Source organism: Clostridium sp. UBA1056 (assembly GCA_002316385.1).
Lineage (GTDB): Bacteria > Bacillota > Clostridia > Clostridiales > Clostridiaceae > Clostridium_J.
Genome location: DCDL01000061.1, coordinates 26,367 through 118,011, shown reverse-complemented (window position 1 = coordinate 118,011; position 91,645 = coordinate 26,367). Strand labels below are relative to the sequence as shown.

General features: G+C 29.9%; 82 protein-coding genes and 1 riboswitch. Of the genes, 9 read left to right on the top strand and 73 right to left on the bottom strand.

What is annotated here, in order from left to right; all coding sequences use genetic code 11:
- Positions 1 to 27: 27 nt before the first annotated feature.
- From B3W71_RS17665 to B3W71_RS17655, 3 genes are all read right to left on the bottom strand, one after another.
- Entirely contained in the window at positions 28 to 8,646 is an 8,619-nt protein-coding gene (locus tag B3W71_RS17665) for a GH36-type glycosyl hydrolase domain-containing protein (protein WP_346890257.1), read from the bottom strand.
- Positions 8,647 to 8,944: 298 nt separating this feature from the next.
- A complete protein-coding gene (locus B3W71_RS17660) occupies positions 8,945 to 9,925 on the bottom strand; it encodes a ComEC/Rec2 family competence protein (protein WP_346890256.1) in 981 nt (326 codons plus the stop codon).
- 223 nt (positions 9,926 to 10,148) lie between these two features.
- The gene (locus B3W71_RS17655; protein WP_346890255.1) at positions 10,149 to 11,450 is read right to left on the bottom strand and encodes a M18 family aminopeptidase; all 1,302 of its coding nucleotides are present in this window, start codon (positions 11,448 to 11,450) and stop codon (positions 10,149 to 10,151) included.
- Positions 11,451 to 11,603: 153 nt separating this feature from the next.
- On the opposite strand from B3W71_RS17655, the gene B3W71_RS17650 reads away from it, so the two are divergent.
- Both B3W71_RS17650 and B3W71_RS17645 read left to right on the top strand, forming a co-directional pair.
- Positions 11,604 to 12,782 (top strand): cation diffusion facilitator family transporter, encoded by a 1,179-nt coding sequence (locus B3W71_RS17650; protein WP_346890254.1) that lies wholly within the window; start codon positions 11,604 to 11,606, stop codon positions 12,780 to 12,782.
- Between the two features lie 77 nt (positions 12,783 to 12,859).
- The gene (locus tag B3W71_RS17645; RefSeq protein ID WP_346890253.1) at positions 12,860 to 13,945 is read left to right on the top strand and encodes a PRK06851 family protein; all 1,086 of its coding nucleotides are present in this window, start codon (positions 12,860 to 12,862) and stop codon (positions 13,943 to 13,945) included.
- Between the two features lie 58 nt (positions 13,946 to 14,003).
- Here the strand turns inward: B3W71_RS17645 and B3W71_RS17640 are convergent, their stop codons facing one another.
- From B3W71_RS17640 to B3W71_RS17575, 14 genes are all read right to left on the bottom strand, one after another.
- On the bottom strand, positions 14,004 to 16,127 hold the full coding sequence (locus B3W71_RS17640) for a HelD family protein (RefSeq protein ID WP_346890252.1): 2,124 nt from the start codon (positions 16,125 to 16,127) through the stop codon (positions 14,004 to 14,006).
- A gap of 116 nt (positions 16,128 to 16,243) precedes the next feature.
- Positions 16,244 to 17,335: a dipeptide epimerase gene (locus B3W71_RS17635; protein ID WP_346890251.1), complete on the bottom strand. Its 1,092-nt coding sequence runs from the start codon at positions 17,333 to 17,335 to the stop codon at positions 16,244 to 16,246.
- 1,202 nt (positions 17,336 to 18,537) lie between these two features.
- A complete protein-coding gene (locus B3W71_RS17630) occupies positions 18,538 to 18,930 on the bottom strand; it encodes a hypothetical protein (RefSeq protein ID WP_346890250.1) in 393 nt (130 codons plus the stop codon).
- Positions 18,920 to 19,363: a hypothetical protein gene (locus B3W71_RS17625; RefSeq protein WP_346890249.1), complete on the bottom strand. Its 444-nt coding sequence runs from the start codon at positions 19,361 to 19,363 to the stop codon at positions 18,920 to 18,922. The genes B3W71_RS17630 and B3W71_RS17625 overlap by 11 nt, the downstream gene beginning before the upstream one ends.
- A gap of 21 nt (positions 19,364 to 19,384) precedes the next feature.
- Positions 19,385 to 20,101 carry a hypothetical protein gene (locus B3W71_RS17620; RefSeq protein ID WP_346890248.1) on the bottom strand — a complete coding sequence of 239 codons (717 nt, stop codon included), beginning with the start codon at positions 20,099 to 20,101 and terminating at the stop codon, positions 19,385 to 19,387.
- A gap of 25 nt (positions 20,102 to 20,126) precedes the next feature.
- Positions 20,127 to 20,549, bottom strand: a complete 423-nt coding sequence (locus tag B3W71_RS17615) for a hypothetical protein (protein ID WP_346890247.1) — start codon at positions 20,547 to 20,549, stop codon at positions 20,127 to 20,129.
- Complete coding sequence (locus tag B3W71_RS17610) at positions 20,536 to 20,994, bottom strand: prepilin-type N-terminal cleavage/methylation domain-containing protein (protein ID WP_346890246.1); 459 nt, start codon at positions 20,992 to 20,994, stop codon at positions 20,536 to 20,538. The genes B3W71_RS17615 and B3W71_RS17610 overlap by 14 nt, the downstream gene beginning before the upstream one ends.
- Complete coding sequence (locus B3W71_RS17605) at positions 20,960 to 21,403, bottom strand: PulJ/GspJ family protein (RefSeq protein ID WP_346890245.1); 444 nt, start codon at positions 21,401 to 21,403, stop codon at positions 20,960 to 20,962. The genes B3W71_RS17610 and B3W71_RS17605 overlap by 35 nt, the downstream gene beginning before the upstream one ends.
- Positions 21,384 to 21,827 carry a prepilin-type N-terminal cleavage/methylation domain-containing protein gene (locus B3W71_RS17600; protein WP_346890244.1) on the bottom strand — a complete coding sequence of 148 codons (444 nt, stop codon included), beginning with the start codon at positions 21,825 to 21,827 and terminating at the stop codon, positions 21,384 to 21,386. The genes B3W71_RS17605 and B3W71_RS17600 overlap by 20 nt, the downstream gene beginning before the upstream one ends.
- 18 nt (positions 21,828 to 21,845) lie before the next feature.
- Positions 21,846 to 23,042, bottom strand: coding sequence for a type II secretion system F family protein (locus B3W71_RS17595; RefSeq protein ID WP_346890243.1), 1,197 nt, complete (start codon positions 23,040 to 23,042; stop codon positions 21,846 to 21,848).
- Entirely contained in the window at positions 23,032 to 24,537 is a 1,506-nt protein-coding gene (locus B3W71_RS17590) for a GspE/PulE family protein (RefSeq protein WP_346890242.1), read from the bottom strand. Before B3W71_RS17590 ends, B3W71_RS17595 begins: the two co-directional genes overlap by 11 nt.
- A 153-nt stretch (positions 24,538 to 24,690) precedes the next feature.
- Entirely contained in the window at positions 24,691 to 25,518 is an 828-nt protein-coding gene (gene dapF, locus B3W71_RS17585; protein WP_346890241.1) for a diaminopimelate epimerase, read from the bottom strand.
- A 12-nt stretch (positions 25,519 to 25,530) separates the two neighbouring features.
- Entirely contained in the window at positions 25,531 to 28,005 is a 2,475-nt protein-coding gene (gene recQ / locus B3W71_RS17580; RefSeq protein ID WP_346890240.1) for a DNA helicase RecQ, read from the bottom strand.
- Positions 28,006 to 28,181: 176 nt separating this feature from the next.
- A complete protein-coding gene (locus B3W71_RS17575) occupies positions 28,182 to 29,450 on the bottom strand; it encodes an amidohydrolase (protein WP_346890239.1) in 1,269 nt (422 codons plus the stop codon).
- A gap of 183 nt (positions 29,451 to 29,633) precedes the next feature.
- Here B3W71_RS17575 and B3W71_RS17570 point away from each other — a divergent pair, with 183 nt between their 5' ends.
- A complete protein-coding gene (locus B3W71_RS17570; RefSeq protein ID WP_346890238.1) occupies positions 29,634 to 31,379 on the top strand; it encodes an Rqc2 family fibronectin-binding protein in 1,746 nt (581 codons plus the stop codon).
- A gap of 154 nt (positions 31,380 to 31,533) precedes the next feature.
- Here the strand turns inward: B3W71_RS17570 and B3W71_RS17565 are convergent, their stop codons facing one another.
- From B3W71_RS17565 to rsmH, 21 genes are all read right to left on the bottom strand, one after another.
- Positions 31,534 to 32,649, bottom strand: a complete 1,116-nt coding sequence (locus B3W71_RS17565; RefSeq protein ID WP_346890237.1) for a class I SAM-dependent RNA methyltransferase — start codon at positions 32,647 to 32,649, stop codon at positions 31,534 to 31,536.
- Between the two features lie 13 nt (positions 32,650 to 32,662).
- Positions 32,663 to 33,202, bottom strand: coding sequence for a bifunctional pyr operon transcriptional regulator/uracil phosphoribosyltransferase PyrR (gene pyrR, locus B3W71_RS17560; RefSeq protein ID WP_346890236.1), 540 nt, complete (start codon positions 33,200 to 33,202; stop codon positions 32,663 to 32,665).
- Positions 33,203 to 33,213: 11 nt separating this feature from the next.
- Positions 33,214 to 34,128: an RluA family pseudouridine synthase gene (locus B3W71_RS17555; protein WP_346890235.1), complete on the bottom strand. Its 915-nt coding sequence runs from the start codon at positions 34,126 to 34,128 to the stop codon at positions 33,214 to 33,216.
- Positions 34,128 to 34,580 (bottom strand): signal peptidase II, encoded by a 453-nt coding sequence (gene lspA, locus B3W71_RS17550; RefSeq protein ID WP_346890234.1) that lies wholly within the window; start codon positions 34,578 to 34,580, stop codon positions 34,128 to 34,130. Before lspA ends, B3W71_RS17555 begins: the two co-directional genes overlap by 1 nt.
- Before the next feature lie 21 nt (positions 34,581 to 34,601).
- Positions 34,602 to 35,402: a 3-deoxy-7-phosphoheptulonate synthase gene (aroF, locus tag B3W71_RS17545; RefSeq protein ID WP_346890233.1), complete on the bottom strand. Its 801-nt coding sequence runs from the start codon at positions 35,400 to 35,402 to the stop codon at positions 34,602 to 34,604.
- 11 nt (positions 35,403 to 35,413) lie between these two features.
- Positions 35,414 to 36,106, bottom strand: coding sequence for a 5'-methylthioadenosine/adenosylhomocysteine nucleosidase (locus B3W71_RS17540; protein ID WP_346890232.1), 693 nt, complete (start codon positions 36,104 to 36,106; stop codon positions 35,414 to 35,416).
- Between the two features lie 272 nt (positions 36,107 to 36,378).
- Positions 36,379 to 36,972 carry a DivIVA domain-containing protein gene (locus tag B3W71_RS17535; protein ID WP_346890231.1) on the bottom strand — a complete coding sequence of 198 codons (594 nt, stop codon included), beginning with the start codon at positions 36,970 to 36,972 and terminating at the stop codon, positions 36,379 to 36,381.
- Positions 36,973 to 36,987: 15 nt separating this feature from the next.
- Positions 36,988 to 37,764: an RNA-binding protein gene (locus B3W71_RS17530; protein WP_346890230.1), complete on the bottom strand. Its 777-nt coding sequence runs from the start codon at positions 37,762 to 37,764 to the stop codon at positions 36,988 to 36,990.
- A gap of 229 nt (positions 37,765 to 37,993) precedes the next feature.
- Entirely contained in the window at positions 37,994 to 38,446 is a 453-nt protein-coding gene (locus B3W71_RS17525; protein WP_346890229.1) for a cell division protein SepF, read from the bottom strand.
- Positions 38,447 to 38,461: 15 nt separating this feature from the next.
- Positions 38,462 to 39,130: a YggS family pyridoxal phosphate-dependent enzyme gene (locus tag B3W71_RS17520; protein WP_346890228.1), complete on the bottom strand. Its 669-nt coding sequence runs from the start codon at positions 39,128 to 39,130 to the stop codon at positions 38,462 to 38,464.
- 127 nt (positions 39,131 to 39,257) lie between these two features.
- Complete coding sequence (locus B3W71_RS17515; RefSeq protein WP_346890227.1) at positions 39,258 to 39,959, bottom strand: DUF881 domain-containing protein; 702 nt, start codon at positions 39,957 to 39,959, stop codon at positions 39,258 to 39,260.
- 12 nt (positions 39,960 to 39,971) lie between these two features.
- Positions 39,972 to 40,313 carry a small basic family protein gene (locus B3W71_RS17510; RefSeq protein ID WP_346890226.1) on the bottom strand — a complete coding sequence of 114 codons (342 nt, stop codon included), beginning with the start codon at positions 40,311 to 40,313 and terminating at the stop codon, positions 39,972 to 39,974.
- A gap of 16 nt (positions 40,314 to 40,329) precedes the next feature.
- On the bottom strand, positions 40,330 to 41,046 hold the full coding sequence (locus B3W71_RS17505; RefSeq protein ID WP_346890225.1) for a DUF881 domain-containing protein: 717 nt from the start codon (positions 41,044 to 41,046) through the stop codon (positions 40,330 to 40,332).
- Between the two features lie 67 nt (positions 41,047 to 41,113).
- A complete protein-coding gene (locus B3W71_RS17500; RefSeq protein ID WP_346890224.1) occupies positions 41,114 to 41,914 on the bottom strand; it encodes a cell division protein FtsQ/DivIB in 801 nt (266 codons plus the stop codon).
- Between the two features lie 446 nt (positions 41,915 to 42,360).
- The gene (gene spoVE / locus B3W71_RS17495; protein WP_346890223.1) at positions 42,361 to 43,470 is read right to left on the bottom strand and encodes a stage V sporulation protein E; all 1,110 of its coding nucleotides are present in this window, start codon (positions 43,468 to 43,470) and stop codon (positions 42,361 to 42,363) included.
- A gap of 22 nt (positions 43,471 to 43,492) precedes the next feature.
- A complete protein-coding gene (gene mraY / locus B3W71_RS17490; RefSeq protein ID WP_346890222.1) occupies positions 43,493 to 44,443 on the bottom strand; it encodes a phospho-N-acetylmuramoyl-pentapeptide-transferase in 951 nt (316 codons plus the stop codon).
- Positions 44,444 to 44,456: 13 nt separating this feature from the next.
- A complete protein-coding gene (locus tag B3W71_RS17485; RefSeq protein ID WP_346890221.1) occupies positions 44,457 to 45,830 on the bottom strand; it encodes a UDP-N-acetylmuramoyl-tripeptide--D-alanyl-D-alanine ligase in 1,374 nt (457 codons plus the stop codon).
- Positions 45,831 to 47,279 carry a UDP-N-acetylmuramoyl-L-alanyl-D-glutamate--2,6-diaminopimelate ligase gene (locus tag B3W71_RS17480; protein WP_346890220.1) on the bottom strand — a complete coding sequence of 483 codons (1,449 nt, stop codon included), beginning with the start codon at positions 47,277 to 47,279 and terminating at the stop codon, positions 45,831 to 45,833.
- Between the two features lie 215 nt (positions 47,280 to 47,494).
- A complete protein-coding gene (locus B3W71_RS17475) occupies positions 47,495 to 49,690 on the bottom strand; it encodes a stage V sporulation protein D (RefSeq protein ID WP_346890219.1) in 2,196 nt (731 codons plus the stop codon).
- Positions 49,691 to 49,708: 18 nt separating this feature from the next.
- Complete coding sequence (locus B3W71_RS17470; protein WP_346890218.1) at positions 49,709 to 50,206, bottom strand: septum formation initiator family protein; 498 nt, start codon at positions 50,204 to 50,206, stop codon at positions 49,709 to 49,711.
- Positions 50,207 to 50,233: 27 nt separating this feature from the next.
- Positions 50,234 to 51,166 carry a 16S rRNA (cytosine(1402)-N(4))-methyltransferase RsmH gene (rsmH, locus tag B3W71_RS17465; protein WP_346890217.1) on the bottom strand — a complete coding sequence of 311 codons (933 nt, stop codon included), beginning with the start codon at positions 51,164 to 51,166 and terminating at the stop codon, positions 50,234 to 50,236.
- Between the two features lie 352 nt (positions 51,167 to 51,518).
- On the opposite strand from rsmH, the gene ychF reads away from it, so the two are divergent.
- On the top strand, positions 51,519 to 52,616 hold the full coding sequence (gene ychF, locus B3W71_RS17460; RefSeq protein WP_346890216.1) for a redox-regulated ATPase YchF: 1,098 nt from the start codon (positions 51,519 to 51,521) through the stop codon (positions 52,614 to 52,616).
- A gap of 67 nt (positions 52,617 to 52,683) precedes the next feature.
- Here the strand turns inward: ychF and B3W71_RS17455 are convergent, their stop codons facing one another.
- Positions 52,684 to 54,975, bottom strand: coding sequence for an AAA family ATPase (locus tag B3W71_RS17455; RefSeq protein ID WP_346890215.1), 2,292 nt, complete (start codon positions 54,973 to 54,975; stop codon positions 52,684 to 52,686).
- Positions 54,976 to 55,196: 221 nt separating this feature from the next.
- On the opposite strand from B3W71_RS17455, the gene B3W71_RS17450 reads away from it, so the two are divergent.
- From B3W71_RS17450 to B3W71_RS17435, 4 genes are all read left to right on the top strand, one after another.
- On the top strand, positions 55,197 to 55,628 hold the full coding sequence (locus B3W71_RS17450; protein ID WP_346890214.1) for a hypothetical protein: 432 nt from the start codon (positions 55,197 to 55,199) through the stop codon (positions 55,626 to 55,628).
- A gap of 313 nt (positions 55,629 to 55,941) precedes the next feature.
- Positions 55,942 to 56,634: a FadR/GntR family transcriptional regulator gene (locus tag B3W71_RS17445; RefSeq protein ID WP_346890213.1), complete on the top strand. Its 693-nt coding sequence runs from the start codon at positions 55,942 to 55,944 to the stop codon at positions 56,632 to 56,634.
- 91 nt (positions 56,635 to 56,725) lie between these two features.
- On the top strand, positions 56,726 to 57,085 hold the full coding sequence (locus B3W71_RS17440; protein ID WP_346890212.1) for a CidA/LrgA family protein: 360 nt from the start codon (positions 56,726 to 56,728) through the stop codon (positions 57,083 to 57,085).
- A complete protein-coding gene (locus B3W71_RS17435; RefSeq protein WP_346890211.1) occupies positions 57,082 to 57,774 on the top strand; it encodes an LrgB family protein in 693 nt (230 codons plus the stop codon). Before B3W71_RS17440 ends, B3W71_RS17435 begins: the two co-directional genes overlap by 4 nt.
- Before the next feature lie 339 nt (positions 57,775 to 58,113).
- Here B3W71_RS17435 and fliB read toward each other — a convergent pair whose 3' ends face one another.
- Together fliB and B3W71_RS17425 are read right to left on the bottom strand one after the other, a co-directional pair.
- The gene (gene fliB / locus B3W71_RS17430) at positions 58,114 to 59,352 is read right to left on the bottom strand and encodes a flagellin lysine-N-methylase (RefSeq protein WP_346890210.1); all 1,239 of its coding nucleotides are present in this window, start codon (positions 59,350 to 59,352) and stop codon (positions 58,114 to 58,116) included.
- 419 nt (positions 59,353 to 59,771) lie between these two features.
- Positions 59,772 to 62,321: a calcium-translocating P-type ATPase, PMCA-type gene (locus B3W71_RS17425; protein ID WP_346890209.1), complete on the bottom strand. Its 2,550-nt coding sequence runs from the start codon at positions 62,319 to 62,321 to the stop codon at positions 59,772 to 59,774.
- Positions 62,322 to 62,484: 163 nt separating this feature from the next.
- Here B3W71_RS17425 and B3W71_RS17420 point away from each other — a divergent pair, with 163 nt between their 5' ends.
- Entirely contained in the window at positions 62,485 to 64,125 is a 1,641-nt protein-coding gene (locus tag B3W71_RS17420) for a putative manganese-dependent inorganic diphosphatase (protein ID WP_346890208.1), read from the top strand.
- Between the two features lie 182 nt (positions 64,126 to 64,307).
- Here the strand turns inward: B3W71_RS17420 and B3W71_RS17415 are convergent, their stop codons facing one another.
- From B3W71_RS17415 to B3W71_RS17260, 32 genes are all read right to left on the bottom strand, one after another.
- Positions 64,308 to 65,030: a hypothetical protein gene (locus tag B3W71_RS17415; protein ID WP_346890207.1), complete on the bottom strand. Its 723-nt coding sequence runs from the start codon at positions 65,028 to 65,030 to the stop codon at positions 64,308 to 64,310.
- A gap of 182 nt (positions 65,031 to 65,212) precedes the next feature.
- The gene (locus B3W71_RS17410) at positions 65,213 to 66,001 is read right to left on the bottom strand and encodes a flagellar hook-basal body complex protein (RefSeq protein WP_346890206.1); all 789 of its coding nucleotides are present in this window, start codon (positions 65,999 to 66,001) and stop codon (positions 65,213 to 65,215) included.
- A 36-nt stretch (positions 66,002 to 66,037) separates the two neighbouring features.
- Positions 66,038 to 66,820, bottom strand: coding sequence for a flagellar hook-basal body complex protein (locus tag B3W71_RS17405; RefSeq protein ID WP_346890205.1), 783 nt, complete (start codon positions 66,818 to 66,820; stop codon positions 66,038 to 66,040).
- Positions 66,813 to 66,965, bottom strand: coding sequence for a hypothetical protein (locus B3W71_RS17400; protein WP_346890204.1), 153 nt, complete (start codon positions 66,963 to 66,965; stop codon positions 66,813 to 66,815). The genes B3W71_RS17405 and B3W71_RS17400 overlap by 8 nt, the downstream gene beginning before the upstream one ends.
- A 50-nt stretch (positions 66,966 to 67,015) precedes the next feature.
- A complete protein-coding gene (locus B3W71_RS17395) occupies positions 67,016 to 67,675 on the bottom strand; it encodes a hypothetical protein (protein WP_346890203.1) in 660 nt (219 codons plus the stop codon).
- A gap of 15 nt (positions 67,676 to 67,690) precedes the next feature.
- Positions 67,691 to 68,425 carry a FliA/WhiG family RNA polymerase sigma factor gene (locus tag B3W71_RS17390; protein ID WP_346890202.1) on the bottom strand — a complete coding sequence of 245 codons (735 nt, stop codon included), beginning with the start codon at positions 68,423 to 68,425 and terminating at the stop codon, positions 67,691 to 67,693.
- 119 nt (positions 68,426 to 68,544) lie between these two features.
- Positions 68,545 to 69,411 carry a MinD/ParA family protein gene (locus tag B3W71_RS17385; protein WP_346890201.1) on the bottom strand — a complete coding sequence of 289 codons (867 nt, stop codon included), beginning with the start codon at positions 69,409 to 69,411 and terminating at the stop codon, positions 68,545 to 68,547.
- On the bottom strand, positions 69,405 to 70,565 hold the full coding sequence (gene flhF / locus B3W71_RS17380; RefSeq protein ID WP_346890200.1) for a flagellar biosynthesis protein FlhF: 1,161 nt from the start codon (positions 70,563 to 70,565) through the stop codon (positions 69,405 to 69,407). The genes B3W71_RS17385 and flhF overlap by 7 nt, the downstream gene beginning before the upstream one ends.
- Complete coding sequence (flhA, locus tag B3W71_RS17375) at positions 70,565 to 72,628, bottom strand: flagellar biosynthesis protein FlhA (RefSeq protein WP_346890199.1); 2,064 nt, start codon at positions 72,626 to 72,628, stop codon at positions 70,565 to 70,567. The genes flhF and flhA overlap by 1 nt, the downstream gene beginning before the upstream one ends.
- 19 nt (positions 72,629 to 72,647) lie before the next feature.
- Positions 72,648 to 74,483, bottom strand: coding sequence for a fused FliR family export protein/FlhB family type III secretion system protein (locus tag B3W71_RS17370; RefSeq protein WP_346890198.1), 1,836 nt, complete (start codon positions 74,481 to 74,483; stop codon positions 72,648 to 72,650).
- An 11-nt stretch (positions 74,484 to 74,494) separates the two neighbouring features.
- On the bottom strand, positions 74,495 to 74,764 hold the full coding sequence (gene fliQ, locus B3W71_RS17365) for a flagellar biosynthesis protein FliQ (protein ID WP_346890197.1): 270 nt from the start codon (positions 74,762 to 74,764) through the stop codon (positions 74,495 to 74,497).
- A 14-nt stretch (positions 74,765 to 74,778) separates the two neighbouring features.
- Entirely contained in the window at positions 74,779 to 75,600 is an 822-nt protein-coding gene (gene fliP, locus B3W71_RS17360) for a flagellar type III secretion system pore protein FliP (protein WP_346890196.1), read from the bottom strand.
- A gap of 32 nt (positions 75,601 to 75,632) precedes the next feature.
- Positions 75,633 to 75,974, bottom strand: coding sequence for a flagellar biosynthetic protein FliO (locus tag B3W71_RS17355; RefSeq protein ID WP_346890195.1), 342 nt, complete (start codon positions 75,972 to 75,974; stop codon positions 75,633 to 75,635).
- 7 nt (positions 75,975 to 75,981) lie between these two features.
- Entirely contained in the window at positions 75,982 to 76,479 is a 498-nt protein-coding gene (locus B3W71_RS17350; protein WP_346890194.1) for a flagellar basal body-associated FliL family protein, read from the bottom strand.
- A complete protein-coding gene (locus B3W71_RS17345) occupies positions 76,469 to 77,197 on the bottom strand; it encodes an OmpA family protein (RefSeq protein ID WP_346890193.1) in 729 nt (242 codons plus the stop codon). The genes B3W71_RS17350 and B3W71_RS17345 overlap by 11 nt, the downstream gene beginning before the upstream one ends.
- 10 nt (positions 77,198 to 77,207) lie before the next feature.
- Positions 77,208 to 77,999: a motility protein A gene (locus B3W71_RS17340; protein WP_346890192.1), complete on the bottom strand. Its 792-nt coding sequence runs from the start codon at positions 77,997 to 77,999 to the stop codon at positions 77,208 to 77,210.
- Positions 77,986 to 78,201: a flagellar FlbD family protein gene (locus B3W71_RS17335; RefSeq protein ID WP_346890191.1), complete on the bottom strand. Its 216-nt coding sequence runs from the start codon at positions 78,199 to 78,201 to the stop codon at positions 77,986 to 77,988. The genes B3W71_RS17340 and B3W71_RS17335 overlap by 14 nt, the downstream gene beginning before the upstream one ends.
- Before the next feature lie 100 nt (positions 78,202 to 78,301).
- Positions 78,302 to 79,396 carry a flagellar hook-basal body complex protein gene (locus B3W71_RS17330; protein WP_346890190.1) on the bottom strand — a complete coding sequence of 365 codons (1,095 nt, stop codon included), beginning with the start codon at positions 79,394 to 79,396 and terminating at the stop codon, positions 78,302 to 78,304.
- A gap of 46 nt (positions 79,397 to 79,442) precedes the next feature.
- Positions 79,443 to 80,108, bottom strand: coding sequence for a flagellar hook assembly protein FlgD (locus tag B3W71_RS17325; RefSeq protein ID WP_346890189.1), 666 nt, complete (start codon positions 80,106 to 80,108; stop codon positions 79,443 to 79,445).
- 12 nt (positions 80,109 to 80,120) lie between these two features.
- Positions 80,121 to 81,446 (bottom strand): flagellar hook-length control protein FliK, encoded by a 1,326-nt coding sequence (locus B3W71_RS17320; RefSeq protein WP_346890336.1) that lies wholly within the window; start codon positions 81,444 to 81,446, stop codon positions 80,121 to 80,123.
- A 5-nt stretch (positions 81,447 to 81,451) separates the two neighbouring features.
- The gene (gene fliJ, locus B3W71_RS17315) at positions 81,452 to 81,892 is read right to left on the bottom strand and encodes a flagellar export protein FliJ (protein WP_346890188.1); all 441 of its coding nucleotides are present in this window, start codon (positions 81,890 to 81,892) and stop codon (positions 81,452 to 81,454) included.
- Positions 81,893 to 81,906: 14 nt separating this feature from the next.
- Complete coding sequence (fliI, locus tag B3W71_RS17310; protein ID WP_346890187.1) at positions 81,907 to 83,214, bottom strand: flagellar protein export ATPase FliI; 1,308 nt, start codon at positions 83,212 to 83,214, stop codon at positions 81,907 to 81,909.
- Between the two features lie 14 nt (positions 83,215 to 83,228).
- Positions 83,229 to 83,996, bottom strand: coding sequence for a FliH/SctL family protein (locus B3W71_RS17305; protein ID WP_346890186.1), 768 nt, complete (start codon positions 83,994 to 83,996; stop codon positions 83,229 to 83,231).
- A complete protein-coding gene (gene fliG, locus B3W71_RS17300; protein WP_346890185.1) occupies positions 83,980 to 84,993 on the bottom strand; it encodes a flagellar motor switch protein FliG in 1,014 nt (337 codons plus the stop codon). The genes B3W71_RS17305 and fliG overlap by 17 nt, the downstream gene beginning before the upstream one ends.
- A 2-nt stretch (positions 84,994 to 84,995) precedes the next feature.
- Positions 84,996 to 86,567 carry a flagellar basal-body MS-ring/collar protein FliF gene (gene fliF, locus B3W71_RS17295; RefSeq protein WP_346890184.1) on the bottom strand — a complete coding sequence of 524 codons (1,572 nt, stop codon included), beginning with the start codon at positions 86,565 to 86,567 and terminating at the stop codon, positions 84,996 to 84,998.
- A gap of 16 nt (positions 86,568 to 86,583) precedes the next feature.
- Positions 86,584 to 86,904, bottom strand: a complete 321-nt coding sequence (gene fliE / locus B3W71_RS17290) for a flagellar hook-basal body complex protein FliE (RefSeq protein WP_346890183.1) — start codon at positions 86,902 to 86,904, stop codon at positions 86,584 to 86,586.
- Positions 86,905 to 86,924: 20 nt separating this feature from the next.
- Positions 86,925 to 87,356, bottom strand: a complete 432-nt coding sequence (gene flgC, locus B3W71_RS17285; RefSeq protein WP_346890182.1) for a flagellar basal body rod protein FlgC — start codon at positions 87,354 to 87,356, stop codon at positions 86,925 to 86,927.
- A gap of 2 nt (positions 87,357 to 87,358) precedes the next feature.
- Positions 87,359 to 87,739, bottom strand: coding sequence for a flagellar basal body rod protein FlgB (flgB, locus tag B3W71_RS17280; protein ID WP_346890181.1), 381 nt, complete (start codon positions 87,737 to 87,739; stop codon positions 87,359 to 87,361).
- Between the two features lie 308 nt (positions 87,740 to 88,047).
- Positions 88,048 to 88,129: riboswitch (cyclic di-GMP riboswitch) on the bottom strand.
- 78 nt (positions 88,130 to 88,207) lie between these two features.
- The gene (locus tag B3W71_RS17275) at positions 88,208 to 89,041 is read right to left on the bottom strand and encodes a flagellin (RefSeq protein ID WP_346890180.1); all 834 of its coding nucleotides are present in this window, start codon (positions 89,039 to 89,041) and stop codon (positions 88,208 to 88,210) included.
- 166 nt (positions 89,042 to 89,207) lie between these two features.
- On the bottom strand, positions 89,208 to 90,443 hold the full coding sequence (locus B3W71_RS17270; protein WP_346890179.1) for a motility associated factor glycosyltransferase family protein: 1,236 nt from the start codon (positions 90,441 to 90,443) through the stop codon (positions 89,208 to 89,210).
- On the bottom strand, positions 90,428 to 91,198 hold the full coding sequence (locus B3W71_RS17265; protein WP_346890178.1) for a PseG/SpsG family protein: 771 nt from the start codon (positions 91,196 to 91,198) through the stop codon (positions 90,428 to 90,430). Before B3W71_RS17265 ends, B3W71_RS17270 begins: the two co-directional genes overlap by 16 nt.
- Before the next feature lie 62 nt (positions 91,199 to 91,260).
- Positions 91,261 to 91,467: a hypothetical protein gene (locus tag B3W71_RS17260; protein WP_346890177.1), complete on the bottom strand. Its 207-nt coding sequence runs from the start codon at positions 91,465 to 91,467 to the stop codon at positions 91,261 to 91,263.
- Positions 91,468 to 91,645 lie beyond the last annotated feature (178 nt).

Below are 91,645 nucleotides of genomic sequence, written 5' to 3'. Positions count from 1 at the left end.
ATCTATTATTTATTTGATAGTGTCTTATTACTTAAAGTTTACTTTTACCTCATGTTCTCCATTAGATGAAATAGGTATTATATCTCCTTCTATGATATTACCATCTAGAGTTATAGTTGAACTATTATTTCTCATTACCTTAATATGATATATGGCATTTTTGTATTTATAGTCTATATTATATTCTTTAAAATCCTTAGGTAAACATGGTTTGATTTTAAATCCTTTTCCCTCAATTAATCTAAAGCCTAATATATATTCTAAAGCTATAGTATACATCCAACCTGAACTTCCAGTATACCAACTCCATCCTCCTCTTCCTTCATGAGGCTTCACAGAGTATACATCTGCTGCCATAACATACGGCTCTGTCTTAAATACATCAGCTTCTTCAGTTGTTAAGCTATGATTTATAGGATTTAACATTGAGTATATATTATAAGCTTCTTCACCTCGATCTAATTTTGCAAGAGCTAATGCTACCCAAGTAACACCATGGGTATACTGTCCTCCATTTTCCCTTACTCCAGGTACATATCCTTTTATATATCCAGGTTTTAAATCTGAATTATCAAAAGGTGGGCTTAGTAGCAATATAATTTTTTCTTTTGACTTAACTAGATATTTCTCTAAAGAACTCATGGCTATATTAGCTCGTTCTTTATCTCCTGCTTCTGATATTACAGACCAACATTGAGAAAGAGCATCTATTTTACACTCCTGATTTTCATGAGATCCTAGTGGGGTTCCATCATCAAAGTAAGCACGTTTATACCAATTACCGTCCCAGCCATAAGTCTCTAAATTCTCTCTTATAAAATCCTTAGTCTCAATATACTTTTTATAATTATACTCATCATTTTTATAGCTGCAGATGTCTTTAAAATCTTTTAATATGGCATATAGGAACCACCCAAGCCATATACTTTCCCCCTCTCCCTTATTTCCTACCGTACTCATTCCGTCATTCCAGTCACCACTACCCATCAATGGAATATTATGTGGACCAAACTTTAAACTCCTATTTATAGCTCTTATACAATGATTATATAGTGATTCTTTTAAATCAGACTTTGAGGATACATTGTATCTTTCATCTTCTCCCTCTCTTAAAGGCTCATCCTTTAGATATCCTACTTCCTCATCTAAAATTTTATAATCTCCAGTGGCCTTTACATATATACAAGTCACATAAGGTAGCCATAATAAATCATCACTAAATCTAGTTCTTATGCCGCTATCTACTACTGGATGCCACCAATGTTGTACATCCCCTTCTTCAAATTGTCTAGTTGCACTATAAAGAATTTGATTTCTAGTGATTTCAGGTTGTATATAAATCATAGGAATTGAGTCTTGTAATTGATCCCTAAAGCCATAGGCTCCTCCACATTGATAAAAGGCTGTTCTAGAGAACAATCTACAACTAATAGTTTCATAAGGTAACCATCCATTAATCATAAAATCTAAAGCTTTATCTTCTGTCTTTATATTTATATTAGTTAAAAGACTTCTCCAATAAGATTTTACATCCTTTAATTCATTATCTACCCTATCTATATCTGAAAACTCTTCAAGGGTATTCTGAATTTCTTCAATACTTTCTTCAACTCCCAAAATAATAACAAGTGATTTTTCTTCATAAGCTCCTATATTTAAATAAGCTTTCTCACTAAGCACTGGTTCCAGTCCTGAGCCGCAGCTTCCTGATAATTTAACGCTTTCCTTTTCAGATAAACTTTCTATGGATTCGCTACTTACAATAAAATCTCTTTCATCTCCACTAAAACTTTCATCCATTACTCCACTCATTTTTAAATAAGCATAGCTTGAGGAAAAATCATTACTATATGGATTTCTTCCATAAATAAATTTCTTTTCATCATCTATTACAGTATACACTTTTTTATAATTATTCTCTCTTAAATCTCCTAGACATAATCTTGCAACATAAGTAATTCCTATGTTTCTATTTTTATTATCTAAATTCCTTAAGTTAACTTTGATGAGTTTTACACTTCTCTCTTTTGAAGGAAAAACAGTAACTTCTCCCCATATTCCATTAGTACAATGTGTAAATTTAGAGTATCCAAAGCCATGAGTTATTACATACTCTCCATTATCTCTTATTGGATCAGGTGTTATAGACCAAAGTTCATTTCCCTCTTCTAGGTATAAAACTTCACTAAGAGTATCCTCAATGAAATCATTATTCCAAGGAGTAATTTTAAATTCTCTACTATTTTTATACCAAGTATAACTACTGCTAGATTCACTTATATTAAATCCAAATCTATCACTATTAGCTATAACATTTATCCAAGGAGCCGGTGTGGATTGCCCATCCTTTAGTATAATTGTATACTCACCATCACTATTAAACCCTCCATATCCATTAAAAAAGCATAACTTAGAACTATCTATTTTAGGAATATAGCTGTCTCCATAATTAAAATTATCTTCTTTAAGTTTACCTATTTTCCATATATATTTTCTTGAATTATCTGGGTAACCTTCATTTTCAATACTCCTATCAATTTGCTTCCATAAAGCTCCTTCTTCTCCTTTTACAATTATTGCTGCAATGGAGTAAAGTAGGTTTAAATCTTCCTTAGATATATTTTCATTACTAATTATAAATATTCCACCTAAAGCATTTTCTCTTTCATTTAAAGAGCTATTTAATATTATCCTTTTCAGAGCATTATCTAGAGGTTTTTCATAACTTATTTCCTCTTCATTAATTACAACAATATCAAACTTTAACCCTTTATCTTCTAAATAACTATGACAATCTATAAGCTGTCTTAGCACATCACTTTCTTTCTCCTTGTTAATAGTTAGTAATACTATAGGTAAATCTCCGGAAATTCCATAGGACCATAGATTTCTTTGACCTCTACTCAAATTCATCAAATTATCTATTCTTTTGGTATAACTATAATTGTTAAACAATATATTACTTCCAACCTTTTCATAGATAAGTGCTTGAGTTGGCTTTATTCCCTTTGCTATAAGATTATCCTCTAGGCTTAATTCAGATTTCAAAATACTTCCTTCTAAAATAGCATTTTCTTGATAATTTCTTGATTTAACTATAATGTCCTCTTTAGAGTTACCTGTTATTGTAATATACTTTATTGCTTTACTTTCACCTTGCCCAATTTTTACTTTTCTCTTAATAGCAATTATAGGATCTAATACATTTCCTATACTATTTTCTAAAGATTTATTTTCTTCTAAAGCAGCAGGATTTTCTTTTGAATGGTTTCTTCCTATAAAGCTTAATCTTGCTGTGTCATACTCTATAGCAAACTCATCTTCACATAAGGTACTTTCAATAGTATATATATCCTTATCTTTTTCACTACGTGGTCTACGTTTTGCAAGTACCCCTCCCAGATCATCTATATATTCTGTAGTTATAAATAGATTCCCAAAAGCAGGATGTGCTATATCTCCACTATACCCTTGTAAAACTATTTCACTATAACTGACAATCTCTATTATTCTTTCATTCGCACTATTATTTTTTATAGTTACAGTTCTCACTTCACAGTTATCCTCAGGAATTACTTGAACTGTAGTATTTATCTCAAGTTCTTTCCATAATTTTATAAATTCCGCCTTATATAGATAAAAATTAACTTCATATTTATCTCCTTGCTCTTTACAAGGTTCATAGGTAGAAGAGGTATACTCATTAGTCCCTAAATCTTTAATGTAGAAAAACTTACCCCAACTGCTATGAATTAAATCCTCTCTCCATCTATATACCATTATATTTTTAAATTTAGAATAACCGCCTCCAGCACTATTTAATAAGATATTATAGTTACTATTTCCGAGAATCGTAGTTTCTGGATACTTACTTTCTCCAAAGTTAAATGTTCTACGTATTGAGTATTGCCTTTGTAATTCTCTAACTACTTCTGGTCTATCTTCTCGTCTATCATAAACTACATTTTTACTTATCTTTTCTTGAAGTAATACTTCTGTAGCTCTAATTATAGGAATTCTATGAAATCTTCTTTGAATAATATTATTATTCATTACATTATCTAAAGCTAATATACTCATCCCTAAGTGATGTATCATATAACATCTTACTATTTCAAATTTTTTATTTTTCACTCTTTTGTCTGTGTAATCTATAGCTTCATAAAAACCATACCGACCATAACATTTAAGTTTTAGTAGATTCTTTATATTCTCCATAGACTTAGGTATATTTTCCATAAGTCCCATAACAGTAGAATATGGTGATATTACTAGCTCCTCATCTAATCCACTCTTAATACCAACCCTAGGTACTCCAAAGGCCTTATATTGATAATTTAAATCTACATCAAATTTAAAGTAAGCACTTTCCGAAATTCCAAAAGGTACATTTCTCTTAGCTCCATACTTTATTTGAGCTTCTATTACAGATCTATAAGTTTCATCTAACATAGAATTTCTATAATTTTTCATTAAAATTCTTGGCATAAAGTATTCGAACATAGTTCCACTCCAGCTAGCTAATCCTTTTCTTTCATACATTAAAGTTAAAGCCCTATTTAAAGCAAACCAATGCGATGTTGGAACTATTCCTTGCGCCACTGAAATAAAACTTGTGGTTCTAGCTTCTGAAGCTAATAAGTCATAGTAATTAATACTTAATGTATCATTGTCTACGTCATAACCTATATGAAATAATTTTCTTTCCTTATTATATAAAAACTTAAAATCTGTATCATCTATAATTTGATTTAAACTATTTTCGATTTTCATAAATTTTTCTAAAAGCACGCCTATTCTCTCTCTACATAAATCTATGTTTTCATTTATTCTCTCTAATTGAAATTCATTTAAATTATCTGATACAACATTAAAATCTTTTATAATATGATATATATGACTTAAACTATCACTACTAATAACTCTGATTATATTTTCATATTTATTTTGGGGTAACATTTTTATATCCTCTATAAATGGAAATAAAAATTCTACTTCCATTAAATAATCCCTTATACTATCCAATAGCTTTTTATTCCAATAAGGCTCTTCTACTTTCTCTATATCATCTTCTACAATATCTTTAAAGTCATCTAGTATATTATAAAAATTTAATACATTCTTACCTTCTCTTTTTATTCGCTCAACCTCAGTGAAATACAAATATTTTTTTCTTTCATCCTGCAGCTCCTCCGCAGCAAGATATACAGTGTCCTCTATTCCCTTAACTCTGCTATTAAAATAAGGAGTATTTTTTAATTCTTTTAGGGCTTCTTCTATGGTATATAGATAGGATATTAAATTTCCACTATCTACTGTTGATACATATCTAGGTAATAATGGTTTCAAGGTTTCAACGTCATACCAATTATAAAAATGTCCTTTATAAGTTTCTAATTTCCCTAAAGTATTTATAGTATTATTCAAATTTTCTATAGCTTTAATCACTCCAATATATCCCATATCTATAGCAACTATGTTGGATATTAAAGTCATTCCAATATTAGTAGGAGATGTTCTCATCGCTAGCCCTTTATACGGCTCTTCTTGATAATTATCTCCTCCTAGATAGTTAGTCTCATCAGTGACGAAATCTTCAAAATATGCCCATATACTTCTTGTTAATCTTCTTAAAATATTAATATCCTCTTCACTTAATTTTACCGTTTCATCATTGATATTCTTACCTATGATATAAGATATAAGTGGACTTATAATCCATATAATACAACTTGGTATCATTATATAAAATGTTCCTAATCCACTATTCCATGCTATAATCATAATTCCTAAAGCTATAACTATCTCTTGCCACATATACTTAAAGTAACTGATAATATCCTTTCCTGAAGACTTCTCTGCTTCTTCAGCAGTTTGCCACTGTAACAAGCTTTTTTTGCTTATTACTAATCTATATAGAGTTCTTATTATAGCATCTAGCATTAAATAAGCATTAAATGGAAGAAAAGCGTATATAAAAAATACTTGCTTTAAAGCCATTTGGAAATTTTGAATCTTTCCACTTAGACTTATTCCTTTTACAGGTGAAACCATATTTTCTGATATGTCAAATAAAATAGGTGTTATCAAAGCAATAAAGGCTGCCATATACCACTTATTTATACCGTCAGGAAGAATACCACCTAGTGAACAAAGTAATAAAATTAACATAGAGGGTGATACTAGACTTCTTCGTAAATTATCTATCATCTTCCACTTAGATAATCTATTTAATTTGTTTTTTTTCAGTATGAAGGGTAAAAGCTGCCAGTCTCCCCTTACCCATCTATGAAGTCTCTTAGAACTTGCAATAAATGTTGATGGATATCCATCTATTAGCTCTATATCTGTAAGTAAAGCTGTCCTTGCCAACGAACCTTCCAATAAATCATGGCTAAGAACTTGATTTTCTTCAATTTGTCCATGTAGTGCTTCCGTAAATACATCTACATCATATATAGCTTTACCAGTAAAAATTCCTTCTCCAAAAAGATCCTGGTATACATCAGATATAGCAAATGTATATTTATCAATACCTGTTTCTCCTGAGAATACTTTAGAATAATAAGTTTTATTAGCACTTTCTAACTCTACAGTAATTCTCGGTTGCATCACTCCATAGCCCCTCCAAACAGTCCCATCTTTCTTTGTATAAGCTTTATTTAATGGATGCATCATTGCTCCAATTAACCCCTTTGCGGATTCTCTTGGAAGTATTGTATCTCCGTCCAAAGTTATAACATACTTTACTTCTGTAAGCCTTTCTACACCTTCACTTAAAGTGCTATAAGTAGTGTTTTTATCTCCCCTTATAAGCTTATTAAATTCTTCTAATTTTCCTCTTTTTCTTTCCCATCCAAGCCACTTATTCTCTTTTTTATTAAACTTTCTATGTCTACATAAAAAGAAGAATCGACCACTACTTTCTTTATATTTTATATTTAACTTATGAATTTCATCTATACAAAATCTAGCTATTACTTCATCTTCTGTTTCTTTTTCTCTATCACTGTCTTTAAAATCTCCTAATATAGCAAAATATAAATTTTCATCTTTATTTCCCAAGTAATAAGTTTCTAAATTCGTAATCAAATTTTTGGCTTTCTCTATACTTTCTATTAATGTAGGCACTACTACACAAGTCATTCCTCCATCAGGTATTTCATCTGAAAGATTAATTTTAGGTAATAGATTTGGCGTACTTAATTTAGTAATACTCCAGTTTAATATTGATATCACAACCTCACTAAGAGGTATGATAGTAACTACTGTAGCTAATGTATATTTAGCTATTGATATATTAGTATCATTTAAGTAACTCCAGGTTATAAAGCCACCCATTAGTATAGCTGTAAGTAAAACTATGGTTCCTATATAGATACCAACTGCCCTACCTTTTATCATATCTTTTAATTTTTCGAACCCTTTAAAATCAATATTCAAAAGAGAATTAAGTTTATCTCTACCATTATCAATTAAATAGTAGCCTACATGGTTTTCAAATTCCATACCACTATTTTTTTCTGCACACTGTAATACCTTTCTAGCTAAAAATGTTTCAGAAAGTTTATTTTGTCTAGCTATCTTTTCCAAAACATGCCTATAGTAATCCTTAGAGTAAAAATCCATATTGCTATAGACTCCAGCTGGATCTTTACTTAATATTTCTTCTACCTCACTGTTATTACTGAATACTTCTTCCCAATTTATATTATCTAGATTTCTTAATCCACTAACACTACTACTAATAGCTTTAGAGTAAATACCATCAAATTTGTTAGAATCTATGATAATTTTGTCTAGACTAATTTCATTTTCACTTAATTTATCTTCCATCCATAAATTTAATTCTTCATAATTAACTCCATTATCCCTTAAAACTCTCATTAAAGCATCCGCAAAATATTCTGTAAATCTAATATTATTCTCTGATATGAAGTCCATAGCCCCCATCATATTATCTTCATTGTAGTACTTAATAATTCTGTCTGCTAATTCTTCACCTCTATATCTATCATTAACTTTATTAACTATGAAGGTTGAACTTCTTCCTATAACTTCTATATAAGCAATCTTAAGCATTACAGGTAATGCCCATAATTCTCCCATGGTTAATATGGTCGTATCTTGATAGCTATCTAAAAATTTGTTTATGTTTTCTCTTGATAGTTTATCCCTATAAAATCCTAATATTTCTCTTGATATAGCATAAATTCTAGGATAACCTTTTAAATTTCCGCTTTTCAATACCGGTAGAGATCCCAAGTATTTATTTGATAAATGTTTTTTTATAAATTTATATTCTTTCTCAATAACATAAATATTATCTAATATCCATTGAGCTCCTTTTATCTTCCCATATTCTCCACTTTCATCTACTTTAAATAAGTCATAGCATTTCAATATATTATTATAATATTTATCTAAATTAGAAATTAAGTCATTACTACTTCTTCTTTCAATCTCTCTATGGTCTCTAGCTATATTATCAATAGCGTCCTCCAACTTTTCTTTATCTTCTGTTAAAAAGCTGTTGTCATTGATTTCAATATAGGCTCTTCTCTTATTTCTATTTTTAATTACAACCATAAAAAAAACTATGCTTAATATAAGCGTTAAATTTACTAAAATAAATATGTAATCCATGGTGCTATCCCCTTTCAATGATGCTCAACTGTTATTATTACCAAATTAGCTTAAATCTATAATAGTAAATTTACTTACTCACCTTATCTTTTAATTTTTTACTGTTGTATTTGTATAAGGCATCTGAAAATAAATAATAAGTCAAAGATGGGAAGTATATTTTGAGTTANNATAACACAAAATAGACGAGCATTCTGATTTATTTATTTTTTGAAGATGCCTAAAAGCCATCTAAGAATAGTAGCTTTATACTTACTGTTCCTAGATGGCTTCTTTCATTATATTATTGTTTTATGTTTTATTTAGATTTTCCTTTCGTTAATCCTTTGTAACTACCAGGTTTCACATTAAATTTTACTTCTTTTCCATCACTTGTTGCAATTATAGTTCCCTGCTCATCTGTTCTATAGACTTTTACACCTTTATTTTTTAATCTATCCATTACATTTTGTCTTGGATGTCCATAATCGTTGTCCTGTCCAACCATAATTACACCATAGGTTGGATTAACCTGATTTAAAAACTCATCACTGGTAGAGGTATGGCTTCCATGATGCCCTATCTTTAATACGGTAGACTTTAAATCAAACTTTTTATCTATGAGTTGCCTTTCTGATTCTGCTTCTGCATCTCCTGCAAATAGGAACGAAGTACTTCCGTACTCTAGTTTAATTACAATGGAATAATCATTCATATCCTCATAGCTTTCACTGTTTGGTGCAAATATGGTGCATGTGCTATCACCTAACGTAAATTTTTCACCAACCTTAGGTGTTGTAAATTTTAGATTCTTTGATTTTGCTGAAGCTACTACATCTTTAAAAGTCTTAGTTGTAGCTGTCACTTTAGGCATATATAAAGTATCTATGGTAAAGTTATCTATAACCTTATCTAATCCTCCAATATGATCTTCGTGAGGATGTGTTCCCACTACATATTTTAAATTTTTTATATTTTTATCTTTAATGTAGTTTACTACTAAATCACTATCAGCATTATTTCCTGCATCAATAAGCATATATTCACCCTTATTTTCTATCAAAATACTATCTGCCTGTCCAACATCAATAAAGTGAACCTTAAGATCTCCATTAACTGATGCACTCTCATTATTATCATTAGATTCTGTACCTTCACCTTGAAGTGTTGCTATAGTTTCATTGTTTTCACCGAAGTTATCTTCTACAATACTTCCTATAAATCCTCCAGTTAAAATTATTATAGCAAGAGTGATTATTATTCCCACTAACTTACTATTTGGTTTATGCTTTACTTTCATGTCATCACTTCTCCTGATTATAATTGTATCTTTTGTTTAAGGCATCTTCAAAAAATAATAAATCAGAATGCTCGTCTATTTTGTGTTATNNGAACCTGTTTCCTTGTCTAACTCAAAATATACTTCCCATCTTTGACTTGTTATTTGCTTTCAGATGCCTAATATAGAAACTCCTTCCCACATATATGTTAGAAGGAGTAATTAGACCTATATTTTATAAAATTTATATTCTATAAAATTCTTCAAATGATTTTGTTACATAGGTATGATCCTTAACTCCAGCAAATTCTCTTACAGAGTGCATAGCAAGAGTTGGATTTCCAATATCTACAGAGCGTATATTTAAGTGTGTTGAAGATATTGGTCCTATGGTTGAACCTCCTCTTGAATCTGAGCGGTTGACAAACTTTTGTACTGGTACTTCTGCTTTTTTACAAATAGACTCATATACGGCTGAAGAATCAGAATCACTAGTATATGCACAATTTGCATTTATCTTTATAACAGGACCCTTATTCACAATTGGTCTATTAGTTGGATCTGCCTTTTCTGGTCTATTAGGATGAACTGCATGAGCATTATCTGCTGATATAATAAATGATTTACTAAGTGCTCTAAAGAAGTCTTCTCTTCCTTTCCCAAGGCAAACAACTATTCTTTCTAGTATGTTAGCTAACATATCTGAATCTGCTCCCTGTTTTGTAGCACTTCCAACCTCTTCATTATCAAAGCATGCCATTACATTTATACCTTGAGTTATTGGTGCTTCTTTAAGTGCTTCAATTCCAGCATGAACCATTTGAAGATCATCTAATCTACTTGAAGATATAAATTCATCTTTTAAACCTACAATACATCCCTTTTCAAATTCATATAGGAATAAATCAAAGTCTATAATATCTTCTCTATTTATTTTTAATTCCTCTGCTAATATGTTTAATAAAGCATTATCCTTTTCTAATTCTTCGGTTACCATTGCAAGTAGTGGAAGTGTATCTTTTTGTGGATTTAGTTCTCCACCAGAATTTGCCTCCCTATTCATATGAATTGCTAAACTAGGTATTATCAATATTGGTTTATTTATATTAACTAATCTTAATTCTGGATTAAGTAAGCTTTCACCTTTTAAAGCAACTCTACCTGCTAAAGATAGTGGTCTATCCATCCATGTGCTCCTTATTAATCCACCATAAATTTCAGTATTTAACTTCATATAATTATTTTCTGATATAATTTCACTATTAGGTTTCACTCTAAATGTAGGCGAATCTGTATGAGCACCTATAATTTTAAAACCCTGCTCCTCAATTTCCCCTTCTCCTACAGTAAAAGCTATTAGTGCAGAACCATTTTTTGTAGTGTAATACTTTCCGCCCTTCTCCAAGTTCCATTTATCCTCTTCTTTTAATTCTTTAAAATTACTATTTTCAAGAGAATCTTTAATATTTTTTACCGCATGAAACGCAGTAGGACTATCATACAAAAAGTCTATAAGTTCTTTTGCAAAATTCAATTCTTTTGACATAATTAATCCCCTCCTTTAAATGAAATACTAACAATAGTATACCAAACTTTTACTACATTTCCTATGAATTTTATAATTTCTCTTAATTGATGGTAAGTTCTCGTGTTATACTATAATTATGACAAAAAATATATTGATGGTGAGGTGTAGTAATTGATTTCTCAAATACTCATAAAAAAATTCATTAATAATAGTGATGATATAAAAAATAAAAAGGTTAGAGAAAGTTATGGATATCTTGGAGGAATTGTAGGTGTTTTAGTAAATATACTTTTATTTTCCATTAAAATTACTGCAGGATTTTTAGTTAATAGTATTGCAGTAATTGCTGATGCCTTTAATAACCTTTCAGATGTAGGTGCTTCATTAGTAACTATATTTGGATTTAAACTTTCAAGTAAACCAGCGGATAAGGAACATCCCTTTGGACATGGAAGAATTGAGTATATCTCTGGGCTTATAGTAGCATTTTTAGTAATGTTAGTTGGTTTTGAATTCATAAAAAGTTCTTTTGACAGAATTAAAAATCCAGTTCCTGTAGAATTTTCACCAATACCTTTTATTCTCTTAATTGTATCTATTTTATTTAAAGTATGGTTAAGTATATTCTATAAAGGTATAGGTAATAAGATAAATTCTTCTGCTCTTAAAGCTTCTTCTATAGACTCAATAAGTGACGTAATATCCTCTTCTACTGTAGTTATATCTCTATTAGTCTCTAGATTTACAACCATGCCTATAGATGGATATATTGGCTTAGCTGTATCCTTAATAATTCTTTATGCTGGGTATAACTTAATTAAAGATACTTTAAATCCTTTGCTTGGAGTTGCTCCTGATGAAGATCTAGTAGAAGATATCCATAGAATGTTACTTTCCTATGAGCATATAGATGGTACTCATGATTTGCTAGTTCATAACTATGGTCCTGGAAGAATAATTGCTTCCATTCATGCCGAAATTCCTCTTGATATATCTGTAGTTGCTGCTCATGAAGTTATTGATAGAGCAGAAAAGGAAATTTCAGCAGAACTAGGTATATATTTACTTATTCATATGGATCCAGTAACTACAAATGATGAAGAAATCCTTAGTGCTAAACGAGAGTTGGAGGAAGTTCTAAGTAAAATTCCTTATGTATCTTCCTTTCATGATTTCAGAGTAGTTGGCGAAGGTGACTATAAAAACTTAATATTTGACGTAGTAGTTACTGATGACTTTATAATAACTAAAGAGTCAGAACTTAAATTACAAAAGCAAATAAATGAGGAGATAAAACGAGTTTTTCCAAAACATAGTGCTATAATCACTGTAGATGCATCCTTTATCTAATTAATTTTGGTTTTTCATTAACCATTTTTAACTTATATAATATTATAATAGTGTAGAAAATCATTGGAGGTTTAATTATGACTGGAATATCCACTCACTACTTTTTAGGTGGTAATACTGGAAAAGGATTTTACTCTCACTTTAATTATATTATTTCTCAGAAAGATGCCACTCGAATAATTTGTTTAAAGGGCGGTCCTGGAACTGGTAAATCTTTTCTTATGAAAAAAATTGGAAAACACTATATTGATAAAGGCTATGATGTAGAATTCCACCACTGCTCTTCTGATAGTGATTCTTTAGATGGAATACTAATTAAAGAATTAAATGTGGCTATGCTAGATGGTACATCTCCTCATATGATAGACCCTATAACTCCTGGAGCTGTAGATGATATCGTAAATATGGGAATATGCTTAAAAGAAGATAACTTTAAAGACATAAAATTTGATATTTTAGATGTAAACAATGAAATCACCAATTCCTTTAGAAGAGCCTATAGATTTTTTGCTGCTGCTAAATCTATTTATGATGATTGGTATACCTTTAATAATGAAGCTTTGAATCTATATGGGCTTAATATTTTAAAAGAGAATTTGAAAAACCAAATCCTTCCAAATACATTCTCATCATTAGGTAAAAAGCGTCACTTGTTTGCAACAGGATTTACTCCAAATGGAGTTATAACTTATATCAATAATATAATAAAAGATATGTCTAGTGTTTATGTACTTAAAGGATCACCTGGAACTGGTAAGACTCGTGTTCTTGAATATCTGGCAGATGAAGCTACCAGAAGAGGGTTAGATGTAGAAATTCTACACACTCCATTAACTCCTAAAAAAATAGAGCATTTGTTAATTCCTGAATTAAAGGTTGCTATAGTAACTTCAAACGCAATTACTAAAATCGAATTTAATGGTGAACAATATGATATGGACAGTTTATTAGATGAAAATTATATTAAAGAAAAGCAAGATTCTATAGATGATGTTTCTTCAATATTCTATATTTTACTTCAAAAGGGGCTTGCCTGTATAAAAACAGCCAAAGATTTACATGATGACTTAGAAAAATTTTATGTTCCTAATATGGATTTTGATAAAGCTGATGAAATTTATGAAGAAGTATTAGCTAAAATTCAGGGCTATGAAGATAAATAACAGTGTTTTATAGGATTATAGTATAAAAAGTAATAGCACCATAAGGTGCTATTACTTTTTATATTTTTTTGATAACTATCAAATTATGAAGTGCTCTAGTACACATTATATACATAAGATTATCTTTATATCTTTCTTGGATTTCATCTTCAAGTATAATTGCTCCATCAAATTCCAGCCCTTTTGCATAATAGCTAGGCATAATCATGATTCCTTCCATAATATGCAGATTTTCTTTATCTATAATTTTTAAAGAAATCTCTTCATTTAATATTTCATATACTTCTTTGGCCTTAGATAAGTTCTTAGCTATTATTGCTATATTGTCTAATTTTTTTTCCTTCAATCTATCTAATAACTCTATAATATTTTCTTTAAGCTCTTCATTGCTACTTACATGTACTTCCTCAACTGGAGCTCCTGTTCTTACCATTGGTACTATGGAAATATCATCTATATACTTATTACTATATTCCATAATTTCTTTAGTTGAACGATAACTTTTATTTAAGTTAAATATCTCTACTGCATTATTACTAAATACATCTTTAATATTGCTTAAAGAAGCTTTACTTCCGCTAGAAATTAACTGTTGATTACTGTCTCCAACTATAGTCATAGACTTAGTATTTGCCAGTTCTTTTAATACTATAAATTGTAATGGAGAATAATCTTGAGCTTCATCAATTACTAGGTGTTTAATTTCTCTGTTAAGCTTTAATCCCTTAAGTTTAACTTTTAAATATAGTATAGCTACCAAGTCTTCTTCTGTATATTCTTCATTACCATTGAATTCTTTATATATTTCTTCTATACTTCTTTCATTTAGATAACTTAAGGTAGACTTTACTTCAATTACATCTCTTATTAATTCTCTTATTTCCAGTTTTCTTTTAAATTCTAAATCATTTATATGAAGTATTAATTCCTCTTGACTATAAGATTCCTTTTTCTCCTTATACTTCTTTTCAATAACCCTAAGCTCTTCATCTCTAGTATCACTTATTCTAGCAAATAAAATCCTTTTAATCTTTTTACTTCTTCTAAACAAAGGTAACGAAGTAAAATCTTCTGTAAACATGATTTTAATTTCTTCTTTAGTTGCTATTACCTTACCTCTAAAGGCAATGCCATCACAATTATAACTATCTTCTTCTAATTTATTAACAAGTTTGTCTAGATTCTCCTTAAATTTTAAAGATCTCTTATAAATAATTTCATTCTCAAAGCTTTTATCTTTATTAAGAATTCTTTCCATGACGTCTTTAATATCTATTACATCATCTACATCTACTAAATCTAAAGCTAAATCTAAAAATGTAGTCTGAAATACGCCTGTCTCACCCAATGTTGGAAGAACATTAGAAATATAGTCAATAAATATTCTATTAGGTCCTAATATTAAAATCTTATTTTCTAAAAGATTTCTATAGTTATACATTAAGTAAGCTACTCTGTGAAGTGCAATAGTAGTTTTACCACTCCCTGCTACTCCATCTACCACTAAAATTTTATTTTTATCTTGCCTTATAATCTCATCCTGCTCTTGCTGTATAGTCATAACTATATCCTTAAGCTTATCTGAAGAATTTTTACTTAACACCATTTGAAGAATATCATCTTTTATATCAATATTAGAATTAAATAAGCCCTCTAGCTTACCTTTCTTTATGATATATTGAATCCTTCCTAAAATAGAAGCTTCAACTTCTCCATCCGGTGAGTTATAATGCCCCACATCTCCTGTACCATTATAAAAAAGTGATGCAATTGGAGCTCTCCAATCTATAATTAGCGGTTCAAAAGTTTCCTCTAAGGTAACCCCAAATCTCCCAATATATATATCTTCTATGCCATAATCTTCTTCCCTAAAAGTTATCTTTCCAAAATAAGGAGATGACTTTAATACTGTTAATTCCTTTAATTTTCTATCAGTACTTTTAAAGTTCTCTTCCTTTATATAGTTTTCATGATCAAAATACTCAATTATCTTATCTTCATCATCTTTAAATTCTTCTAAAGCATTTTTTCTGTATTCTAATATGGCACTGGTTATATGCTTTCTTTTCTCTATACACTTAAGGATTTCATTATTGATAATTTTAATAACATGCTCTAATCTTTCTTCTTCTATGGCAACTTCTAGCTGTTTTTCTAATTCGTCTTTAAGATCCTTTGACATAAAACCACTTCCTTTATTAGATTCTTATAATCGATTTCTATGATATCTTCTTATAATTATAAATTCCATATTTTAATATTAAATCCTTCTATCTATACTAACTTTGCATAGGTAGTTTATAATATTTCTTCCCAACCTTTTATATCAGTTATTCCAAGACCAGGTTCATCAGATAAAGTGATTTTATTTCCTTCGAAAGTTGCTCCTCCAACTATTGGATCTTCTGCAAAGTATATCATTGTATCTAAGTCTGCAGTTATCATATTTCCTCTTGAAGCTGCAAAACTAGCAGCTGCAGTAATACCAATTTTACTCTCTAGCATACATCCAACCATACATCTTATACCCATGGTATCTGCCATATTATAAATTTTTATGGCATTTTGTATTCCACCGCACTTCATTAATTTTATATTAATTAAATCACAAGCTCTATTCTGAATTACCTTAAATGCCTCTGGAGACCCAAACACTGACTCATCAGCTAAAATCATAGTATCCACATTGTCTTTTATAAACTTTAATCCTTCAATATCCCACCCTTTAACTGGTTGTTCTACAAACTCTATATCTAAATCTAATTCTTCTATTTTCTTAATTATTTTTATTGCATCTTTAGGAGACCAACCTTGATTTCCATCAACTCTTACTTTTATTCCTTTTCTAATAGCACGTCTCATAAATTTTACTTTTTCAAAATCTGATTCTACATTATTACCAAGTTTTATTTTTATATTAGTGTAACCATCCCTAGTAGCTTCATAAGCTGCATTTACCATATTTTCCATCTTATCATCATCTTGTATGGTTATATCTGTAAGTACTGTGGAGTTAAATCCTCCTAGCAACTTATATAATGGAGTATTTACTCCTTTACTCCAAAGATCATATATAGCAATTTCCACAGCTGCTTTTGCACTATTATTCCCTTTAATGCATTCATCCATAACTTTAAAAATACATTGAAGACAAGTAAGATCCATACCCTTAATAAAGGTAGCAATATGCTTGATAGCACCTACAATTGAGCTTTCTGTCTCCCCTGTTACTCTTGGTGCTGGAGCTGCACTTCCTATTCCTACTTGCCCATTTTCTGTAAATATCTTTACAACTACTTCATTAGAATAGTTATAAACTCCATTTTTAGTTACAAACGGTTTTTTTAAAGGCATCGTAATCCTACCAACTTTAACATCTGCAATAATCATTTTTATACCTCTACTACTTATAAATTTATATTTTTAATATTACTAAGACTATTTAAATTTTATTCTTAGAATATCCTAAAAAATAAAATAGGATAGATTTTCTACATTTTCGTAAAAATTTCTATCTAGTCAAATCATAATTATACACCAAAGCTTAAAGTAGTCAAGCTGTCTAGTAGGCTGTTTTTGTTTAATTTATTTAAATAGTAGATATTACTCTCAATAGCTACTTGTTTCTTAATATTAATCCTGTTTATATTTTATTCCTATGAATTTTATCTATCCTTTTCTAACAATATACCTTATATACATTGCAAGCCTCTCTATAGCCACTTCTTCTGTATCTCCTAACCCCTTTGCCATCTTAAGAGCAATGTCATATATACTTCTTTTTCCATCTATTAAAAGCCATACTAATAATGACTTTTAATCAAAAACTATATAGCTAAGGTTATTTTTCTTAACTAACTATCTTACAAACCTTCCCATAGGTTTATTATGCTCGAAATATAAAGTAATTATATTATTTTCATAGATTTTATAGTTATCATATTTAATTCTAGGAATATATAAAAGAAATTCTTTTCTTCCTTATAGTGTGTTTTTTACACTTCATACAAATCACCTACAAATTAGTTAAGAGCCTCAACAGCTCTTAATTTTACTCTTACTTATAGTTATATCCACATATATACGATATTATTAAGAAATAATTCTGTAAATTACTCACTTTCCTTATCTTTACCACTATATTTACTCTATATATCTGAAGCCCCCATCTCAGAAATTAACATAGTTGAAGGAAATAATGGATCTAGAGCTATACTACCTGTATATTTGATAAGAGGCATTAATTCAAACCATGCTACAATATATCCAACAAATATAAATGCTGATGCTAGGGAAAACTTTCATACATTAGACAACTACTCAATAGAATTACTATAGGAGTTATCGTGCTCTAGATTCTATCTTGAATAAATACTATATGAAATGGCTGAGCGGAAATAATATAAATGCATGCTCAACATAAACAGAGTTCTTTGCTTCAGAGGGGTTTTTTTCCCACACTGAAGCTTACTAACAGACTCCTTAGTATCAGTATTTTTGATANNNTGGGAGTATTAGAGCGGGTAGTTCATCGGATTAATTTAATATTAGCTTATCTGGTGAAGGCTTCTTATCTTTAGTCTTAATGTTTATTAAGTCTTTGTATTAAATATAACTTTAAAAGTACAAAGACCTTCCTCTATTAATAAAGACTTAATTTCTTTTATTTCATTCATATCATCTAGTGAGTTAAGTAAATTTTTGAAAGTTGTAAAATCTCCGTTACATTCAATAGTAACCTCACCCCACGAATCATAAATAGCAATATTATTTAAAGAAGTATCCTCATGACTCTTTAGTTGTTCTAAAAATTCTGCTAGTTTAAACTCATTATTATTTTTTACTCTTTCATGATTAATCTTTTCTAAGTCTTTATTATTTTGGACATGATTTAAACTTACCTGTGTACTCCCACAAATAACTAAAAGTATCATAGTCAATATAACTACTATTGCATTAATTAATTTATATTTTCTAGTATCCATTAATCTTCACCCTAGCTCTAAAATAAAGCTCCTCATCCTCTTTAAGGATAGATGAAACTTCAATTATTGAGAATTTTTCTTCTAAAATCTTAATAGATGTGGAATAATCTTCTTTATCTATAACTTTTATATTAATAATTATATTATCCGAATCTATATTCATAGTAATCACTTTAAGATTTTCCTTTAAAATTACTTCGTATATGTAGTTATATGTATAAGTAGTAATGTCTTTATTATTACTATTTAAATCTATAACTTTATTAGCTTGTATTTTATTTCTCATATTTAACTCTTTGTAATGATTTCCTATTATTCTCATGGAAATAAAAACAAAAAATATTGAGAAGTATATTACAGTTCTTATTATATTTTTCTTATATATGTAACCTAAATTTTTTAAATACCATTGAGGATAATATCCTTCCTTCATGATTTCCTCCTATTTCTATTATTAATTAAAATTAGCTGAGAAGCTTTTCTTTATTTCATATAAATTTGCAATTTTAATATTTTCTCCTTTATTCTCAGTAATAATATAAAGTCCCTTTTTATCCTCTTCATTATTGGTAGCTTTAAAAAACTCTAATATTTCTAAATTACTATCTTCTTTAACTTCATTTATAACTTTATTTCTCACTAAAGTATTATTTTTTATTTCAACAATATAAACATATTTATTTCTATATATAATCATAGTAAACTCTCTATTCTTTATCTTTTTCTTATATTTATTTATATAGAGCTGCTGTATGGGTATCACAGATTTAATAGTTGAACCTGAAAACACTTCTTCATTCATAAATAGTGAGTCCTTAATATTTATACAATACATAACTATTTCTATTTCTCTTCTTTCAACATTAATAACTTCATAATCAAATATAATATTTTCTATATGATGAAAAATTTCTATCACTTTATTTTTAACAAATAAGTTCATCCTACCTTTATTCATTTTGGGCACAATCATTCTATGTAGAAATATCTCTTCTCCTTCTATAATTACATTTAGATTACTTTTTCTTAAGATTTCTTTAATTTCAATCCTACTATTTTTATTATCATCATAGGTACAGTAAAAATTTTTATCCTTTTTTAAGTGTTTAATATTTTCTTTTATAAACTTTATTTCTTCGCCATTGATTTCAATTGAACATTGTTTCTTCATAACTCTTCCTTCTATATTAATAATCTTATTTAAAAATGTATTTAACTTTATCTGAATTAATGATTATAGTAAATTTGTAAATTCTATTTAAGCCACTAATTTGAAAAAGTTTTTCCTTAGAACTATATGTTATATAACTTCCATTATAGCTAACTAGTTTTTCTCCCACCTTACTTTCAAAATACTTGTCTATATCTTCAGCCTTTATGCTTTCTAAATTTTTTAACATATAATTATTAAAGGTAGCCATTATATGCTCTTTATAATTATAATCAGTATCTTCCTTTAAACTATATTCTTTATAATTACTCATATAAAAATTTCTGTTTTCAAAGGATTTCATTAAATAGCACACCATAAGAGAAATAAACATAGATATAATTACTACATAAGTTAATATCCAGCCCTTGCTTATTTTTTTATAGAATTGATTTTTATATTTTTCCAATTGCTCTTTCTCCACTAATTCCTTTATTGGTAACTATCTTTATGAATAGAACCTTTCCATTTTCTATTATTGAAAATTCTTTCACTCCATACAATAGAGGCTGATAAGTGTGTCCTATACCAGCTTTATTTTTATAAAAAACTCTAAGTTCATCTCCATCTAAGGAAACATAATCCTCTCCTATAGATGTAGGAATAACTATATCTCCATCTCTAAATAAGCAGCCTTCCCCACTATAGTTAACATGATGATCAATATACATAAGTGCTTCATAAACTCCTGTAATCTCACTAGAATAATAAACTTTTTCTTTATAGGTTTTCATAAAAAGTCCATAGCTAGTAACAACAACTGTAATTATTAATGAAGAAATACTTAAGGCTACTATTAATTCTAATAGAGTAACTCCTTTAGATTTTTTCATAGTTTCCCTTATAAAATTCATTACTTACTTCCCTTCCACTTTGAAACCTATATAAAATTTTTATTTTTATAATTTCTTTACTAATTTCCTCATCTCCCGTTAACATGATAAGAGGGTACCCTTCCTCTTTGCTCTTCATAATATCTTTTATATCTACTCTACCTAAGTTTTCTTCCATCAAATCACTACTACTTATAAATTTCTTCTTCTTAACTAACTCATCTTGTACTTCATCATAGGACATGTTACATAGAATCAGCTTTTTTACTGCATCAATTTGATAAACAGCCTTCATTTCCTTTATTTCTTCTGCTTCACTTATTCTCATAACTCTATAAAAATTAAATACTCCTATTAAGATAGATGTTAGTATTAACATACTTACTATGGTTTCTATTAATGTATTTCCTTTATTTTTTCTTACTAACATAATCTGTTCCTACCTTTATAGTTATAGACTCTCGCTTTCCTTTTAAATTATATAAATTAATAGTTCTTCCTAAAGATGTATTACCATTAATATCTAATAATATAGTTGCACTGGAATCATTCTCTATGTGTATACGCAAAGAATCTGGCAATGTATAGCTGTATACTTTTTTAGTTCCATGATATAAGGCTAACCTTTTACTCTCTATAACTAGTCTAGTTAATTGCGTTTTATTATAATTATTTCTTGCATATATTTTGCAACTATTAATAAATTCAATTACTCCATTAACTCCTTGCTCCATTTCCATAGCTAACTTCTTTTCTTCATATGAATTTATATATGGATATATAGTAAATGTGACTATAGATAATATCCCTAATACAACTATTAATTCTATTAGTGTAAATCCTTTTTTCTTCATAGTTTTTACCTTTTGATCTTAAAATTGTGTATTGTACATACTAAATAATGGTAACATAATCGCCATAATAATAGATCCTATAAATATACCTACAAAAACTATGAGTAGTGGCTCTGCTAAAGATGTCATTCTATCTAATCTTCCTTGAAGCTCTTCTTCAAAAACTTCATTGCAAGAATACAAAACTTCTTCAATACTTCCATTAATTTCTCCTATATGTATTGTAGATAAAAAATATCTTGAGAATATATCACACTTTTTCATTCCTTCATAAAGGCTATCACCCTTTTCTAGCCCTTCAATACACCTATCTAAACGCTCTGCAATATAAGTCGCATTTTCACAATTCCTTAATAAAATTAAAGAAGACTTTATGTCAATTCCACTTTCTATCATCATAGAAAGAGCCATTGTAAATTTACAGCAAAATCTGTTTATCTCTAACCTTTTCATTAATGGATTTCTATATTTAAAATTATATATTACACCCTTTTTCTTTAAATAATCATAAAAAAGGCTTCCTCCTATAAAAATTCCTATTCCTACAGGTATAATAAATAGGCCTATTCTATTTAATCCTTCCGATAATCCTAGATATACTTTTGTTATATAAGGAAGTTCCATATTCTCAATATTCATAGAAGCAAAAAATGTTGGTATTAGCTTACAAATTGCAATCATACCCATGATTAATGTAAATATAAACAATACTATAGGATAGATACTTACAGTAATAATCTTCTTTTTCCTCTTGTACTCCTTCATATAATATTTCTCCATGAATTCTAATATTTGCTGTAATCTACCGCTTTCTTCACCAAAGTGAATTAAAGTTATAAAAAATTCTGGAAATATATCTTTAAATTTCTCTAGGCTGTCTGTAAAGGATAATCCGCTTTTTATGTTGTTTATAGTTTGTTTTATAACTTTACTTAACCCTTTATTACCTATATGTTCTTCTATTAAATTTAAAGCATTAATTAAAGGAATTCCTGCCTTCAAATTATTTTTTAGGTTTCTACAAAAGGCTGATAAGTTTTTTTCTGAAATTTTTCTCTTTATTAAATCAGTTCTTTCCTTACCAATTTCTCTATATTTAATACAATAAATTTCTTCTTTCTTTAACTTTTCAAATAATGTCCAATGATTTTCTACTAAAATTTTTCCTGATACGATTTTACCCTTTTTATTTACCCCTTTATATTTATATTCCATAATCTACTCCTAAGGCTTTTTCAATATTATAAACCTGCATATTACCATAATATTCTTCTACTGTAGTACTTCCATCCACTACTAACTTTTTAAAATATTCATCCATGGTAATCATACCTTCTTCAATGGCTACCCTTCTTAGAATATCACTATCACTATTTCCCATATACTCCCTCAACTTTTTACCTATAATCATAATTTCATAAGCCACTGTTCTTCCACTATATCCTGTATTGTTGCATTTAATACATCCATTACCTTTATATGCTTCATCAATGTTATCTACTGACATAATATTCTTTTCTTCTTTAGATAATTTATACTTAACTTTACATCCTCCACATATAAGTCTTGTTAATCTTTGAGCCATTACAAGTACAAGGGAGGTTTTAATTATATCTTCATCTATTCCCATATTCGTTAGTCTATTTATAGCACTACTTGCATCATTAGTATGTAAAGTAGTTAGTACTAGGTGCCCTGTTAAAGATGCTCTTATAGCAACTTCAGCGGTTTCCTTATCTATAATCTCACCTACCATTATCACATCTGGGTCTTGTCTTAATACTGCCTTCAATATATTTCCGTAATTAGCACTTCCTTCACCTATAGAAACTTGATTTATACCTTCCACTTCACATTCTACTGGTTTTTCTACGGTAACTATATTTCTATATTTTTCATTTAACTCATTTATCATGGAGTATAATGTTGTAGTCTTTCCACTTCCTGTGGGACCTGTAATTATAATCAATCCTTGCTTAAACTTTAATATATTTTTTAATAACATATAGTCCTTTTGCGTAAAGCCTAATTTATTTATATTTAAAAGAGAGGCATTTCTTTGTAATATCCTTATTACAAATTTTTCTCCATTTACAGTAGGCATAGTAGATATTCTTAAATCATAAGGATGAGACTTTACTTTAATACTTATTTCACCATCTTCTGGAATGTATTTATTAGTAATATCCATGTTAGCCATTACCTTTATTCTTGTAGCTATGACTTCATAAAGACTTTTAGGTAAAGTACTAAAAATATTTAAAACTCCATCAATTCTATATCTAACAGTAATAGTATCCTTCCGTGGCTCTATATGAATATCACTGGCACCCTTTTCTATTCCCTCTCTAAAAATTGAATCAACTAGTGATATGATAGGTCCCTTTACTTCCTTATCTATCTCTTTTCTGCCGTACTCTTCACCTTTAAATTCTTTCACTATTTGTTTTCTATAAATTTCTTCATAGTATTTATTTAGATAAATATTGAACTGTTCTATGGTACATAAATTTAATACAACCTTTTTCTTTATAATAAATTTTAATCTATTAATCTCTTCATAGGTATGCTCTTTAAATGTAGCTAAGTAAATCTCATCATCTCTAATATCATATGGGAATATGCTATACTCTTCACATAGCTCTTTAGAAAGTACAGACATAGCTTTCGTATTTATTGATGTAGTATCTAAATCTATTTTTTTGATCACTAGTTTCTCTCCTTAAATATGTTTACAATAAAATCATCATTTATCTTAGATATAATTATTACCATTTATTTGTAATTTAGTCCTTTAAATAAATAAAAAATGGAGATATCTCAAAATAATTTAATTAGTTATGAGATATCTCCTTATTATTGATTATATTTCCATTTTTCCCCTAAATACATTCTTCGCTGGTCCAGTCATCATTATACCTTCATCAGTGATTTCTACTATTAAAATACCTCCTGGTACAATGACTTTTACCGCCTTATCTACTAAATTCAACTTGTTACAAAGTACTACTGAAGAGCAACACCCTGTTCCACATGCAAGAGTTGGACCTGCACCTCTTTCCCAGGTATTTACCTTTATTTCTTTTCTATTTACAACTCTACAAAAGTTAACATTAGTTCCCTGTGGAAATAGTTCATGCTTTTCTATAGCTGCTCCTTCTTCAACACAAAATTCTCCATCCTTAGTCAGAAGTATAGTATGAGGAACTCCTAATAATAATGAACTTATTCTATAATGCTTGTCATTAACGCATATGTCTTTTTCAATGATTTCTTCTTCCATTAAAGCTGGAATATACTTTGGATTGAAGTTTTCTCTTCCCATATTAATCTTAGTAGATTCAACCATTCCATCCTTGATTATTAGATCACAGACCTTTATTCCATCTCCTGTTTCTACAGTAAAGCTAGGTTTATTTACTATATTATTTTCATATACATATTTACCAAAACACCTTATTCCATTTCCACACATACCAGCATATGAGCCATCACTATTTATTATAATCATTTGAATATCAGCAATTTCACTTTTTCTTACTACTAATATTCCATCTCCACCTATACCAAAATTTCTATCACATAGCTTTTTAGCTAAGTTGCTTAAATCCTTGTATTTTTTTTCCATATCTTCAAATACTACAAAGTTATTCCCCGCACCTTGCATCTTTACAAATTTTAAAACGTCCATAATAGTCTCCTTTTAAAAGTAATTCTTAAGTATAACAGCTCTTATAGTTTCGTACTTAATTGTATCAGGTAACTGTGCCTTCACTTGACTTACCTTATCATAACCTACTCTTTCACAAACTTCCATTATAGATTTTTCTTCACTCTCATTAAAAAATCTATTTAAATTAAGAGAAAATTTAGGTCTTCCATACTCTGATATATATTCTGTCACATAGCCTAATATGGTTGAAATGGATACTTCTATTTCTTCTGCTATATCCTCAATTGCAATCTCTTCATTTAACATGTCTAAGGCTATTTCTTTATTCTTTCTTTCATCTCCATCTATAACTAATCTTCTTTTCTTTTTCTCTTCCCATTTAGGATTTATCCCTTCCTCTTCTATATATATATTCACTGCTTCAATTAAAGCTACTCCATATCTTTCTATCTTCTTTGGACCCATACCGCCTATATCCTTTAAATCTTCCACTGTTCTAGGATATCTTCCACTTATCTCCTTAAGAGTATTCTTTGCAATGGTATTTTGTGCTAAAGTGCCTTCCCTTTTACTTATCTCTTGCCTTAATAACACTAATTTTTCAAATAGTTTTTTATCTGTATTTACATAAAAATCTTCTGAGTTTTTATTAGAGCTATGTACTTCTTCTGCTTTAGTTACACTAGCTTCTTCATATCCTTTATCAATTTTATTCTTATCTGCTACATCTAAATTATTTGCTTTAGCATACTCTATAATTGCTTCCTGAAACTCCTTACCATACTTACTATACTTAGTTTCTCCTACTCCAGATATATTTAAAAACTCTTCCTTTTTTACAGGATATTTAATACTCATTTCTCTAAGAGTTCCATCACTAAAAATAATATATGGAGGAATTCCAGCATTCTTCGCCATATTATATCTAAGTTCTCTTAATATATCAAAGAGCTCATTTCTTACTTCTACATTAACCTTTACTTTAAATTCTTTAAAATGGACTACTTCCTGACCTCTAAGCACTGCCATGGATTTATTATTTAAAGCAAGAACAGGATAGGCTCCTTCTATTTGACTTATATAGCTATGAGAAATCAAAGTATTTATAAAGTTTTTTAGCTCTTCACTGGAGTAATCCTTCATAATTCCATAAGTAGACAATTGATGAAAATCAAGGCTTGTAACCTTCTTATTCTTAGAACCTCTAAGTACATCTATTAACATAGTAGAACCAAAGTTTCTCTTCATCCTATATATACAAGACAGTACCTTTTGAGCATCCACAGTTTTATCAACTATCTCACCTTGATTTAAACAATTACTACAGTTATTACACTCCTCGTCATAACTTTCTCCAAAGTAATTTAGAATATATTTTCTATAGCAACCATTACTATAAACGAAATCCACCATTTGCTGAAGGGCTTTATATTGATTATTTTTTCTCTCTGGATTTTCTATGCTCATCTCTATTAAGTACTTTTGAACATGAATATCTCCTGGAGAAAATAATAAAACACATTGACTTTTTTCTCCATCTCTCCCTGCTCTTCCAATCTCTTGATAATATCCTTCTATATTCTTAGGCATATTATAGTGTACCACATACCTAATATTCGACTTATCTATTCCCATCCCAAAGGCATTAGTAGCTACCATAATTTTAACTCTATCATAAATAAAATCTTCTTGATTCTGCTTTCTTTCCTCATCAGATAAGCCTGCATGATACCTAGCTATATTATATCCCTTACTAAAAAGTTCTCTATAAATATTGTCTACTTCCTTTCTAGTGGCTCCATATATAATACCTGAGTTCTCCTTATTATCTTCCATAAATTTAAGAAGATATTTCTTCTTATTTTCAGATTTAACTATATTTATAGATAAGTTTTCCCTATCAAAGCCAGTTATAAATATTTTAGGGCTTTGAAGCTTTAGAAGCTTTACTATATCCTGTCTTACTTCTTTAGAAGCTGTAGCAGTAAAGGCTGTAACTATAGGTCTTACCCTGAGCCTTTCTATAAACCCTGCAATTCTTTTATAGCTAGCTCTAAAATCATGCCCCCATTGAGAAACACAATGTGCCTCATCTATAGCTATTTGACTAATAGGAATTCTTGAAATTACAGTATAAAATTCTATATTATCTAATCGTTCTGGGGCTATATAAAGTATCTTATATTTTTCTTCCTTTATTCCATTTAAAACTTCATTAAACTCTTCACTACTTAAAGAACTATTTATATAACTACAAGGTATACCCATCTCCTTTATGGCATCTACTTGATCCTTCATAAGAGAAATTAAAGGTGAAATTACTATAGTTAACCCCTGAAGAATTAGAGCAGGTACTTGATAACATATAGATTTACCACTACCTGTAGACATTATAGTTAATGCATCCTCTCTCTTTAAAATAGATTCTATAACCTGCTCCTGACCTGGTCTAAAGCTTTTATAGCCATAATATTTCTCTAAAATTTCCTTTATTGTTTCTTTCAAAACTACACATCCCTTAGCTTTTTTAATTTAGGCATCTGAAAATAAATAATAAGTCAAAGATGGGAAGTATATTTTGAGTTAGACAAGGAANNTATTTTTTGAAGATGCCTTATCCATAATTAATATACTTACTATTATCATGGCGTTTCCTTTATTAATTTCATCTCTAGTTTAAATCACATCTTTTGTAAGAATGTTTTTACCATACATACATAGACATCATGACCTATTATAAGTGACTCTTCATTAAAATCAAAGTATGGATTATGGTGTGGCGCTGTAAGAGAAGATGGAAATATAAAATACATTCCCTTTCCCCCTTGCTTTTCTACCTCTTCTAACATATAAGTTATATCCTCAGAAGCTCCAAAGGAAAATTCTTCGATAATTTCTATAGGTAAACTTCTAAGTTTTTTTATTACTTCCTTAGAGAATTCATTATCTTGGCTATTATATGCCCTTGCAGAACCAACTACTCTTATATTATATTCCACATTGTATGAAATTGCCGTACCCTCAACTACACGGCGAACCATATCCATGATTCTATCATTAATTTCATTAGTATCTCCTCTAGTTTCTAATTGTAGAACAGCTTTATCTGCTATAACATTTTTTCCAGTTCCTCCATGAAGAGTTCCAACATTAAGTCTTCCTACTCCTTTTCCAAATTGTACTTGACTATGAAGATTTAGAATACAACTAGCTGCTGCTAGAAGTGCATTTTTCCCTTCTTCTGGATAAAGCCCTGCATGAGCAGATTTCCCTAAAAACTCTACTTCTACCTTATTAGTGGCAAGCATATTTTTAACTTTAACTGCCACAGCATTATTTTTATCTATAAATCCAATATGCCCAGAAAATAAATAATCTACATCCTTTAAAATTCCTGCTTCTACCATAGACTTAGCTCCTCTAACCTCTTCTTCTGCTGGTTGAAATATGAGCTTTATTTTTCCTATTAGCTTATCTTTCATCTCTACAATAGTATTTGCAAGCTGAAGCCCTATAGCTATATGTCCATCATGACCACAGCAATGACATGTACCTGGATTTTTAGAACGAAACCCTTCTTTATAAGGCCTATGATTTTCCTTGCCCTCTTCAACCTTTAGGCCGTCTATATCAAACCTAAAAGCCATAGTTGGACCTGGTATACCCGTATCCATAATAGCTACTACTCCAGTATATCCTTCTAGAATTTCTTCTATGTTAGAATCTTCCTCATGAATTATTTTATTACATTCTATCCTACTATATATAAACTCCTCCATGTTAGGAATTCCCATAGGATTATGGTGTATTTTCTTTCCGTACTCTAAATTATATCCAAGTTTTCTTAAGTAATCTATTATTTTTATAGTTGTTTCAAATTCTAACCAACCAACTTCTGCACATCTATGAAATTCTCTTCTTAGGTTAATAATATTTTCTCTTAACTCCATATTATACTCACCATACCCTTATAATTTCTATATATCTTTAATTTCTTATACAAATTCTACCTTATTTTTATTATATCATCTTCAACCACATAAATTATCTTTGTCCTAACTTATTTTATATTTTATTTCTAAAACAATAGTGATATACTGTAAAATATATGCTTAAATGAAAGGATGATTTATATGGCATTAGATGGATTATATTTGCGCTCTTTAGCTAATGAGATAAAAAATACTCTAATAAGCAGTAGAATAGATAAAATAACTCAACCTGAGAAGGATGAAATAATACTAAGCTTTAAAATAAATAGAAAACCCGTTAGACTTTTGCTAAGTGCTAACGCTTCATATCCTAGAATAAACTTCATAGATTATTCTAAGGAAAGTCCTCTTAAGGCTCCCGTATTTTGCATGGTTTTAAGAAAATATCTAAATACTGCAGTTTTAAAAGATGTAACTCAATTAAATAATGATAGAATTCTGCTTTTAGATTTTGAGAGTAGTGATGAACTAGGTTTTAATAGTATATATACCCTTATAATTGAAATAATGGGTCGTCACAGTAATATTACTTTAATTCGAAAAAGAGATGGAATTATTATGGATTCCATAAAACATATTACTCCAGATATAAATAGCTACAGAGTACTTTATCCTGGCATTGAATATGTATATCCACCAGAAAGTAATAGGCTTGATATATTTAACACTACCTTTGAAGCCTTCCAAGAAAAATCTTTAAGCCTTTATGAAAATGAAGAATTAAACGAAAAATTCTTTACTAAAGTTTTAGATGGATTAAGTAATCCCATAGCTAAAGAAATTACTTTTCAGCTGAAGAAAAGAGATATCGCTTTAAGTAAAAACACTCTAAAGGAAATCTATGAATTCTTAGTAGAATTTTTTAAGAAAAGTAAAGATAATAATTATGAACTTCACAGCTATTCCCTTAATGAAGAGTTGAAGGATTTTCATTGTATAAAACTAGAACATCTTCTAGACGCGGGTGGTAAATATAAAGAATATACTTCTCCTAGCACTCTTCTTGAAACCTTCTATCATGCTAAGGATAAAATAAACAGACTTCAAAGTAAAAGTCATGATATGCAAAAACTAGTTACAAATAATATTGAAAGAATACAAAAAAAATTGCACATTTTAAAGAAAACTCTAATTGAATGCGAAGAAAAACCAAAGTATAATCTATATGGAGAGCTTATAACTGCAAATATTTATAACATAAAAAAAGGTGATAAAGAAGTTGACGTTTTAAATTATTATAGTGAAGAAGAGGAGTATATAAAAATTCCTTTAGATGTGAATAAAACTCCTGCAGAAAACGCACAAAAATATTTTAAGAGATATAATAAATTAAAAGCAGCTGAAGAAAATGCATATATTCAAATAGAATTAGCTGAAGAAGAGGATCAATATCTTCAATCAGTACTTTCTAATATTGAAAATGCTGATAACTATAAAGATTTAGAGGACATAAAAAATGAATTAGTGGAAACTAGATATATTGCCTTTAAAAAATCTATGAAAAGCAAAAAAATTAAGCCTTCAAAGCCACTACACTTTATATCTAGTGATGGCATTGATATCTATGTAGGTAAAAATAATCTAGAAAATGATTATTTAACATTAAAATTTGCTCATAATAACGATATTTGGCTTCACATAAAGAATATCCCTGGTTCTCATGTAATTATTAAAAACATGGGAGAAGTTCCTGATTCTACTCTACTTGAAGCTGCTACATTAGCTGCCTTCTATAGTAAGGGTAAAAACTCTACAAAGGTGCCTATAGACTACACAGAAATTAGAAACGTTAAAAAGATGGCTAAAGGAAAGCCTGGTATGGTAACCTACTCCACAAATAAAACTATCTATGTAGATCCTATAAAGCCTGATTTAAAACAAGTTTAGAAGTAAAAGGACTATCTCAAAATTTTATTTTGAGATAGTCCTTTAATTTATATTCTTTCTCTACTATCAGCTCAATATGATATTACACTTATAACTCATAGTTATAAAAATTCATTGAAATGAATTTTCATATGTCTATAAACTACCTATGCAGTTATTTCTTTGGATTATACTGATAGTAGTAACACTGAAGTCTTCCATTATAAAGTTTTCTATTTTTGTCAGCTTTTTTGCCAAAGATCTTTTGAAAATCATCATAAGAAGTTAGTACATAACAAGACCAATCATCTAACCCTGCATATACATCAGAAAAAGTTCTGTAGAGTGATTTAACTTCCTCTTCATCTAAAAGTCTCTCTCCATAAGGTGGATTAGTAATTATCATACCACCTTTTTTTCTATTTCTAACATCCTTCATATCAAGTCTTTGGAAGTTTACATACTGTTCTACTCCTGCCTTTTTAGCATTATTCATAGCAGTTCTAAGAACTCTTCCATCTATATCGGAACCCTGAATAACAAACTCTTTTTTATTAACACTTCTTCTTGCTCCTTCACGGACCTGATCCCAAATTTCTTTGTCAAAAGTAGGCCAAGTTTCGCTAACAAAGTTTCTATTAACTCCAGGTGCTATGTTTTTAGCTATTAATGCAGCTTCTATAGGTATAGTTCCTGATCCACAGAATGGATCTATTAAAAGCTCATCTCCGTTAAATTTAGCTATTAAAACTAAGGCTGCTGCTAAAGTTTCCTTTAAAGGAGCTGCTCCGGCATTTTCTCTATATCCTCTTTTATGTAGTCCTACTCCAGAGGTATCTACTGCAAGGGTTACCTTATCCTTTAAGATTCCAACTTCTATCTTATATACTGGTCCATCTTCACTAAACCAGTCTGTATGATATTTTTCTTTCATCTTCTCTACTACAGCTTTTTTTACTATACCTTGACAATCTGGCACACTATGTAATGTAGATTTTACAGACTTCCCTATAATATGCATCTTTCCATCTATAGGAATTAATCTGCCCCAATCTACTTTTTTAGTACCTTGGAATAATTCTTCAAAGGATTTAGCTTCAAATTCTGCCATCTCTAAAAAAACTCTCTCTGCAGTTCTTAAATGGATATTACAAATGGCAACATCCATTTCATCTCCTTCGAAGGTTATTTTTCCATTTTCTACTTTTAAATCTTCATACCCTAAATTCTTTAGTTCCTTACTTGTAATAGCTTCTATACCAAAGGTAGTAGTTACAATTATTTTATACATAAGTTTATTTCTCCTAATTATTTTCGTATAGACTTACAGAGTCCACCCCATCTTTTTCTACTAATAGTACAGATATATCTTCTTTTCTTGAGGTTGGTATGTTCTTTCCTACATAGTCAGCTCTTATTGGTAGCTCTCTATGACCTCTATCTACAAGTACTGCTAGTTGAATCATTTCAGGTCTTCCTCTATCTATGATTGCATCTATTGCTGCTCTTACACTTCTTCCTGTAAACAAAACATCATCTACTAGGATTATTTTCTTGCCCGTTACTTCTACTCCTAATTCTATACTATTATGTTCCTTTAAGTTTTCAGGTTTTTTAAGGTCGTCCCTATATTTAGTTATATCTACACTACCTACTTCTACATCTTCACCTTCAAACATATTGATTAACTCAGCAATTCTATTAGCTAGTGGTACTCCTCTACTTTTGATTCCTAGTAACACTAAGTTTTCTGTCCCCTTGTTTTTTTCTATAATTTCATGAGAAATTCTCGTCAGAGTTCTCTTAATTGCCTTATCGTCCATAAGTACTGACTTGAGTTCCATAACATACCTCCTTAAACTTCTTTTCTTAATTTATCTAATATCTCCTGAAAATATTCTGGAAGCTGTGAATCAAATTCCATATATTTTCCTGTAGTAGGATGTATAAAGCCTAGATTTTTTGCGTGAAGTGCCTGCCCCTGCAATTTAAATCTCTGCTTTTTATATCCATATACTTGGTCACCAATTAATGGGTGATGTAAATGAGCCATATGAACTCTAATTTGATGAGTTCTGCCCGTTTCTAATCTACATTCAACCAAAGTATTACTTTTAAATCTTTCTATTACTTTATAATTAGTTATTGCTTCTTTTCCATCCTTAACTACTGCCATTTTTATTCTCTCTACAGGATGTCTTCCTATATTAGTTATAACTGTACCTTCATCTTCCTTTACTATCCCCTCTACTATAGCATAGTAAGTTCTCTTCATAGAGTGGTCCTTTAGCTGTGCTGCTAGGGAATTATGTGCTTTATCATTTTTAGCAACTACTAATATACCTGAAGTGTCCTTATCTATTCTGTGAACTATGCCAGGTCTTATGACACCATTTATTCCTGATAAATCCTTACAGTGATGAAGTAGCCCATTAACAAGAGTTCCTGTGTAATTTCCTGGTGCAGGATGAACTACCATATCCTGTGGCTTATTTATTACTACTACATCACTATCTTCGTAAACTATATCTAAAGGGATATCCTCTGCTTCCACTTGGAGTTCCACAGGTTCAGCAATTTCTACTTGTACTTCATCCTTTATCCTTAGTTTGTAATTACTTTTCTTTATTTGATTATTCACTTTTACCTGCTGTTTTTCAATAATTCCCTGCACAAAAGATCTAGACATATCTGCTTCATTTTCACTTATAAATAGGTCAAGCCTCTTCCCAGTATTTTCTTCATCTATAATGTAATTTTTAACACTCATTAAATCTCATCCTTCAATATACATATTAATAAGAAAAGTGTTCCAACACACACTAGCATATCAGCCACATTAAAGGTTGGAAAATAATATATATCCTTATAATGAAGCATAATAAAATCTACTACATAAGTATAACTTATCCTATCTATAAGATTTCCTATTGCTCCTGAAATTATCATAGCTATAGATACATATACTAATTTATATTTAGGCTTATACTTTAATAAATAAAATATCATTCCTAAAATTACAATTATAGTAATAACAATGAATAGCCACTGCTTATTTTGAAGCATTCCAAAAGCAGCTCCACGATTTTCTAAATAATCAAAGGTAAAGAAATTCTTAATTACTGTTATTCCTTCTGTACCTTTTAAGGTACCCATAGCCCACCATTTTGTCGCTCTATCTATTATTAGTCCTAATACTATTATTATTATTCCTAAAGTCAAGCCGACTCCCCCTATTCTAATTTATAAAATATTTCTTATTGCATTAGACTTATTCATAATATTTTTTAAGTTTTCTACATTAATAGTTTGTCTTGCATCTGATATAGAATTATCGGGATTCACATGACTTTCTATAATTAATCCATCTGCTCCAGCTGCTATAGCCGCCAAACTCATAGCTTCAATTAATTCACGTCTTCCGGTACCATGACTAGGGTCAACTATAATAGGTAATCTATAATTTTCCTTAATCACTGCTACAGAATTTAGATCTAAGGTATTTCTAGTGGTGGTTTCAAAGGTTCTTATACCTCTTTCACAAAGTACCACCTGACTATTGCCTTCCTTTAAAATATATTCAGCTGCATAAATCCACTCTGCTACAGTGGCACTTATTCCTCTCTTTAGAAGTACAGGCACTTGGAGCTTTCCTAACTCCTTCAAGAGAGTATAGTTATACATATTTCTAGAACCTACCTGTATCATATCTATATAAGGAAGGGAGCTTTCTATATCTCTTGCATCCATTACCTCTGATACTATTGATAAATTAAATTCAGCTCCTACTTCTTTAAGTATCTTTAGCCCATCTAGACCAAGTCCTTGAAAATCATAGGGAGATGTTCTAGGCTTAAAGGCACCAGCTCTTATCATATTTACTCCTTGGCTTTTCAAAGCTCTTCCTATATTCATCATTTTATCATAGTCTTCTACTGCACAAGGTCCAGATATAAATACTAAGTCATCTCCACCAATGGTTACATCCCTAACCTGCACTCTAATCTTTTCTCCACTATTTTTTTCTGCTAGTATTTTTTTCATATAATATCACCTTACATTGTTTTTAACATAGAACGTAATATGGTATTTGAGTTTTTAACCGATATTTCTTTAAACTTCTCATAATCCATATGAGCTCCATTATTAGCATTATCAGAAATGGATCTTATTATAACAAAAGGCTTATTATTTAGATAAGCAGCATGAGCTATACTTGCTCCCTCCATCTCACAAGATAGAGCATTGAACTCACTTTTTAACCATTTTATTTTTTCTATATCAGCTATAAATTGATCTCCTGATACTATTCTACCTGTAAAAATATTTATATCCTTTATATTTTCACAAGCTTTTTTAGCTCTCTCTACTAATTTCTTGTCACATTTAAAATCAAATACATCCATATTAGGAACTTGACCTGGTCTGTCACCAAATTTAGTTGTATCCATATCATGCTCCACCAAGTCTGTAGCAATAACCACATCTCCTGGATATATATCTTCTCCTATACCACCAGCTATACCAACGTTTATAACTGCATCCACATTGAAATCATCTACTAAAATTTGTGTGCAAACCGCTGCATTTACTTTACCTATACCACTTCTAACTATTACTACATCCTTATCATAAATAGTCCCATGATTAAAGGTCATCATAGCCCTTGTAACTTTTTTCTTTATGTTCATATCAGCTATTAAAGAACTTACTTCCTCTTCCATAGCTCCTATAATTCCTATTGTCATATTCAAATCTCCTCTTTTCTTCCTAGTCTATATTAGTTCTAGGTAATTTTGTTTAACTTTAATCTAGTCTACCAAATATGTTAATGCGCCTACCCATTAATTAGTATAAATTTCTCACAATAATTGGGTATAACTACATCTATTATAATATACATGTTCTGATATATGTCAATACTTTGATTCGATAAAAAAATCTCACCCTAAAGTGAGATTTTTTGTATATTAATTACATTAACTCAAAACTAAATATAATTTTATAATAAAATCTGACATTATTTATCTACAAAGAAACTTTTTATATCTTCTATCTCTGCTGTATTATATTCAAAGCCTTCTACTTCTTTTTCAGAAGTAATCCCTAATTCTGGCTCTTGTGTTTTTTCTTCAATTACAGTTGAAATATTATAATTCTTATCAAAGTCTTTCTCTAATGATTCAAACATTTCCATTTGAGTAACTATAAAATTTCTAAACTTACTTCTAAATTTAGCAAATTCTTGTTTTGTTCTATCAAATTCATCATTAATATTTAAAACATCAGTATGAGCCTTATCTAAAATTCTTTTAGCACTTTCATTGGCATTTCTAATTATAAATTCAGCTTCAGATTGAGAACTTTGCTTTGCTTGCTCTGCAGCGTTTTGTGCCAATAGTAATGTATTTTGAATAGTAGTTTCCATCTTTGCATAATGATCTAATTTATCTTCAAAAACATTTAATTTTTCCTTTAAAACAATATTTTCTTTATATGCAGTCTCATACTCTTCAGAAATTTGTTCTAAAAATTCATCTACTTCGTCCATGTTATATCCTCTCATGGCTCTTTTAAAATCTTTGTTCATGATATCCATAGCTGTCATTTTCATATTCCTCACCTCTCATTAAATATATTTGCCTATTAATAATTTAAGTCTTCCCTTACTTGTTTCTCCTTCAATTGAATTTACTTTATATTTTCCGAATCCTCTTATGGTAATAGTATCCTTCATTTCTACTAATTTATCCTTTCTATTACAAGTAAGATAATTTAATAACACAGAACCATTACCTATAAACTCAGTACACTTAGCCCTAGACATATTACAAATACTAGGTACCACGTTGTCTAATCTAAGGGATGTCACTATTATGCTTTTTTCTTCAAATTCAATTTTAGGAATATCTTCACTACTTATATCTACTATATCAATACTACATGGACAATTTCCAATAGTAGTTAAGTTATCCTGAATATATTGAGAAATTGCGTTGACCATTGGAACAAAGCAAGCATCTCCTTGAACAACTAAGTCTCCAAACAAATCCCGTTTAACGCCCAAAGCCATTATAGATCCTAGATAATCCTTATGCTTAAGCTCTTTAAACTTTGATTTATTTTTTATCCTAATAACATGAATATCATAGTCTAGTGCTTCATATGTATTAGTAGAAAAACATAATATTTTTCTTTCACTATCATCAAAAACTCCAGTACCATAAACAAAAACACCAAGCTTACTTTCGTTATTTTTAATATTCATGTAAATGTCAGGAGTAACAAACTCCTTTGTATATATAGGTACTTCTATATTTCTACATAGCTGTATGTCCTCATATATACTTGAAATATAATTTTTATCGTGATCTTTAAACATATTTAAAAAGGTCTTTTTATCCATAGATTTCCTCTAATTATTTATATATACGTTTTAATAAAGTTTATACATTNNTGAATTTTATTTATTGAAACTTGTATATTATTAATATTAACTATAATTCCTATTGATACTGCTCATGCTTTATAAGCTATATTCTACTACTCGAGTATATAAAAAATTCACTATACAATATTTTATTTAATTCGAGCACTTGTCTTAGGCATCTGAAAATAAANNTTTTGAAGATGCCTTATTTAAAAGAACTAAAAATACCTTTACTTGTAAGCTCATTTTTTAAGTCATTACTTACCTCAACATTGGATGGAGTTAGTATAAATACGCCCTTTTCTACAGGTTGAAGTCCACCTTCTAATGCATAGATAGTACCTATTAGGAAATCTAGCATTCTTTGACCTTCCCTAGATTCAACTCCATTTAGATTGACAATAACTATCCTTCTAGATTTTAAATTATCTACAATAGTTTTACCCTCATCATAATTTGAAGGCTTACTAATTACAACCTTTGTGGATGATGCAGTATGGATATTAACTATTTTATTTTGCTTTTTGCTTACAAAAGGTTCAATTTCAATTTCATCTTCATCTTCATCACAGGTTTCTTCCCTATCTTCTAATAATTCCTCATCATCTTCTTCATCGTCAAAGCCCATCATTTTACTTATACCTTTGAAAAACTCCATAATAAAACCTTCCTCCTACTTTAATTTATTATAATCTCTTTTCCCAAAAACACCTTCACCTATTCGAATCATGTTTGATCCTACTTCTAAAGCTTCTTTATAATCGCCACTCATTCCCATGGATAAAATCTCCATAGTAATATTTTTATAGTTTTTAGTTTTTAGGGCCTCAAATACTTCCTTAGTCTTAGTAAAATAATAATTACAGCTTTCAACATCTCCTTTAGGAATAGTAGCCATAATTCCCTTCACCTTAACATTGTTACATTCTTCACAAGCATCTATAAGTTCCTCTAAATCTTCCATCATAATACCTGTCTTAGATTCTTCTCTACCGATGTTAATTTGAATTAATACATCCGCAATAAGTCCCTTACTTGAAAATTGCTTTTCAATTTCTTCCAAAAGCCTAATACTATCTAAGGAATGTATTAAATAAACTCGTCCAACTAGGTATTTAACCTTATTCCTTTGAAGATGACCTATTAAGTGCCATCTAATGTCCTTAGGCAAAGCTTCATATTTCTCCATTAATTCTTGAACTTTATTCTCTCCGAAATTTCTTTCGCCTAAGTCATATACAGTTTGTATTTCACTTATAGACCTAGTTTTTGATACCGAAACTAAAGTAACACCTTTAGGTAACTCACTCTTCAATTTTATAAAATTTTCACTAATAGACAAATTTACTCCTCCTGTCTCATGTTCAAAATCTAGCTTATAATGGGAAATAGAACTTTCATTATATTATATTTTATTCTCTATTAAATCAAAAAAACCTTCAATATTATTAATTTTTTCTTATTTTTAACTATTTTTCTTCTTGTTTTAAGTACTCACTTTTTAACTCTCCATTATAAGCTGGTAGCTTCTCATTATATACAGATTCAATCTCAACAAAACAATTTCTAGCCTTTAAAGCTTTAACATGATTTTCTTGATTTTCTAAAAAGTTTTTTATTACATCTTGGTTACCAATAGCTGTAATATAAAATGGGGCTATTATTTTTATTCCACCTATTTCTATTGTTGGTCCAGCACAAAGACTTGATGTGGATCCTATTATTCTGTAACCATTGATAGCTATAGCCTCAGCTCCAGCAGTCCGTAAATCATTAATAACTCTTGTTAAATCCCAATCATGAATAAGCATACTACTATTAGAATAAGTTCCAGGTGCATCATTTAAAGTAATCTTTACACCATCCCCAGCTACAGGAGCTAATCCTAGAGCAAGCTTATTTTCCTTTAGCTCATCATTCATTTCTTTTCTAATCTCATAATCAGTTTCGCTAGCCTTTTCATATTTATTTATTTTTTTATTTAATTCATAATACTCATCTTCTAAATTGCTTATTTCAGTTTGTAGCTCTATCCTATCATCATAAGCCTCTTGATACTGCTCTACATCTAAAAATTTAGTTTGCTCACCTAAATTTATATTCATGGCTATTAAAATTCCAATGATAATGGTAGCTATAAATAAAAATATATTAGCCTCATTAAATCGCATTTAAATATCTCCTTAATGATGTGTTTTTATTCTATCCATCAATAACCTTCTTATAACAGCAAAGTTTGTAAATATTCTCTGACCAAATATTATGATTGCTGCAATATATACTGGTATCCCCAGTCTATCTCCTAGATAAACCATTCCTGCCGCTAGAAATGCATTTCCAAAAAATCCTGATATAAATATATCTGGTCTAAAATCTTTGTTTAAAGTAGCCCTAATAGCACCAAAAGTGGAGTCTATACAAGCAAATATTGCAACAGATATATATGGTGATAATTTAAGTGGAAAGTTTATGTTAAAAGCTATTCCTAATATAATTCCTATTATAAGTCCTACTAATGCAATCATTTCATCACTCCTACTCTTAATCTTCTTTTACTTCTTTTGCATACTCAAATTTTACTGGTGTACTAGCCTTCTTGATTTTAACTTTATCCTTTACTTCAACTGTAACATCATAGCTTGACCTTATTTCATTAGGTATAGCACCAGGGAATCGCATAGATCCTTCTAGTACAGTCTTATTTCCTATAGCACTTATAGTTATACGCTCCGACGGTGAAATTCTTTCATTATTAATTCTAATACTACTTCCAGCTGTTCTTATGCTACTATTGGCTATAAGTCTTATATCGTTAATAGATACTGCTTCAGCTCCTGCAGCGTATAATTCATTTACTATATTTAGCAACTGAAAATCTTGTATAGATGTAAATCCTGCTTGAGATGCAAACACACTAGTTTTGGGGTTAATATATATTATAACACCTGGACCTTCCACACTGGTTAATCCTGCTCTTAGTCTAGTATTATTAAGTTTTTCAAGCATCTCATTATTATTTGTATCTTCAGCTGCTTCTTTTTCATATTCTGCCGCCTTAGCTTCAAGCTCCTCTATGTTTTTTTGCAACTCTTTTTTTTGTTCTTTTAATTGTTCATTTTCTAATAATATTTCTGGACTTTGAGAACTCTCAACATTATTTACATTCTGTTTACCTATTGTATTAAGTTGAGTTATTATAACAAATCCAAACATTAAAAATATAAGTCCCATAAGTAACTTGGAAATAATACTTTTCACTTATTCTACCTCCCATAAAATTTTCATAATGTTTTCTATTTATCACCATTTAAATCTTAGTAAATCTTTATTTTTCCTTATATATAACAGGATTTCCGTCAAAACTTACGTCAATGTATCCCTCCATATCTGCAAGTCCTGCACTTTCTATTATGCTAAAGCCCTTAGCAATATTACTATTAACTTTATCAATGGTTCCAAGCTTTATATATAAATTATTTACATATAATTTAAAATCTACAAAGTCATTAACTTCTAATTTCGATATAGTGTATTTTTCAAACATACCTTTTTCTTTCAAAAACCTGTATATATTGCAAATTCCCTGTATCTCATCTTCATCTAGATTTTTAATTTTTTCACCTATTTTTAAATTTGTCTCATCAATTCCTTCAAGTCTCAAAGCTTCTATGCCTTCAATGGAGTCTTTTTTTTCTAAAACTACTCCTTGCTCATCAATTATATAAAAACCACCAGATATCTCTGTATAAAAGTTAACTTTTCTTTCACTTATATTAATAGAAATTTGATTAGGATATTTTCTATTAACACTTGCCTTTAATATATATGGATTTTTCATCAATTCTTTTTCTATTTTTCTGGTTCTTATCTTAAATATATTAGTACCTAACTCCAAATTTGTAGTTGTTTTAACATTCTCTTCAGATAAATTTGTTAATCCACTAATTAAAACTTCCGATAAATTAAATGTAGGCAAAGTCAATGCTAGGGTTATCAATATAGATATCATTACTATAAGTAATGCTATAGTCTTTTTTAATTGAATTATCTTTTTCTTTCGTTTTAATATCTTCGCTTTATTGTCTATAACATAATTACCATAACTCTGTTTAGCTTTTTTTACCACATTTTCACCACCAAATTATAATATATAAACATAAAATTATAATATATAAACACAAAATTAAATCAATACACCTTATATCATATCATTTTTATATTCTAAATTCATTACAAAAATATTAAATATTCATTACTTTAATTAACTTTATAAAATCCTACTTATCTAATGTTTATTTTTTTAACATCCTAAACTTTTATTCTTTCACTAAAACCACTGTTGGTATATTTCTATAGATACAATCAGAGATAACTAGTATTATTAGCCTTATTAAAGCTTTTTATATTTAAGTATTATAAAAACTCTTATCTATAGACGTATTTTTCATATACACGCCTTATGAAAAATGAATTTTATATAAAAATATAAAAGTTTCGAGTTAAGTAGCCATGGTATAAATAGATAAAAATAATACGACTGAAGAATACAAGGTATTTTCAGCCGTATTATTTCTATGAAGTTTTCTTATTATTTTGCCGAGTTATATTAAGCAATATTCCCATAAATATCATATTAATTACTAGGGATGAACCTCCATAGCTTATGAAAGGTAAAGGAACTCCTGTTACTGGCATAGAACCTGTAACAACAGCAATATTTATTATACTTTGTATAACTACTACAGAAGTTATTCCTGTAGCCAATAAAGAACCGTACATATCCTTTGCCTTAGAAGCTGCGATAACACCTCTCCATAAAAATAGTAAAAATAGTACAATTATAAAAGCACAACCTATAAAACCTAATTCTTCACCTATAACTGATAATATGAAATCATTATGAGGTTCCGGAATATAAAAACACTTTTGTCTTGATTGACCTATTCCAACTCCAGTAAGTCCTCCAGAACCTAAGGCTAAGAGAGATTGTACTAATTGATATCCATCTCCTTGAGAGTCACTCCATGGATTAGTAAAACTAAGCAATCTTCTCATTCTATACGGTTCTACTAATATAAATGTAGCCCCAAGAGCTCCTACTGTTCCAATAAGACCTCCCATATGTGTAACTTTAGTTCCAGCTACAAACAGCATTATAAGACTAACTACCATTGTAACTGTGGCAATACTAAGATTTTTCTCTAAAAGAATCATTCCTGCTATGAATGCTGCAAAGAAAAGATTAGGAACTACACCCTTCCAAAACTTTTTTATATTTTGAGGATTATCTGATATATTTTTTGCCACAAAGAGCACTACTACATACTTTGCAATTTCTGATGGTTGAAATGATAATGGTCCAAGCCTAATCCACCGTTGTGCTCCTTTTACTGGTTCAAATAAGAAAACTAAGCAAAGAGCTATAAATGTAAAGATTATTAAAATTCCAGTATACTTTTTGTACTTGTGATAATCGATATTTAGTGTAATCATCATTCCAACAAGTCCAAGTCCAGCCCATTGAAGTTGCTTCCATAAGAAGAATTCTGCATCATTGTATTTAAAGGCTGCAAAATATGAGCTAGCACTATATACCATTACAACTCCTACTGTAACTAACGTAATAATTACAGCAAAAAGTAAAAAGTCTACATCTCCCAATTTCATTTTGGGTTTTTTCATATTAAATTCCTCCCATACCATTTTAGTAAGTTAGTGCAAGGAATCCTATTAAACATAGTATAACTGTTACGATGGAAAATACGGCTACTATCTTACTTTCATGCCATCCTTTCAATTCAAAATGGTGATGTAATGGTGCCATCTTAAATACTCTTTTTCCAGTAAGCTTAAAGGAAGTAACCTGAATGATTACAGATAGAGTTTCTAATACATATATTCCTCCTACTATAACCACTATGAACTCTAATTTTAATATCATGGCAATAGCTGCGACAGCTCCTCCAAGAGCTAGAGAACCTCCATCTCCCATGAATGTTTGCGCTGGATAGGAGTTATATTTCAAGAATCCAAGGATAGCACCTGCTAAAATTCCGCAAAAAATTGCTAAAGTATAATACCCCATTCCATAGCTTACAAGAGCAAAGAAAGTCATAACTAAAAGTGTTACAGAACTACAAAGTCCGTCTAGTCCATCTGTAAGATTGACAGCATTAGTTACCGCTGCAAAGTATACTACTATAAAAGGTATAAATAGCACTTTTAAATCCCAAGTTATTGTGCCTATTATTATAATATCTGTTCCTATTTTATTCTTCGCATAATATCCAAAGACTATAGATACAATTACTAAAAGTAACATTTTTTGATAACTTTTTAAACCTTCGTTTTTCTTTTTAATTATCTTCAAAGCATCATCTAAAAATCCAATAGCCCCAAATGCAATAAGAGCATAAAGAGCAAGCATAGCCTCATCATGAGGATTTCTAACCATTAGTATCATAGTAATACAAGTAGAAATAATAAATATTATTCCTCCCATAGTCGGCGTTCCTTGCTTTTTTAAATGGCTTTGTGGACCATCTTCTCTAATGTTCTGTCCAAACTTTAACTTGTGTAGTACAGGTATTATAAATGGTGCTATTGCAAAAGATATTATAAATGCTACTAAAACAGAATATATTAACTTATTCATATTCCATCCCTCCCTATATGTTTTTCTTTTGTAATTCTCTAATTATATTTTCAAATTTCATAGATCTAGATGCTTTTATTAATAAAATATCACTTGGTTTTATAATTTTCTTTAGAGCTGATATTAATTCATCCATGGAATCAAAAGCCATAAAGTTCTCACTTCCATATCCATTTTTAAAATTATCATTAAACTCTCCCAAGGTCAACATTAAATCAACACCACTAGCTTTTGCATAAGCTCCTACTTGCTCATGAGCTCTAGGAGAATCATCTCCCAATTCTTTCATAGTTCCAAGGATTGCTACTCTTCTTCCACTATACTGTTTTAGAACATCTAATGCCGCCTCCATGGAATCTGGGCTTGCGTTATAAGCATCGTTTATTATAGTATAATCATCTACCTTTACAACATCTAATCTCATAGATGTAGATTCTAGGTTTTGCATTCCTTTTTGTATTTCTTCATATGTAACTTTTAATTCTCTAGCAACAGCTATTGCTAATAATGAATTAAGTACATTATGTTTTCCCGGTACTGGTACTTTTATAGTAGCATCTGCATCCTTACCATTTTCCTTTACACCAAATTCTACACTGTCCTTATTTATAATTATTCTACAACCCTTAAAATTATAATCATTATCTATACCAATTTTTACAATTTTATATTTATTTGTATTATAATCATGAAGCATATCATTATCTCCATTAATAATTAATACGTTATCTTTAGTAAAGTTATTTGATATTTCTAGTTTAGCCTTTAATATATTTTCTCTAGTCTTCAAGTTTTCTAGATGAGATGTTCCTATATTAGTTATAACTCCTATAGATGGCTTTGCTACCTCTGCTAGGGTATCAATCTCCCCAAGATTGCTCATGCCCATCTCCAATATTGCAACCTCATAGGTTTTATCTAACTTAAATATCATTAGAGGAAGTCCAATATCATTATTAAAGTTTCCTTGTGTTTTAAATACCTTGTACCTTTCACTAAGGGCTGCAGCCATTAAATCCTTAGTGGAAGTTTTTCCTGTAGACCCTGTGATTCCTATAACTTTTATATCTAAAGTGCTGATATAATAGGCTGCTAAATCAAGAAGTGCTCTTTTAGTATCCTTAACTAAGATTACAGATACATCTTCTTCACTTAAATTTTCATACTGATCTTTCTCATGTACTATGCAAAGCTTTGCTCCCTTATCTATAGCTCCCCTTACAAATTTATGTCCGTCAAAATTTTCTCCCTTGATAGCTATAAAAATATCTCCCTTAGAAACCTTCCTACTATCTATGGTCACATTAGAAAACTCTCCTGTAGCTCCTATAATTAAAATTTCTCCTGATATAGCCTCCGCTACTTCCTTTAATCTTATAGTTTCCATCTAAAGCTCCAACTCCTCTATCAATTCTAATACAACATCCTTTTCATCAAAATGAATGGTTTCATTTTTAAGGATTTGATAAGTTTCATGTCCTTTTCCTGCAATTACTATAATATCATCTTTTTCAGCTAGGAGTAAGGCTGTTTTTATAGCTTCTCTTCTGTTCTCAATAAGTTTATAGTTAGATTTCTTAACTCCAGCCTTAATATCTTCTAATATCATATATGGATCTTCGCTTCTTGGATTGTCAGAAGTTATTATTGCTATATCACTTAGTTCTGTACCTATATTACCCATAATAGGTCTTTTAGTCTTATCTCTATCTCCGCCACATCCAAAGATACAAATTAATTTACCTTTAGTCAGTTCTCTAAGATTCTCTAATATATTTTTAAGACTATCCGGGGTATGAGAATAATCTCTAATTACTTGAAAACCTAAATCCATTCCTAAAGTTAAATTTTCGCATCTTCCTGGTACCGTCACCTTAGAAAGTCCCGCTACAATTGCATCCATATCTATACCTTCATCTAATGCAGCTCCAATACAACATAATGCATTATAAACATTATATCTACCCGGTATAGGTAACTTCACTTCATACGCCTTTTCATTCACCTTTAATTTAAATATAATTCCTGTAGATTCTAGATTTATATCATCCCCTTTTAGGTCACTTTCTTTTTCAACTGAATAAGTAGTTACCCTTGAATCTATTTTTTCAAGAAGTTGTACTCCATAAGAATCATCTACATTTACCACAGAATGTTTACTCATTTTAAACAATTTACTTTTTGCATTAAAATAATTTTCGAAGGTTTTATGAAAATCTAAATGATCTTGAGTTAGATTTGTAAATATTCCTTGTGAAAACTCTATTCCATAAACCCTATCTAAATCTAAAGAATGAGATGAAACCTCCATAACGCAATAATCTATATTACTCCCTACCATTTCACTAAAAAGCTGTTGAAGCTCTAAAGATTCTGGAGTAGTTTTTTCTGTATGAATCTCTCTATCACCTATATAGTTAGCTATGGTACCTATCAATCCAACCTTATAGCCCTTATCCTCTAATATTCCCTTTAACATAAAGGCAGATGTAGTCTTGCCATTTGTACCAGTTACACCTATAACTTTCATCTTTTCACTTGGCTTATTATAAAAGTTTGAAGCTGCTATAGCTAAAGCCCTTCTTCCATTTTCAACTCTTATATATGTTATTCCCTCAATCATAGGTATATCTTTTTCAACCACTACTGCTTTAGCACCATTCTCTATAGATTTTGATATAAAATTATGACCATCAACATTAAATCCACTTATTGCAAAAAACATATCTCCAGTTTTTATTTTTCTACTATCATATTGTAGATTATTTACTTTTATATCTTTATCACCACTTAACATTGTATAATTTAATCCCTTTAATAAATCCTCTATTTTCATCTTAATCACATCCTTAAAATACTTTTTACCAATATAAGGCAATTGTAATGCTACTTAAAACATAGCCTAAAATTTAGCTTTTATACCTTATAGCATATAAAATCCGGTAGCACAAGTCAAACTGTAACTACCGGATAATTTATAATTTAATCCTGATAACCTGTGAAAAGGTACATAATATTCACTCCTGTAGAAGTCTTAGATAATTTTTATATCTAATCTGCTAAGGTACCAAGATGGAAGGTTACTGTGGTTCCTTTTTTAATTTCTTTTTCTGGCGCAATACTTTGTTCTACTACTACACCTTCACCTACAAATTCACTCTTTAAACCTAAATCATTAAAAAGCTTAATAATACTTTCCTTTGTAAAACCCTTTAAATCAGGAATTATAACAGTATCTGTATTCTCCTTACTTCCTCCTGCATATAGGATTATCTCCTTTCCTTCCTTAAGAGTGAATCCTGGTTTTGGATTTATATCTGTAATAGTTCCTCCACTACCTTCTGCTCTAACAGTTAATCCTGCATCAGTTATTACTTTCTTAGCATCAGAAACTGATAATCCTCTAACTTCAGGTACAATTACATCTGCCTTTAAGCTTTCGTCAGCTTCCATATAACTTCCTTGAGGTTTCATTTCACTATAATTAAATAAATCATTAAATAGTTTTTGTCCTACTGGAGCTGCAATTTGTCCAGCATAGTATAAAGATGGATTTGGTTCATCTATAGATACATACACTGTATACTTTGGATTATCTGCTGGTGCCATCCCAGCAAAAGAAGCGAGATATTTACCAGCTGCATAACCACCATTAACAGTATCTACCTTTTGTGCTGTACCTGTTTTACCAGCAATTCTATATCCATCTATTTTAGCTTTCGACCCTCCACCTGTACTAACTACTTGCTCTAGGTGAAGCCTCATTTCCTCCATAGTTTCTGGAGTAAACTGTTGTTTTTTCTCTATATTATAGGTTTCATCAACTACTCGCTCATTGCTATCATCATAATGAGTTACTTCCTTCATTAAATGAGGCGCTATCAAATATCCCCCATTAGCAATAGCATTAAAACATCTCATGTACTGAACCCCTGTACTTGTATTACTTTGTCCAAAAGATATAGTAGCTAAGTCAGTAGCTGTTATATCCTGTGTTGCCTTAACTATACCTGCAGACTCTCCAGGTAAGTCAATTCCAGTTTTTTGTCCAAAACCAAACTTTTTAATGTATTCATTAAGGTTTTCTGCTCCTAGTCTTTCTCCTAAAATCATAAATCCAACGTTACAAGAATTTTTTAATATTTCCTCAAAGGTTTGGGGTCCATGGCCTGAGGTTTTCCAACAGTGAATATTTCTTCCTCCAATTGTAAGTCCACCTCCACAATTAAATGTTTCTCCTTCTTTAAGAACACCTTTTTCTATAGCTGCTGTAGCTGTAACCACCTTAAAGATAGACCCTGGTTCATAGGCATCACTTACTAATCTATTTCTCCACATCTGTTGAATATCATCATCAGACATTCCTTCTGGCCATGGATTATTAGGGTCATAATCTGGCTTATTTGCTAAAGCTAATATTTCTCCTGTATTAGGGTCCATAACCATAATTGACACTGCCTTAGCTTCATTATCTTCCAAAGCTTCTTGAGCTAGCTTTTCTGCAAAATATTGTATGTTTTCATCAATAGTAGTAACTACATCTCTTCCATCAATAGGCTCTGTAAATTCTGATATTGTATAAGGTAACCCCTCACTTTTTTGATCAATTTCAGCAACTTTAATTCCTGGAACCCCAGATAGATATTTATTATAATAAAGCTCTAAACCTGTAAGCCCTTCTCCATCTGAATTTGTATGGCCTAATACATGAGCAGCAAAATTACCATTTGGATAATACCTTTTTGTATCTGGTGATATTACTATTCCATTGATCTCATTATTTTTACAAAACTCTCTTATAGCATCTGTTTCATCTTTTTCTATTCTTCTTTTTAAGATAGCAGAACCTCTAGGATTTCCGTTAGGAAGTGGATTAGTTAAGATATGTAATATATCAGCTTCTTCTTTCCCAATTATAGGACTTAGATCAGCTGCCACTTGCTCCATAGTCATCTTGTTATTTTCCAAATCTTTTCTTAAAGTATTTAAATCTAAGTCTGCTCTGTAAACATTAGCACTTACTGCAAGCTCATTACCATTTCTATCTAATATTCTTCCTCTTTTAGCATTTATCCTAACATCACTAGTCCATTGTTGTGATGCTAAGGATTTATAGGTTGATTCTTTAACAAACATAACATAACCTAATCTTATAGTTAATCCTATGAAAACCATACCTGCTAATAACATAGCCAATATCATTCTTTTTTTCATTAATACCTTATCAATAAAATATTTCTTTGCCACCTACAACTACCTCACTAACTAATTAAATAATAAGTTTTTAATTTTACTTAATAAACTATCCCCTTTTTCTTCATTGGCGCTGCTTGTAGCTATTTCTTCAATTGCATTTATATCGCAATAAATCGCATTGGTACTCTTTGGTTCAATCATTTTTAATTCTTTAGTTGCCACTTCTTCTATGTAAGAAATATTATTAAATTTAAGTAGCTTTACACTTAAATCTTCATTTTCTTCTTTTAGAGTTTGTATTTCTTCTTGAAGAGCTATTATCTCCTTTTGATTACTATATATAGTACTATACCTAAATACTATAATAACCCCCAATACTCCTGCTGTTACTATAGTTCCGTTAAGTTTTAAAAATTTTAGCATCTTTTGTTTTTTAATTTTTCTTAATTCTTCTTTACTTGGGCTTTGTTTAGTAGGATTTTTTACCCTTTTACTAGGTAATGGATTAACCTGAGAAGCTAAAGCTGTATTACCACTTACTGCATCTTTTTTATTTTCTACTACCATTTTACTACCCCCATCTAATTTTTAGAACTAAATTTTTTTACATACCCTTAACTTGGCACTTCTACTTCTTGAATTATTCTCTAGCTCTTCCTTCGTTGCTTCTATAGGCTTTTTATTAATCAATCTAATAATTGGTTCTTTACCACAGACACACATTGGAAGCTCTTTAGGACACTTACAAGGGTCAGTTAAATCTCTAAATTTATTTTTCACTATTCTATCTTCTAAAGAATGGAATGTAATTATTGCCATAACGCCTTCCTTATTTAAGGCTTCTATTCCATCTTCTATGGTTCTATCTAAAATACTTAATTCACTATTTACTTCTATTCTAATAGCTTGAAAAGTTCTTTTAGCAGGATGCCCACCTTCTCTTTTAAATTTCGCTGGTATACATCCATCTATAATTTTTACAAGTTCAAGTGTAGTTTCAACAGGTTTTATTTTTCTTTTTTCTACTATCCTAGCTGCAATTCTTCTAGAAAACTTCTCCTCTCCAAAATCTCTAAGAATTCTAAAAAGCTCATCTTCACTATATTCATTAACTACATTATAAGCTGAAAAAGATTCTTCTCTATTCATTCTCATATCCAGAGCAGCTTCCTTCATATAGCTAAACCCTCTTTCACCTTCATCCAACTGATAAGATGAAACTCCTAAATCCATAAGAATACCATCAACCTTTTCTACTTCTAAGGATTTTAATATTTCCTTAATATTATAAAAATTATTGTGTACATAGGTAACATTTTTATAATCCTTTAGCTTTTCTTTTGCTGCCTTAAGTGCATCTAAATCTTGGTCTATTCCTATTAATCTTCCCTTTGATGAAAGCCTCTTTAAAATCTCCTTTGAATGGCCTGCTCCTCCTAAAGTACAATCAATATATATACCATCTTCCTTAATATCTAACATTTCTATACATTCTTTCAACATTACTGAAAAGTGTTTAAATTCCATTATACATTCTCCTTTGGTTTATCTTACATTCATCATGACATAAATCATATGCCTCACTATATATTTATCATTGTACCATAAATAATTCTATACGTTCACATAAATTCCTTTCAAATATTCATTAAATGGAAATTTTTTTTAAACAAATTTATAATTATATACAAAAAATTCTCACTATTATTCAAATATATTGCACAGATTCATTTTATATCCTTATTATTCATAGATTTTTTCTAATTGCTATATATAACCTTTGAATTATTGAAATTCCTTTTACTGTAGAGTATAATTGAAAAGAATGAAATTTTTAAGTATTAAGCCCCAGGGTTTACATAGAAAGGACGAATATTTTATGAAATTAGGAATAGTAGGTTTACCTAACGTAGGAAAAAGTACATTATTTAATGCTATTACAAAGGCTGGAGCAGAATCTGCTAATTATCCATTTTGTACTATAGAGCCAAACATAGGAGTAGTTAGTGTCCCAGATAACCGCCTTGATGTATTACAAAAATTATATAACTCTAAAAAGCAAGTACATACAGCTATCGAATTCTATGATATAGCAGGTTTAGTTAAGGGAGCAAGTAAAGGTGAAGGTCTTGGAAACAAGTTTTTATCCCATATAAGAGAAGTAGCTGCAATAGTTCATACTGTTAGATGCTTTAAAGATGACAATGTTGTTCATGTAGAAGGCTCTGTATCACCTATAAGAGATATTGAAACTATTAATCTAGAATTAATCTTTTCTGATTTAGAAGTATTAGAAAGAAGAATGGAAAAGTCTATCAAACTAGTACGTTCAGGCGATAAAACTGCTAAAGCTGAGTATGCTATCATGGAAAAATTAAAAAAGCAACTTGAAGCTAATAATCCTGTTAGAACTTTAGAATTTACTGAAGAAGAAGAAGAATTTGTTAAGTCTCTATTCTTAATAACTTCTAAACCTGTATTATATGCTTGTAATGTAAGTGAAGATGACTTAATGGAATGTGGCGGAGAAAATGATATGGTAAAAGAAGTTGAAGCCTATGCTGCTAATGAAAACTCAGAAATCATAATAGTTTGCGCTAAACTAGAAGAGGAATTATCTACTTTAGATGACGAAGAAAAGAAAGATTTACTTTCAGAATATGGTCTTCAAGAATCAGGTCTTGATAAATTAATCCGTGCTAGCTATAAGCTTCTTGGATTAATGAGCTACTTAACTGCTGGTGTTCAAGAGGTAAGAGCTTGGACAATTAAAATAGGTACAAAAGCTCCTGCGGCTGCTGGTAAAATTCATAGTGACATAGAGCGTGGATTTATTCGTGCAGAGGTAATTTCCTTTGATAAATTAATTGAATGTGGATCTGAAGCTGCTGCTAAAGAAAAAGGCTTCTATAGACTTGAAGGAAAAGACTATATAATGCAAGATGGAGATGTAGTTAACTTTAGATTTAATGTATAATATAATTTTATAAACTTTAATTTTTATATAGCAAAAAACCTATGAAGTTAATCATAGGTTTTTAATATTATTTTTTCTCGTATTCAGTACATTGATTATCTATTATCTCTATTATCTTATCCATATTAATTTCTTCTGCATCAAACATTAATTCCATGGCATCCTCTACAGTCTCCATGGTATATATTTTAAATTTCCCTTCGAATATTGCTTTTTCAACTTCTCTTGAGAGTACTAAATCATCTTTGTTAGATAAGGGAATTACTACTCCACTCTCCTCTACATCACCCATAATCTTGCACACCTCAAAAAAACCCTCAATCTTTTCGTTTACACCTCCTATGGGCTGTACCTGTCCAAACTGATTTATAGAACCAGTAATAGCAATGTTTTGTTTAATAGGAAGCTTACAAAGTGCAGATATTATAGATATTGCTTCAGCTACTGAGGCACTATCACCATCTATAACTCCATATAACTGTTCAAAACTAAGATTAAAATCTACAGGTAAAGTTTTATACCCTCCATTGATGTTATTAATATAACCTTTTAGAATACTAATTCCTTTTGTATGAATTTTACCACTGAGATTTGACTCTCTCTGAGCATCTATAATTTTTCCTTCACCCTTAAAGCAAGTGCAGGTTATCTTAATAGGCCTACCAAAACTTGTATAACCTGTATCAATTACTGAAAGTCCATTAATTTGTCCTATCTTACTTCCTACAACATCTAACAGTAACTTTTTTTCATTGTATAGTTCTAGATAACTACTTTCTATAGTTTCCTTTTTATATGCGATCTGTTCTACATCTTCACCGTCAATGAATTCTCTTTCGTATTCTATTGCCCTATAATTAGCTTGTATTATAAGGTTTGATAATTCCTCATGATCAAAATATATCTTATTTTTATTCTCTGCCTTTCTAGATAAAAATTTTGTAATTTCTCTTACGCCACTAGAAGTTATAGGCTTAATATTATTTTTTTGAACTGCTCTATTTATTTCTTTTAATAATACGGCTTTAACACCATCATCTACCTTTAATACTCCTTTATAATCAGCCCTAGTCTTAAATATAGTTCTAAATTCTTTATCATAATTATATAGAGCGTCATAAATATCATAATCACCAATTATTATTACTTTTGTATTAATTGGCATAGGTACCGGTTTTAGGCTACCTAAAGTAAAAAGCTCTATATATCCTCTATTATAATCTAAATCTACCTTTTCTGATATTATAGCTCTCTTTAAATAGTAATAAGACTGAGAATTGCTCAATAGACTACTAGCTCTCAAAACTAAGCATCCTCCATTAGCTTTTACATAACTACCTGCTCTTATAGATTTTACTGTGGATACATATATGTTATTATGATTTTCATAATCTATAGAACCAAAAAGATTAGATACACTAGGATCCTCTTCAAAGATTACAGGTGGATGTGTAATTTCTGAATTATCAACAATTACATTTACATCATATTTATATATAATGTCTCTTATGCCTTCTTCATCATCTTCGTAATTGATAGAGTAATTTTCCTCCAATTTGCCCTTAATCTCCGTAATTAAGTAGTGAATATATGCCTTGGCCTCACTATCATCTTTAAATTCTTCTTCTATTTCTATATTTAATTCACTCATTTCTTCTTTAAAGAAGTTATCCATTATTTCTCTAATTCTATTTATTTCACCATTTTTCATATTTCTTAGCTTTTCTAATATATCATTAGTACTTACTTTTAATTCATCAACTTTATTTAATATATCAATTTTTTCTTCTTCTTTAAGATTATCATACTCATCCTCTGTCATCTCTTTTCCATCAATTAGTGGTATAAATGTAAATCCATCTCCACTGGCTTTTATGTTAAAGCCAAATTCTCTAGAAACTTTAATTAAATCTCCTATTATTTTGCTACGTCTGTCTTTTATAGTATTAATCAATTGATCTTTTTCTTTATTATCAATACCATTATAAAATTTAAATATACTTTCTGCATAAAATTCTTGAATTTTATTTACTATCTTTTTAAGCTTATTTCCGTATCCATTATTAACAAATAAAGAAACAGGTTCATTAGAATTTCCTTTTATAACATAGCATATATCCTTTGGTGGATTTCCATCCTTCAATATATGTTTTACATACTTTATAATATGTTTAACCCTATCCTTGCAAAACTCATCAACCAAGTAAATATTGTAACCTTCAGCATCTAAAAGAAGTGAGGTTTTAATTTTATTATATACATCTTTATATTGTGGCATTATAAATTCGCCTTCTATTTCTCTATCTTCAACAAGTTTAAAATCATACAAAACTTCACTGGGTTTTAAAACTCTTTTCATACTGTCCTCCCAAATAAAATCATTTAGTATATTAATATTCTTATAAAAGGACTTTGGGAACAAAAACCTAAAAATTATTGATATAATTTTTAAAAATTAAACATAAACTTGTTATAACAACTTAATTATTATATAATAATGATATTGTGTAATATTATACACTTACATATGGTCAGATATTATACTTAGTTATTTATTCTTCATGTAAAGGAGTTATTCATATGGGATTCAAAGACAAATTATCACAAAGTTATTCTAGCGCTTTTATAAATAAATACGGCGATAGAATAACTCAAGTTCAGGGAAGAGCCTTATCTGTAAAGACAGAAGAAAAATCTTTTCTTGGAATTTTAAATACTATTATTGTTACTATCGTAATAAAGCAAGATAATGTTAGAACTATAGCAACTTGTATTTATAAGAAAAAAAGATGGTTTAAAAAGCCAGAATTTATCCCCGTATCTCAAGGTCATTCTTTAGTTGTTCAAGGTTTAAAACCTGACTATTCTAAAAAGAAAAAGAAGAAAAAGAAATTTAAAGACTATATAAGCATAATGAATGTTATGAATCTTACAACTAAAAGAGACTTAGTTCCTGTTGAGGGTGGTCAAAAGAGAATACAGAGAGTAAGACAAGATAGAAGATTTAAATAGTAAAATAGCTTCTTTTAAGGTCACATAATATGAAAGTTTATAATTTCTTTCAAATTTAAAGCACAGGATATCAATTATATCCTGTGCTTTAATCATTAATTATGATACTTTAGTATATTAAAGTATTTAACAAGATTATCATTATACACTTATAATACTTGTAAAATTATACTTAAAGTTTATTAATCAATTAGATAATTAACAATAACTGTAATTATAATATAATTGTTAAAGTGATTACTATCATACAAATGATACTATAAATTAAATTTGTACAGTTTTTAAATCAAATAAATATAGTAAGGTGAAATTTATGGAAACTGAAAATAAAGCATACCTGAAAGTAATTCAGCATATTAAAAAACTACTTTTAAATGAACAACTATCTTTGGGTGATAAGCTTCCCACAGAGCGTGAATTATCAGAAATATTAAGTTTAAGTAGAAATTCTATACGAGAAGCAATAAAAATTATGGAGAATATGGGTATAATAGAAAGTCGTCATGGCTCTGGTAATTATTTAGTAGGCAATATAGGAAAAAGTTTTACTGATTCTCTATCCATGATGGTTTTAATGAAGCGAGTAGATTATCTTGAAATTAGCCAATTGAGACGCGGAATTGAAATACAAGCTCTATCGCTTGCAATGAATATAATTACAGAAGATGATTTATCTTCATTAAACCTCTTAGTGAATAAAATGTATGTATGCAATGAAATACAGCAAGCTACTTTAGATAAAGAATTTCACTATACTATTGTAGCTCTGTGTAAAAATGATTTAATGTTGAGTATTATGCAGTCATTATCAGAGATCTGTGAACAATTTATAGAATATGTACTTAATGGAACCTTAAAAAACGAAAAAAATCCTTTTATAAAATTACATAAAAAAATACTTGAAAGTCTGGTACAAAAGGATTTATCTATGGGTATTGAAGCAATTAATGAACATTATGATATTATTGATGAAAGTTTAATTAACGAAAAAAATAGTGGCAATTAGTCACTATTTTTTATTTTCTTCAATTTGACAGGATGAAAAAAAGGATGTACAATTCTAAATTGGTAGCACCAATTTAGAAAGGGATGTTTATATGAAATATATTCGGCAATTTGGGATTATCTTAACAGTGACTTTTGTTGGAGAAGTACTAAAATATTTTATTCCTTTACCTATTCCAGCAAGTATATATGGTTTAATTATCATGCTTTTCCTACTAAAAACAAAGATAATTTCCCTTGATCAAGTAAAAGATACAGGAACTTTTTTGATAGAAATTATGCCCTTAATGTTTATACCTGCAGCAGTTGGTTTACTAGTTTCTTGGGACATGCTTAAAGATATCTTTATTCCTGTTATTATCATAACTATCTTAACTACAATAATTGTTATGGCTATAACAGGTAAAGTTACTCAACTAATTATTAAGTTAGAAAGAAGGAATAAAAATTGAAAGATTTATTATGTAATTCAGTATTCTTTGGAGTAGTAGTTAGTATTGTTGGATATGAACTAGGTTTATTCTTAAAGAAAAAATTTAATAAGGCAATTTTTAATCCTTTACTTATTTCCATTATATTTGTAATGATAACTGTTGTTATTTATGGAGTAGATTTTGAAAGTTATAATAATGGAGCAAAATATTTAAGCTATTTATTAACTCCTGCTACGGTATGTTTGGCAATTCCACTATATCAACAACTTGATTTGCTAAAAAATAATTTAAAAGCTATTATGCTAGGAATTTTTTCAGGGGTAGTATCTAGTCTAACCAGCATATTTTTATTTTCTTTGGTTTTTCAGTTTACCCATGAGCAATATGTAACATTACTGCCAAAGTCAATTACTACGGCTATAGGCATGGGAATTTCAGAAGAGCTAAATGGGATTGTAACAATTACAGTAGCTGTTATTATTGTAACTGGTATCCTTGGAAATATAATTGCTGAAATAACTTGTAAGATTTTTCATATCCATGAGCCCATTGCCAAAGGAATTGCCATAGGAACAGCTTCCCATGCCATTGGAACTGCAAAGGCAATGGAAATGGGAGAAATTGAAGGTGCTATGAGTAGCCTAGCCATAGTAGTATCTGGATTACTCACAGTAGTTGGAGCATCAATATTTGCTAATTTTATCTGATCTATAGAGACTATAACACATCTATCCTATATGAAGGTGTTAGATAACAGTTGTACTATGTAATTATCATATATAACAGAACTTTAAAAGCAAAATTAGATAATTTTAATTAAAAGTTTATTTTTTACAAATTAAAAAGGAAGTAAATTAAAGTGTGATAAACTTATTATCTTATCTCTAGATAAAAATGTAGCTTTCAAAAGAACGGTTATGTATTACTATAAGAAAAAAAGATAAAAATACCTTATTGCAAAATGTATAAACATTTTTACAATAAGGCATTTTTTATATAGATACATTCAATATAAATAGTATAATATTTTCTTCATTTTCCCAAACCTAATTTTTTAACAATATAGCCATATAAGCCATAGTATTAAATCCATTGCTTTCCATTAAATTTTCAATATTTTTTAAATAAGTTGAGTTATGCTCTACAGTTTTTGAAAATGATTGAATTAATTTTACCACTAATTCAACTGTTAACCCTTTATTATATGCAGAAATTCCTACTAAGTGCATTTTTATTAGCGAATAGTGTATTACTAGCATCATATATGCATTAAACATCGATTTGGAATTTGTTAAAGGGAAGGCATTTTTAAATACATGGTTTACTATATAATTTTCCAGTATATAATCATGCTGATTTATAAATGGCGAATAGTAGTTTTCATAGGCACTTGTATATCTATGCCATATTTCATCTATCTTCACAGCATCGTCATAATTCATTCCATTTAAAAATTCTAAAAAACACTCTTTATATCGTCTACTATTTGCTCCACTTAAAATTTTTATATCAGCAATTTCTTTTAGTAGTTTCATTTGAATAAAACTTTCAGTTGGAATTTCTTTTAGATTACACTTTAATATACCTTTTTCAATGTAGCTAGAGTATAATTCTATCACTTCAGGTATATTGTTTATTTTGTTGTTATCAATAACTTCTTGAACTTTTTGGGTAAACAGTCCTAATATAATCAATCTCTCCCAAATTTCATAATCTCTGTTTTGTAATATAGATATTGTGAATATTCTTAGATCCCAAAAGTATTTACTTCCTTTTGGTAACATATTAATATCATTAACATTAAATTTATGGAATATGATATTAGTTGTATCCACTGATTCATCACATTGATCAAATTCCATAGGTTGTGGATTTAATAATGCAATCCTTACAGCTTGAGGACATGACATAGTAAGAGATTTCTCTAAAGTTCCATCTATGCTATTTGTTATCCTTGGATATACAGTGCACACATTTGATAAATAAGTGTGCCCTTTCTCTAACTGAATTTTACATAACTTCTTCTCATCCAAAAATGGACAGCGACCTTCTTCTAAATTGATTTTTGCATAGGTACTTTCATTATTACCAGAACGATTTCTGGATATATTTTTCTTTATTAAAGGAGTTAACTTACTATCTTTTAAACTTCTATATTTTTTGTATGTATTATGATCAATATCTACTCTCCATCCAATACAGCAACTATCTTCACAGTCAGATCCTATACAAGTAAAATTCTTAAAGTATTGTGGTATTAATAAGCTTCTCTTATGTTGCTCCATAATAGTCCTCCTAATTTTATAGCTATTATATCTATCGATACTCTTAGAATTTTCTTTATAATAATTAATATATACGAATAAAATCATTATTTATTTCATTAATCTTTCGTATGTTTTTATATTTTTATGTTCTTGAGCTTTCAATCTATTGGTACTACTAGATTTGGATCGCCTAGAGGAAACATAACTCTCTTATAATTAGAATGCAATTTAATTATAAGAATAGCATAATTTAAAGTAATGTACACAGGATATAAACAAAAATTCATAATCTAGAAACTATAACCATTGGCCTATTTATATTAAGTAAAAAATATCCAAATAAAATAATCCCTTATCATAAAATAATTTATATATTTTATGATAAGAGACTATTTACACGTGGATATATTAAGTTTTATCTGATGTATAGCCAATTACTATGATCTATTTCCTACAAAGGTAGCAATGCTATTAATAAAGGATATTATTCCTGAGAAAAATACTATAATTGCCCACTGACCAACACCTATAGGCATAGTATGGAATATACCTTGTAGTATAGGTACATAAATTATTAATAGAAGTGCTATTATAGAAATAGTAACTGAACCAATTAGATACATATTAGTGAATGGATTGATTTCAAACAAAGAATACTTTTCACTTCTACATTCAAATACATGAATTAACTGAGAGCAAATCAAAGTTCCAAGAGCTAAAGTTCTACAAACTTCTAATGTATATCCATAGTATTTACCTGCTAGAAATGCGAGAACAGTACAAACTCCAATTAAAGCTCCTCTAATTAATATCTTTTCTTTTAGCCCTCTTGCAAAGACACTTTCTCCCTTTTGTCTTGGCTTTTCATACATTATATTTTTATCTGGAGGATCTACACCAAGAGCTATAGCTGGAAGACCATCAGTAACTAAATTTACAAATAAAATTTGAATTGGAAGTAGTGGCACTTCTAAATAAAACAATGAAGCTAAGAACATAGTTAACACTTCACCTAAGTTACAAGATAACAGATATCTTATAAACTTTCTAATGTTATCATATATAACTCTTCCCTCTTCTACCGCAGTTACAATGGTATCAAAATTATCATCTAATAATATCATTGATGCAGCTTCTTTCGTTACATCTGTTCCTGAAATCCCCATAGCTATTCCAATATCAGCTTCTTTAATAGCAGGTGCATCATTAACTCCATCACCAGTCATTGCTACAATATTACCTCTACTTTTAAAGGCCTTTACTATTCTTAATTTATGTTTAGGACTAACTCTTGCAAATATTCTATAATTATCTATAGATTTTTCAAGTTCTTTATCACTTATTCTATCAAGTTCAGCTCCTGTAATTACTTCCTTACTCTCACTACAGATATTTAAATCCTTTCCTATTGCAAATGCTGTATTCTTATGATCCCCTGTAATCATAACAGGCTTTATCCCTGCAACTCTACATCTTAAAACTGCATCCTTTACTTCTTTTCTTGGTGGATCTATGATTCCAGCTACACCTACAAAAACTAAACCATTCTCCACCTTATCTCCCTTAATTAAATTATCCTCCTTATACGCACCTGCAATACATCTAAGAGCTCTGAAGGACATATCATCAATAAGCTTTTCCACACTTTTTCTATAAGGAATAGTTAATGGCTCTACTCTTCCATTTACTAATATATGTGAGCATCTATCTAAAACTCTTTCTGGAGCTCCCTTAACATAACATGTATCCTTCCTAGTAGTCTTATCCTTAACAATTACTGTCATCATTTTTCTTGTAGAATCAAAAGGTATATCAAAAATTCTTTCTACTTTATTATTAAAGGCTTCTACATCAGAAATCTTTTTAAAGAATCCTTTTATTAAGGCAGTTTCTGTAGGATCTCCCATTAAAGCCTTTTCCATAGAATTAACTGAATAGTTATAGTTACAATCATTACAATACACAAATATTTTTCTTAAGATATCATGGTCAAAGCTTTTATCTTCATCAATGTCATGGATTTTTCCATTGTGTAGTAGTGCTGTTACTGTCATCCTATTTTCTGTTAAGGTTCCAGTCTTGTCACTACATATTACAGAAGTACATCCCAAAGTTTCAACTGCTGGCAACTTTCTTATTAAAGCATTTCTTTTAAGCATTCTAGATACTCCTAAAGCAAGGGCAACAGTTACTATAGCTGATAATCCCTCTGGAATTGCTGCAACAGCTAAACTAACTCCAGATAAAAACATGTCATAGACATTCTCTCCTCTATAGATACCTAAAAAAGTTACCACAGCACATATAGCCAAGCAAAGAGCTACAAGTACTTTTCCAAGGGCATTTAATCTTTCCTTTAATGGAGAAGGCTCATCTTCTATAGAATGAAGCATATGAGCTATTCTACCCATCTCAGTGTTCATACCAGTTCCATATACCTTGGCCTTTCCTCTCCCGGTTAAAACAATAGTTCCCATATATATATTATTATCGCTATCATCTGGACTCTTGTGCACTCCTACTGACTCACCAGTTAGAAGAGATTCGTCCATCATAAGATTATTTCCTTCAACTAATATACTATCTGCAGGTATTCTATCTCCACTTTCCATTATAACTAAATCTCCCGGTACTAAGTATATAGAATTTATAACCTCAATTTTTCCATTTCTTATTACCTTAGCTGTAGGTGATGATAGTTTTTTCAACTGCTCCAAAGATTTTTCTGTTTTATACTCTTGTACAAAACCTAAAATTCCATTCATTATTATAATTATTAAAATAGTTATAGCATCTGCTTTATCGCCCATAAAACCTGATATCAAAGTTGCTACCATCAATATCCAAGTAATCAAGTCATTAAATTGAGATAAGAATATTTTTATAGGTGATACTCTTTTTTTACTTTGTAATTCATTTAATCCATACTCCTTTAGTCTATCTTCTATTTCATTAGTAGATAGGCCTCTATATTCTTTAGCATTCACATTTTCTCCCCCTTAACAATTTATTTTTATTTATAGTTAGAAATAATCTTTCATTAAAATATATGTACCATCCCATCATGATATGAAAACTTTAACTTTACATAAAGTAAATAAACATTTAAAATACTAATTATAAAATAGATAGTACAAAGGAAGGTTATTCATGAGAGATAAAGTATATATAACAGGACATAGAAATCCTGATTCTGATTCTATATGTGCAGCAATTGCATATTCGGAGTTTAAAAATAAAACTCAACGAATTAATGCTATTCCAATTAGACTAGGAGAAATTAGTAGAGAAACTCAATTTATCCTAGATTACTTTGGAGTTGAGCCACCACAGCTTGTTCAAACCGTAAAACCTCAAATTGTGGATTTAAAAATAGATACAGTAGCTCCTATTGCTTCAGATATTTCTTTAAAAATGGCTTGGTCTATAATGAAAAAGAAAAACATTAAGACTCTTCCAGTTATATATCCTAATGAAAAACTAGCTGGAATCGTATCTGTATCAAATTTAGCTTCTAGCTATCTAGATATATGGGACAATTATGTTTTAGCTAAAAGTAAAACAAAACTTAGTAACATTTTAGAAACTCTATCCGCTCAGATTGTCTACTTATCAGATGAAAATTTAGAGCTTAAAGGAAAAGTTGTAGTTTCTATGATGGAGCCAAATGATAGAAACCTAATAGAAGCAGAGGATATTTGTATCTGTGGTGATCGTGAGGTAGTTCAGGAGTTTGTATTAAAGTGTAATGCTAGATTAATGATTATTACTAATAATACTACTCCTTCTGAAAAAATTATTGAGCTAGCTAAAGAAAAAGGTTGTACTATAATTAGTACTCCGTATGACTCTTTTACTGCTGCTAGATTAATACCTCAAAGTATTCCTATAGAATATGTAATGACTAAAAATAATGTAATTACATTTTCCACTAATGACTTCATTGAAGATATCAAAGATATCATGCTAGAAACTAGATATAGAAGTTATCCTGTTTTAGATGAAGATGGTTCAGTAGTTGGAAGTATCTCTAGATATCACTTAATAACTCAACAAAGGAAGAAAGTAATTCTAGTGGATCATAACGAAAAAACTCAATCTGTAGATGGTCTTGAAGATGCAAATATCTTAGAAATTATTGATCATCACAGAATAGGAGATATTCAAACAGGTCAACCAATATATTTTAGAAATGAGCCTGTAGGAAGTACTTCTACCATAGTTGCTAACATATTCTTTGAAAATGGAATTAGACCATCTAAAAAAGTGGCTGGGCTTTTATGTGGAGCTATTATTTCTGATACTCTACTATTAAAATCTCCAACAGCAACTATTGTAGACGAAATTATTCTAAAGAGATTAGCTGAGATTGCAAGTATAGATATAGAAAAGTTTGCTCAAGAGATGTTTAAAGCTGGAACTTCATTAGAAGGAAAAAGTCCAAAGGAACTTTTATACCAAGATTTTAAAATCTTTAATATTGGTAATTTTAAAGTAGGAGTTGGACAAATAACTACTACTTATATGGATGGTTTTAGTCCACTTATTGATGATTTGAAAACTCTTATGGATGAAAAAGTAACTCAAGGTAAATTTGATATTATTATTCTTATGGTTACTGACATATTTAAAAGCTCTTCTCTATTTATTGTTTGCGGTGAACATAAAGAAGTATTCTCTAGAGCATTTAACATTAAGTTAAATAAAGGAACAGCTTACCTTGATAAGATAGTTTCTAGAAAAAAACAAGTTATTCCACCACTTACAGAGGTTATAAATCAAATTAAATAGTTGTAAAAATTTAAGAAGTGAAGGTAAATCTTATTTTAAGATGTGCCCTTCACTTTCATACTTATTAGTTTCTATTCATCAGCTAATGATTAATTAAGGTTTTCTTTTAGAAGTCTACTATAGCTCCAAATAAATATCATCTATTATAATATAATTTTATTCTAATTAATATAAAAATATTTTCATGAGATTAACAATTTTATCATTGAACCTTTATTTATCATATAAATCCAAAATATAATATATACAATAAAGCATACTCCATATATCACAGTTAAAAAATCCTTAACAGACAAATCATCAATTTTTCCTTTGTATACTCCATAGCTCTTTAGATAATGTACTCCTTTATCCTGTATATAGTAAAAGTTAACAGATTCAATATATGCAGCTAAAATATAGATATTTAATAATGGATTAGTAAATAAATTTATTAAAAAATCTCCTTTAAAATTAATTTTGAAGGTTTTATTTCTAAGTACATAGATAATATATAAGAACATTCCACCTATAAGAGTAGGAATAAGATTTAACATATTCAAGATACTATTCATAAATTTTAATTCTTTATCATCACTAATATAATATATTAGCGTATACATGACTCCACCTCCATTACCTATAATTAAAATATAGATTAAAGGTGCTAAAAAACCGCAAATCAGTGACTTACTAATTAAAGATAAGGTATTATAAAACTCTTTTTTTTCAGTCGATCTTTTAATTACAGTTTTCCCTTCACTATTACTTATTTCAATAACAAAGAAAGCTACAATAGCATTGACTAGTTCATTTTTAGAACTGATATTTACTACTATTCCTAATGCTACTATGAATATAAAATATATCCCTTGTAATAATTCCTCATCTTTTATTTTTCCATTAAGTTTAAAACTGATTCTCATAACTAAGCTATGACGGTCAAACCTCCAAAATAATATACTTAATAAACATCCAAATAAATATCCTACCCCATCATATCCCTCCTCTTATTTAAAGTTTATCTTTTGTTAATAGTATATTATATGTTTTAAAATATAAAAAAAGAATGAAAAACTGAGTCTTTCATTCTTTTCTCTTCCTATATCTATCTTAAATTATTTATCATATGCCACATATCATCTGCAGTTTTTAAAGCAGATGAATTTAATTGAAAGGCTCTTTGAGCTACAATCATATCAGTCATCTCCGTAGATACATCTACATTTGATTTTTCTGTAAATCCCTGATAAATGTTTCTATCTGTAGTTTCCAGTACAGTAGCTCCTTTTATTGGAACAAACAAACTTTGTCCTACAGAAATAAAGTCTCTATCACCTATTGTTTCATATGTTTTAATATCCCCAATTTTTATAGGATATCCATCATTATCCAGAGATAGAGCTCCATTGGGATCTATAGAAAATTTATCTTTAGAAAAGTTTATTGGACCTTCTGGTACATTTACTTCTTTACCATCTCCATCAGTTATCGATAATCTATATCCATTATTATCTACTAAAGTTCCTATAGCATCTACTTTAAAATTTCCATTTCTAGTATAAGCTACACTTCCATCTTGCTTATATACCTTAAATAATCCTTTACCATCTATAGCTAAGTCTGTAGATAATTTTGTCTCTGTTAGGCTTCCTTGAATTTTTACTCTAGATTCATTAGTGGATTTTACTCCTGTACCAATATAAAGCTTAGTATCTGCATTCTTAGAGGTTGGTACTCCCAATCTCTCTAAAGAACTAGTATAAAGGTCTTGGAATGTAGATGATAATCTCTTATATCCAACAGTTCCTACGTTTGCTATATTGTTTGATACTAAATCTAGCTTATTCTGCTGTGCTTGCATTGCACTTCTATTTGTGTAAAACATACCGTACATAAACTCACTCCTCAAATTCTCATTTATATATTTCTACTATCTAGCAGTACCTATTTCGTTGACAGCTTTATCTAAAGTAGAGTCTAAAATTTTTAATACAGTTGTATTACTTTCAAAGTTTCTCATAACTGTCATCATATTATTAGTTTCTTCTATTACACTGACATTAGATCCTTCAAGAGCGCTATTAACCACATATGGATTATTAACCAAGGTTGGATTAGTTCCTTCATAAAGGTTATATGTAAATTGATCTAAATTTTCATAGTTTCCTTCATTGTTCTTTGGAAAATCGACCACAGCTAATTTTCCTACCATTCTGTCATCCGCAGATATATTTCCAATATTATCAGCAGAAACACTTCCTTCTCCTATATAAATTGGTGCTAGTCCATTTCCACTTCTACCAAGGACTCTATCTCCACTTGAAGTCACTAGATATCCTGATGTGTCTACTGCAAAGTGACCATCTCTTGTATAATAATTTGTAGCTCCATTACCACTTTGACGTTGAACTACAAAAAAACCTTCTCCTTGAATCGCAAAATCAGTTTTTACACCTGTATCTCTTATACTGCCCTGCGAAAAGTTAGTAGTATGTTCATTTACCTCTACTCCATTACTCATAGTTCCAATGTTAACTCTTCTATTATTTTTTCCATCCTTATTAGAAATGTATACATCATCGAAACTCTTCATTGACAATATCTGCGATTTATACCCTGTAGTATTCATATTTGCCATATTGTTCATAATAGCACTTTGATTTTTTTCACTAGTAATTATTCCTGAAGCCACTGTGTATAGTCCTCTAATCATTATTTACACCTTCCTTTATATTTATTTTAATCTCATCTGGATAGCTCATTCCTAATTTTCTTGCTTGTATTTCAATTTCACCATCGCTAAGCTTATAGTCTATTTTAATAGGTATAGTAAAAAGTACACCTAATATTATACCCATACCTATACCAAATAAGATTTTCCTATCACTTAAAATATTTATACACTTTTTTATTTTAGGTATAATTCCTTTATTAATAAGACCTCACCCTTTCCTATACTAAGGCGTTGTGCGATAGTATCTTCACTTAAGCCTTGCCCCAATAGCTCTTTTACATCTTCAACTTTTAAGCTATTACTCTTTATACCTTTTTTAGGATTACTGTCTTTCTCTTCTTCTTTTAATTTCTCAGCTAATTTGTCCTTATTTTCAACTTGAATAAGAATATCATCATCCAAAGAGTCGATCTTATCTATTAATGTATTTATGTACTCAGTATTGATATTACTTTTATCTAAACTGTCTATATTCTCTACTGATTCCTCTTCAATGAATTCATTATCTTCATTTAATTTGTCCATATGTTCTGATAATTCATCTTTAGAATTATTGCACTTCTCTTCTGACATATTGTTAATAGGTTCATCATAGATTTTAAAGCCATCTTTTGATTCTTCATAATTCTCTCTTTTTAAATCACTTATTTCTCTTTGTAACTCAGTAATTGTTTTAGCAAATTCACTTCTTATTTCCACAAGTCTCATATCTACTTCATCTACATTAGATTCTGCTTCTACCATAGCTTTGTTAAAGTTCTTTTCATCTCTTCTTATGGCTTTTATATTTAGAGCAATTAAAGTTACTCCAATGGCAATTAATAAAATATACATATATTCACCTGTTTCCTATGACTTAATATCATATTGAAGTCTCTCAATTTCCTTTCTTAGGTTTAAAATAGCTCTACTATGTAATTGACAAACTCTTGATTCTGATACCTCTAATACCTCTCCTACTTGTCTTAAAGTAAGCTTTTCAAAATAATATAAATTCAATATAAGTCTATCTCTTTCCTTTAGATTATCTAGCCCCATTCTTAAATACTCTAACATTTCTTTTTCTTCCAAAGACTTTTGTGGAGAAGGACTTTTAGTATCTTCTATAGAATTGAGCAACGACATCTCTTCATCATCGCCAAATAAAATAGTTTCTAAGGACATCATTGAAATATAGTTTACATAACCTTGTATATCTGTAAGCTCCTTTAGACTTATTCCCATTCTTTTAGCTACTTCAGTATCTTTAGGCTCTCTGTAAAGCTCATTTTGTAGTTCTTCTACCACCTTATTATACCTATTAAGTTTATCGATGGCTCTTTTGGATATCGGGCTATTTTTTCTTATTTCATCTATAATACTTCCATTTATTCTTATGGCAGCATAGGTAGAAAATTTCATCCCCTTAGTGTTGTCATACTTATTTATAGCATCCATAAGTCCAATCATTCCATAACTTATTAAATCTTCATATTCAACATATTTATTTTTTCCTATGATAATCTTAGACGCAATATACTTTACAAGTGGTATATTTTTTTTAATTAACTCTTCTCTAACATCTACATCACAAGCTACAGACACATCATTTCCCTCCTTATTTTGCTTTTTATCTCTAACTATTTTACCAATTCACGATTTTCTGTATAAATCTCTATTTTATTATTGATTCCCATTATATTATTAACTTTCATGCTCTCCTCCTATGAAAAAATATTAAGCATTTTTTTAAATATACCTTGAATGCTATTGCTGCTACTATAACTTGTACCCTCTAATTTCTTTGCAATATCTTCAATATTTTTACTTACTTCACTTGTAGGGAATGATAATACAACAGGCTTTTGCATTCTTACAGCTTGTATTAATCTTTTATCTTCCGCCACGTTTCCTAAGTGAACTAAGCTAGCTCCTAGAAATCTATTTGCCGAACTGTTAAACCTATTAAAAGTATTATTTCCCTCTTCAGCACTTAAAACTTTATTTACAATAACTTTAGCACTACTTTTTACATTATGGATCCATAAGGTTTTTAATAAGCTATATGCATCAGTTAATGCTGTTGGTTCTGGGGTTGTTACAATAAAAACTTCATGACTACATTCTATAAAGGCCATAACAGTTCTATTTATTCCAGCTCCTGTATCAATTAATATGTAGTCAAAATCTATGATTTCCCCTAATTTATTAATTAAAATTTCTCTTTGTTCCTTAGTTAAGTCATCTAATCTAGAAAGGCCTGTACCTCCACATAGAATTTTTATTCCTAAAGGACCATTTATTACTACATCATTAATTGACTTATTATTTAATATCATGTCAAATATTGTATACCTAGATACAGTACCTATTAAAACGTCTGCATTTCCCATACCCAAATCTGCATCTAGTACCAAAACTTTTTTGCCTAATTTTTTAAGAGCAATGGCTAAATTAATTACCATATTACTTTTACCTACTCCCCCCTTACCGGAAGTTATAGTAAAAATCTTAGTGTTTCTATTACTTTTTCTAGTATTTTTCTGTTTCTCAAATACCATTTGCCTTAATCTTGCAGCTTGGTCTAACATATACTATTTTCCCCTAATACTAATTTTATTATTTCATCTTCTGCTAGTACTTTTATATCATCTGGTACATTCTGCCCTAGTGTAACAAATTTAATAGGAACCTGAGTTCTTCTACATACATTTAATATGGAGCCATAGGATGAGGTCTCGTCTAGCTTAGTAAGTATTAGTCCATTATATTTTATATTAGAAAATCCTTTAGCTATGATATCTATATCGCCGCTCTTAGTGGTAGCACTGATTACTAAATATGTACTGTTCACCTCTGCTTTTTCAATAAAAGCCTTTAGCTCTAATACTTGCATAGTATTTTTACTACTTCTACCAGTAGTATCTAAAAGAACTACATCACAATCTTTCATTGAACTTATTGCTTCTTCCATCTCCGCTAATGAAAATACCACTTTAAAATCTATGTCCATAATATCTGCATAGGTCTTTAATTGCTCTACTGCTCCTATTCTATAAGTATCTACAGTTATTAAACCTACTTTTTTCTTTTTTACAAGTGCTAAATTTCCAGCTAATTTTGCTATAGTCGTAGTTTTTCCTACTCCTGTAGGGCCTACTAGGGCTACAGTTCCCTCTATTTCACTTAAATCTATTTTTATACTATTACTAAGTTCCTCTTTGATTTCATTCATAATTTCATCAATTGAAGATATTTCTTTACCATTTAATTTAACATTTCCTATTAATTCTTCTACTATATCCTTAGATATATCTAATTCCTTAAGTTTCTCTTCAACCTCTTTGAAATAAAAGCTAATCTCTCCATTTTCTTCTTGATTATTTTTATTCACTTTTCCTAATTTAACTTCCTCATTTATCAAGTTTTCATCTTGAGGGTTAAAATAGGAATTAAGAATGTTCTTTATAGTTTCAACTTCTTGCTTTAAATCTAGGTCGCTATTTTTTACTGTTTCTACTTCAAAATTATCTTGCTTATTTATTTCTTCATCATCATAACCTAAATTGTTAGACCTAGATTCAACAGCAGCTGTTATCTCCACTACTTTAGGTGAAAATAATCCTTTAATTCCTGGCTTTCTTCTGGCTCTTTGACTTATAATTACAGCATCCTTGCCCAGCTCTTTACCTATCTTGCTTAATGCTTCTTTCATGTTAGAAGCTACATATTTTTTTATAATCATTAGATAGATACAACTCCTTCAGTTCTTATCTCTACATCATTAGGTATTTCATTTAATGATAACACCACAATGTTTGGAAATACCATTTCTATAAGTTTTCTAAAAGCTGGTCTAATTCTTGGTGAAACTAGAATTATAGGTATATTAGTTGGGAAATGTGTACTTTCTAGCATCGCCTTAATACTATTGAATATTTCAGTTGTAATATCCGGATTTATTGCTGGGAATGATCCCTGCATAGATTTTTGAATATTACTTCCTATTATTTTCTCTATATCTGGAGATATAGTTACTGCTGTAATCCTATGTTCTTCATCCACTAAGTCATTACATATAGTTCTACTTAATGAAAATCTTACATATTCAGTTAGCATTTCTATATCCTTTGTATTCCGTGAATTATCTGCAAGACATTCTAAAATAGTAACCATATCTTTTATAGAAACTTTTTCTCTTAAAAGACTTTGTAAAACCTTTTGAATTTCTCCTATAGTCATAAGGTCTGGTACAAGCTCTTCTACAACTGTAGGATATTTTTCCTTTACTGAGTCTAAAATTACCTTAGTTTCTTGACGACCAAGGAGTTCATGACAATGAGCTTTTATAGTTTCTGTAAGATGGGTAACCATAACTGTAGTTGGGTCTACCACTGTTAAGCCCTTTATCTCAGCATCTTCTCTTTGATCTTTATTTATCCAAAGAGCTTCTATTCCAAAGGTAGGTTCTATAGCCTTTATACCCTGCATATTTATATCTTCCCCAGAAGGATTCATACATAAGAACATGCTTGGCATTATATCCGCTCTAGCTATAACCGTTCCTCTTATCTTTATTACATATTCATTATTTTTAATTTGTAGATTATCCCTAATTCTAATAGGTTGAACTACAATTCCCATCTCAATAGCACATTGTCTTCTTACAGATGAGATTCTCTGTAATAAATCTCCTCCAGAAGATTCATCAGCCATAGGAATAAGTCCATAGCCTATCTCCACTTCTAAAGGTTCTACTGAAATTAAATTCATTACATTTTCTGGTTCTCTGCTCTCGCTCTCTACAATCTCTTTCTCTTCTATTTCTATCTTTTCCTGAACTTGTTTCTTCTCATCCTTATACATCATATAAGCACTTGTGCCAGCAGCTACTGATAGTGCAAAGAATACTGATGTAGGCATACCTGGGATTACTCCAAGTATAAATAGTACTAGAGCTGCTATGGCTATAACTATCGGAAATGCTGTTAACTGTGATGAAACCTGTGATCCAAAGTTTTCATCACTTCCTGAACGAGTAACTAATATACCTGAAGCTGTAGATATTAATAGTGCAGGTAATTGACTTACAAGCCCATCTCCTATGGTAAGCTGTGTAAACTTAGCAGCAGCCTCACCAATAGTCATATCCATCATCACTGATCCTACTATAAGTCCACCTATAATATTAATTATAGTAATAATAATACCAGCAATAGCATCTCCTTTTACAAATTTAGATGCTCCATCCATAGCTCCATAAAAATCTGCTTCCCTTTGAAGGTCAAGCCTTTTCTTTCTAGCTTCATCCTCTGTAATAATTCCTGCATTTAAATCTGCATCTATACTCATTTGCTTTCCTGGCATTGCATCTAAGGTAAATCTTGCAGAAACCTCAGATACTCTTCCAGCACCACTAGTTATAACTAAGAATTGTATAATAACAATAATTAAAAATATTATTATTCCTACAAAGTAGTTACCACCAATTACGAATTCTCCAAATGCTTGTACTATCTTTCCTGCATCTGCTTGTCCTAGAATAAGTCTAGTAGAAGATACATTTAGCGCTAACCTGAATAGAGTAGTTACAAGTAACAAGGTTGGAAATACTGATAATTGTAATACATTTGTAGTAAACATTGTAAGTAACATTATAACTATAGATATTGAAATATTAATGGCAAAGAAAATATCAAGTATCCATGGTGGCAATGGTATAATTATCATTAGTACAATAAGAATTACCCCAAATGCTATTACTATATCTAAGTTATTCTTAATACTAAATCCCTTATCTTTAAGCATAATTATCATCCTTTTTACGTTATTTCTTCATTTTATAAACTAATACTAATATCTCTGCCACTGCTTTATACATATCAAATGGAACTTCTTTATCTAACTCCACTTCTTTAAACATGAGTCTAGCTAATGGTTTATTTTCTATAATTGGTACATTATTTTCAATGGCCTTTTCCTTAATTTTTAATGCTACGCTATCACTACCCTTTGCAACAACTATAGGTGCTTTTCCACTATTCTCTTCATACTTTAAAGCCACCGCTATATGAGTTGGGTTTGTAATTACAACAGTAGCATCTGGTACTGATTGCATCATCCTTCTCATGGCCATTTCCCTTTGCTTTTGTCTTCTCTTACCCTTAACTACAGGGTCTCCTTCTTGTTGTTTATACTCTTCCTTTATCTCTTGTTTAGTCATTTTTAAATCTTTATTATGTTGAAATTTTTGATATAAGAAATCTATACATCCTATTATTAATAGTGCTATACCAACCTTAACAAAAACATCAATTATTAAACCAGCTAATTCTGTAAGTATTATTCCTGTTCTATAGTTTCCAAAGTTTAAAAGACTGTAATAATTGTCTATAACAAACTTATATCCTATATACCCTACAATAGAAACAATACATAAATTTTTAACTAAATCTACTAAGGATCTTATAGAAAACATTCTTTTAAATCCATTTATAGGGTTTAATTTACTAAATTGAGGTTTTAATGGATCTGTAGTATGTATAAATCCTATTTGCATTACATTTCCAATTACTCCTATCAACATAATAGGTACTGCCACTGGTATAAATATTTTAAAAATATCAATTAGAATTTTTATTAGTAATCCTACTATACTCTCTTGATTTAATTGAAAATTCAAGTAGCTACTTAGATACATTTTCATACTACCTCTTAAAGTGTTTAATAGAAAGCCACTTAAAATAGCTATAACTAACGTGGCTGCTAAAAGAGTTAATGCAGAAGATAGTTCTTTACTTTTTGCCACCTGACCTTTTTTCTTTGCATCTTGAAGCTTTTTAGGTGTAGGTTTTTCTGTCTTATCTCCACTATCATTAGACGCCGAAATTAGTATAAATGGCATCATGGTGAATATTTGTGAAAATATATCTTTAATAGCATCAAAATTTGAAGCTATAATTTTCATAACTAAAGGAATAGAAATTACAAATGTTGTAAGACCAACAAAAATCTTAATTGGCATTCCTAGCATCATCGCATTAAGCTGAGGCATAACCCTTGACACTAAGCCTAATACAATTTCAGTTATAAGTATTATAAGCATTATTGGCACTGCAATTTTAATACCTATAGTAAAAAATTCAAATACAACTTGAATAATGTATCCTAAAATTTCTTTATTAAAGACTATAGTTCCTATAGGTACTGATGTAAAGCTATCTATAAGACACTGTATTAAAATAAGATGTCCATCGACTAGCATAAATACTACAAGACAAATCCAGTACATTAACCTTCCCATTACTGATATGCTTTCTCCTGCAACTGGATCAAATAGACTCATCATAGAAAAACCCATGGAAAAATCTATAAGTTGCCCTGCCATCTGTACAACACTAAACATTAAATTTACTATATATCCTAGACATACTCCAATAATTATCTCTTTACCCATAAGCATTATTAAAACAAACATACTATCTATTTCTGGCAATGCTTCAGTACTAATTACTGGAGATAAAATCATGGATATAATAAATCCCAAACCAATCTTCACTATGTTTGGTGTTCCTGTGGGGAAAAATGCTGGTATTGTAAAAAGTAAGGATGTTATCCTCATAAATATCATTAAAAAAGCTATGAACATTAAAATATCTACCAACGTTATCCCACCTAAGCTCCTATATTAGAAATTATCGAAAATATTCTTTGAGTAAAACCTATAATTGTATTTCCCATAAAAGTGGCCATAATTACTCCAACTAAAGCTACAGCCACTAGTTTAGGTACAAAAGTTAAGGTTTGCTCTTGTATTTGAGTTGTAGCCTGAAATATACTTATTAAAAGTCCCACTACCGTAGCTACTAGTAATATCGGACCAGCTACTAATAAAGCAGTTTTTACCATATCTTGTAATATTGCAACCACCATAGTCTGCGTCATAATATACCACCTCTCTAAAATCCTAGAATCAAGGATTGACTTAATAAATTCCATCCATCTACTAATACAAACAAAAGTAATTTAAATGGCAGTGAAATCATTGCTGGTGGTAGCATAAACATTCCCATAGACATAAGTACACTTGCAGTTACAATATCCACCAATATGAATGGTATAAATAGTAAAAATCCTATTTCAAAGGCTGTCCTAAGTTCACTTATAACAAATGCTGGTACAATTGTATAAATTGGAACATTATCATAATTATAGCTCTCTTTGCCATCTGAATCCGTTTCTACTTTAACAGCATCTTCTATCTTTCCTGCTTTAAGAAATAGCTCTAAATCTTTTACTCTAGTTTGCTTTAACATAAATTCTTTCATGGGTTTTATACCCTTATCTATAGCTACATCCATAGTTATTTCTTCTTTTATATACGGCTGAACTGCCTCCTCATTAATCTTTGAGAAGGTAGGTGCCATTACAAAGAAAGTCAAAAATAAGGACAATCCAATAATTATTTGTTTTGGTAAAGATGTAATTCCTATGGCACTTTTAAAGAATGAAAGTACTGTTACAATCCTTATAAATCCTGTTGTCATTATAAGGAATGATGGAAGTATTGTAAGTACTGTTAGTACCAATAATAATTTTATATTGTCTACATATTCAGTAGGAGTCTTTGTGCTTTCATTGCCAAAGGATATATTTATATCTGGAATTGGCATAGTATCTCCATTAGCATAAGCTACCTTACTACTAATTGAAATAACACAGAACACCAATAGTATTAGTGTTATAGGTTTAATAAACTTTTTTAGATCTATTTTTTTCATATGTATTATCCCTTTATTCTTAAAATAATGTTTTACTTTCTCCATTTTAGATACTTTTCCTTAAAAAGTTGCTTTAACTCACTACTATTCTTTAATTGAATCATTTCACTTTCTTTGTAAATGTCTCCTTCAACTTCTTTTACAATTTCTACTTTGCCTTGTGCTGAAGTTACTAAATAAAATTTATCTCTTATCTTTACAATGAGTATAGCGTTATCCTTGCCAATAGGTAGTCTCTCAATTACTCTCATTGTAGATCTCTTATTTATGCAATTATATTTCTCTACTGTCTTTCCTAACCAAAGAATTAGTCCTATAATTAATGGAAAAAATATCGCTAGTTTCAATAATGTTATGGCTAACTGACCACCCATATGTCACCTACTGAACAATTAAATCTGTGAAATAAACATTAATCGCCTTACCATTACTTAACATTTCATTTATTTTTACAATTATCTCTTCTTTTAATATAGCTTCCCCTTCTGTTGTGAAGTCTGTAGACTTTTTAGTTCTTAGAATATTATTTATGCAATCTCTTATTTGCGGAACTTTTGCTGTTAACTCTTTTTGTAATTTTTTGTTTTTCCCATCAGAGCCTAAGAATACGTTAACCTTAACATATTTAGCTTTTCCTTCATCACTTAAATTTACTAAAAACTCCTTTAAGTCTAAAGTAGCTTCTTTTTCTACTAAATTAACTTGATTAGTACCACCGCTACTCTTCCCTGATTGTTTTGTTGCAACGGTATATCCAACAAATACAGCTCCACTTATAAGTGCAAATATTGCTATTACGGTCACTATAACTAAAATCGACTTAGAACTTCCGCTATTTCCTCTTTCTAACCCATTTCCTTTATTATTTTTATTGTTCATTTTCCTGCTCCTTTACATTAGTTACAACTATAATATTAACCCTTCTATTTTTAGCTCTATTTTCATCAGTATCATTAGGAGCTATAGGTTTATATTCGCCACATCCCTGTGGTGAAAGCCTTTCAGGATTTAAAATTTTCTTATTTCCTAAAAAATAATCTAATACACTTAGTGCTCTATCAGTAGATAAGTGCCAGTTATTTGGCATACCTGGTCTATTAATCGGTAAATTATCTGTATGTCCTTCAATTATAATATCATTATCTACCTTTGCTATTAGGTCACTTATCTTATCTAATACAGTTTTACTCTCTGGTCTTAGCTCAGCCTTTCCAGTGTCAAAAAGCACTGAATCTTTCATCTGTATATTAATTCCTCTTACATCATTATATACTTGAACATCTTCTTCTAAATTCTTTTCTTTAATGTAAGTTACAACATCCTCTAAAATTTCTAAATTTTCATTTTCCTGAGCATCCTCTGCTGTAATTTGTGGTTTTCCAACTATAGGTACATCACCACTACTAACATTAAATTCAAGCATAGAAGTATCAGCCTTACCATTAAAAGCGCTATGCATTGCCGTAGCTATCTGTTGAAACTTTTGTGCGTCTACAGTTGATAATGAATAAAGTAAAACAAAGAAAGTTAATAGCAAAGTAACAGTATCTGCATAAGTAGCTAACCAACCATCGGTCTTTATCTCTCTCTTAGCCATAATTACTCACCTACTCTCCTTGATTAAAACTGCTTAAATACTTTACTCTATCCTCTGGCGATAAATATACTATCATTTTATCTTCAATTACCCTTGGGTTTACACCTGACTGTATAGAAAGTACTCCTTCTATCATCATTTCCATTTGGCTCACTTCCTGAGCTGTTTTATAGTTTAGTTTTCCTGCTATAGGAAGTACAACTAAGTTTGCAAGCATTGAACCATAAAAAGTTGTAATAAGTGCCTTACCCATTCCTGATGCTAAGTTATCCGCATCTGATAAGTTAGCAAGCATCTGTATAAGTCCAATTAATGTTCCGATCATACCCATTGCTGGAGCATATGCTCCCCAAGTTGTAAACATAGATGCTGCATCTTCATGTCTTTTTTCTAGCTCTCTAATTTCTAAAGTCATTATTTCTCTTATAGATTCAGGTTCAATACCATCAACTATCATATTCAAACCTTTTTTAACAAATTCATTATTAATCTCTTGTATATCCTCTTCTAAAGAAAGTAGTCCATCTCTTCTAGCCTTTTTGGATAAGCTAACAAATAGTGTAATATTGTCTATCTTAGATGTTGTATCTTCTTTAAAGGCCTGTGCTGCAACTTTAATAAATCTTTTAATTTCATTAAAAGGATAGGACATTAAAAGTGCTCCAAAAGAGCCTCCTACTGTTATAGCTAAGGATGGTACATCAAAGAATAACTTTAACGATCCTCCACTTATCATTCCATAAAATACAAGAACAATTGCAATCACAAAACCTATAGCTGTTAACATATCATTCTTCTTCATTGCTTTCCTCCAACTGTACATTTGCCCAGTATTTTCGCTTAAACTCTATAACCTTATCAACTATTTCTTTAGAACTTTCTTTAACTAAATACTTTCTTCCGTTGATTAAAGTAATTACCGTCTCTGGGATTTCTTCAATTTTCTCAATGTGATTACTGTTAAGAATAAATCTATTTCCATTCAAGGGATTAACCTCTATCATCTTCTCCTATACCTCCTATGATATAGTAGATTTACTTAAGCTAAGAACAACATAATTATTCTCCTCAGCCTAAGTAAAATACCATTCATTTATCCAATGATTATCTCTTTAAGTTTACAAGCTCTTGTAATATTTCATCAGCAGTTGTGATAATTTTACCACAAGCTTGGAAAGAACGTGTTGCTACTATCATATCTGTAAATTGAGCAGATAAGTCAACATTTGACATTTCCAGGAATCCATTCTTAACCTGTCCATATCCTTTTCCATTGTCTACCCTTCCAGCTGGTAATCCTGCTACTGTATCATATTTTCCAACTCTCACTAGTGCATTACCTGAGTTTGCTGAAGGAGTATATAAGTTATTTCCTGTTTGCTCAAGTCCTTCATTATTATTAAAAGATGCCATGGCAACTTGTCCAAGTATAGTAGTACTACTATCAGCGAGTGTAGCCTTAATTAATCCATCATTTTCTATAGTGAAACCTGTAACTTTAATTTCAGTATCTTCTAAAACTCCAGTATCTTTATTAAGTACAGGCTTAGTTACTACTTCTGGTATTATTAATGGTCTTAACTCTCCTTGATTAGCATTTAAATTTGGTGATTCACCATCTACGTACTGCGCTACAGTTTTACCGCTTTCAAATTTTGGTGACTCACCTGTTGGCATTGCAGCAGTAGGTGGAGTAGTTGTAGTATCTCCTGGCTTTCCAGGATATGAAATAGCATATCCCATAACTCTATAACCATTAGCAGTTACAAGATTTCCTTGATTGTCTACTTTAAAAGCACCATCCCTTGTAAAGAAATTCTCAAGAGTTTTAGATGACATATTTTGCTTTTGATCAACTTCTATTGTTCCACTTTCAGGTCCCTTAGCTACTATGAAATAACCTGTTCCATCTATAGCTACGTCATAAGGTCTTCCTGTTGGTTGCAAACTTCCTTGTTTCATATTTGTAACTATACTTTGTATAGAAACTCCCATACCAACTCTAGAAGGGTTAACTCCTCCAAGGTTTAACCCTGGTCCTGATGCACCTCTATAGCTTTGATACATGCTATCTTGAAAATTAACTGAAGATGATTTAAAAGAAGTTGTTCCTGAGTTTGCCACATTATTTCCTATTACATCTAACTTTTTTTGATTAGCCCCTAAACCAGATATTCCTGAATACATTGAATTTAACATATGTAATATTCCCCCGCTTCTTAATAAATTTATTTAATATTTTATTCTAATTTTTCACTGAAGTAACTAAATTGAATAGATACTCTTTTACTTCTGTTTTACCGTCTACTTGGACTTCAACTTTTAATTTAATTCCATCTCCATCTCTGTAAACTTCTACTACTTTTCCATCAATAGTCTTCTCTTTTTCTCCTTCACCACTAGGAGTATCTTTTATCGTAACATTTTTTCCTATTAAAGTAGTGGCGTTAGAGAATGTTAAATTATCCATGTTAGGATCTCCAGAATCAAGAACATCTGTTACTTGACTATAATTATAGTCTGTTACCTTACCATCCACTCCTTCTACTGTTACAAATACATCACCTGCATGTTTATATACAGCTCTTACTATTCCACACTTTGCTACTCCATTAGAATCTACAACATCTACAGCCACAAACTTTCCTGTTAAATTTTGTGCCGCAGAAAGAGTCATTGTGTTATTTAATGAACTCATTTGCTCAAGAGTTGTAAATTGTGCTAACTGCGCTATATATGCACTAGTATCTTGTGATTTTGTCGGATCTTGGTTAGAAAGCTCTGCAGCTAAAATCTTAAAAAAAGCATTCTTATCAAGGTCTGATCCTGGTTTTACAATTGGAGTACCATTTGCTGTTGCATTTCCAAGAATTCCAGATGTAGTTGATCTATTATCCACCGATACTGCCATTTTCTCATCCCCCTATACTAATAAATCTATTTCATTGTGGCCAGTACTACTAGATTCTGATATACCATCCTCTTCGCCAATACTCACCCCAGATATTTTATGACTATCTTCATTTCCATTTTTACCGCCATCTTCATAAGCTTTTCCCTGCCTATTTTCACGTGCAAAATGTGTTGTGTCCTCTTCATATAGTCCAATATCTACTGATTCTATTTTTATGTTATTTCCACTTAACTTTTCATTTATATCTTTAAGTCCTAGAGATAATATCTCTGCAGCTTCCTTTGATGTAGTTTTAATCATAGCCTTCAATGCACCTTGCTCCATGCTTACAGATATAGAAACCTCCCCTAATTCTTTTGGATAAATCTTTACAGTTAAGTCTTTAACTCCATTCTTATCCATATAGGATAGTGCCTTTATTATGTCATTATTTAAATTACTCTTGGTAATAGCTACAGGCTTTTCACCAGATATTTCTCCACCCTCTAACACACTATTATCAAAGAATGACATAAAATCAGTGGCTCTTCTAACCTTCGAATCATTCTCATCACCATTGAGTACTTTGTTTAAAATAGCTGTTTCATTTGAAAACTTACTATCTTTGCTATTACTTTCTTTCTCATCTGTAGTCGCAGCTATTACACTACTTTTATCTGTCACTTCAGCTTCCATTAATACCCTTGTAGGTATATTTAAAGAATCGTCCCCATTATTATCATCATTCATTAAAACTATTTCCTGCAGCTGCCTTATTATGTCATCCGATTCTATACCCTTCTCAGATGTTAATAATTTCATAAGAACTTCCTTATTATCTTTCAGTTCTGTAAAATCTTCATTAATCAAAGTCAATAGTTCTATAAACTTATTTTTGGCATCACTATTTGAGGATACTTCATTTAACAATTCTAATAAATTATTTGTATTCTCTTGGCTTCCTAAAAGCTCTAATAAAGATTGAATTTTCCCTTCAGCTTCAGCTCCACTAATAAAATCAGATGAACTTAATTGATTATCAGCATTATTCTTTTTATTCAAAATATCTATAATATAATTTATTAGTGACTGAATATCTTCTGAAGTTTTATTTGATTCTTCATTCTGATCAGCTTTATTAGAGTTCATTTTATGTTTTTTAGAAGCTACTGATTTAGTTTCAGCTTTACACTTTTCATTACTTTTACTGTAATTTTTAAGTTCTTTTGAGAATTCATCATTAAAATATTTATTGTCGTTTATCTTTGTATTGCTTCCCTCGGAATTTTTAACTTTTTCTCCAATATTACTTCCTTTATATAGTGCATTACCAACACTAAACTGCGTCATTTCCATCAAATTTATCGCCTCCCACCTTCACGTAAAAATCCATATAGTGCAAATTCATCATTTTGAATTTGTTCTATTCTATTCTCTTCCTTTATAAACTTCTCTTTATCTTTTTCTTTTAATATACTCACTATTTTTTTATTTACTTGAGCTGTAACCAATTCTTTTCGTGTACTTTCTACCTTTGCTTCATCAGTTTTAAGTTTTTCTTTTGTAATTCCAATAGTACTGTTTAATAGATTTAAATAGTGATGCTGAATTTTTCTTTCCGTAGTGTTCATATCATTGGTAACTATTGAATATTTTTCAAAGCTATCCTCTAAATCCTTAAGTTCAGCTTCCACTTTGTTTTTATTTCTTAAGGCCTCCATAAAAACAATTTTTTTGCCTTCTTCTTCCTGTTCTCTTATATCTAATAGCCGTTGCAATTTAAACTTATAGTTTTGCCCCAAAGTCTACACCACCTTTATTTAAACATATTGATAAGCATATCTTTACTTTCTTCAAATTCACAAGCTTCTTTTATTCCTTGAGTCAAAAATTCATTTATACTATCAATATACTCAATAGCCATATCTATTTTTGAATTGCTACCCTTTACATAAGCTCCCAGATTTATTAAGTCCTCAGCTTCTTTGTAAGATGCCATTAAATCTCTAGCAAGGGATGTTGCTTTTATATGAGTTTTCTCTGCAATTTCTGGCATAAGTCTAGATATACTTTTAAGTACGTCAATGGCCGGATAGTGGTTTTTAGTAGCTAGATCACGACTTAACACAATATGTCCATCTAAAATACCTCTTACAGCATCAGCAATTGGTTCATTAAAGTCATCTCCATCAACTAGTACAGTATAAAAAGCTGTAATTGATCCTTTGTCAGACATACCACTACGTTCAAGAAGTTTTGGTAGCATGGCAAAAACTGAAGGAGTATACCCTTTGGTAGCTGGAGGCTCACCTATAGCAAGTCCTATTTCTCTTTGTGCCATAGCAAAACGTGTTACTGAGTCCATCATAAGAATAACCTTTAGGCCCTTATCCCTAAAATATTCTGCAATGGCAGTAGCTGTAAATGCCCCTTTTAGTCTTACAAGAGCTGGCTGATCAGAAGTAGCACATACTACTACAGATTTCTTTAAACCTTCTGGCCCTAAATCTTTTTCTATAAAATCTAAAACCTCTCTTCCCCTTTCACCTATAAGGGATATAACATTTACATCAGCTTTCGCCTCCCTAGCAATCATTCCAAGGGTAGTACTTTTTCCTACCCCTGAACCAGCAAATATACCAATTCTTTGGCCTTCACCACAAGTAAGAAATCCATCAATTGCTCTTACTCCTGTTGGAAGAATTTCTTTTATTCTTCTTCTTTTCAATGGATCTGGCGGCATAGCTTCTAATGGGTAATTTTTATAAAGGGTTAAGCCTTTTTCATCTAAGGGATTACCAATTCCATCTAATACTCTTCCTAAAAGCTCATCTGAGCACTTTATACTTAGTTGCTTTCCTGTTCTCTCTACTCTACATCCAGGTGATATACCTATTAGATTTCCAAGTGGCATAAGAATTAAATTATTATCCTTAAAACCTACTACTTCACTAACTATAGAATTGTTTTCTTCATTGTATATATAGAAAATCTCTCCTACAAATCCCTTAACTCCTTTTACTTCAATGGTAAGCCCTATTATATTCTTAACTACTCCCTCCATATGATTAAAATTTGTTTTATTGATATTTTTTTCAATGCCTTCTTTATTTAAATTAATCATAATACCATATTCCTCTATGCTTCCATGAGAATTTCCCTTAGTTTCTCTATACTTTTCTCAATAGTAAAGGTGGTTTTCCCATCATCTTTATCAACAACTAGGGTACCATATTCCAAATAATTATCTTGTAAAACTACTATTTCTCCCCTAATGCCTATACTATGCTTGAACTCCTCTATTTTAGTTTTTACTTCTTCTAGATAATTAGGTGATACCCTTATAATTATCATTTTGGCGTTTCTCTCTTCAGATAGAATATTGAATAGCAATTCATTAAGTGCTTCTTTACTCTCAAATTCTTTTTTAAGCATATTTTCTACGGCATGCACAATAATTTCTCTAATATCCATTTCCTTAGATTTAAGAAATTTATCATACTCTTCCTTAGCTTGATATAGAATAAAATTTGCATTTTCAATTATTCCTTCGCCCTTTTTTACGCCTTCATCATAAGCCGTATCATAACCTTCTCTATAGCCAATACTTTGTCCTTCTTCATACCCCTTATTGAATCCATCTTCTTTAGCTTGATATATAATTTCATCTACTTTACACTTTGCATTAGAAATAATATCCTCTGCCTCTCTATGAGCATTTTCAATCATTTCTTCTGTCTTTTTCTTTAGCTTTAAGTACTCCTCCATATTCATAGGCTGAGTATTCTCTGTATTGAGTATGTCTTCTATTATTGGAGCTGGTTCTATATAAAATTCTGTATCTATTGCCTTAATTCCACTTTCACATACGTTAATACTTTTGATTATCTTATAAGATGAGTGCATAGTCTCCACCTCTTGCAATTGTTATTTCCCCAGCTTCATCTAATCTTCTAATTAATGCAACAATTTTTTGTTGTGCTTTTTCAACATCCACAAGTCTTACAGGTCCTAAGAATTCCATATCTTCTTTCAATGTAAGTGCTGCACGTTTTGAAAGGTTTCTTGATATAGTCTCTATTACTTCTTCTGAAGTACCCTTTAGAGCCATACATAATTCCCTATTATCAACCTCACGTAAAATTCTTTGTATTTCCACATCATTAATAGTGATAATATCTTCAAAGACAAACATAGATTCCTTAACTTTTTCTGCAAGTTCCATATCTTCTCTTTCAAGACCTTCTGTAATATTTTTCTCTGTAGTCCTATCAACTTGATTAAGTATATTAACTAAAGATTGAACTCCTCCTATAACACTACTTTCATTACTAACCACTGAGGATAGCTTACTATTTAATACTTCTTCAATTTCCTTTACTACTACTGGATATATATTGTTCATAGTAGCAATTCTAAATGAAACTTCACTTTGTAATTCAGAAGGAAGAGCGGACATTATTTGCCCTGCCTTATCAGGCTGCAAATGACATAAAATTAATGCTATAGTCTGAGGATGTTCCCCCAAAATTACATTCATAAGCTGAGTTGCATCGGCTTTCCTTGCAATAGAAAAAGGTCTAAATTGCTGTGAAAATTCTGTAACCATTTCTAAAATATCACTAGCCTTTTGAGATCCTAAAGCTTTAGATAAAACGCTTCTAGCATACTCCACTCCACCTTCAAGAATATAATCCTTAGCCTTATTTAATTCCATAAACTCATCTAAAACCACTTGTCTGTCTTCTGCTCTAACTGATGCCATATTGGCAATTTCGTAAGTTACCTTCTGTATATCTCTTTCATTTAATCTTTTTATTATTCCTGCAGATGCATCTGGTCCTAAAGAGATAAATAATATTGCTGCTTTTTGAATACCTGTAAATTTTTCTGCTCTAGCCATTACTATCTCCCTTCTTCTTCAGTCATCCATGATTTTAAAATATCAGCTACCTGTTCTGGTTTCTTTTCTGCATATTTTTTAACTTCTTTCATGACTTTTTCTCTTTCAGTTTCTGCTTCTAAATTTAAATCTTTATATAAATCTGCCACCGTTTCTAATGTTTGATCCCCCACAGTTACATCTAATCCTTCCACAGCTTCTTCTGACTCTTCATTCTCCTCTTTTTTCTTACTTATAAGTATAGAAATAAGTACAATAACAAGTATAAGTGCTATAACTGCTCCTATACCTAAAGCAATAAGCTTATTCCTTCTTGATTTTGCTTCTGCTTCTTTCATAGCCTTAATTTCTTCTTCAGCCTGAGTTTTATAATCATCATTAAAAGCTAAACTTTCAACTGAAATTCCATCACCTCGTTCTTCATTGAAACCAATGGCATCAGCAACTAAATTCTTTATAGTATTTTTAGTGGCATTATCTACATTTCCATTAACAACTACAGACGTAGTGATTCTTTTAACCTGGCCTGGTGATTTTATTACTGTTTCTTCAGTTTTAGAAGTATTATAATTCCTAGTTTCCTCCGAATATCCTGATTCTTTAGTATTATCTCCTGAATTTTGAGCATTAGTCATATTGTTATCTACAGGGCTCCCTGAAGTGTTTTCAGCATTCTTATTATTATCTTTAATAATATGCTCACTTACTACTGCTGAATCTTTCGGATTATATGTAACATTATTTTGTTTTACAGCATCAAAGTTAAGATCTACATTTACAGCTACTTTTACATTATCCTTATAGCTTGGCTCTAGGATATTTAAAATTTTCTTTTCATATTCCTTCTCAACTTTTTTGGTTGATGCTATTTGATTTTCTGTACTAGTAGATTGACTTTCATTTTCACTGTCAAATAATCCATCTGTTAGTAACTTCAAATCATCTGATACTATTGTAACGTCTTCCTTATTTAAGTTTTCTACGCTACCTGATACTAAGTGTACAATAGCTTTAACTTGTTCTTGTGAAAGTTCACTTCCTGGTACTAACTTCAATGTTACTGAAGCACTAGCAGGAGATGGCTTAGTCACAAAGGCTGAATTGTTAGGTAGAACTAAATTTACCTTTGCTGCCTCAACTTCCTCAAATCCTTTTATAGTTCTTTCTAATTCTCCAGAAAGTGCTCTTTGATACATTACCCTTGACTCTTCATCTGTAGAGCCTATCTTTCCTTGATCAAAAAGTTCAAATCCATGACTTCCTTCTGTTATTTGAACCTCTGATAGCATTTCTAGTCTCAATTTATCTACTTGAGATTCTTCAACGAAAATTGAATTTCCTTCTATTTTATATTTAGTTCCCTTCCCATCTAAATTGGCTATAATCTTTCCTGAGTCTTGGGAATCCATATTTGAAAATAAAACCGCATACTTTGGTTTAAGTGATACATATAGTAGTGTTCCTACAGCTAAAACTGTCACCACTGCAATAATCACTAAAGCTATCTTTCTAGTTTTCGACATGGAATTCCACTTATCTTTTATCTTCTTCATCAGCTCCGATAGCTTCTCCATCTAATCCTTACCTCCATTATACTTGCATATTATTAAATTCCTTATAAGCATCAACTAGCTTATTTCTTATCTGAATAGCAAGCTCTAAGGACATAGATGCTTGTTCTGTCGCTAACATTACTTCATGGATACTTTTTTCCCCTGCAATATATCCTTTTATGTTATTATCCGCCTCTACTTGCAAATTATTTACTTTTTGTAACCCTTCTTTCATAATATCTGAAAATCCAGCTCTATTTGAAGAGTCCTTCTCCTCAATATCCTTTTCTTTTAATCCATAAATTTCTTTTAGATCTTGTTGAAAAATTGTTGTGCTTGGTATGTAACTGTTTATCATAAATTATTACTCCTATTCTTTTATCTACCTATTTCTAAGGTTTTTAAAAACATACTTTTTTGTGCATTCATAGCATTTACATTTGCTTCGTAGGCTCTACTCGAAGCCATTAAATCTACCATTTCATTGGAAATATTCACATTAGGCATAGTCACAAACCCTTCTTCATCTGCATCAGGATGACTTGGGTTATAAACTTTAATAAGTTCTGACTTATCATCTACAACACCTACTGATTTAATTCCATTTAACTTATCTTTTGCCTTTCCATTACTACTGTTATATGCTTGTTCTAAGTTTTCTTGAAATACAGCTATTTTTCTTATATATGGTTTTCCATCCTTTCCTCTAGTAGTTCCTGCATTTACAATATTGGATGAAATCGTATCCATCCTTAATCTTTCAGCAGCAAGTCCACTAGATGAGATTCTCATCCCTCTAAATGCTTCCATTTTTAGTTTCCTCCTTTTATAACTCTATTTGTACTATTAATTTTTCCATTTACAAATCTAACTAAAGATTCATACATCATAGTATTAGAAGCTTGACTTGTCATTTCTGTCTCAATATCCACATTATTTCCATCTTCTCTCATAGACGTACTATTATCTCTTTTTATTTGCACTTCCTTGCTCCCAATTCCCATATGTTTCTCATTTGTAGTTTTCAAATTTCCACTTGCATTTGATTCTTTCATCACCTGCTCAAAGGGAACATAATGTCTCTTATAGTCTCTCATATTTACGTTTGCAATATTATTTGCAATAGCCTTATTAGCTTGTGTAGTTACATCCATAGCTCTTTTAAGCAAGCTATTTACTTCATTCTGTATCATATTTTACCTCCATGTTTCTATATATTATACATTTACTTTTAATAAGTAGACAGAAATTCTAAAATTCTTTTACTCTAAAATCCCTTCTTTTTTATTAATTCTGACTTTTTTCTATACATACCTGAATTTTATTTTTATTGATAATTATATATAAATTTAAATTTAATTAAAATATATAAACAAATTCTAAAGTTATGTATTGTATAATAATAAAAAGCTACTCAAAAGAGTAGCTTTTTATTACAATAAAAGTTTGAACAAAAATTTTGTTCACTTCTATAATATCAAAAACAAAGATATGTTTACTCTTTGGCAACTGGCTGGCATACTTTAAGCTTAGCCCCTATAGCTTTGCGTCACTAACTTTAGTTAGTTTTGCCTATTTAATTTTTATGTTCTTAATTATATACTATTTCTTCATTTTTTTCAACGTTTTTACACGAAATTACTTATTTTTTACTTATTATTCTATATATCCCTCAATATTTGTAGAATTTCCTGTGGAAGTTGATTAGCTTGAGCCATCATAGATAAACCTGATTCTACTAGCAATGAATTTTTAGAGTATTCAACCATTTCCAGTGCAATATCTGCTCCTGTAATGCTAGCTTCAGCTCCTTGAACTCTTATTATCATTGCCTCTGAAGAATCGTAAGTAGATTCCATTCTAACACATATAGCTCCATACTTATTTCTAGCTCCACTTACCATATCAATAGTCTGATCTATCTTAGCAAGCCCACTGCCTATATCAGAAGTGCTAATTTGACTTACTCCATTTGAGTCTACAAGTCCTAGCCCTTCAGCTGTAAGGTTATAAGTTGGTAGTTCTACTATACTTTCACTTGTTATCCCAATAAGCAAGCTTACTGTATCTCTAGAGCCATTATCCTCATTTAACATTTTTACTCCATTCATAGTACTACTATTTGCTGTGTAAGTTATATGATTAATCATCTCATCTATTTCGTTTTGAATAACTAACTTATCTCCGTCACCATTATTTCCACCGGCTTGTACTAGTAACTCTCTAATTCTTTGAAGTCCCTCAGTTATGGTTTGCATACTGCTATCTGTAGTTTGAATAAGGCTTGTACTATCTTGGATATTTCTACTAGCCATTTCAAGTCCCCTAATTTCAAGATTAAGTTTATCACTCTTTGCTTTAGCATTAGGATCATCCATATACTTATTTATCTTGTATCCTGAAGATATAGCTGAATAAGATTTTGATTGAACTTCTAGATTTTTCCTATACCCATCATATATCCTCATTGCCTGCATATTTCTATTTAGCCTCATATATATCACTCCTTATATAAATTTTAGTTTTACAATATTTATTTTTAACATTTACTTTTCCATTTCTAGCTTTCCTAGTAATACTCTCTCTTCTTTTATTATCGTAATAAATTATTTTTTATTTAATAAATTTTAATATTTATTACGATAATTTTAATATTTATTACTATAGATTGAATATATCTTTTAATGTACTTACTTCAGTTCCACTAATTTCAGCTCCAATACTACAATTAATGAATCTAATATGCGGATTATTCTCTATCTCTCTTTCAATTTTCCTTTTGAAATATAGATATTCATTATTAGTTTTTCTAATCTTTCCATCAACACATTTGACATCTTGAAATATACTTTTTTCACCAAATTGTACTTTATCTTCTTTTCCATAACTTTCTTCAAAGGTATAAGTATGGCTTTGACCTCCTATAAAGGCTAAATCTTGACCTACTAAAACTATATTTTTCGCTCCACCTTCTACTGCTATATCTATTGCAGCTAATGCTACTGTTTTACCAGTATTAATTATAATTCCACTATCATTAGATTCGTTATAAAAAATATACTTAGGTCCGTTATAATTGGATATAGCCCATCTAGATGCTGTACTTAGAAAACATAATGGTATGTTTAAATCTTCAAGGCCACGTATTTGATTATATACAATTTTTTGCCCATCTATGATGGTTACCATAGATGGATTTATATTATTTTTTATTAATGTTCTTAAAGCACTTCCTACAGAAAATATTTTAACTCTAGATTGGAGCTTAGCTAACTCTTCTAAATTCATATCTAAAGAAGGTCCAGCAGATACAATTATTACTGTTTCATCCTTAATATTCACTTGTTTGTAAAAGTCTAGTAAAGTTTTAAATTTAAATGATTCATTATGTTTTAAATTTTCATTCAATGTATCTCCAAATTTCTTTAAACCCTTTCGATTGTTAACATACTCCTCCAAAGAATTTTTTACATTCATAAATTTATTAGGTAATAACTTTACTGATGGAGAATATATAATTATATCTTTTGCCCATGATAAAGCATTTTTAAACTGTGTATAAAACTTTTCTTCTCCTAGCATTAGTATGCAGCGCTTATCTAGTTTTAAAGTTTTCATTACCCCTAACTCATCAGCTATTCTAATCACATGCTCATCAATATCAAATATATATATATGACAATCACTGGAAACCCTTTTTAATAATTCAATTATATGATATCCTAATCCTAAACCATAAATTAATACTTTTTTTTCATTGATAAATATTTCTTCATTGGCATCAATAAAATCCTTAGCTGCTTTTGAAGGATAATACTTACTGTGCATAAACATCCCGTCTACACTTAATGTATAATTATCTTCCCTGGATTTAACCAATTCTATTTTTCTGCACAATGTTTATAACACCTACCTAAATATATATTTTTAACAATATTCTCTACACCATTAGTAGATATAATATTTCTTTGATTTTTCATCATATCTATTCTTAAATCTTTATCATTAATTAGTGACAATGCTATTTCCTTAAACTCTTTATGATCTGTATATATCAAATCTTCGGTTCCTATTATTATTCCACGTCTATCCATTTCTCTACAGATTTGCCGCTGATTTTCAGCAACAACTATTCCTATAGTAGGTAAATTCATTGCTGCCAATTCATATATAGTAGATCCTGTAGTAGAAATAGCTATATCACACTTTTTCATCAATTCTGACATATTAGCATTTTTGTATAAGTTGATATATTCATATTTTTCTCTGATGCATTCAAGCTCTTCAACTAACTTTTCTTCAAAGGCATTACCTATAGCTAAATGAATAGGTATATTAAACTCTTTTACTACATTTAATAACTTTAAAGAAATATAATCTTTATCCATACCACCTACGGTTATAAATATATTTTCTACTTTTTCATTTATTTTTCTATGATATTTATTTCTAAATTCCTCTCTCAACATACAATATTCTGTTCCTAAAAGTAACTTAGTTTCTCTATTAGGATTAATATTATAATTTAAATCCTTTGCATTTATATTTTGATTTATAATACAATCAACATTTAGCTTGCATATGTTTATATCATCTATGTATACTGTATACTCAAATATAGCTGATATCTTATTAAAATAATCTTCATCCACATCATAGCTATCTGTTATGAGACAATCAATGTGATTATTTTCCTTTATAACTTTTATCTCTTCTAAAAGTTTTTTTCATTAACTACTATAGCCTTAAACCCTTCAGCTTTAATCTTATCTATACCAGGCTGAAAGGAATAACCATCTCCTTTTTTACATATAAATAAAACCTTATTGGATTTTGATAATTCCTTAGCTAGTACAAGACACCTCATTACATGTCCCATTCCTATTAAGCTTCCACCATCACAACGTATTGCAAAATTCATATTCTTCCTCTTTTATATACATTATTAAACTCACAAAATATTACTTTGTAAAATTAAAAGACATTGGTGTACCTTTTTTATAGTCATCTTTAAATCTTTGGTTTAATATTTTTTCTAAATACTTAGGTGATAATCCATATCCTGGTCTAACAGATCTAACATTCTCCTCTGTTATCCT

Excerpts from the sequence above, each read along its gene's own strand:
- B3W71_RS17665 (WP_346890257.1), bottom strand. The coding sequence starts at position 8,646 with ATGGATTACATATTTATTTTAGTAAATTTAACGCTTATATTAAGCATA.
- B3W71_RS17660 (WP_346890256.1), bottom strand. The coding sequence starts at position 9,925 with ATGAAAGTAAAGCATAAACCAAATAGTAAGTTAGTGGGAATAATAATC.
- B3W71_RS17655 (WP_346890255.1), bottom strand. The coding sequence starts at position 11,450 with ATGTCAAAAGAATTGAATTTTGCAAAAGAACTTATAGACTTTTTGTAT.
- B3W71_RS17645 (WP_346890253.1), top strand. The coding sequence starts at position 12,860 with ATGACTGGAATATCCACTCACTACTTTTTAGGTGGTAATACTGGAAAA.
- B3W71_RS17640 (WP_346890252.1), bottom strand. The coding sequence starts at position 16,127 with ATGTCAAAGGATCTTAAAGACGAATTAGAAAAACAGCTAGAAGTTGCC.
- B3W71_RS17635 (WP_346890251.1), bottom strand. The coding sequence starts at position 17,335 with ATGATTATTGCAGATGTTAAAGTTGGTAGGATTACGATGCCTTTAAAA.
- B3W71_RS17630 (WP_346890250.1), bottom strand. The coding sequence starts at position 18,930 with ATGGATACTAGAAAATATAAATTAATTAATGCAATAGTAGTTATATTG.
- B3W71_RS17625 (WP_346890249.1), bottom strand. The coding sequence starts at position 19,363 with ATGAAGGAAGGATATTATCCTCAATGGTATTTAAAAAATTTAGGTTAC.
- B3W71_RS17620 (WP_346890248.1), bottom strand. The coding sequence starts at position 20,101 with ATGAAGAAACAATGTTCAATTGAAATCAATGGCGAAGAAATAAAGTTT.
- B3W71_RS17610 (WP_346890246.1), bottom strand. The coding sequence starts at position 20,994 with ATGAATTTTATAAGGGAAACTATGAAAAAATCTAAAGGAGTTACTCTA.
- B3W71_RS17605 (WP_346890245.1), bottom strand. The coding sequence starts at position 21,403 with ATGTTAGTAAGAAAAAATAAAGGAAATACATTAATAGAAACCATAGTA.
- B3W71_RS17600 (WP_346890244.1), bottom strand. The coding sequence starts at position 21,827 with ATGAAGAAAAAAGGATTTACACTAATAGAATTAATAGTTGTATTAGGG.
- B3W71_RS17595 (WP_346890243.1), bottom strand. The coding sequence starts at position 23,042 with ATGGAATATAAATATAAAGGGGTAAATAAAAAGGGTAAAATCGTATCA.
- dapF (WP_346890241.1), bottom strand. The coding sequence starts at position 25,518 with ATGGACGTTTTAAAATTTGTAAAGATGCAAGGTGCGGGGAATAACTTT.
- B3W71_RS17575 (WP_346890239.1), bottom strand. The coding sequence starts at position 29,450 with ATGGAGTTAAGAGAAAATATTATTAACCTAAGAAGAGAATTTCATAGA.
- B3W71_RS17570 (WP_346890238.1), top strand. The coding sequence starts at position 29,634 with ATGGCATTAGATGGATTATATTTGCGCTCTTTAGCTAATGAGATAAAA.
- B3W71_RS17565 (WP_346890237.1), bottom strand. The coding sequence starts at position 32,649 with ATGTATAAAATAATTGTAACTACTACCTTTGGTATAGAAGCTATTACA.
- pyrR (WP_346890236.1), bottom strand. The coding sequence starts at position 33,202 with ATGGAACTCAAGTCAGTACTTATGGACGATAAGGCAATTAAGAGAACT.
- B3W71_RS17555 (WP_346890235.1), bottom strand. The coding sequence starts at position 34,128 with ATGAGTGTTAAAAATTACATTATAGATGAAGAAAATACTGGGAAGAGG.
- aroF (WP_346890233.1), bottom strand. The coding sequence starts at position 35,402 with ATGAAAAAAATACTAGCAGAAAAAAATAGTGGAGAAAAGATTAGAGTG.
- B3W71_RS17540 (WP_346890232.1), bottom strand. The coding sequence starts at position 36,106 with ATGACAATAGGAATTATAGGAGCTATGGAAGAGGAAGTAAGTTCTTTA.
- B3W71_RS17535 (WP_346890231.1), bottom strand. The coding sequence starts at position 36,972 with ATGAAAATGACAGCTATGGATATCATGAACAAAGATTTTAAAAGAGCC.
- B3W71_RS17530 (WP_346890230.1), bottom strand. The coding sequence starts at position 37,764 with ATGGATAAAAAGACCTTTTTAAATATGTTTAAAGATCACGATAAAAAT.
- B3W71_RS17525 (WP_346890229.1), bottom strand. The coding sequence starts at position 38,446 with ATGGAGTTTTTCAAAGGTATAAGTAAAATGATGGGCTTTGACGATGAA.
- B3W71_RS17515 (WP_346890227.1), bottom strand. The coding sequence starts at position 39,959 with ATGCGATTTAATGAGGCTAATATATTTTTATTTATAGCTACCATTATC.
- B3W71_RS17510 (WP_346890226.1), bottom strand. The coding sequence starts at position 40,313 with ATGATTGCATTAGTAGGACTTATAATAGGAATTATATTAGGAATAGCT.
- spoVE (WP_346890223.1), bottom strand. The coding sequence starts at position 43,470 with ATGAAAAAACCCAAAATGAAATTGGGAGATGTAGACTTTTTACTTTTT.
- mraY (WP_346890222.1), bottom strand. The coding sequence starts at position 44,443 with ATGAATAAGTTAATATATTCTGTTTTAGTAGCATTTATAATATCTTTT.
- B3W71_RS17485 (WP_346890221.1), bottom strand. The coding sequence starts at position 45,830 with ATGGAAACTATAAGATTAAAGGAAGTAGCGGAGGCTATATCAGGAGAA.
- B3W71_RS17480 (WP_346890220.1), bottom strand. The coding sequence starts at position 47,279 with ATGAAAATAGAGGATTTATTAAAGGGATTAAATTATACAATGTTAAGT.
- B3W71_RS17470 (WP_346890218.1), bottom strand. The coding sequence starts at position 50,206 with ATGGTAGTAGAAAATAAAAAAGATGCAGTAAGTGGTAATACAGCTTTA.
- rsmH (WP_346890217.1), bottom strand. The coding sequence starts at position 51,166 with ATGGAATTTAAACACTTTTCAGTAATGTTGAAAGAATGTATAGAAATG.
- ychF (WP_346890216.1), top strand. The coding sequence starts at position 51,519 with ATGAAATTAGGAATAGTAGGTTTACCTAACGTAGGAAAAAGTACATTA.
- B3W71_RS17455 (WP_346890215.1), bottom strand. The coding sequence starts at position 54,975 with ATGAAAAGAGTTTTAAAACCCAGTGAAGTTTTGTATGATTTTAAACTT.
- B3W71_RS17450 (WP_346890214.1), top strand. The coding sequence starts at position 55,197 with ATGGGATTCAAAGACAAATTATCACAAAGTTATTCTAGCGCTTTTATA.
- B3W71_RS17445 (WP_346890213.1), top strand. The coding sequence starts at position 55,942 with ATGGAAACTGAAAATAAAGCATACCTGAAAGTAATTCAGCATATTAAA.
- B3W71_RS17440 (WP_346890212.1), top strand. The coding sequence starts at position 56,726 with ATGAAATATATTCGGCAATTTGGGATTATCTTAACAGTGACTTTTGTT.
- fliB (WP_346890210.1), bottom strand. The coding sequence starts at position 59,352 with ATGGAGCAACATAAGAGAAGCTTATTAATACCACAATACTTTAAGAAT.
- B3W71_RS17420 (WP_346890208.1), top strand. The coding sequence starts at position 62,485 with ATGAGAGATAAAGTATATATAACAGGACATAGAAATCCTGATTCTGAT.
- B3W71_RS17415 (WP_346890207.1), bottom strand. The coding sequence starts at position 65,030 with ATGAGAATCAGTTTTAAACTTAATGGAAAAATAAAAGATGAGGAATTA.
- B3W71_RS17410 (WP_346890206.1), bottom strand. The coding sequence starts at position 66,001 with ATGTACGGTATGTTTTACACAAATAGAAGTGCAATGCAAGCACAGCAG.
- B3W71_RS17405 (WP_346890205.1), bottom strand. The coding sequence starts at position 66,820 with ATGATTAGAGGACTATACACAGTGGCTTCAGGAATAATTACTAGTGAA.
- B3W71_RS17400 (WP_346890204.1), bottom strand. The coding sequence starts at position 66,965 with ATGGGTATAATATTAGGTGTACTTTTTACTATACCTATTAAAATAGAC.
- B3W71_RS17395 (WP_346890203.1), bottom strand. The coding sequence starts at position 67,675 with ATGTATATTTTATTAATTGCCATTGGAGTAACTTTAATTGCTCTAAAT.
- B3W71_RS17385 (WP_346890201.1), bottom strand. The coding sequence starts at position 69,411 with ATGTTAGACCAAGCTGCAAGATTAAGGCAAATGGTATTTGAGAAACAG.
- flhF (WP_346890200.1), bottom strand. The coding sequence starts at position 70,565 with ATGATTATAAAAAAATATGTAGCTTCTAACATGAAAGAAGCATTAAGC.
- flhA (WP_346890199.1), bottom strand. The coding sequence starts at position 72,628 with ATGCTTAAAGATAAGGGATTTAGTATTAAGAATAACTTAGATATAGTA.
- fliQ (WP_346890197.1), bottom strand. The coding sequence starts at position 74,764 with ATGACGCAGACTATGGTGGTTGCAATATTACAAGATATGGTAAAAACT.
- fliP (WP_346890196.1), bottom strand. The coding sequence starts at position 75,600 with ATGAAAAAAATAGATCTAAAAAAGTTTATTAAACCTATAACACTAATA.
- B3W71_RS17355 (WP_346890195.1), bottom strand. The coding sequence starts at position 75,974 with ATGGGTGGTCAGTTAGCCATAACATTATTGAAACTAGCGATATTTTTT.
- B3W71_RS17350 (WP_346890194.1), bottom strand. The coding sequence starts at position 76,479 with ATGAACAATAAAAATAATAAAGGAAATGGGTTAGAAAGAGGAAATAGC.
- B3W71_RS17345 (WP_346890193.1), bottom strand. The coding sequence starts at position 77,197 with ATGGCTAAGAGAGAGATAAAGACCGATGGTTGGTTAGCTACTTATGCA.
- B3W71_RS17340 (WP_346890192.1), bottom strand. The coding sequence starts at position 77,999 with ATGAAGAAGAATGATATGTTAACAGCTATAGGTTTTGTGATTGCAATT.
- B3W71_RS17335 (WP_346890191.1), bottom strand. The coding sequence starts at position 78,201 with ATGATAGAGGTTAATCCCTTGAATGGAAATAGATTTATTCTTAACAGT.
- B3W71_RS17330 (WP_346890190.1), bottom strand. The coding sequence starts at position 79,396 with ATGTTAAATTCAATGTATTCAGGAATATCTGGTTTAGGGGCTAATCAA.
- B3W71_RS17325 (WP_346890189.1), bottom strand. The coding sequence starts at position 80,108 with ATGGCAGTATCGGTGGATAATAGATCAACTACATCTGGAATTCTTGGA.
- B3W71_RS17320 (WP_346890336.1), bottom strand. The coding sequence starts at position 81,446 with ATGGAAATGACGCAGTTTAGTGTTGGTAATGCACTATATAAAGGAAGT.
- fliI (WP_346890187.1), bottom strand. The coding sequence starts at position 83,214 with ATGATTAATTTAAATAAAGAAGGCATTGAAAAAAATATCAATAAAACA.
- B3W71_RS17305 (WP_346890186.1), bottom strand. The coding sequence starts at position 83,996 with ATGCACTCATCTTATAAGATAATCAAAAGTATTAACGTATGTGAAAGT.
- fliG (WP_346890185.1), bottom strand. The coding sequence starts at position 84,993 with ATGGCTAGAGCAGAAAAATTTACAGGTATTCAAAAAGCAGCAATATTA.
- fliF (WP_346890184.1), bottom strand. The coding sequence starts at position 86,567 with ATGGAGAAGCTATCGGAGCTGATGAAGAAGATAAAAGATAAGTGGAAT.
- fliE (WP_346890183.1), bottom strand. The coding sequence starts at position 86,904 with ATGATAAACAGTTACATACCAAGCACAACAATTTTTCAACAAGATCTA.
- flgC (WP_346890182.1), bottom strand. The coding sequence starts at position 87,356 with ATGGAAGCATTTAGAGGGATGAGAATCTCATCTAGTGGACTTGCTGCT.
- flgB (WP_346890181.1), bottom strand. The coding sequence starts at position 87,739 with ATGATACAGAATGAAGTAAATAGCTTGCTTAAAAGAGCTATGGATGTA.
- B3W71_RS17275 (WP_346890180.1), bottom strand. The coding sequence starts at position 89,041 with ATGAGGCTAAATAGAAATATGCAGGCAATGAGGATATATGATGGGTAT.
- B3W71_RS17260 (WP_346890177.1), bottom strand. The coding sequence starts at position 91,467 with ATGAATTTTGCAATACGTTGTGATGGTGGAAGCTTAATAGGAATGGGA.